Genomic DNA, 113,183 nt, shown 5'->3' on the forward strand with positions numbered 1-113,183 from the left:
CGTGAGCGAGGTGCCGAGTGGTGGGGCAGGAGCCCTTTTGGTTACTTTTGGGGCTCTTTTCCAAAAGTGACCCGCCGTAAGGGCGGAACCCTAAGCCGCCGTTACCGCAGCAACGGATATGTACTCGCTCTGATCCAACATCATTGTCGGCTTTCAGGCCGCCATCGGGGGCAAGCCCCCTCCCACATTGGAACGCTGGGCGTCAGTTAGAGAGGCTTCGGCTGCTGAGCCGTCACAGGCTTAGGGCCGCGCGAAGTTGTGTAGATACCTATGCCCCGATAGCGTCAGCCCAGGCGATACATCACTAAACCCTGCGCCACACGCTGGCCAACCAGGGCTGCTGCTCCCGAGGCAAACCCGCCGGCCGGTAATAATGCTCCAGCTCTACAAAGCCGGCCTCAGTCAGCAAACCCCGCCACGCCTCCAGATCGTGATAAGACCCATACCGCGGTCCGTTCCAGCCTTCCTGGTTGTCACCGCGAGGGTTGGAGCTGAACAGCACGCCCCCAGGCTTCAACGTGCCATGCAGTTGCTTGAGGACCCGGGGCAATTCCTGCTTGGGAATATGAAACAGCACCGCATTGGCAAACACCCCGTCGAAGCGCTCCGCGGGCAAGTCCAGCTTGAGGAAATCCTGCTGCAGCACCTCGCAGCCACTGTCATCCCGCGCCATTTGCGCGAACCGCTCGGAACCGTCCAGCCCCACGGCGATATGCCCCAGGCGCATGAAGGTTTGCAAGTCCCGGCCCGGCCCGCAACCGAAGTCCAGCACGGTAAACGGCGGCGCGCCGTGGAGATGCCGCAGCAGCGCGTCGATGTTCTGGCTCACATCGTGATCGCGGGTGCCTTCACGGAAGTCGTCGGCCACTTTGTTGTAATGGCCGAGGGTGGTCGAGGTGATTTTCTGGAGGTCGTCAGGGGCGAGTTTCATGGCGTGGCGCACTGCTGCGGCTGAGGTGGTTAGACTATACCTCAGGCCGCGTCCGGTTCAGTTGAAAGACGTTTATCGGGCGTAGGATGCTTCACTGTTTTGTGGCGTGAGTTTCTGACATACCGCACGCGTGGATTCTGGGTAACATCCCGGCCCTTACTTCAAGAGGCTTGTACATCCATGGAACCGGAAAAAAGCACCCCCAACAAAGTGGAGCGATATGCCACCCAATTGAGCAATGGGCTGTTATGGCTCAATGAGCGCGCATGGCCGCTGACGGTGGGTATCCTGTCGGTGGCGGGCCTGTATTTGTATCAATACATCCAGGTGGAGAAGGTGCCGCTGAGCATTCTGTCGGGGGCGGCATTTACCGCGTTGCCGGCGATGTTCGCAATGCTGGTATTTGTGATCGGCATGATGGGTGCGTCGATCCTGATCCCTACGTTTATCTTGTTCAAGCGCCTCAATGATGCAGGTGTGCGGCTTAGCGACCAACTCAATCTCAGCGCGCAGTCGCCGCAAGTAACGGCTCAACATCGCCGTCTGTTGCTGCACTGGGGCGCCAGCGTGATAGTGCTGGGTGTCTTCTGGTTGTGCGCCGTGTACCTGTCGGCGAATGTAGACAGTGGACCTTTGCTGACCACCAGCTGGATTGTGGCAATCGTGCTGGTGGTGCTGGCTTACGTCTGGATCATCATTCGGGCACGTCCCGCCCACGTCGCGCTGCGGGATATATCCGGCGAGTTCTGGATGGCCAGTGCCGGCGCCGGTGTCATCCAGATGCTGGTTATCCTGATCGTGACCGTGCCGGTTTCCCGCGCATTCAGCGAATACTCTGACAGCGTGGTGCTGTTTGCGCCCTTTATGGCTGCCGAATTGCTGGTGCTGTTCTTGATTCAGGGCAGTGGCGCCTGTCTTGTCGTGAGCATGAACGACCACAAGAATCCAGTGGCCAGCGCGGCACTGGCGGCCTTTACGCTGCTCATCGTGCTAGGGCTGATTCCCGCGACGGGGGCGAAGTTGGGTGGAATGCCCTTGCAGGCTTCCGCATCGGGAGGGCGCGCCTGCACCCTGATGGTCTGGTCAGCCGAGGCCAAGGTACCTGCGGCGCTGACCGACGCCCAAAGCCCGCAACGCAGCGTGAAACTGCGAATACTCGCGGATTCGGACGGCAGCTATATCGTGCGACCGTCACAGGCCAAGGAGAAAACCATCACTTTCGTGCCCCACGCCAATGTCGCCCAACTGGACGAGTGCCCCTGAACTCAGCGCTTGTTCAGTACGCGCGCCAACCGATCGCCGCCCAGCTGAATCACGGCCACCAGCACCACCAGCAGCACGATCACGGTGAGCATGATCTGCGTATCGAAGCGCTGGTAGCCGTAGCGGTAGGCAATGTCGCCCAAGCCACCGGCGCCAATCGCCCCGGCCATGGCCGATGAGTTGATCATGGTCACCAGGGTGATAGTGAACCCGCCGACGATCCCCGGCAGCGCTTCGGGCAACAGCACGTGCCAGATGATGTGCCAGCGGCGGCAACCCATGGCCTGTGCGGCTTCGATCAACCCATGGTCAACCTCGCGCAGGCTGACTTCGGCGATGCGCGCAAAGAACGGCGTGGCCGCGATGGTCAGCGGTACGACGGCCGCCCATACGCCGTAGGTGGTACCCACGATCAGGCGGGTGAACGGGATCAGCGCCACCATCAAGATCAGGAACGGAATGGAGCGGAACAGATTGACGAAGGCGCCCAGCACCCGGTTAAGCGCGGGCGCCTGATAGATGCCGCCTTTGTCGCTGGTCACCAGAAACACCGCCAGTGGAATCCCCACCAGCAAGGCGATCAACGACGACACGCCCACCATCAACAAGGTGTCGATGGCGCCCTGCAGCAAACGATCAAACCACATAGCCGAGTACCTCCACCTGTTGCGCCCAGCGCCCGGCGCGGTTGCGCAGCTCTTCGGCGTTGTGCGACGAACCATTTACCGCCAGTAATAATTGCCCCAGGGCATGCCCCTGGATGCGTTCCACACCGCCTTGCAGCAAACGCACGCGGCCGCCGAGGGCGCTGAACAGTGCGGCCAGGTCCGGTTCGTCTGTGTCGCTGCCGGTGAACTGCAAGCGCAACACCAATGCGGCATCTGCCGAGGCGGGTGTGGCGTGCAGGCGGCTTTGCAGCTCGGGTGGCAAGCCGTGCTGCAGCGGTGCGAGCAGGGTTTTGCTGACGTCATGCTGTGGGTTGCCAAACACTTGCCACACCGAGCCCTGCTCGACGATACGCCCGTGTTCCAGCACGACTACGCGGTCGCAGATTTCGCGGATCACCGCCATCTCATGGGTGATCAGCACGATGGTCAGGCCCAGGCGCTGGTTGATCTCGCGCAGCAGGCCGAGGATCGATTGGGTGGTTTCCGGGTCCAGCGCCGAAGTGGCCTCGTCGCACAGCAGGATCTCGGGGTCGTGCACCAGCGAACGGGCGATGCCCACGCGTTGTTTCTGCCCGCCCGAGAGCTGCGCCGGATAAGCCGTGTGCTTGTCCTGCAAACCCACCAGCTCCAGCAGTTCACGCACCTTCTGCTCACGCTGCGGCTTGGGCACCCCGGCGACCTTGAGCGGCAGTTCCACGTTCTGCCACACGGTCTTGGCTGACATCAGGTTGAAGTGCTGGAAGATCATGCCGATGCGACGGCGCAGCGCTACCAGGCGGTCTTCGTCGAAACCGCCGATGTCCACCTGATCGATCAGCACGCGCCCGCTGCTGGGTTGTTCCAGGCGATTGATGGTGCGGATCAGTGATGACTTGCCGGCGCCGCTGCGGCCGATGATGCCGAACACTTCGCCACGCGCAATCGCCAGGTCGATGCCTTGCAGGGCATGCACCGTGCCGTCATAGGTTTTGCCCAGGTTGATGAAACGCACATGGGCGCTGTTCAAGCCTGGATGCAGTTCGGTCTGCTCGGCGTCCCTGGGCAATGTGCCCAGGTCGCGCAGTTGGGCGTTGGCGGCGCTCATTTTTTATCGTCCCAGCCGACTTGGTAAAGCTTGCCGAGAGATTTATCCAGGGCGGCGCGCACCACTGGCGAGTGCTGGTAGATGTCGACGAACTTGATCACCCGCGGGTCGGTTTTGCTCTTGGGCTGGATCACGAACTGGATCACGTATTCCGGGTGGTCGAGGCCGTCGAACAGCAGCGCCGATTCCGCATCGAAGGTCTTGGACAGGCGGATGTACGCCGGGTAGCCCTGCACCAGGTCGGCGTCGTCATAGGCGCGCACCAGTTGCACGGCTTCCACCTGCAGGATCTTGATCTTTTTCGGGTTGCTGACGATGTCGTCTTCGGTGGCCTTGTAGCCCACGCCCGGCTTGAGGGTGATCAGCCCGGCCTTGGCCAGCAGCTGCAGGCCACGTCCGCTGTTGATCGGGTCGTTGGCGATGGCCACGCTGGCGCCTTCGGGCAGGTCGTTGAAGCTTTTGTACTTCTTCGAATACAGGCCGACGTTGTTGATGATGCCCGGCGCGTAAGGCACCAGGTCAAACCCGGCGGCGGCCTTGGCGTTTTCCAGGAAGGGAATGTGCTGGAAGTAGTTCACGTCGATATCGCCGGCGGCGAGGCTGACGTTCGGTGCGATCCAGTCGGTGAACTCCACCAGTTCGACTTTAAGGCCCTGTTTGCCGGCTTCTGCTACAGCGGCTTCCAGGGGGATGGCGAAGGCGGCGGTGGTGCCGACTTTCAACGGCGCGTCGTTGGCCATTACGGCTGAGCTGAACAGGCCGAAGGCCAAGGCCAGTGCTTTGACTGGGTGGGTGAGCAGTGTCTTTTTCATAAGTGTTTTCCAGTCATAAGAAACAATGAAGATCCAATGTGGGAGGGGGCTTGCTCCCGATGAGGCAGTGTCAGTGAGTACAGCTGTGTCTGACCCGCTGTTATCGGGAGCAAGCCCCCTCCCACATTTGGAATTCAGTGGCGGTAGGTCGCGCCGGTGTGTTGTTCGGGTAAGCGGGCAGTGCCCTGGAATACTTTTTCCCTGAGTGTCCCGTCCTCATACGCAGTCTTGTAGGAACCACGTCGCTGCAACTCCGGCACCACCAGATCAATGAAATCCACGTAACTTTCCGGCGTGACAATGCGTGTGAGGTTGAAACCATCCAGCCCGGTTTCGCTGATCCACGACTCCAGTTCATCCGCCACCTGTTCAGGCGAGCCCACCAGGGTGATGTAGCGCCCACCGAGGGCGTGCTGCTCGAGCAACTTGCGTCGGGTCCAGTCGTTGTTCTGCAGGTTTTTAGTGGCTGACTGGATGGCGTTGCTCTTCACGTACTGGATCGGTTCATCCAGTTCGTACGCGGAAAAGTCGATCGCGGTGGACGCCGAAAAGTGCGCCACACCAGCCTCCGCGCTGGCGTAGCTGAGGTACTCGGCGTGCTTGGCCCAAGCCAATGCCTCGGTCGCGCCGACGATCACGTTCAGCCCCATGAACACCTTGATGTCATCCGGGTTACGCCCGGCCTCGACCGCGCTGGCGCGCACCTTGTCCACCTGGATCTTGGTGGCGGCCTTGTTCTGCCCGCTGATGAAGACGCACTCGGCGTGGCGCCCGGCGAACTGCAGGCCGCGCTCCGAACTGCCGGCCTGGAACAGCACCGGCGTACGCTGCGGCGATGGCTCGCAGAGGTGATAGCCCTCCACCTGGTAGAACTCGCCGTGGTGTTCAACCTTGTGCACCTTGCCCGGCTGCGCATACACCCGCGCCTGGGAGTCGTTGATGACTGCGTCATCTTCCCAGCTGCCTTCCCAGAGTTTGTACAGCACCTCCAGGTATTCATCGGCCTGGTCATAACGGCGGTCATGCTCGACTTGCTCGGTCAGGCCCATGGCCTTGGCGGCGCTGTCGAGGTAGCCGGTGACGATGTTCCAGCCCACCCGGCCGCGGCTCAGGTGATCGAGGGTGGACATGCGTCGGGCGAACAGATACGGCGGCTCGTAGGTCAGGTTGGCGGTAAGGCCGAAGCCAAGGTTGCGGGTCACCGCCGCCATGGCCGAGACCAGCAGCAGCGGGTCGTTCACCGGCAATTGGATCGACTCTTTGAGCGGCACGTCGATGGACTGCTGGTACACGTCATACACGCCGACGATATCGGCGATAAACAAACCGTCGAACAGCCCGCGTTCCAGGGTTTTGGCCAGGTCCGTCCAGTACTCGAGGGTCTTGTACTGGGTGGACGTGTCCCGAGGATGAGTCCACAGGCCGTGGTTGATATGCCCGATGCAGTTCATGTTGAAGGCATTGAGCAGGATTTTTTTCTTGCTCATCAGATGGTCCCCCGCAGCGGTGGGTTTTCATCGTTGAGGTAGTAATTGCCCACTGCGTGATACTTCCAGCGCACCGGGTCGTGCAGGGTGTGAACCCGTGCGTTGCGCCAGTGGCGGTCCAGGCCGTGCTCGGCGAGGGTCGCCTGGCTGCCGGCCAGTTCGAACAGTGTGCTGCCGGCGGCCAGGGAGATTTCGGTGCTCAAGGCGCGCACTTCGGCGACGGCGATGGAGGCGGCCGCGACCGTCTGGGCATTGCTGTCGGCCTGGGCGCGGTCGAGGAATTCGCCGGAGCGCTCAAGTAACGCTTCGGCGGCGTGCAGGCGAATACTCAAGTGACCGAAACTCTTCAAGGTCAGCGGGTCTTCGGTGGCCTTGTCACTGCCCGAGTCGATCCAGGGGCGGGTCTTGGTGCGCACAAAATGCAGTGCGTCTTCGAAGGCCGCGCGGGCGATGCCGGTGTCGATGGCGGCGTGAAGAATCTGCGCCAGTGGGCCAACGGTGGTCGGGCGCTCGAAGGCGCTCTGGAACGGGACCACGTCCTGCGCCGCCACCCACACGTTGTCGAACACCACCGAGCCGCTGCCGGTGGTGCGCTGGCCGAAGCCGCTCCAGTCGTCGATCACGGTCAGGCCCGTGCTGTCGCGGGGCACGAAGGCCAGCTGCTGGACGCCGTTTTCATCCACCACCGAGGTGGGGATGCGCTGGGCATAGATCGCGCCGGTGGCGTAGAACTTGCGGCCATTGATGCGAAAACCCTCGCCGTCACGGGTGAGCTGGGTGACGCGGTCATGGGCGGTCTTGGTGCCCAGCTCCGCCAGGGCGTTGCCAAAGCGCTGGCCGGCCAGCACCTCGGCGTACAGCCGCTGCTGTTGTTCAGGGCTGCCGTTCACGCGCAGCACTTCAAGGGCATAAAAATGGTTTTGCGGGATCTGGCCCAGGGAGGCATCGGCCTGGGCAATCAGCGCAATGACCTTGGCCAGGGTGACGTTGGACACGCCAGCGCCGCCGTAGGCCTTGGGCACGCTGATGCCCCACAGGCCGGAGCGCGTGAACGCGTCCAGCTCGGGCAGTGGCAGGCGCCGCTCGCGGTCGCGCTGGGCGCTGTCGCGGCGCAGGTCTTCGGCCAGGTCACTGGCGACAACAAGGGCGTGTTCGTCGCCGCTGATCACCGCGACGTGAGTAGAAAGAGTCATGGGGGCTCCAGAAGCTCGTGGAAAAAGTGTTCTGGTTGGTCAAATCCAGGAATGGCGAGCCGGCAATGTGCCGTTCAAGCGATAGGCGCCGATGGCGTGATACTTCCAGCGCACCGGGTCATGCAGCGTGTGCACCCGCGCGTTGCGCCAGTGCCGGTCAAGGTTGAATTCGGCGAGGGTGGCGCGGCTGCCGGCCAGCTCGAAGAGTTTTTCGCTGACCAGCAATGACACTTCGGTCGTCAGTACCTTGGCTTCGGCGACGGCAATCGACGCGCGTGCGGCCGACTGCGCGGTGATGGGCGCGGCGCTGACCTCGTCCAGTACCTGGCCGGCTTTGCGCAGCAGCGCTTGCGCGGCATGCAGCTCGATTTTCAGCTTGCCGATGTCCGCGATCACATACAGGTCGTCGCTGGCCCGCTCGGCCTTGGCGTCGATCCACGGACGCGAGCGCTCACGTACGAAGGCGATGGTGTCGTCCAGCGCACCACGGGCAATGCCGGCGTCGATGGCGGCCTGGATCAGTTGCGACACGGCACCCTGGATATTCGGGCTTTCGCCCAGGCGCCAGTTTTCCACCACCAGCTCGGCGTCCACCGACACCCGGTCAAGCAGCACGGTGCCGCTGGCGGTGGTGCGTTGGCCAAAGCCCGACCAGTCATCCACGATGCGCAGCCCCTCGCTGCCACGGCGCACAAACGCCATGACCTGCTTGCCGTCATCGTTGAGGGCTTTGATGGCCACCCAGTGGGCAAAGAGTGCGCCGGTGGAATAGAACTTCTGGCCGCTGACCACATAACCGTCACCTTTGGCGGTGATGCGCGCCTTGAGCTCCAGGGTGTTTTTGGTGCCGCGTTCCGGGCCGCCATTGCCGATGCGCCAGCCGTCGAGCACGCTCTGGAACAGCTGTTTTTTCTGACGCTCGCTGGCGGTGTTCTGCAGCAGGTGCAGGATGCCGAAATGGTTTTGCGGGATCTGCCCGAGCGCCGGGTCGGCCGCGCTGATGATCGCGAAGACTTCGGCCAGGGTGACGAACGAAACCTGCGGGCCGCCGTACTCGCGGGGAATGGAAATACTGCCCAACCCGCTGCGGGTGAACTGTTCGATCTGTGCCCAAGGCAATTGGCGCTGCTGGTCGCGCTTGGCGGCTTGCAGGCGCGCGGCGTCGGCCAGCGCATGGGCCGCGCTCAGCGCCTCGGCGTCGTTGCGCAGCACGGTGGCCGGCAACAACAGGGGGGCTGCGTCCAGATCACTCTGGGGGGGTGTTAGAGCCAAGTTAGACATCAGCGCCGCTCCTTGGCTGCACGTAATGCCCTGGCGTTATGCACCGGGGTAATTCTGACCATACCGACCTCGCATTCAATGAAATAAAAACAGAAAAATCAGGAATGTCCGGTGGTCCGGTGCATATACCCTAAGCGTGTTTATTTTTTAAATAAACTAACTTTTAGGAATATGCATAGAAGGGGCATCACCCCGGTTCGCAGGGCGAGCCGAAAGGGCGGGCTCGATAGGCTGCCTTGGCTGCGTCGGGGCACATGGGAATCCAGGCGGCAATGCGCAAAGTGCGGGCCGGCGCCCAGCGTGAGTTGTTGCCGACCCGATCGAGAATGCAGTACGTCACCTCCAGGCGGCAGTCGTCGCCGCCCTCGATAATCACCGTCGACGGCACCCAGACCTGCACCGCCAGGCCGACGGCCTTAGCCTGGATTGCCGGCAGGTCCATGCGTATGTCACCCCAGCGCAGGGTGATGGCATCGCCACTGGCCATGTTCGCGTAAGGCTCGATGGTCAGCGGAATGCCGCGTTGCACCTGGCGACTGTTGACGCCCTGGCGGCGGATGGTTTCGGGCAGGTTGACGGGCGCCAGGTTCTGGTTTTCGTCGCTGTACAGGTTCGACGGCTCGCCGCCGGGGTAGTTGGTCTTGACCCGTACCTGGGTGGTGGCCGAGCGTGCCGGGCCGTGGCCGATTTGCATGACCTGGTAGTGCACGCGTGCCGGGCCGTCCTGTACAAAACTTTCCGGCACCCGCAGGTGGGTCGCCGTGCCGATCTTGCCGGCCGTGACCCGGCGAGAGGCGGCAAAGCAGTTGTTCCAGAACAACTCGATCACGTCGCCTTCCTCCATGCCGGGGTAAGGCGCAATGTCGACCTGCAATTGGGCGGCTGCGTGGGCGCTGATGCCGTTTCGAACGGCTTGGGGCAGGGTGGGTGCGGTCAGCATGGCCGGGGTTGTAGTGTGCGTCATAAGTGTTCTCCTTGATGCAGCCAGCAGCAATCGTTCCGGGCCCTGGGCGCGGGTGCGCAAAGGGGGCCGAAAGAACGATTCAGTGAGTAGCCGGGATAGGATCCAATCCTCTGGACGCTAGATAAGAGGGTTGAGCGGCAGGCGTCAATGGCGGCAAAAGGCTAAACGGCGAGCTGGAGAATATTCAGAAGGGTCTGACTGGCAGAGGAATTTCAAGAAGGGCGTAGCGGGTTGTTTTACCAGCAGAAATGGCGATTGCGTGTAGGAGCGCCTCTCCGTGGTGAGGGAGCTTGCTCCCGCTGGGCTGCGCAGCGGCCACAAGTTTTTCAGGACCGCTTCACACCCCAGCGCAAGCAAACTTTCCAGCCACAACACGCCAACTCAATGCGCGAGAAACTTGCTCAGAAACTGCCGCGTGCGCTCTTCTTTCGGGTTGGCGAACAGCGCCTTGGCTTCGCCCTGTTCAACAATCACACCCTTGTCGAAAAAGATCACGCGGTTGGCCACATCACGGGCAAAGCTCATCTCGTGGGTGACGATCACCATGGTGCGATTTTCTTCGGCGAGGCTGCGGATGGTTGCCAGCACTTCACCGACCAGTTCGGGGTCGAGTGCGGACGTGGGTTCGTCGAACAGAATCACCTCGGGCTCCATGGCCAACGCACGAGCGATCGCCACACGCTGCTGCTGACCGCCGGACAAGCGCCGCGGATAAGCCGCCTCCTTGCCCGCCAGACCGACCCTGGCCAGTAGCTTGCGGCCCAGTTCGGTCGCCGCTTCGCGTGGCATCTTCTTGACCACGATCGGGCCTTCGATGACGTTTTCCAGCGCGGTGCGATGGGGGAACAGGTTGAAGTTCTGGAAGACAAACCCGACGTGCTGGCGCAGGCGTCGCACCAGGCCCTGTTGCTGGTTGAGCGGCTTGCTGCCGTCGATCTGGATGTCGCCCACCTTGATACGGCCGCTGGTGGGTTCTTCGAGAAAATTCAGGCAGCGCAGGAAGGTGGTCTTGCCGGAACCGCTGGGGCCGATGATGGCCACGACTTCGCCGGCCTTGACCTCAAGGTCGATGCCGTTGAGCACCACCTGACCGTTGAATTGTTTGGTCAGTTTTTCAACCACGATCATGCTCAAGACTCCAGGTCGTGCCGGTTGACCCGGTCTTCCAGACGATTTTGCAGATGCGCCAGGATGCTCGCCAGGATCCAGTAGATCAGGGCTGCGGACAGATACATGGTGAAAATTTCGAAGGTGCGCGCAGACACCAGTTGCGCCTGGCGGAACAGCTCGGGCACCTGGATGGTGGCGGCCAGCGCCGTGTCCTTGACCAGTGAAATAAAGCTGTTGCCCAGCGGCGGCAGGGCCGTGCGCATCGCTTGCGGCAGGATGGCCCGGCGCAACGTTTGCGCACGGGTCATGCCGATACTTGCGGCGGCTTCCCACTGGCCACGCTCGATGGAGGCGATGGCGGCCCGCAGGATTTCACAGGCATAGGCGGCCATGTTCAGCGAAAAGCCGATCATGGCAGCCGGGATCGGGTCCAGCTCGATGCCCACTTGCGGCAAGCCGTAGTAGATCAGGAACAGTTGCACCAGCAAGGGCGTGCCGCGAAAGAACGACACGTAGACGCGGGCGACCCAGCGCAGCAGCATGAAGCGCGACAAGCGCATCAGCGCCAGGCCGAAGCCCAGCACCAGGCCGAAAAACATCCCGCCCAGGCTGAGGATCACCGTGTAATACGCGCCCTTGAGCAGAAAGGGCGCGGAGTCCAGCGCGAGTTGGAAACCTGCTTCCATTATTGAGTGACGTCAGCGTTGAAGTATTTCTCGGACAGCTTCTTCAAGGTGCCGTCGGCGCGCAGCTTGTCGAGGGCTTTGTTCACCGCGTCGAGCAGTTCAGGCTCGCCTTTGCGCAGGGCGATGCCGGACTCCTGGCGGGAGAAGGCGTCGCCGGCAGCGGCGGTGTCCTTGGCTTTCTTGGCGTATTCCAGCGCGGCCAGGCGGTCGATCAGGATCGCGTCAATGCGGCCGATGCGCAGGTCCTGGAATTTGGTCGGGTCGTCGTTGTAGGTCTTGATGATGGCTTTGGGTTGGTTGTCCTTGAGCCATTGTTCATAGTTGGTGCCCAGGCCCACACCGACTTTCTTGCCGGCCAGGTCATCGGCGGTCTTGATGGTGTCGACGTTCTTGGCCAGGGTCAGCGCCTGGATACCGGAGATGGTGTAGGGCTTGGAGAAGTCATACTTCTTCTTGCGCTCTTCGGAGATCGTCACTTGGTTGACCACGGCGTCCAGGCGCTTGGATTCGAGGGCGGCGAGGATGCCGTCCCAAGGCGTGGCTTGCAGCTTGACCTTGACGCCCAGCTCCTTGGCCAGCGCCTCGGACAGCTCGACTTCGAAGCCACTGAGCTTGCCGCTTTCATCGACAAAGCTGAAGGGTGGGTAGGTGCCTTCCAGGCCGATCTTGATCTCACCGGCTTTCTTGATGGTGTCCAGCTGCTCGCCGGCAACCGCCTGGCCGAGCACGCCTGCGCCGAGCGCCAGGCCCAATGTGCCGACCAGCAATGTGCGACGCAATACAGAAATAGTCATGAAGAGCCCCTATGGTTTTTTATGGTGAGCAAAGCCGGTGACGCAGTAGCCGTATCCTGCCTTAAAGCGCGGTGCGCGTCTTCGCCTTCGGCGCGATGATAGTGCGGGTTTTTAAGACTTGAAAATAATATAAATCATATTTGATATTCGTTTTTTGAATATGCGCGAATCCAATGTGGGAGGGGGCTTGCCCCCGATAGCGGTGCACCATTCAATACATGTGTTGGCGGACCCTCTGCTATCGGGAGCAAGCCCCTCCCACACTGACAGCATCTAGTCAGTTAAATACTGAGTCATAAGCAAACAACGCCGGCGCCCCGCCGGTGTGCAGGAAAATGATCGGCCCGTCCGCAAAGCGCTGACGTCCGATGCCGTCGAGCAGGCCCGCCATGGCCTTGCCGGTGTAGACCGGGTCCAGCAACAGACCTTCCTGGCTGGCCAAAAGTTTGATCGCCGACAACGTGCCTGCATTCGGCTCGCCATACCGTGGGCCGAAGTATTCGTCCCACAGGATCACCTTGAATGCCTCGGGTACATCGACGCCAAGCAGCTCGGCCGTGCGTTCGGCCAGGCCTTGGACTTTCGGGCGTTGTGCTTCATCGGTGCGCGACACGGTGACGCCAATCACCGGCAGGTCCGGCAGCGCTTGGCTCAGCGCCAATGCCAGGCCGCTGTGGGTGCCGGCACTGCCTGAGGCGAGTACCACCGCCGCGAAGTCGAGGCCGCTGTCTTCGATCTGTGCCGCCAGCTCCAGGCCGGCACGCACATAGCCCAGCGCGCCGAGGGCATTGGAGCCGCCGATAGGCACCAGGTAGGGTTTCTTGCCGTTGCTGCGCAGGCGGTCGGCCAGGGCGTTGAGTTGGTCGTCGGCGTTGTCGAGGTTTTCCACCCGCTCCACCTTGGCGTCAAACAACTCCAGCAACAGGCGGTTACCGTTGCCCAGGTAATTAGGGTCTTCGGTGCCGGTGGGGTTTTCCAGCAGGGCGACGCAGCCCAGGCCGAGTTTGGCGGCCAGCGCGGCGGTCTGGCGCACGTGGTTGGACTGAATGGCGCCGGCGGTGATCAGGGTGTCGGCGCCCTGGGCGATGGCGTCGGCGGCGAGGTATTCAAGTTTGCGCAGTTTGTTGCCACCCATGGCCAGCGGGGTGGTGTCGTCGCGTTTGACGTAGATCTCCCTGCCCAGCCAGGCCGACAGCCGCTCGAGTTTTTCCAGGGCGGTGGCGCCGCCCAGCAGTTCCAGGCGGTTAAAGCGGTCGAGGTGTTGTTTGATCATGGCTACGCACGGTGGCTAAGTGATGAGGCGACTATAGGCAGGCACTTTTCATCGGGCAACCGGCAATCGCTTATGTCGGATGGTTCTTAGCCTCACACCATTGGTTCTTAAGAGCTGCCAGGGTGCATATCGTAGAGTGAGGCCATTTCGTCAGGAGTGAAGACCGTGAGTGAGCGTTCCAGTCATTGGCAATTACCGACCATCGTCAGCCAACTGCGCAGCGCCCGCGACCAGTGGCGAACGCGCAATGGTCGCCTGAGTGGCGAACACGGTGGCCGCGAATTACCGTCCCGCGAGGCCGTAGCGCAGATTCTTGAAGCGTTGTGCGGCGCACTCTTCCCGATGCGCCTGGGCCCGGTGGACCTGCGTGAAGAAAGTGAAGATTTCTACGTCGGGCATACCCTCGATGTCGCCCTTAACGCCTTGCTCGCCCAGGCCCGCCTGGAACTGCGCTACGCCGCGCGCCAGGGCGGCCAGGATGACAGTGAAGTCAACGCCCATGCCATTCGCCTGATCCAGGATTTCGCCCTGGCATTACCGGCTTTGCGCAGCCTGCTGGACACCGACGTACTGGCCGCCTACCACGGTGACCCGGCCGCGCGCAGCGTGGATGAGGTGCTGCTGTGCTATCCAGGCATCCTCGCGGTGATTCACCACCGCCTCGCCCATCACCTGTACCGCGCCGGTCTGCCATTGCTGGCGCGGATCAGTGCGGAAATCGCTCACTCGGCCACCGGTATCGATATCCACCCCGGCGCGCAGATCGGCCCGAGTTTCTTTATCGACCACGGGACCGGTGTGGTCATTGGCGAGACGGCGATCATCGGCGAGCGGGTGCGGATCTACCAGGCGGTGACGTTGGGCGCCAAGCGCTTCCCGGCGGACGAGGACGGGCAGTTGCAGAAAGGCCATCCGCGTCATCCTATCGTTGAGGATGATGTGGTGATTTACGCGGGCGCCACCATTTTGGGGCGGATTACCATCGGCAAGGGCTCGACCATTGGCGGTAATGTGTGGCTGACCCGCAGCGTGCCGGCCGAGGCGAATATCACCCAGGCCAATCTGCAGCATGACGATGGCGCCCAAAAGTAACGAACCTGCACGAATCCCCTGTGGGAGGGGGCAAGCCCCCTCCCACATTTATCTGCATTTCAAATTCGGGTTGCTGAACGTTTTGTCATCTCCACCCGTCATACCAATCCCTGAGCGTGTGTAGGAATCCACTACCACTCAGCCCCGAAATTAGTCCCAAACCGCCTATTCATGTTTAACTTGAACGTTCGTTCAAGTTAAACCGGTGGTTCGCTGCCCGCTCACAACAGGAGGCTTACCTTTGCTGAGTCCGTTATTCACAGCCACATTTCACACCTCAGGGGTGCATGGTTCATGAGTGCATCGTCCACCCCTTCCAGCGGTCAGGTGCGCATGAATGCGCCCGTCTTCTACTTTGCTGCCACAGCCATCCTGCTGTTCGGCCTCACGGTCATCGCTATCCCGCAACAGGCTGGTGCCTGGCTGCTGGCGGCGCAAAACTGGGCGGCCAATACGGTCGGCTGGTATTACATGCTGGCGATGACCCTGTATCTGGTCTTCGTGGTGGTCACCGCGCTATCGGGCTACGGCAAGATAAAACTCGGTGCCGACCACGACGAGCCCGAATTCAGTTACCTGTCCTGGGCCGGCATGCTGTTCGCCGCCGGGATCAGCATCACGCTGTTCTTCTTTTGCGTATCCGAACCCTTGACCCACCTGGTGCAACCGCCCCAGGGCCAGGCGCTGAATGCCGATGCGGCACGCCAGGCCATGCAGATCCTGTTTCTGCACTGGGGCCTGCACGGCTGGGGCGTGTTCGCGTTTGTCGGCATGGCGCTGGCGTACTTCGCCTACCGGCATAACCTGCCGCTGGCGTTGCGCTCGGCGCTGTACCCGCTGATTGGCAAGCGCATCAATGGCCCGATCGGTTACGCGGTGGACGGCTTCGGCATCATCGCCACGGTGTTCGGCCTGGGCGCAGACATGGGCTTTGGCGTGCTGCACCTCAACTCCGGCCTGGATTACCTGTTCGGTATTGCCCATACCCAGTGGATTCAGGTGGGCTTGATCACCTTGATGATGGGCGCGGCGATCATCGTCGCCGTGGCCGGTGTGGACAAGGGTGTGCGGGTGATGTCCGACATCAACATGCTGCTGGCCTGCGCGCTGCTGCTGTTTGTGTTGTTTGCCGGGCCCACCCAGCATTTGCTCAACACCCTGATCCAGAACATCGGTGACTATCTGGGGGCCCTGCCAACCAAGAGTTTCGATGTGTACGCCTACGACAAACCCAGCGACTGGCTGGGCGGCTGGACGGTGTTCTACTGGGCGTGGTGGATCGCATGGTCGCCGTTCGTGGGCCTGTTCATCGCCCGCATTTCCCGCGGCCGCACCATCCGCGAATTCGTGTTTGGCGTGCTGCTGATCCCGCTGGGTTTCACCCTGGCGTGGATGTCGATCTTCGGCAACAGCGCCATCGACCAGGTGCTCAACCATGGCATGGCCGCGTTGGGCCAGTCGGCCATTGATGAGCCGTCGATGAGCCTGTATCTGCTGCTGGAAACCTACCCGTGGAGCAAAGCCGTAATTGCGGTCACGGTGTTCATCAGCTTTGTGTTCTTCGTGACCTCGGCAGACTCCGGCACCGTGGTGCTGTCGACCCTGTCGTCCAAAGGCGGCAACGCCGATGAAGACGGACCGAAATGGCTGCGCGTGTTCTGGGGCGCGATGACCGCCCTGGTCACCAGCGCCTTGCTGTTTGCCGGCAGTATCGATTCGTTGAAGTCAGCCGTGGTGCTGACCTCGTTGCCGTTCTCGCTGATCCTGTTGCTGATGATGTGGGGGCTGCACAAAGCGTTCTATCTCGAATCGCAGAAGCAGATCGCGCAGTTGCATTCCCTGGCGCCGATATCGGCTTCCCGCAAAGGCCGAGGCGGCTGGCGCCAGCGCTTGAGCCAGGCGGTGCATTTCCCGTCGCGCGATGAGGTGTACCGCTTCCTCGACACCACGGTACGCCCGGCCATCGAAGAAGTGACGGCGGTGTTTGTCGAGAAGGGCCTGAACGTGGTCGCCCAGCCCGACCCGTCCAATGACAGCGTCAGCCTGGAAATCGGCCATGGCGAGGAGCGTCCGTTCATCTACCAGGTGCAGATGCGCGGCTACTTCACGCCCTCGTTCGCCCTGGGTGGCATCGGCAAGAAAGAGATCAACAACCGCCGCTATTACCGCGCGGAAGTGCACTTGAGTGAGGGCAGCCAGGACTATGACCTGGTCGGCTACACCAAGGAGCAGATCATCAATGACATCCTCGACCAGTACGAGCGGCACCTGCAGTTCCTGCATCTGGTGCGCTGAGTAAAAACCGCTGGATGTGCGCTGCACCGTTCCTCTCGGGTAGGTCTTTGCTGTAAAAGGGAAAGGCAGACTTAAGCGATTCAGCGGGTTGAAAGGACTGGGAATAACCTTATTCCCAGGCCTTATTGGCCCCAAGCCCAGAGAGGATTCGATGACGTACATTGCTGCCGAAAACCGCTATGAATCTATTCCTTATCGCCGCGTAGGCCGCAGTGGATTGGTGCTGCCGGCACTGTCCCTGGGGTTGTGGCACAACTTCGGCGACAGCACGCCGATCGCCACCCAGCGCGCCCTGCTGCGCACTGCGTTCGACTTAGGCATCAACCACTTCGACCTGGCGAATAACTACGGCCCGCCTTACGGCAGCGCCGAGATCAACTTTGGTCGGTTGCTGCGCGAAGACTTCAAGCATTACCGCGACGAGCTGATCATCTCCAGCAAGGCCGGCTGGGACATGTGGCCCGGTCCTTACGGCCAGGGCGGCGGTTCGCGCAAATACGTGCTGGCGAGCCTGGACCAGAGCCTGCAACGCCTGGGCGTCGACTACGTGGATATTTTCTATTCCCACCGTTTCGATGCCGACACGCCGCTGGAAGAAACCGCCAGTGCGCTGGCCACTGCCGTGCAACAGGGCAAGGCGTTGTACATCGGTATCTCGTCCTACTCCGGGGTAAAAACCCGCGAGATGGCGGCATTGCTCAAAGAGTGGAAAGTGCCGTTGTTGATTCACCAGCCGGCCTACAACCTGCTTAACCGCTGGGTGGAAAAAGACCTGCTCGACACCACCGAAGAACTCGGCACCGGGGTGATTGCCTTCACGCCACTGGCCCAGGGTTTGCTCACCGACAAATACCTCAACGGCATACCGGAAGATGCTCGGGTGAATCGCCCCGGCGGTGGCTCGCTGCAGGCCAAGCACTTGTCCGAAGCCAACATTGCCCACGTGCGTGCCTTGAACGAAATCGCCCAGCGTCGCGGCCAGAGCCTGGCGCAACTGGCGTTGGCCTGGACCCTGCGTGACCCACGGGTGACCAGTGCGCTGATCGGTGCGAGCCGGCCGGAGCAGATTATCGAGAACGTCGGGGCGTTGCAGAACCTGAGCTTCAGCATTGAAGAACTGGCGGAAATCGACCGGTTTGCGCAGGAAGGCGGGATTAACTTGTGGGAGAAGCCATCCACTGCTGAATAACCTGGCGCTGCCCGGTCAAAAATGTGGGAGGGGGCTTGCTCCCGATAGCCATCTGTCAGCCAGCTAATCAGTGACTGACACACCGCTATCGGGGGCAAGCCCCCTCCCACATTTGAACTGAGGTGTTTTTAGAACGGCACGTCGCCAAGAATTGTCGCCCGGTGCATCACCCGTCGCTGCGGCCGGTAGTCGTCCACGGCGTAGTGCTGGGTGACGCGGTTGTCCCAGAACGCCACGTCGTTTTCCTGCCAGCGCCAGCGAATGGTGAATTCCGGGCGGGTGGCATGGGCGAACAGAAACTTCAGGATCGCCTCGCTTTCGGCCGGTTCCAGTTCATTGATTTTGGTGGTGAAGCCGTCGCTGACGAACAGTGATTTACGGCCACTCACAGGGTGTGTACGTATCACCGGGTGCGACAGCGGTGGGTTCTTTTTGCGGGCTTCTTCCCAACGCGCCAGGTCGGCGGCGGTGTTGCCATAGCGCTCCAGCGGAAAGGATTTGACGAAGTCGTGGGTGGCGGTCAGCCCATCGAGCAACGCCTTGAGTGGCTCGGACAGCGCTTCATAGGCTGCGATCCCACTCGCCCACAAGGTGTCGCCACCGTAGCTCGGCAGCAGCTTGGCGCTGAGCACCGCGCCGAGGGCCGGGGTGGGCAGGAAGGTCACGTCGGTGTGCCAGATCGCATTGTCACGTACGTCGGTGACGGCCGTGTCGAGGATCAGCACTTCGGGCTGTTCCGGCACGTTGGGGTAGATCGGATGAATATGCAGGTCACCAAAATGCGCCGCGAACCGAGCCTGTTGCTGCGGGGTGATCGGCTGGTTTCGGAAGAACAGCACCGAGTGCGCGAGCAATGCTTGTTCGATGGCGTCGCGCTGTTCGCTGCTCAGCGTTTGGGTAATATCGACGCCACTGATCTGGGCGCCCAGTGCGGTGCTTAACGGGGTAACGGTCAGGCTGCTCATTTATCGTTCATCACTCAGTGTGCCTGGCCATGCCACGGCACTAATTTACGCTGCAGGGCGCGCAGGCCCATTTCCATGGCGAAGGCGATCAGCGCGATCACCAGGATGCCCAATACCACGACGTCGGTGACCAGAAACTGCGCCGCCGACTGCACCATGAAGCCCAGGCCGCTGGTGGCGGCGATCAGTTCGGCGGCCACCAGGGTCGACCACCCCACGCCCAGGCCGATGCGCACACCGGTGAGGATGTCGGGCAGGGCGCTGGGCAGGATCACATGACGAATCAACTGGGCCCGGGTCGCGCCGAGGGACTGCGCGGCGCGCAACTTGGCCGGGTCCACAGTGCGCACGCCGGTCGCGGTGGCGATGGCGATCGGCGCAAAGATCGCCAGGTAAATCAGCAGCACCTTGGACAGCTCGCCGATGCCGCACCAGATCACGATCAGCGGCAGATAGGCCAACGGCGGAATCGGCCGGTAGAACTCGATCAGCGGGTCGAGAATGCCGCGGGCGATACGGTTGGCGCCGATGGCGATCCCGACCGGCACGGCCGTCAGCACCGCGAAGCCCAGGCCCAGGCCGATGCGGCTGAGGCTGGCGCCCAAGTGCTGCCACAAGGTGGAATCCATATAGCCGGTGGTGGCCAGCAACCAGCCTTTTTGCAGCACAGCAGAGGGTGGCGGCAGGAACAGCGGCTCGATCAGCCCAGTGGCGGTCACCGCCCACCACAGCACGAGCAAGGCAAGCAGGGTCAACACGCTGATCCAGCGCGTACTCAGGCTGCGCCGTAGCGCGACCGCCTGGGGTGAGACGGACTTGGCCGCCGTGGTGGAAAGTTCGTAGCTGCTCATGCGTACACCTGCCGTTGCGAGAACACCTTGCCCAGCACGTGTTCACGGGTTTCGATAAAGCGCGGGTCGGACTTGATCGCCCGTGCCGACTCGCCGGCCGCGTAGCGTTGGCCAAAGTCCAGGTGCAGACGCTCCACGATCTGGCCGGGATTGGGCGCCAGCAGGATCAGGTCCGTGGCAAGGAATACCGCTTCTTCGATGTCGTGGGTGATCAGAAACACCGGCTTGGCCGTGCGGCGCCAGACTTGCAGCAGCAGTTCTTGCATCTGTTCGCGGGTAAAGGCATCGAGGGCGCCGAAGGGCTCGTCCATCAGCAATACGCGAGGGTCGGCGGCGAGGGCGCGCGCGAGGCCGACGCGTTGCTTCTGGCCACCGGAGAGTTGCCAGATGCGGCGGCTGTCGAAACCGCTCAGGTCCACCAGCGCGAGCATTTCCCGGGCGCGCGCTTCACGTTGCGCCTTGGGCACGCCGGCCAGTTCCAGGCCGAAGCCGACGTTGGCCAGCACGTCCTGCCAGGGCAACAGGGCATCGTCCTGAAACACCACGCCACGCTCGGCGCTGGGGCCTTTGACCGGCACGCCATCGAGGGTGATGCGCCCGGCTGAAGGCTCGACGAAGCCGGCAATCAGGTTCAACAGCGAAGTCTTGCCACTGCCGGACGGGCCGAGGGCTACCAGCAATTGCTGTGGCCCAAGCTCAAGTGAAATATCCGCCAGTACCGGTTCCGGAGCGCCTGGGTACTGTGCGCTGATGCGCTCCAGTTGTAGCAAGGCCATCGCGATGAACTCCTCAGTTGGTGATGAATTTGGCGCTGATGTAAGGGGCGTAGTCCGGCAGCACGGCGTCGACCTTGCCTTGTTCCTTGAGGAACGCCGCGGTATCGGTGACGGCCTTGGTGGTCGGTGCGCCCAGCAGGGTCACCTGGTCGGCGGCCAGTGGGTAGACGTTGCCTTGCAGCAGCAGCGGGATGTCGCTGGCCTTGGCGCCGGAGAGTTTCACCAGCTTGTCGACGTTGGTTTTGTCGGCGAGCCAGGCTTGTGGGTCTTTGCGATACGTCGCGTAGGCATCCAGGGTGACCTTGGCAAAGGCGGTGACGATTTCCGGATGCTTCTCGGCGAAGTCCTTGCGCACGATCCAGGCGTCGAAGGTCGGCGCGCCGAACTTGGCCAACTCGCCGGAAGTGATCAACACCTTGCCGTTTTCCTTGGCAACGCCCAGAGCCGGGTCCCACACGTAGGTGGCGTCGATATCACCGCGCTTCCAGGCGGCGATGATGGCCGGTGGCGCGAGATTGAGGATGGTCACTTTCGAAGGGTCGATGTTCCAGTGCTTCAGCGCGGCCAGCAGGCTGTAGTGACCGGTGGACACGAACGGCACGGCGATCTTTTTACCGATCAAGTCCTGCGGGCTGTTGATCCCCGAACCGTCACGCGCCACCAGGGCTTCGGCGCCGCCGATCTGGGTGGCGACGAGGAAGGTTTGCACCGGTACCTTGCGAGTGATCGCAGCGGTCAACGGGCTGGAACCGAGGTAGCCGATCTGCACGTCGCCCGAGGCGATGGCGGCGATGATATCGGCGCCATTGTCGAATTTGCGCCAGTCGATCTTGGCGTGGGTGGCCTTTTCATAGGCGCCGTCGGCCTGGGCGACTTTCGCCGGGTCTACGGTGGTCTGGTAAGCGACGGTCACATCCGCCGCCTGGGCAAACAGGCTGGCACCGGCCAGGGACAACGCCGCCAGCAAGCGCAGTGGGGTCAGCAGTTTCAAGGGGAAGCTCCTCAGTCAGGCGGCCGGGTGGTCGGCGTGTGAGGAGACTAAATGATCTAAGAATCCGAAAATAAATAACATTTTCGAATTAGCTTAGTGACAGAAGTGACTGTGAATCTCGAATGTGCAGAAAGCCAATGTGGGAGGGGGCTTGCCCCCGATAGCGGTGGGTCAGTCACTAATGGGTCGACTGACACTTTGCTATCGGGAGCAAGCCCCCCGCCACATTTTTAAACCAGCTTCGGCCTCAATCAGTTGCTGATCGCCAGAATGCTTGCCTGGTACGAGCCGACGAACACATCGAAATCGCCCACTTCGTTCTGTTCAAGCTCAGCCTGTTGAGCCAGCGACGTACGTGCCAGTTCTTCAAAGCGCGCCTGTTCCTCGGCGGGAAGCGGTTCCTTGCGGAAGTACTCAGCGTGCAGCTCGCTCTGGTGCAGCGAGAACTGCGCAAAACTTTCCTTGCGCTCGGCCATCACTGCCAGCACCTGAGCTGACGGTGTCAGAGACGGGTCGTTGACCTTGGCCAGTTGAGCGTCCAGGGCCTGGCTGTGTTCAGTGATGCCATGGCTCTCATCGAGCAGGGCGGCCAGCGGCGCGATTTGTTCCAGCAGTTCGGCAGCCCACTCTTTCATACCCACCGCTTGGCCTTCGCGCTGCAATTGCAGGCCCGGCCGGCGGCCTTCCTTGACCACGCTGAGGAAGTTGGAGGTGGCATTACCGCATTCGTTATTGGCAAACAGCGGGCTGTCGTTCAACGCGCAATACAACAAGAACGCGTCGAGAAAGCGCGACTCGGGAAGATCGATACCCATTGGCAGAAACGGGTTGATGTCCAGGCAGCGCACTTCGATGTACTGGATGCCACGGGCCATCAGCGCCTGGATCGGCCGCTCGCCGGTATAGGTCACGCGCTTGGGGCGGATGTTGGAGTAGTACTCGTTTTCGATCTGCAGGATATTGGTGTTGAGCTGCACCCACTCACCATCCTTGTGCGTGCCGACTTCGACATACGGCGCGTAGGGCGTTGCCACCGCTTCGCGCAGACTGTCGGTGTAGCTGGCCAGGTCGTTGTAGCACGGCGTGAGGCCGGCTTGGGCGTTGCTCTGGTAACCCAGGTCGCTCATGCGCAGGCTGGTGGCGTACGGCAAGTACAGCGTTTCGGCGTCGAGCACTTCAAGCTGGTGCGAGCGGCCGCGCAGGAAACCCGCGTCCAGGGCCGGCGAGGCACCGAACAGGTACATCAGCAGCCAGCTGTAGCGACGGAAGTTACGAATCAGCGCGATATAGGCGGTGGATTGATAGTCGCGGTCGGTGCCGACAAACCCTTCGGCTTCCTTGAGCAACGGCCATAGCTCTTCGGGCAGCGAAAAATTGTAGTGGATACCGGCGATGCATTGCATGGTCTTGCCGTAGCGCAGGGCCAGGCCCTTGCGGTAAACGTACTTGAGCTGCCCGATATTGGACGTGCCGTAGTAGGCAATCGGAATGTCTTCCTCGGCCGGCAACGGACACGGCATCGAGGGGCTCCACAGGTATTCGCTGCCCAATTTGCTGTAGGCAAAGCGATGGATCTTGTCCAGGCTGCTCAGGGTATCGGCCGGGTTGGGCAGCGCGGGAGTGATGAACTCCAGCAGCGACTCCGAGTAGTCGGTGGTGATCTGTTCGTGGGTCAACGCGGCGCCCAGGGCTTCGGGATGCGGCGTCTGGGCCAGGCGACCCTCGCTGGTGACGCGCAGGCATTCACGCTCGATGCCATGCAGGCAGTGCTCTAGCAGGGAGAGGTGTTCGCGCTTGCCGAGCAGGGCCAGGCGGCGGTTGAGAAGTTCGCTCAAGTTGGATTCCTTCACGCGTCAGTCGCCCCAATATGGGGGTGGGCAAGACGGTCTACAAGGGTGAAGTTGAAACTGGCGTGATCGCCTGGTTCTGAGTCGATTTGACCCGCTCTGAATATGCCTACTTCACTCCATGAATTGGGCTACAGCGAAGCGATAAAATTCCGACGCTGTTGTCGCAGCGCCGAAATTAACTCAAATCAGGGGCAGGGAGCTATAGGACAGCGAACGTGCCCTGTGCTTTTGCGACAAGTCTTTCGCCTTGGTACACGTCGGCTTCGACCACCAATGTGCGCCTGCCGGCGTGAATCACCCGACTGGTGCACAACACGTCACCGTCTTCAACGGCGCGGATATAGTTGATCTTGCACTCGATGGTCGCGCTCTGCTGGTCGAACCCGTGAACGCTGGAGCATGCCAGCCCCATGGTGATGTCCACCAGGCTGAAAATCGCGCCGCCATGCAGCTTGCCGCCGCGATTGCGCAACTGCGGCGCCAGGCTCAGGGCCACCTCGGCAACGCCCTCATCCAGGCGTTGCAGGCGGCAGCCGATCAGCTCGCTGAACGCGCTCTGGGTCAAACCGGCTGGAATGTCCATCAGCGCTTCTTCAACTGCTTGGCATTGGCGAATAGCGAGGCCATGGCGTTGTTGCTCGGTGCGGCTGTTGCGGTTTCCTTGCGCGGCGCGGTGTTCTGCGACGAGCGCGGTGCCGAGCCAGGGCGCGCGCCACGGGCACCGTCGATTTTCTCGCCGGGGGTGTCGCTCATGCGCATCGACAGGCCAACGCGTTTGCGCGGGATGTCGACTTCCATCACCTTGACCTTAACCACGTCACCGGCCTTCACCGCTTCGCGAGGGTCCTTGATGAACTTCTCCGAAAGCGCGGAGATGTGCACCAAACCGTCCTGATGCACGCCGATATCCACGAACGCACCGAAGTTGGTCACGTTGGTCACCACGCCTTCGAGGATCATGCCCGGTTGCAGGTCCTTGAGGTCTTCGACACCGTCCTGGAACTCGGCGGTCTTGAACTCGGGGCGTGGGTCGCGGCCGGGTTTTTCCAGTTCCTGCAGGATGTCAGCGATAGTGGGTACGCCGAAGGTTTCGTCGGTGTACTTCTTCGGGTCCAGGCGCTTGAGGAACGCGGCGTCGCCGATCAGCGAGCGGATGTCGCGATCGGTTTCGGCGGCAATGCGCTGTACCAGCGGATAGGCTTCCGGGTGAACCGCAGACGCATCCAGCGGGTTATCGCCGTTCATTACGCGTAGGAAACCGGCGGCTTGCTCGAAGGTTTTCTCACCCAGGCGCGCGACTTTTTTCAGCGCGGCGCGGGTTTTGAACGCACCGTTCTCGTCGCGGTGGGTGACGATATTCTGCGCGAGGGTAGCGTTGAGGCCGGAGATACGCGCGAGCAGCGCCACGGAGGCGGTGTTCACGTCCACACCCACGGCGTTCACGCAGTCTTCCACCACCGCATCCAGGCCACGCGCCAGCTTGAGCTGCGACACGTCGTGCTGGTATTGGCCGACGCCGATGGATTTGGGGTCGATTTTCACCAGCTCGGCCAGCGGATCCTGCAGGCGACGGGCAATGGATACGGCGCCGCGGATCGACACGTCGAGGTCCGGGAATTCCTTGGACGCCAGTTCCGAGGCCGAGTACACCGAAGCACCCGCTTCGGAGACCATGACCTTGGTCATCTTCATGGCCGGGTATTTTTTGATCAGCTCGGCGGCCAGCTTGTCGGTTTCGCGGCTGGCGGTGCCGTTGCCGATGGCGATCAGGTCCACGGCGTGCTTGGCGCACAGGGCGGCCAGGATCGCGAGGGTCTGGTCCCACTTGTTGTGCGGTACGTGCGGGTAGACGGTGGCGTGGTCCAGCAGCTTGCCGGTGGCGTCGACCACCGCGACCTTGCAACCGGTGCGCAGGCCCGGGTCCAGGCCCAGGGTCGCCCGTGGGCCGGCCGGTGCGGCCAGGAGCAGGTCATGCAGGTTGTGGGCGAACACGTTGATCGCCTCGGTTTCGGCACCATCACGCAGCTCACCGAGCAGGTCGGTTTCCAGGTGGGTGTAGAGCTTGACCTTCCAGGTCCAGCGCACGACTTCACCGAGCCACTTGTCCGCAGGACGATTCTGATTCTGGATGCCGAATTGTTGACCGATCATGCCTTCGCACGGGTGCATGGTGCCTGGCAGCTCGTCACCGACTTTGAGCGCGGAGCTGAGAATGCCCTCGTTACGGCCGCGGAAAATCGCCAGGGCGCGGTGGGACGGCATGCTTTTGAGCGGTTCGTCGTGTTCGAAGTAATCGCGGAACTTGGCGCCTTCTTCCTCTTTGCCGGCGATGACGCGGGCGCTGAGAATGGCTTCCTGCTTGAGGTAGGTGCGCAGTTTTTCCAGCAGGCTGGCGTTTTCCGCGAAGCGCTCCATCAGGATGTACTTGGCGCCTTCGAGTGCGGCCTTGATATCAGCGACGCCTTTTTCCGCATCGATAAAGCGTGCGGCTTCGGTTTCCGGGGCCAGCGACGGGTCATTGAACAAACCGTCGGCCAAGTCACCCAGGCCGGCTTCCAGTGCGATCTGACCCTTTGTACGGCGTTTCTGTTTATACGGCAGGTAAAGGTCTTCGAGGCGGGTCTTGGTATCGGCGAGCTTGATGTCGCGCTCCAGCTGTGGGGTCAGCTTGCCCTGTTCCTCGATGCTGGCGAGGATGCTGATACGCCGCTCGTCGAGTTCTCGCAGGTAGCGCAGGCGCTCTTCCAGGTGTCGCAGCTGGATGTCGTCAAGGCTGCCGGTCACCTCTTTTCGGTAACGGGCGATGAAAGGCACCGTAGAGCCCTCATCCAGTAGCGCGACGGCCGCTTCGACCTGTTGTGGGCGTACACCGAGTTCCTCGGCGATGCGGCTGTTGATGCTGTCCATAAAACCACCTGAAATTCTGAAAAAGCAGCTCGCATGCCCGGAAAACAAGGCCTTGCGAGGCTGGTTGAGCGGCCCGACTGGCGCCGCTGCCTGGGTCAAGAGGCAGCCTATTGACCCTCGAAATCGAAAAAACACGACAAGCGGGTAAAAAAAAGCCCGGCAGTAAACGGTAACGATCTGACGTTGCCCTGCACAAAGGCGCCGCATTATAACCAGCGTTCTGCCCTTGGGGGCTACTGCGCCGGTGGTTCCGGGGCGCGGCTTGGCTGGCGGTAGACGAAAAATCTGCTAACAATGCACACGGTGCGTATAACGGCAGCTAGGCCATAATGCGCGCCGAGATAAGAGGAGCATCTAATGAGCAGCACTGCACAAACTGCTGAAGGCGAAAAAATTCTCATCGTTGACGACGATCCGGGGCTGAGCAGCCTGCTGGAGCGTTTCTTCAACTCCAAAGGCTACCGGGCGCGCGCGGTGCCGAACACCGAGCAGATGGACCGCCTGTTGGGTCGCGAAGTGTTCAATCTGGTCGTGCTCGACCTGATGTTGCCCGGCGAAGACGGCCTGACCGCCTGCAAGCGTCTGCGCGGCGCGAACAACCAGATCCCGATCATCATGCTCACCGCCAAGGGTGATGAGCTGAGTCGTATCAAGGGCCTCGAACTGGGCGCTGATGACTACCTGGCCAAGCCGTTCAACCCTGACGAGTTGATGGCGCGGGTCAAGGCCGTATTACGCCGTCAGGCCCCCTCGGTACCGGGTGCGCCAGGCAGCGAAGACGAAAGCGTGACCTTTGGCGACTACGAGTTGTCCCTGGCCACCCGCGAGCTCAAGCGTGGCGACGAAGTGCACATGCTCACCACCGGCGAATTCGCGGTGCTCAAGGCTCTGGTGATGAACGCTCGCCAGCCACTGACCCGCGACAAGCTGATGAACCTGGCCCGTGGCCGAGAATGGGACGCGCTGGAGCGCTCCATCGACGTGCAGATCTCTCGACTGCGCCGGATGATCGAGCCAGACCCTTCCAAGCCGCGATATATCCAGACGGTGTGGGGTGTGGGTTATGTGTTTGTGCCGGATGGCACCGCAACCAAGTGACCGATGATTTGCAGGGGCGGGCATCCGGCGTTTGATTCCTTGGGGGTCGACGGGGTGTCCGGCGTCTGCAATTCTGCGAGCGCCGCTCGTTTCTGCAAGGTGTCTAGCTGTCTCCTATGAAAACCCCGCTGTGGTTCCCGCAAAGTTTCTTCTCCCGCACCCTTTGGCTGGTGCTGATCGTCGTTCTGTTTTCGAAAGCCCTCACACTGGTTTATCTACTGATGAACGAGGACGTGCTGGTGGATCGGCAGTACAGCCATGGTGTCGCCTTGACGTTGCGTGCCTACTGGGCCGTAGACCCCGAGAACCGTGAAAAAGTAGCCAAGGCCTCTACGCTGATTCGGGTTGACGGCGCCGGCGTGCCTGAGGGCGAACAGCATTGGCCCTACAGTGAAATCTACCAGCGCCAGATGCAGGCGGAGCTGGGCGAAGACACCGAAGTGCGGCTGCGCATGCATGTTTCGCCTGCGCTGTGGGTGAGGGCGCCGAGTCTGGGAGATGCCTGGATCAAGGTGCCGCTGTATCCGCACCCGCTGCGCGGTCAGAAAATCTGGAACGTATTGGGCTGGTTCCTTGCGATCGGCCTGCTTTCAACCGCGTCCGCATGGATCTTCGTGCGCCAGCTCAACCAACCGCTCAAGCGTCTGGTGTTCGCGGCCCGCCAATTGGGTCAGGGGCGCAGCGTGCGCCTGCCGGTCAGCGATACGCCCAGTGAGATGACCGAGGTGTATGGCGCATTCAACCAGATGGCGGAGGATGTCGAGCAGGCCGGGCGCGAGCGCGAGCTGATGCTGGCGGGTGTGTCCCATGACCTGCGCACGCCGCTGACGCGCTTGCGCTTGTCCCTGGAGTTGATGGGCGACCATACCGACCTCACCGATGACATGGTGCGGGACATCGAGGATATGGACGCAATCCTGGACCAGTTCCTGGCGTTCATCCGTGACGGGCGTGATGAGGTTGTGGAGGAGGTCGACCTGACTGATCTGGTGCGTGAAGTGGTCGCGCCCTATAACCAGAGTGGGGAACAGGTGCGCATGCGCCTGGAGCCGATTCAGCCATTTGCTTTACGCAGGGTGTCGATGAAGCGCCTGCTCAACAACCTGATCGGCAATGCCTTGCATCATGCCGGTTCGGATGTGGAAGTGGCGGCCTACGTGTCTGGCGACAGCGCTGCGCCTTATGTGGTGCTGAGCGTGATGGACCGCGGTACTGGCATCGACCCGGCTGAACTGGAAGCCATTTTCAACCCGTTCACCCGTGGCGACCGCGCCCGAGGCGGTAAAGGTACCGGTTTGGGGTTGGCGATCGTGCGGCGGATTGCGTCGATGCACGGCGGCAACGTCGAATTGCGCAACCGTGAAGAGGGCGGGCTGGAAGCACGGGTGCGCTTGCCGCTCGGGTTGATGTTGCCCAGGGATGCGGTCTAACAGACAACATGAATCAAATGTGGGAGGGGGCTTGCTCCCGATAGCAGAATGTCAGTCAATGCAGATGTAACTGACCCACCGCTATCGGGAGCAAGCCCCCTCCCACATTTGAACTGATGTTGTATCAGGGGCAGAGCTTTTCAGCCCTTACCCTTGGTCCGAGTCATATTCGGCCCGCCGTTCTTTTCCAGATGCTGAATGATGATCCCCGCCACATCCTTGCTGGTGGTGGTCTCGATCCCTTCCAGGCCTGGTGATGAGTTAACTTCCATCACCAGCGGCCCATGGTTGGAGCGCAGAATATCCACGCCGGCCACGGCCAGCCCCATGACCTTGGCTGCACGCAGCGCGGTCATGCGCTCCTCCGGGGTGATCTTGATCAGGCTGGCGCTGCCGCCACGGTGCAGGTTGGAGCGGAACTCACCCGGCTTGGCCTGGCGCTTCATGGCCGCGATCACCTTGTCGCCCACCACGAAGCAGCGGATATCCGCACCGCCGGCTTCCTTGATGTACTCCTGCACCATGATGTTCTGCTTGAGGCCCATGAACGCCTCGATCACCGACTCCGCTGCCGTTGCCGTTTCGCACAAGACCACGCCAATGCCCTGGGTGCCTTCCAGCACCTTGATCACCAGCGGCGCGCCATTGACCATTTCGATCAGGTCGGGGATGTCATCCGGGGAGTGGGCAAAGCCGGTGACCGGCAGGCCAATACCCCGGCGCGACAGCAGCTGCAGCGAGCGCAACTTGTCCCGCGAACGTGCGATGGCCACGGATTCATTCAGCGGGAACACGCCCATCATTTCGAACTGGCGCAGTACCGCGCAGCCGTAGAACGTCACGGAGGCGCCGATGCGCGGGATTACCGCATCAAAACCTTCCAGCGGCTTGCCACGGTAGTGGATCTGCGGCTTGTGGCTGGCAATGTTCATATAGGCCCGCAACGTGTCGATCACCACCATTTCATGGCCACGTTCAGTGCCGGCCTCGACCAGGCGGCGGGTGGAATACAGACGCGGGTTTCGCGACAGCACAGCAATCTTCATGCAGCACCTGGGGCAGAAATAGTGGAGACCGGGAACACCGGCTTGTCTTGAACATACTTGACGCCTGGGCTGACCACCAATTGGCCGTCAATCAGCGCCTTGGAGCCCAGCAGCAGTCGATAACGCATGGCCTTGCGGCAAGCGAGGGTGAATTCCACCCGCCACACCCGATCACCCAGCGCCAGGGTGGTGCTGATCACATAGCGCACCTGCGCATGGCCGTTGGAGCTCTTGATGGTTTTCATCGTCACCAGGGGCGCTTCGCAGCGGCGGTGGCGCAGTTGCACCACGCTGCCCAGGTGCGCGGTAAAACGCACCCACTTCTCACCGTCACGCTCGAACGGTTCGATGTCGGTGGCGTGCAGGCTTGAGGTACTGGCACCGGTGTCGATCTTGGCGCGCAGGCCGGCCACTCCCAAGTCGGGAAGCGCCACCCATTCACGCAGACCCACAACGGTCAAATGGTCAAATGTCTTCAATATGGGTACCGGTCAATGTGCCCAGGCGTGAGGTGAAACCTTGGCCAGGGCATTGAATGCAGGCCTGGCGAACCAGTAACCCTGCATCAGAAATATTCCACAGTCGGAAAGGAAGTCCCGCTCGCCGGCACTTTCGATGCCTTCGGCGATGACAGTAACCCCCAACTGCTCACAGATTGTGACAATCCCCCGGACGATCACCTGACGGACACGGTCCTGGTCGACATCGCGAATCAGCGCCATGTCGAGTTTGATCAGGTCAGGTTGGAAATCGGCCAGCAGATTCAGCCCCGAATAGCCCGCGCCGAAATCGTCGATGGCGGTCTTGAAGCCGAAGTCGCGGTATTCACGCAGAATATTCGTCAAATGGCGATAGTTATCTACATGCTCGCTTTCCAGTGTCTCGAAAATCAGGCGGTCCAGCGGAAAATTGTGCGCACGGGCAGCTTCCAGGGTGCTGCGGATACACAGTTCCGGACGGTATACGGCATTGGGCATGAAGTTGATCGACAGGTGAGTCTGCATGCCCAGGGCAGCAGCGCCGGCAATTGCCTGGGTGCGGCAACGCTGGTCGAAGCGGTAGCGATTGGTTTCGTTGACATGGGCCAGCACCGACAGCGCGCCTTCACCCTGGATGCCGCGTACCAACGCTTCATTGGCAAATATCGATTGGTCGCGCAGGTCTACGATAGGCTGGTAGGCGAAAGCAAAATCGAACCCCAGAGGCTCGCTTTGCTGGCAACCCACGCACCGCTGATTGGGCGAGGTGAGAGAAATGGGAAAGTCGGTCACAGCGTATCCTCGCGAAAACAGGGTGGTACCTGGCGTATCTTAGGTGAGCCTTGGGGTTTATGCGTCGAAGGGCATCAACGGTAAGGTTGCGACATTTTTCAGAGCGAGGAATTCAAGTGGCTCAAAAACACGAAGAGGAAGAAAAGGTTCGATTGGACAAGTGGTTGTGGGCCGCGCGGTTCTACAAAACCCGTGCCTTGGCCAAGGCTGCTATCGAGAGCGGCAAGGTGCACCATCGTGGCGAGCGCTGCAAGCCGGGGAAGGAGCCACGAGTCGGCGACGAGTTTCAGATTCGTACAGGGTTCGATGAAAAAACCATCGTGGTTCAGGCGCTGTCTGCCGTGCGCCGTGGCGCGCCTGAAGCGCAGGCATTGTATGCGGAGACCGAGGCCAGCATTGCCAAGCGTGAGAACGCGGCGGCGATGCGCAAGGCGGGGGCTTCGGGCTTGACCACCGATGGCAAGCCGAGCAAGAAGCAACGGCGTGATCTGTTCAAGTTTCGCGGCAGTGGCAACGACGATTAATGACACGAATCGCCAACCCGAAGAAGATCAAAAAAGTGGGAGGGAGCAAGCCTCCTCCCACATTTATCCTGCGGTGTTAAGGGGTTGTGCGCATCACACTCAGTCGCCCGATCACCGGCAATCTGCCGAGCAATCCGAAAACCGGCGCTGTTACCCGCAACAGGAACCCCGACACCTTCGCCGCAAACGGGGTGTAGTAACCCCAGCCCAACGCCAACAGTGCCAGCAAGACCCCGCCGATGTAATCGTCCTGCCCCCAATGCGCGCCTGCTACCAGTCGCGGCATCATGAACAGCAGCGCCATGCCCCAGATCACCAGCACCTGGCCGACGCGCTTGGCGAAGACGGTCATGAACATCGCCCAGATCAACAATACGGAAGCATGATCACCGGGGAAGCTCTGGCTTGAACGGTCTTTCAATTCCCAGGTTTTCTCCAGCCCAGGGAAAAAATCGCTCATCTGAACCGCGCCGCCAATCACCATGGACGGGCTGCTGTGCTGCCAACCCATCTGCGCCGCGAGCTTGGAAAACAGCATGCGGATAAACAGCAGCAACAGAAGAATACCGAGGAAGCCAAAGAACGCCTGGCGCACCTGCACGGCCTTGAACACCCAGTCGCCGCGTATCAGCAGCGCCAACAAGATCACCCCGACGACCGCATCAAACGGCCGCAGGCTTGCCACGGCCCATACATGCAACCAGGTGGCGCTGCTCGCCAGCGGGTCATTGAGCAGGTGAAACAGCCACTCGTCGAAAATCACACACAGCATCTGGCCCGTGGGCCACAGCCAAAAACACAGCAGCCCGATAGCGAGTAGATTGCAAAGAGCCCACCGCCGGAGGTTCCAGTTCGCTTGGAACAAACCCGGATTGTTCATAAACTGTTCCTCATCGCTCTATAGCTCCTTGTTTCAGGAGAAACCGCACCAATATGGTGCTAAAGCGTTTAATTTTATAAACGTTGTAATCATTTTGTCATCACTTCAGATACCCAGACCTATGACTGATCTACCGGATACCGACTTCACCCAACGCTTTATCTTTGACGAGAACGACGCCCGCGGCGAACTGGTTTCGTTGGAGCTCAGCTATGCCGAAGTCCTTGCCAAACACGCGTATCCAGAGCCGGTCGCGCAATTGCTCGGTGAGTTGATGGCAGCGGCTGCGCTGCTGGTGGGTACGATGAAATTCGATGGCTTGCTGATTCTGCAGGCGCGTTCCGAAGGCCCGATCCCGATGCTGATGATCGAGTGCTCCAGCGAGCGCGAAATCCGTGGCCTGGCCCGTTATGACGTCGACCGGATCACACCGGATGCCACATTTTCCGAGCTGATGGCCGATGGCGTGCTGGCGATTACCGTTGACCCCACTGAGGGCCAGCGCTACCAGGGTATCGTTGACCTCGACGGCGAGACCTTGGCGGACTGCTTTACCAACTATTTCGTAATGTCCCAGCAAGTCGGCACCAAGTTCTGGCTCAATGCTGACGGCAAGCGCGCGCGCGGCCTGTTGTTGCAGCAATTGCCGGCCGACCGGATCAAGGATGAGGATGAGCGCACTGATAGCTGGCGCAAGCTGACCGCCCTGGCTGGCACCTTGACCGCAGAAGAATTGCTGGCTCTGGACAACGAGACCATTTTGCACCGCTTGTACCATGAAGAAGCCGTGCGCCTGTTCGACGAACAGTCCCTGCGCTTCAACTGCAGCTGCTCCCGCGAGCGCTCAGCCAATGCTCTGGTCAGCCTAGGCCTGGAAGATGCGCAAAATCTGGTGGTGGAACACGGCGGTCATATCGAGATCGATTGCCAGTTCTGTAACGAGCGTTATCTGTTCGATGCTGCCGATGTAGCCCAATTGTTCGCCGGCGCAGGCATCGACACCCCTTCCGACACCCGCCACTAAAACGTTTAAGCACAGGTAAATCACCTGACAAACGCCGAGATAGCGCTGTTCTGACGGGAGGGCCCTACTCTTTTTGGGCTTTTCTGGCATAATCCGGCCCACTTTTTTCGCGGTAGTAGTGCGCAACTTTCTACTACAAAACGTTTGGAGCACTCGGCCATAGGCCGACGGGGAACCTCATGACGCAAGCCAATAACGCCGTATACACCGATCTGAGTGTTGACGATCTGGTCAAAGAAGCCCTGCAGCGCGGTGAAGGCGTGCTTGCCGATACTGGCGCGCTGGTCGTAGAAACCGGTCACCGCACCGGTCGTTCGCCGGTCGATCGTTTCATCGTTGAAGAGCCGACCACCCAGGACGCAATCGCCTGGGGCCCGATCAACCGCAAGTTCCCGGCCGACAAGTTCGACGCCCTCTGGGCTCGCGTCGAGGCCTTCAACAACGCGCAGGAGCACTTCGTTTCCCACGTTCACGTAGGGGCAGCCGAAGACCACTACCTGGCCGTGAAAATGACCACGCAGACTGCCTGGCAGAACCTGTTCGGTCGTTGCCTGTTCATCAACCCGGCCCAGTACAACCCGGCCGGTCGTGAAGAGTGGCAAGTGCTCAACGTGGCCAACTTCGAATGCGTGCCAGAGCGTGATGGCACCAATTCCGACGGTTGCGTGATCCTCAACTTCGCCCAGAAAAAAGTGCTGATCGCCGGCATGCGTTACGCCGGTGAAATGAAGAAAGCCATGTTCTCGGTGCAGAACTTCCTGCTGCCGGCCGCTGACGTGTTGCCGATGCACTGCGCCGCCAACATCGGTGAAGCAGGCGATGTGACCCTGTTCTTCGGCCTGTCCGGCACCGGCAAGACCACCCTGTCCGCCGACGAAAGCCGTTACCTGATCGGTGACGACGAGCACGGTTGGGGCGAAGGCGTGGTGTTCAACATCGAAGGCGGTTGCTATGCCAAGTGCATCGACCTGTCCGAGAAGAACGAGCCGGTTATCTGGAAAGCCATCAAGCACGGCGCCGTGCTGGAAAACGTCGTTATCGACGAGGCCAAGCATGCCGACTACGCCGATGTCAGCCTGACCCAGAACAGCCGCGCCGCCTACCCACTGGAGCACGTCGCCAAGCGTTCCGAGAAGAACCTGGGCGGCGAGCCCAACGCGGTGATCTTCCTGACCTGCGACCTGACCGGCGTACTGCCGCCCGTGTCGATCCTCAGCGAAGAACAAGCGGCCTACCACTTCCTGTCCGGCTACACCGCTCTGGTGGGCTCGACCGAAATGGGTTCGGGCAGCGGCATCAAGTCGACCTTCTCCACCTGCTTCGGCGCACCGTTCTTCCCGCGCCCGGCCGGTGAATACGCTGAGCTATTGATCAAGCGCATCCGCGGCTTCGGCTCCAAGGTCTACCTGGTTAACACCGGCTGGACCGGCGGCGGCTACGGCGTCGGCAAACGCTTCAACATCCCGACCACTCGCGGCGTGATCGCAGCGATCCAGAGCGGCGCGTTGATCGGTGCCGAAACCGAACACCTGGACACCATCAACCTCGACGTGCCATTGGCCGTACCGGGCGTTGAGACCGGCCTGTTGAACCCACGTAACACGTGGGCTGACAAGGCTGCCTACGACGAAGCGGCGAAAGCGTTGGCTGGGTTGTTCATCGAGAACTTCAAGAAGTTTGAAGTGAGCGATGCAATCAAGGCTGCGGGGCCTAAGTTGTAAGAGTCGCTGGTTGTGAAAAAGCCGCCCCTAGTGGGCGGCTTTTTTGTGCGCGGGTGGTCAGTTGGTCATGTGCAATACCACGGCACCGACCAGGACTAATATCACCCCTAGAACCTGTACTGCCGACAACCGTTCCTTGAAGAACAAACATCCCAGGATCGCCGCAATACCGCCTGATAGCGTACTGATCACGGTCACAACCGACACCGAGCCGGCCATGGCACCCCACGAAAACGCCGAGAACCCGCCGAGGTTCATCAGGCTCGCACCGGTCAACGTTGCGCAGTTGCTCAGCGGCGGAATTTTCAAGCCGTCCTTGATCTTCAGCACCATCACCACCAACACGCACAAACCCACCAGGTAACCCAGCCACAGCATGGTGACAGGCCCCAGCGCGGGCAGTGTGTAGCGGCCTTGCAGCCAGAAACTCGCGCCATAGAGTGTTGCTGCGAGCAGGGCGTAGGCGATGGACAGGCGGGGGTTGCTGTGAGGTACCCCGTTTTCTTTATGGATACTGGAAAGAATTACGCCGATCACGCACAGGGCGATGCAGCCAAGTTGAGCCAGGCTGATGTGCTCACCGCTGGCCCAGGACAGCAGGGTGGTTACTACGCCATAGGACGTGACCAGCGGCGCAACGATGGCCGCTTTGCCCAGGGCGAAGGCCTTGGACAGCGCAAGGGCGCCGGAAACGGTCAGTAAAGCGGCGGTGATGCCTAGAAGCCAGACGCCAAAGGGAGCATCAAGGGATTTGAAGAGGAAGGCCGGGAATATGACCAGCAGCAGGGTCATGATCAAAAAGCCGAGGGCTTGGCCGAAATACACCGCGCGTTTAACACCAACGGCTCGGGCGTTGAGGCCCACCAGAAAGTCGGTGCCGCCCCAGAGCAGGGCGGCCAGCAGGCCCATCGTTACGTCCATGTAAGGTCCTTGTTATGTATACCGCTCGCCAGATTTGCGCAAAGCTAATGTAGGAGGGGGCTTGCCCCCGATTGCGGTTTAACAGTCAAAAATTTGCTGGCTGACACACTGCTATCGGGGGCAAGCCCCCTCCCACATTTGAACCTCAGCGCTCTCGTTTCAGCTCAGGTTTTCCAGTGTTTGCGTGTCCCAGCTGTGGGTCTTGATCGCCAGGTAGAGCATACCAATGGTCAGCGGGACTTTGTCGCCACGGCCCTTGGCCCGGCGCTTGAGGAACACGTCGAAGACCGGTGGGTTGAAGTAACGATAAGTGTCGTAGTCGCCCAGGTCGAGGGCGAACTCCTGCTCCAGTGCTTCCATCAGTTGCTTGGCCTCGCTGCCGTCACAGCCCAGGTCGAAATTGAGTGAGGTTTGCAGATGGATGGTCTTGTGTTTCGGCAGGCCGATTTCTTCGTGCAGTAATTGCAGGAGTTGCTGCATGACGGGGTCTTTGGGGAAGTTGGGGGCGAGGTTCATGGTGGGGGCGCGCAGGAGTGGGTGAGGGGGGCTGTTGCGTTTTAGGCGGTATTTGTTTCGGGTGATGAAGAGTGCCAAGCCTATCAAAAACACGGCCAGGGGAAGGAGTTGAATGTTCAGGATGACGGCGACGTAGGGCAGCCAGAGCAACAGAGCCAGTGCCGTTACGATGAAGGCAATGGCGAAACGCCTTCTTAACGTGCAGTCAATGATTTTGTAATAAAGCAATAGATGGAGAGCTAATAACAGTGCTGTTTGTAGGTAAAGCCATTGATCAAGATTCATCTGAGTACACATGCATTGAGACGCTTGAGCGCTGCGGGCCTATGCCACCACTGACCTGAGCATCCAGGCCAATGATGATGTCTGCGCTATGAAAGTTGCGAAGCGTGTGAGAAATCAAATCGCTGACAGCATTCTCGATGATCGATTCTGCTTTGCTGGATATGATCCCGACAGGGGTTGCAACTGCGCCAGAAATGATTTCTTTGATGAGGTTGTTTCGATTGTTCAAGCTATCTGCCTGCTTCCTGGTCAATGGCTTTGAGACGGCAACCGTCATGACGCAGGGTAGATCTCGGGCGAGCATCTTTTCGTACAACTTCTGAAGTCGCAAGCGGACCTCTATCGCTGATGCTTTCGCTTCCAGCAAGCAAAGTTTGGCTAGCTCTTGTCGATTGTTTGGCATCACGGTGAGACGAATCACTGTGAAAGTGATGCCATAGTGGCCGATATATTGAGTCCTTTCGATGTTCACGTTTTTTCGTCGGGGCAGTTGAAGGGGGGTCCAGTCTCAGCCAGGAAAACGTGGATTTGTAGAGGGCCAGACGAGTGTTTTAGGCCGTTTCAGAAATGGACGACGCGCCGTCCGGCGGCTTCTTACAGTTTTACGGCTTGATGCTTATTTGGAAGGCTGAACTGGCAGAAATGTGGGAGCCGGGTTTGCCCGCAGTGACGGTGTGTCAGGTATGAAGAGGACCCACGCAGCGCTTGAGGAACGATCACTGCCCTACAGGCCTACTGATACACCGCTGAAAAATCGCCTCCAACGCCCGATAATCACACGCGCCACTGCATCAATATTCGCCGGTATCCACGCCGCGTGTTTGACCAGCCACCAGTTCACCGAAAACCCCGCATTCACGATGATCTGTTCGAACAAAATTCGCTGCGCCCGGCCGTTGCCCTCGCGGAAGGGGTGGATAACGTTGAGGTCGCCATAGGCTTGGGCAATCTGCGTCACCAGCTCGGCTTGGCTGGCGCCGACAAACCAGTTTGCCTCGGCCATCTGCCGGGCGATTTTCGCGGCTTCTGGCGGGATACGTTCGGGGGTGCAGAACAGGGTGTCGCCTTTTTGGATGTTGACGCTGCGCAACTCGCCGGCCCAGTCATAGATGTCACCGAACAGTGTGCGGTGGATGTGTTGCAGGCGGTCGAGATCGTAAGGCGGGGGGAAGAGCGGGAGGCTGCTTACGGCGATTTCGGATAATTCCCGCTCGGCCTGGTGCAGGCGGTGTTCGTCGAGCAAATCGAGGCGGTTGCGCAGGACGCTGCTACCGGGGTAGCAGTACGGGTCCTGGCCCACCCCGTATTTGTCGAGCATCAGCGTGGAGTGTTGCGGTACTTGGCAAGCACGGCTTCGCGGGTCGGCAGGGGCTTGTCGACGTCGGCCGGTTGGGTCTCGAACCCTTCCAGGCGCAGGCTGGCCAGGTAGTTGGAACGGCGGATCTTGTGGTAGTGATCCTGTTTTTGCTCAAACGTCAGTTCGCTCATCGCAGCGTCCTCCTGGGTAGCAAGGCTTGATTGTAGCGCAATGCGTCAGCGGGCAGGCGGGATAAAACCACGTCACATTTTGTATAAATACTGCGCCAGCAGGCTGAATTCAGCGTATGTTTCACCGCAAAATCTTGTAGGGCGATTCCGCCCACTACTTAAAGGGAGTTAGGCATGGGTTTGCTTCGTGTTGCTTCGGCAATGTCATTGTGTGCGGTGGCTTTTTCCGTTCAGGCCGAGCAGTTGCCGATCGAGGTGCTGAGTGCGGTGGTCAAGGACCAGAAAATCGCCGACGCCGAGGTGCTGCTGCAACGCAACGGTGCGCAGAACGTAGTGGGCCGCACCAACGCTCAAGGGCAAGTCACGCTGACCAGCGAGGCTGCTGACGACGCCAGCAATCTATTGATCATCAAGAAGCCCGGCTACTCCAACCTGGTGGTGAAGTGCCCGTGCAAGGGCATGACCTACGCGATCAGCCCGGTGATGGAAAACCTCGACGGCTTGCGCGTGGTGCTGACCTGGGGCCAGACGCCGGACGATCTTGACTCCCACATGATCTTCCCCGGCAACAACATCTACTTCGAGAACAAGACCGGCACCGACGCCGCGTTGGACGTGGACGACACCGACAGCTACGGCCCGGAAACCATTACCCTGCAGAAAAAACACTACGGCGAAAGCTACGTTTACGCCGTGCACGACTACAGCAACGGCGGCAATCCAGGTTCGCGTCAGTTGTCCAACAGCGAAGCCAAGGTGTTTGTGTACATGGGCCAGTCGCTGGTGCGTACCTACTACGTCCCTAAAAACCGCAGCGGTAACCTGTGGACAGTGTTCCGCATGACCGGCAGTGGCGATTTCCAGGACATCAACACCTTCAGCGGCGTGACCGTGGATGCAGCGAATGTGCTCAACGAAGTCAAACCCTTGCTGGATGACAGCGTTGCCGTTACCGCAGTGGTTGTCAGCTCTTCCGTACAGGCTGATGCGAAACGTCTGAACCTGCAAGGTGAAGCGGCCTACCAGGCGGGTAACCTGGACCAGGCGATTGAGCTGTTCCGTCAGGCCATTGAGTTGGATAACGGCTTCGGTAAAGCCTACGGCAACCTTGGCCTGGCGTATCAAAAGGCTGGTAACACCGCCGAGTCGATCTGGGCTGACCGCAAGGCTATCGCCTTGGCGACGGGGGCCAATGCGGCAACCGTACGCGCGGGCGCCTACTACAACATTGCGCGGATCTACGAAGCGGCGGGCCAGTTCCCGGACGCGTTGCGTCACTATCAGTTGGCCAAGGAGCAAAAGGCTAATCCGGTGTATGACACGGCGATTGAGCGTGTGCAGAACCGCTGATCCAGTCGTAGCGCAGTTCCAAAATGGTGGGAGGGGGCAAGCCCCCTCCCACATTTGGTTTGTGGTGTTCCTGTAGTCGAATTTGGCCCAAGGCCATTGCTGCACCCTGTGTATCATCCTGTCTCTTTTTTCCATGCGACCTTTCTCGATCCGCTGAGCTTAATGGGCTACGTTTTTAAGCCACGTTCAACGGTCAATGGAGTGACAGCCTATGCACGACACCCTCCAGCAGGTCTTTGGTTATCCACAGTTTCGTTTGGGCCAGGAAGAGACGGTTAGCGCCGTGTTGGCCGGACGCTCGGCGGCCGCTATTTTCCCTACCGGGTCTGGCAAGTCCCTGTGTTATCAACTGTCAGCCGTACTGCTGCCGCACCTGACGCTGGTGGTGTCGCCGCTGTTGGCGCTGATGCAGGACCAGTTGGGTTTTCTGCAGCGCCACGGCATCTCGGCGGGCAGTATTGATTCGGCCCAAAGTCGCGAGGACGCCAACGACGTGATGGCTCGGGCACGTTCGGGCGAATTGAAAATCCTGATGATTTCCGTGGAGCGTTTGAAAAACGAGCGGTTTCGCAACTTCCTGCAAAGTGTGCGGATCTCGCTGCTGGTGGTGGATGAGGCGCACTGCATTTCCGAATGGGGTCACAACTTCCGTCCGGATTATTTGAAGCTGCCCGACTACCAGCGCCAGTTCAATATCCCACAAGCGCTGCTGCTGACGGCGACGGCCACCCCCAAAGTGATCGCCGATATGCAGGCCAAGTTCGCCATTGCGCCGCAGGATGTGATTACCACGGGCTTTTACCGTCCCAACCTCAACTTGCTGGTGGAGCCGGTAAGCGGCGCGGATAAACGCCGTCGCCTGGTGCAGTGGATGAACGAGCGCGCCAACCAGCCGAGTATCGTCTACGTCACCCTGCAAAAAACCGCCGAACAGATCGCCGAGTACCTGAACCGCAACGGCATCCAGGCCGAGGCGTATCACGCCGGCTTGCCCCACGACAAACGCGAAGGTATCCAACGACGTTTCATGGGCGGGCGCTCCAATTGCATTGTCGCCACCATCGCGTTCGGCATGGGCATCGACAAAAGTGATATCCGTAACGTAGTGCACTTCGACCTGCCCAAATCCATCGAAAACTACAGCCAGGAAATCGGCCGCGCCGGTCGTGACGGGCAGCCTTCCGACTGCCTGGTACTGGCTAATCGTGACAGTCTCAACGTGCTGGAGAACTTCGTATACGGCGATACCCCAGAGCAGGAGGGCATTCGCCGCGTGCTGGAAGAGTTGCAGGCGGCACGAGGCGAGGGGCAGTGGGAGTTCCTGCTGAGGTCGCTGTCGGACCACAGCAATATCCGTGAGTTGCCGCTCAAGACGCTGCTGGTGCAACTTGAGCTCAAGGGCGTGATTGCGCCGCGCTACGCGTTTTATGCCGAGTACCGCTTCAAGTACCTGATCGAACCCGATGCCTTGCTGGCACGATTTTCCGGCGAGCGGCAACAGTTTGTCGCGGCGATCATTCAGGTATGCAAGCGCGCGAAAACCTGGGCAACCGTTGATTTCGATGCGCTCTACCTGCAGCACAACGCCGAGCGCAGTCGTGTGGTAAAGGCGTTGGATTACTTCCAGGAGCAGGGCCTGATCGAATTGGAAAGCAAGCAGATGACCGAGGTCTACAGCTTGCTGAACACCGATTTCGACCCTCAGGTGTTGAGCGCCGAGTTATACACAGGCTTCAAGCAACACGAGATGACAGAGGTCGCGCGAATACATGCCATGCTCGATCTGTTCGCCACCGAGCAGTGCCTGGGGCAGCGCCTGGCACTCTATTTCGGCGATGAAAATGCGCCCGTGCGTTGCGGGCATTGCTCGGTGTGTCACGGGCACGTTGCGCATCTACCCGCGCCGCCGAGTTTGCCGCCGCTTGTGGATAAAAACTTCATGGGACTGTGCGGTGATTTTATCCACAGGCATCATGAGCACACCGGCCATTTGCCGGGGGCTGAACGGCTGACGCGCTTTCTGGGTGGTATCAGCGTGCCGCTGTTCACCAAGCTCAAAGCGCGGGGCATTCCCGGTTTCGCTGCGCTGGAGGATTACCCCTACGCTGAGGTTCGTGAGTGGGCCGCAGCCCATTTGAACAGTCTGTAAATTCTTACCCGAGGTACCCATGCCTGATTCAGTGCCACAACGTGCCGATTACGCTCACTTCCAGACGATCATTACGCGCTGGCACGACAATGATGTGTACGGCCATGTGAATAACGTCACCTACTACAGCTTTTTCGACACGGCGGTGAATACCTACCTGATCGAACAGGGCGGGTTGGATATTCATGACGGTGCGGTCGTAGGGTTTGTGGTGAGTTCGGCCTGCGATTACTTCGCATCGATTGCGTTTCCCGAGCGTATCGAAATCGGCTTGCGGGTGGGCAAGTTGGGCAACAGTTCGGTGCAGTATGAGCTGGCAGTGTTCAAGGCCGGGGAGGAGGAGGCCTGTGCGGCAGGGCGCTTTGTGCATGTGTTCGTGGACAGAGCGTCGAACCAGCCGGTGCCGATTCCGAGGCAGTTGCGCGAGGCGTTGCAGAGGTTGGTGGTCTGATTCGTTTAGACAAATACCGCAAAACCAAAGATGGGGAGGGGTTTGGCCGCGATAGCGGTGTGTCAGTCAAAGGTGTACTGACTGATACCCCGTCATCGGGGGCAAGCCCCCTCCCACATTGATTCGCAGTGTTCTCTAAAGCTTAGCGGTGACGGTAGTGATGCTTGTTCTTGCGATGCCCATAGGCTTGGCCGCGGCCTGGGTGACCATCGCGGTAGTAGCGACGGTCATCACGGTCACGCCCACGATAACGACGGTCATCGTCATCGCTCTTGTTGCCCATGTAGTTGCCCAGCGCGCCACCTGCGCCACCGCCGGCCGCTGAGCCGATCAGTGCGCCTGTGCTGCCGCCGACACTGCGGCCTACCACGTTGCCGCCGGCAGCGCCCAATGCGCCGCCAATGGCTGCTTCGCCACGGCTGCGCTTGTCGGCGCCGACCGCACTACCGCCCGCGCCACCCAGCGCTGCGCCGATGGTCGAACCGGTGTTGCCGCCCAACTGCTGGCCGACAACCGAGCCTAGAACCCCGCCCAATGCGCCGCCCACACCGGCTTCGGTGGTGCCACCGGCCATGGCTGCGCCACTGACCAGGCCAAGGGACAACAAGAGAATCGAGGAGAACTTCATTCAGGGAAACCTCAAGGGGATGACGGCGCGATCCTGAGGTTGTATCGAGCGGCTGACAATCGAAATCCGACCGGCGGCAGCGGTTGTATACAATTTGCTAAGTTGCTGTTTTGTATAGGGAACTTAAGTTGTTTTTACGAGTCTTTAGCTACTTCGGAACGGCCGCTTTTATGTAAAAAGCGGCCTTTTTTTGTGCCTGTAAAATGCATGGTGATAATGCGGGCTTCTTCGCGGGCAAGCCCGCTCCCACATTTTAAATGCATTTCAAATGTGGGAGCCGCGGCAGTTCAAACAGGCATAAGTCAGGCCGAGCGCGCCATGATCAACCCATTGTCACTCGCCGCTTCCAGACGAATCGCGACGAACTTCGACGTCGGCGTATGGCTACCGTCGCCAGTGCTTTCCAGGGGCACCAAGGGGTTCACTTCCGGATAGTAGGCCGCCGCCTGCCCAGCCGGGATATCGAACGCTAACAGCGTAAAGCCTTTGACGCGCCGCTCACGGCCGTCTTCCCACAAGGACACGATGTCCGCTTTCTGCCCCGGCTTGAAGCCCAGGCGGATGATGTCGGCTTCGTTGACGAACAGCACGTCCCGTTGCCCTTTGACCCCGCGATAGCGGTCGTCCAGGCCATAAATCGTGGTGTTGTACTGATCGTGGGAGCGCATCGACTGCATGATCAGGTCCGGCACACGCCCTGTGGCGTGTGTGCGTTCATGGATAAGGTCTTTGGGCAGCACGTTCGCACGGAAGTTGGCGCGGCCCGATGGGGTGTTCCAGCGGCGCGCACCGGCGGAATTGCCTAGATAGAACCCGCCAGGATGCTTGATCTTTTCGTTAAAATCCTTGAAGCCTGGAATGGTGTCGGCGATCAGGTCGCGGATGCGTCCGTAGTCGGCGATCAACCAGTTCCAGTCCACGGGTTTGCTGCCCAGGGTCGCCGCGGCAATGCCCGCAAGTATCGCAGGCTCGGATTTCATCAGCGACGACAGCGGTTGCAGTTGACCGTTGGAGCCGTGGACCATGCTGAAGGAGTCTTCCACCGTCACCGCTTGCGGGCCGTCGGCCTGAATGTCGATGTCGGTACGCCCCAGACACGGCAGGATCAGCGCGTCTTTACCGTGCATCAGGTGGCTGCGGTTGAGCTTGGTGCTGATCTGCACGGTCAGGTCACAATTACGCAACGCCTCGAAGGTGCGTGTACTGTCCGGCGTGGCTTGGGCGAAGTTGCCGCCCAGGCCGATAAACACCTTGGAGCGGCCTTCGAGCATGGCGTGGATGGCTTCGACCACGTTGTGTCCATTGGTACGCGGCACCTGGAATTGGAAGCGGCGCTCCAACGAGTCGAGGAACGCCACCGGTGGGCGTTCGTTGATACCCATGGTGCGGTCGCCCTGCACGTTACTGTGACCGCGCACCGGGCACAGGCCGGCACCTGGGCGGCCGATATTGCCGCGCAGCAGCATCAGGTTGGCGATTTCCTGGATGGTCGGCACCGAGTGGCGGTGTTGGGTAATGCCCATCGCCCAGCACATGATCACGTTCTTGCCTTTGGCGTACATGCGCGCGGCTTGCTCGATCTCCACCAGCGTCAGGCCGGACTGCTCGACGATTTCGTCCCACGAGGTGTCGTCGATCTGGCCCAGATAGTCCAGTACATTAACGGTGTGCTCGTTGAGGAAGTCGTGATCGAACACCGCTTCCTTGCCTTCGGCCTGGGCTTGGCGTTCCCATAGCAGCAGGAACTTGGCCATGCCGCGCAGGATGGCCATGTCGCCGCCCAGCGCCGGGCGAAAGTACGCGGTGTTGGTTGGCTTGTCGCCGTTGGTGAGCATTTCCAGCGGATGTTGCGGGTGCTGGAAGCGTTCCAGGCCACGTTCTTTCAGGGGGTTGATACACACCACCTGAGCGCCGCGCTTAACCGCTTCGCGCAGTGGCTCGAGCATGCGCGGGTGGTTGGTACCGGGGTTCTGGCCCCAGACGAAAATCGCGTCGGCATGTTCGAAGTCATCAAAGGTCACGGTGCCTTTGCCAACGCCCACACTTTGCGCCAGGGCCACGCCACTGGCTTCGTGGCACATGTTCGAGCAGTCGGGGAAGTTGTTGGTACCGTAGGCGCGCACAAACAGTTGATACAGGTAGGCGGCTTCGTTGCTGGCGCGGCCCGAGGTGTAGAACTCGGCCATGTCCGGGCTGGGCAGGGCGTTGAGGTGCTTGCCGATCAGGTCGAACGCGGCTTCCCAGCTGATGGACTGGTAGCGGTCGGTCTCGGCGTTGTAGCGCATAGGCTCGGTGAGGCGGCCTTGGTACTCCAGCCAGTAATCGCTCTGTTCCAGCAGCGCGGTGACACTGTGCTTGGCGAAGAACGCGGCGTCCACGCGGCGCTTGGTGGCTTCCCAGTTGACCGCCTTGGCGCCGTTTTCGCAGAACTTGACCATGCCACTTTCCGGCGAGTCGCCCCAGGCACAGCCCGGGCAGTCGAAGCCGCCGTTCTGGTTGGTCTTGAGCATCATGCGCAGGTTTTTCAGCGCGTTGTCGCTGGTCAGCCAGGCTTGCGCCACACTGATCAACGCACCCCAGCCGCCTGCCGGACCTTTATACGGCTTGTAGCGTGGGGTTGGGGTTTGGTCGGCTTGGTGGTGAAGGCTCATGGCTGGTACTCCATCGCAGGGCTGTAGACCCGCGGCGCGCTTTTCTGCGGCAGGTGGATGAGATTGAGGTTATGCCGGCGCGCCCATTGCAGGGCAAGGCCGGTGGGCGACGACAGGCTGACCAGGGTCTGGATGCCCGCGCGCAGGACTTTCTGGATCAATTCGAGGCTGCAGCGGCTGGTGACAATGGCCACGCCGCCGTCGGTCGGAATCTTTTGGCGGATCAGTGCGCCGATCAATTTATCCAAGGCGTTATGCCGGCCGATGTCTTCGCGGCCCATCAGCAATTCGCCCTGGTCGTTCATGAATACCGCCGCATGCACCGCGCCGCTGTGCTGGCCCAAGGGCTGAAATGCACTGATGCGCTGGCGCAGCCCGTCGAGCCATTCGGCGGGTGGCAAGGGTGCGCCGGGCAGCGCCTGAAGGTCGGGTAATGCCTGTTCTACGGCTTCGACACCGCACAGGCCGCAGCCGCTGGTGCCCGCCAATTGGCGGCGCTGCTGCTTGAGGTTCCAGAACGCACGGCTGGAAATCTGTACCTGGGCGTATTGGGCCGAGCCCGAACCGCTGATTTTCAGGTCATAGATGTCGCTGACGTCGGTGATGATGCCGCTGCCCAGGCTGAAACCGACAATAAAATCTTCCAGGTCGGTTGGCGTCACCAGCATGACTGCCTGGCTGATGTCGTTATAGGCAATCGCCAACGCCACCTCTTCCGCCAAAGCAGTGCTGCCGACGTCGGTGTGTTCGAGGTTGCTGTATTGATAGCTCTGGCTGGCGGCGGGCGCGGGCGTTTCAAGGGCGGGCGCCGCGCAGGTTGGGCGCTTGGCGTTCATGAGGCAGTTACCACCGGCGGATTGGTCAGTGTTCAGACTAGGCGCGACAAAGGGTCGCGTCTAATTGCCAGTATTGATCTATTGATAGATGACATCGATCAAAGGTTCGATTGCGGTGGCGGTTTTCGCCCGCAGGTGCCGGAACCCAAATCTTTGGGATTGGTCTAGTCTTGGGCATCAGGAACTTAAACCCAAGGAGAGCGCACCATGAGTATTTTCAGCTTTATCAAAGAAGCCGGCGAAAAGATCGTCGACCTGTTGACGCCGGGGAATGCGAACGCCAGTGAGCAGTTGAAGGAGCATGTCAGCAAGGTGGGCCTGGGTAATCCAAACGTGCAGACCACGGTGGATGGCGACAAGGTCACTGTGACCGGTGAAGTGGCCACTCAGGAAGAGAAAGAGAAGATCCTGCTGGCGCTGGGCAATATCGCTGGCGTGGCGAGCGTGGATGACCAGATCACCGTAACCGGCCCAGTGATTGTGGCTTCGCGCTTTGTTGTGGTGAAAAGCGGTGACACTTTGAGTGCGATCTCTAAAACGGTTTATGGCGACGCGAATAAGTACGACAAGATTTTCGAGGCTAACAAGCCGATGCTCAAAGATGTAAACAAAATCTACCCAGGCCAGACACTGCGTATCCCTGAGTAGTATGTAGAACAAAATGTGGGAGGGGGCTTGCCCCCGATGGCGCTGGCCCAGTCACTGATACTTGGCTGATACACCGCTATCGGGAGCAAGCCCCCTCCCACAATTGATCAGAGGCCGGCAATGAGCTCTCGGTAATCCCCGACTGCCGCGAATTCCGCCGTGTCTTTCGGTCCCTTCTTGCTGTCCGGCTCTTTCACTGCAAGCAAATGCCCAACGCCGAAATCCCGGGCACTTCGCAGGATCGGCAAGGTATCGTCGATAAACAGGCTACGGGCCGGGTCGAAGTGGATATCCGCTTGCAGCGCTTCCCAGAACTGCCGGTTTTCCTTGGGGAAACCGTAATCGTGGGAGCTGATCAGTTGCTCGAAGTACGGCGCCAACTCGATGCGCTCCAATTTCAATGACAATGAATCGCGATGAGCGTTGGTGATCAGGATCACGCGCTTGCCGGCCTGTTTGATCGCGGCCAGAAAAGTATCCGCGTCCGGGCGCAGGGCGATCAGGTGGGCGGTTTCCAGCTTGAGCTCGCGCACCGGGATCTTCAGTTCGGCGCTCCAGAAATCCAGGCAATACCATTGCAGCTGCCCGGCGTTACGTTCGAACAGGGGCTGCAGTTCCATTTGCGCCATGGCCAGGCTCACGCCGTGCAGTTCGGCGTAGCGCTGGGGCAAGTGCTCCATCCAGAAATGGTTGTCGTAGTGCAAGTCGAGCAAGGTGCCGTCCATGTCCAGCAGGACGGTGTCGATGGCGTGCCAAGGCAAAGAGGGCATGGGGCGTTCTCATGTAAGTAAAGATATCCGACACAGACAATCGGAAAAGCCACGGTATAGTAACCCGATCACGCCAAGGAGCCGTTTATGCGCCAGAAACCCACCGTCCTCGCCCGCGAAATAGTCGCCAGTAGCCGTTTGTTCCGCGTGGAGGAAGTGCAATTGCGCTTTTCCAACGGCGTTGAACGCACCTACGAGCGCCTGGTGGGCCGTGGTGCCGGTTACGGCGCAGTGATGATTGTCGCGATGATCGAGGAAGACCATGCATTATTGGTGGAAGAATACTGCGGTGGCACCGACGAGTATGAACTGTCCTTGCCCAAAGGGTTGATCGAGCCCGGCGAGGATGTGTTGGCTGCGGCTGACCGCGAGCTCAAGGAGGAAGCTGGCTACGGCGCTCGCCAGTTGGAACACATCACAGAGCTTTCGCTGTCACCTGGCTATATGAGCCAGAAAATCCAGGTGGTGCTGGCCACCGATCTTTATGAGGAACGCCTGGAAGGCGATGAGCCCGAGCCCATGCGCGTGGATCGGGTCAACCTGCGTGAACTGTCGGCATTGGCGCAGAACGAGCAGTTCAGTGAGGGCCGGGCGCTGGCCGCGCTGTATCTGGTGCGAGACCTGCTGACCCAGCGTGGAGTATTCACCCTATGAGCGAACTGTTTCTGGGCCACCCTTTTATCGCGCCTGTCATCGAATTGGCTCGCCAGGCAGGTGAAGCCATCCTGCCGTATTGGCGTGCCGATGTAGCGGTGACCTCCAAAGCGGATGATTCACCGGTGACGGCCGCCGATCTGGCCGCGCATCATCTGATTCTTGCTGGCCTCACGGCGCTGGACCCAAGCATTCCGGTGCTGTCTGAAGAAGACGCCGATATCGACCAGAGCGTGCGCGCCGGTTGGCAGCGTTGGTGGTTGGTGGACCCGTTGGATGGCACCAAGGAATTCATTAGCGGCAGTGAGGAATTCACCGTCAATATTGCCTTGATCGAACAGGGACGGGTGGTGTTCGGCGTGGTGTCGATGCCCACCAGTGGTCGCTGCTATTTCGGCGGCGCGGGCCTGGGGGCCTGGCGTTCGGACGTGAATGCCGCGCCCAGGCAGATCCAGGTACGCCAGACTCCGGCTGCAGGGGAAGCCTTTACCGTGGTTGCCAGCCGCCGTCATACCAGCCCGGAACAGGAACGTTTGCTGGAAGGGCTGAGCCAGGGTTTGGGCGAGCTGAAACTGGCGAATATCGGCAGTTCCTTGAAGTTCTGCCTGTTGGCCGAAGGCAGTGCCGATTGCTATCCGCGCCTGGCGCCGACCTCACAGTGGGACACCGCAGCCGCGCAAGGCGTGCTGGAAGGGGCGGGGGGCGAAGTGCTGGAGCTCAGCGGCAAGCCGTTCAGCTACCCGGCGCGGGAATCGTTGTTGAACCCGTTCTTTCTGGCGTTGCCGGCCAAGGCGGCGTGGCGTGAGCGCTTGTTGAGCCTGGCCAGGTCTTAAGACCACAGCAAAACAAAATGTGGGAGGGGGCTTGCTCCCGATTGCGGTGTAACAGTCAGAAGCTGGTTGCCTGACACACTGCTATCGGGGGCAAGCCCCCTCCCACATTTAGTTTGTGTATTGGCTTTTAGCGGTGCAGGACATATTGGCCGGTGAAAGCTACCGCCCTTTCGTCACTACCCTCATTCACAATCCACGTCTCCAGCGACAATCGCGCCCGGCCATGCCGTTTGTAGGTTGCCACAAAGCGCTTCCACACCTTCTCCTCTGGCGCCATGCAATGCACCGTTGCATCCTGCGTTACTGGCAACGGATAGCTGATCTGGCCTTCCTGGATCACGATATGCCCGTCTTCAATGCCCTCTTCGCGCAGGCTCAGGTGCAACCAACCCCAGCCGGCCAGTACGGCGCCGCAGTAGAGGCTGCCGCCAAACATGGTGCTCTTGTGGTTGATATTGGCTTGCAAGGGTAGATGCAGTTGCAGTTGGCCGTGTTGCCAATCGAGCACCTTGAGGCCCATTTCCCGGGTGAGGGGGATGTCGTGGTGAAGGATGGATTCCAGATAACGGCTGTCGCGGCTCATGGCGGTCTCTTGGCTCGTGGGCGAGGTCATTCGTCGTCTGCGCTGTGGTTGGCACTGTCGGCGAAGTTCAGACCGTGCTTGCGTAGTTTGTCGTGCAGGGTTTTACGTGGCACGCCCAGGGCTTCGGCGAGGCTGCGCAGGGAGCTGTGGGGGCGGGTCAGTTCGGCCGCGATCAGGCTCTTCTCGAATTGCTCGACTTGCTCGCTCAAGCCGCCAGGCGTGGAGGTCAGTGTGCCGGCGGATGGATTGTCCGGCGTACTGTCCAGCGCCAGCTCCAGGCCCAGGGCAAAGCGTTCGGCGGCGTTCTGCAGTTCGCGCACATTGCCCGGCCAGTTGTGGCGCAGCAGCAGCGCGCGCTGGCCCGGTTGCAGCTCATGCAGGGGCAGCCCGTGGCGGCTGCTGGCTTCGTCGGCGAAGTGCTGGAACAGCATCAGCGCATCTTCACCGCGCTCGCGCAGGGGTGGTATGCGCAGCGGCGCGACATTGAGACGGTAATACAAGTCGGCGCGGAAGCGCCCCTGGTCGGCAGACTGGCGCAGGTCTTCCTTGGTGGCGGCGATGATGCGGATATCCAGCGCAATCAACTGATTGCCGCCCAGGCGCTCCACGACGCGCTCCTGCAGCAGGCGCAACAATTTGACCTGTACATCCAGGCTCATGCTTTCGATTTCATCGAGAAACAGCGTGCCGCCATTGGCGAACTCGAACTTGCCGATACGGCGTTTCTGCGCGCCGGTAAACGCGCCCGGCTCATGGCCGAACAGTTCGCTTTCCACCACCGATTCGGCCAGCGCGCCGGCGTTGATCGCCACGAACGGTCCGCTGCGGCGGCTCGAAAGGTCATGCAAAGCGCGGGCGACCACTTCCTTGCCGGCTCCAGTTTCGCCGAGGATCAGCACATCGGCCTTGGTTGCCGCCAGTGCTCCGATTTGCTCTCGCAGGCGCAGCATTTGCGGCGAATGCCCCACCAGGCGTGTGCTCAGTTGTTGCCGATCGCTGAGTGCCAGGCGCAGGCTGCGGTTGTCCAGCACCAGTCGGCGCAAGGCCAGGGCGCGGCGCACGCTGTCGAGCAAGGCGTCGCTGGCGAAGGGTTTTTCGAGAAAGTCATAGGCGCCGGCACGCATGGCCTGTACCGCCAGCGGCACGTCGCCGTGGCCGGTGATCAGCAGCACGGGCAGGTCCGGGTCCTGACCATGGAGTTCGGCAAGCAGCTCCAGGCCGTCCATACCGGGCATGCGGATATCACTGACCACTACGCCCGGCCAGTCCCGCGACAAGCGTGCGGTGAGGCCGCTGGCTTCGCCCAGGGGCAGCACTTTCAGCCCGGCCAGGTCCAGGGTCTGGCACAGCGCCTGACGCAGATGGGGATCGTCGTCGATCAGCACCACCTGGATCTGGTTATCGATACTCATACACTGCGGTCCTCGGACGGTTGCACACTGACGCCCGGCGAGCCGGCACGCAATTTCAAGGTTAACAGCGCGCCGCCTTCCTTGTGGTTGGCGAACAGCAGTTCGCCGCCGAAGGCGCGCATCAGGGTGTCACAGATGGCCAGGCCCAGCCCAAGGCCCTGGGTACGCGTCTTGGTGGTGTAGAACGGCTCACTGGCGCGGCCCAACGCTTCCATGCAGAAGCCTGGACCGTTGTCGCGAATGTACAGGTTGACGCCCTGCTCGGTGGTTTGGGCACTCAGCCAGAGTTTGCGTGGTGGGCCTTTTTCGGTGAGGGCGTCGAGGGCGTTGGCCAGCAGGTTGCCCAGCACCTGGCGTAGACGGGTTTCACCGGCTTGCACCCATAAGGTCGCCTCGGGTAAGTCGCGGATCAACTCCACTTCCATCGAGCGTCGCCGCTTGGCCAGCAAGGCCAGGGCATCGTCCAGCGCCGGTTGCAGCGCCACGCTTTCCGGCGCGTGGCGGTCGCGGCGGGCGAAGGCGCGCAAGTGGGCGATGATCGACGCCATGCGTCCGGTCAGTTCGCTGATCAACTTGAGGTTGCCGCGGGCATCGGCGGTGCGTTCATGGTCGAGCAGGATTTCGGCGTTTTCCGCATAGCTGCGAATCGCTGCCAGGGGTTGGTTCAGCTCGTGGCTGATACTGGCCGACATGGTGCCCAGCGCCGAGAGTTTACCGGCCTGGACCAGGTCGTCCTGGGCCCGCACCAGCTCCTGCTGGGCGTGTTCGCGCTCCAGCACTTCCTGTTTCAGCCGTCGGTTCAGGCCTTCCAGGTCGCTGGTCCGCTCCGCCACGCGCATTTCCAGCTCGCGGCGCGCCTTGGCTTCGAAGGCGATGCGCTCCAGGTAATGTCGACGACGCTGCATCATCAAGCCGAGCAGCAGCATCAGCACCAACAACGTCGCACCGCCTACGGCCACTACGGTACGCACCGGGCGGTTGATCAGCGATTGGGGAGCGAGAATTTCCACGTTCCAGCCGGTCTCGGCGATGGCAGTGGATTGGCGCAGCCAGGCGCTGCTGCTCAGATTCAATGGCTGAGGGTCGCGGGTTGGGTAAGGCTGGATAGCAATAATGGCTTGGCGCTCTTCGGCGGTCAGCGGCCGAGTCGCGCGGAATCGCCATTGCGGGCGCGAGGTGAGGATCACCACGCCGTTGTGGTCGGTGACCAGAAGTTGCTCAGGGGTGTTGCCCCACAAGCTCTCAGTGTGGTCCAGGTCCACCTTGACCACCAGCACGCCGATGATTTTTTCATCATCGCGTACGGCGGCGGCAAAGAAATAACCGCGCTTGGCCGAAGTGGTACCCAGCCCGAAAAAACGCCCCAGGCGCCCAGCCATGGCTTCGCTGAAATAGGGACGAAAAGAAAAATTGCGCCCGACAAAGCTGTCTTGTTTGTCCCAGTTGGACGCGGCGAGGGTCTTGCCGGTGGTGTCCATCAAGTACATCACTTCCACTCCGGCCTGGGCGGCGACATCCTTGAGCAGCAGGTTGGCGTTGACCAGGTTGGTGCTGATGTGGGGCGCATCCAGCGCGGTGCGCAGCGCCGGCAGGTCACCGAGGATCTGCGGCAGCACTTCATAGCGGTGCAGGGTGCCCAACAGGTTGGCGACGTACAGGTCGAGGGTCTGACGGTTTTGACCCGCCAGCTCGCTGCGGTAGTAGCGCTCGGCCAAGTGCTCCAGCGGCCACAACAGCGGCGCCAGGCACAGCGCCAGCAGGGCGAGGCTGCGCCAGCGGGGTCTTCGCGGAAGGGGTGGAGTCATGGGTATCGTGCGCCTGTGGGTACAGGCGCATTATGCCTAGTGCTGCTCTGCAAGACACTCGCGCAGTGCGTCTTGCCACTGCGGCTGGCTGACCTGCCATTGCTGTTGCAGGCGGCTGCAGTCCAGGCGCGAGTTCAGCGGGCGCTTGGCAGGGGTTGGATAGGCGCTGGAGGGGATCGCTTCGAGTTCGGCACAGGGTTTGCCCGCGTCGCGAAGCGCTTCACCGATGGCCTGTGCAAAACCGAACCACGACGTTTCACCCTGGGCGGTAAGGTGATAAACACCCCAATTCCCGGCGTCACCGGCCTGCCAGCGTTCGATCAGCGCGCGGGTACTGTTGGCGATGGTCCCGGCCCAGGTTGGCGCGCCGACCTGGTCGCCAACAATGCGCATCTGCGGTTTTTCCTGCAGCAGACGCTGCATGGTCAGCAGGAAGTTCTTGCCGTGGCTCGAATACACCCAGCTGGTACGCAGAATCAGGTATTGGCCGCCTACCGCCGCAATCGCCTGCTCACCCGCCAGTTTGCTTTGACCGTAGACACCCAGTGGGTTGGGTGTGTCATTTTCGGTGTACGGGGCCGGTTTGCTGCCGTCGAACACGTAGTCGGTCGAGTAGTGAATCAGCGGGATGCCAAGGGCCTTGGCTTCCTCGGCGAGGATGCCGGGAGCGATGGCGTTGATGGCGAAGGCTGCGTCCGGCTCGCTTTCGGCCAGATCGACCGCGGTGTGCGCTGCGGCGTTGATGATCAGGTCGGGGCGGTGGGCGCGCACTTGCTTGCGGATGAGCGGTGCGTTGGCCAGGTCCAGTTGGTCACGGCCCAGCACGATGAGTTCGCCCAGGCCGTGGAGCCGCTGTTGCAGCTCCTGGGAGACTTGGCCGTGTTGGCCGGTGATCAATATTTTCATGGGAACAAATCCGCATCTTTCAAGCTTTTACCGATTTGATCCTTGGCGGACAGGGTCGGTGAGCCATTAAATTGCCAATCAATATTGAGGTCCGGATCGTTCCAGCGAATGCAACGCTCTGCAGACGGCGTGTAGTAATCCGTCGTCTTGTAGAGGAACTCGGCGTAGTCGCTCAGCACAACGAACCCGTGGGCGAAACCCGGTGGAATCCACAACTGGTGATTGTTTTCGGCGGACAGGCGCACGCTGGTCCATTTGCCGAAATGAGGAGAGCTGCGGCGGATATCCACCGCCACATCCAATACTTCCCCGGCCGTCACACGTACCAGTTTCCCCTGGGCGTGTTCTACCTGGTAGTGCAGGCCGCGCAGCACGCCCTTCAACGAGCGCGAGTGGTTGTCCTGCACAAATTGAAGTTTCAGTCCGCTGGCTTTTTCAAACTCGCGAGCGTTGAAGCTCTCATAAAAAAAGCCGCGGTCATCGCCAAAAACCTTCGGCTCGATGACCATTACACCAGGCAGCTCAGTGGCAATCACATTCATTTAGTGTTCCCGGCCAGTGTATATAGATACTGACCATAGCCGGTTTTGCCGAAATATTTAGCGCGTTCCAGCAGATAGTCATGATCTATCCAGCCGTTTTCGTAAGCGATCTCTTCCAGGCAGGCTACTTTCAGGCCCTGGCGATGCTCGATGGTCTGCACATAAGTCGACGCTTCCAGCAAGCTGTCATGGGTACCCGTATCAAGCCAGGCAAAGCCGCGGCCAAAACGCTCAACGTGCAGGTCACCGCGCTTGAGGTAGGCGTTGTTGACGTCGGTAATCTCCAGCTCGCCGCGTGGCGAAGGCTGGACGGCCTTGGCGATCTTGATCACGTCGTTGTCGTAGAAATACAGGCCGGTCACGGCATAGCTGGATTTCGGCTTCGCCGGTTTTTCTTCGATCGACAGGGCGCGGCCTTCTTCGTCGAAATCGATCACACCGAAACGCTCCGGGTCTTTCACCCAGTAGCCGAACACCGTGGCGCCTAATGGGCGTTGTGCGGCGTTACGCAGTTGGTCACTGAAATGCTGGCCATGGAAGATGTTGTCGCCCAGGATCAGGCACACTGGATCATCGCCAATGAACTCTTCGCCGATGATGAACGCTTGCGCCAGGCCATCGGGCGAAGGCTGTTCTTCATAGCTGAAACGCACGCCAAACTGGCTGCCGTCACCGAGCAGGTTGCGGTATTGCGGCAGGTCCACCGGCGTGGAGATCACCAGGATGTCCTTGATCCCCGCCAGCATCAGCACCGAGATCGGGTAGTAGATCATCGGCTTGTCATACACCGGCAACAGTTGTTTGGACACACCCAGGGTAATGGGGTGCAAACGGGTGCCGGAACCGCCGGCCAATACAATTCCCTTCATCATGCGATCAGATCCTTTACGTCAGTATTGCCGAGTCGTTCACCTTGATAACTGCCATCCTGGACCCTGCGGCACCATTCAAGGTTATCGAGGTACCACTGCACGGTTTTGCGCAGGCCGGTTTCAAAGGTTTCTTCCGGGACCCAGCCCAGTTCGCGCTCGATTTTGCTGGCGTCGATTGCGTACCGTTGGTCGTGGCCCGGACGATCCTTGACGAAGGTGATCAGGTCGGTGAATTGTTCCACGCCGGCTGGACGCTGTGGCGCCAGCTCTTCCAACAGGGCACAGATACCGCGTACTACGTCGATATTCTTCTGTTCGTTGTGACCACCGATGTTATAGGTCTCGCCCACGACCCCGGTCGTCACCACCTTGAGCAGTGCACGGGCGTGATCTTCGACGAACAGCCAGTCGCGCACTTGCAAACCGTCGCCATACACCGGCAGCGGCTTGCCCGCGAGGGCGTTGAGGATCACCAGGGGGATCAACTTTTCCGGGAAGTGGAACGGCCCGTAGTTGTTCGAGCAGTTGGTCAACAGCACCGGCAGGCCGTAGGTACGCTGCCAGGCGCGGACCAGATGGTCGGAGGCTGCCTTGCTTGCAGAGTATGGCGAGCTAGGCGCGTATGGCGTGGTTTCGGTAAAAAGATCGTCCACGCCGTGCAGGTCGCCGTACACCTCGTCAGTGGAGATGTGATGGAACCGGAACGCGCTTTTGGCCGGCTCTGCCAGCTTCTGCCAATACGCCCGGGTGGCTTCCAGCAGGCTGTAGGTGCCGACAATGTTGGTCTGGATAAAATCCGACGGGCCGTCGATGGAACGGTCCACATGGGACTCCGCAGCCAAGTGCATGATCGCGTCTGGCTCAAAGCGCGCCAGTACGGTGCTGACGGTGGCCTGGTCGATGATATCGGCCTGGACGAACTCATAGCGGCTATTGGATGCAATGCTGGCCAGCGACTCAAGGTTGCCGGCGTAAGTGAGCTTGTCCAGGTTGAGCACTTCGTGCTCAGTATGCTGGATCAGATGCCGGATCAGGGCCGAGCCAATAAATCCGGCACCGCCGGTAATGAGAATACGCATGTCGAGGGCCTTTTCCTTAGACGGACATTAAGCGAAAGAAGCATAGCTTGAGTTGTGAGACGAGCGGACGCAAGCGCGGCGAGCAAGGGGGGTTGATTAACACTCCGGAACAATGGCGATATAGACGCCTGATTAAACCGAGGTCGTCACAATGTTGCTTGCTACCTTGATCCATCGCGCCAGTTTGCCCTGCCCCCAGGTGAGTCTTGGGCAGGCGGCCGCTTTGCTTGAGCAACATTATGGCCCTGATGGCACCCTGCAGTCGCTGGGCAGTCAACAAGATCTCAATTACAGGATCGACAGCGCCGTGGGCCGCTTCGTTCTGAAAATCTGCCGGGGAGACTACGCCGCCAGTGAGTTACTGGCGCAACATGCAGCCCTCAACGCGCTTCAGGGACATGTACAGCTACGCGTGCCCAAGGTCATCAAGGCCCTCAACGGCGATGAACTGCTGACCATCAGCGTCGACGGGCAAACCCTGCACCTGCGCCTGTTGGATTACATCGACGGCCAACCCCTGACCCATTTGCCTCACTTGAGCCGCGATGTGATCGCAGGGTTTGGCGACCTGTGCGGACGAATGAGCCTGGCGCTGGCCACGTTCACTCACCCCGGACTGGACCGCACCCTGCAGTGGGACCCACGCCACGCGCACGCGCTGATCGCCCATCTACTGGCCACGTTGCCCGACCTCGCTCATCGCACCGCACTGCAGCAGGTCGCTGCGCAGATCGAGGCGCATGTCACGCCTTTGGCTGCGCACTTGCCCTGGCAGGCCGTGCACATGGACATCACCGATGACAACGTGGTCTGGCAACGCGACGCGCAGCGGCGCTGGCAAGTTCAGGGCGTGATCGACTTCGGCGACCTTGTGCACACGTGGCGCATCGCTGATCTGTCGGTGACGTGCGCAGCGCTGTTGCACCACGCCGATGGCGACCCGTTTGCCATCCTGCCGGCGATCCAGGCCTGTCACGCGGTGACGCCGTTGCAGCACGAAGAGTTGCAAGCGCTGTGGCCATTGATCGTCGCCCGCGCGGCGGTGTTGGTGCTCAGCAGCGAGCAGCAGCAACGCCTAGACCCTGATAACGCCTATCTGTTGAAAAATGCCGAGCACGAGTGGGAAATTTTTCACGTCGCGACATCGGTGCCGTTCGAGTTGATGCAAGCGGCGATCCTGAGCTGCGCCGGCGAGACGCTGCCAGTCTTGGCCAGCCAGGAGTTTGCGCCGTTGCTGCCAGGATTGGTCGGGCGAGAGTTCGCGCTGATCGACCTGGGGGTACTCAGCCCGCATTTCGAGGCGGGCAACTGGGAGACACCTGGCATCGATCGGCGCTTGCTCGGCGACGCCGCGGCGGTGCATGGGCTGGCGGCCAGCCGGTATGGGCAGTATCGGTTGTCGCGTACCCGCCCAGACAGCGCTGGAGAGCCGGAGACTTTTGCCCTTCACGTCGAGTTGCACTTGCCCCATGGCACAGTGCTCGAGGCGCCTTTTGCGGGAACCCTGCGCGAAGGGGCGGACGGCTTGCTGTGCTTGTACGCAGAGCCGCTGAGCCTGCGCCTATGGGGTGTGAAAACGCTGCTCAGCCCCGGTGCAGGGGTTGTGAAGGGGCAAATGCTCGGTGAAGTCCACGGGCCGTTGATCGTGCAGCTGTGCCGTGGCGACCTTGAGCCACCGCTGTTCTGCGTTCCGACCCGGGCGTCGGCGTGGCAGGCGTTGTGCCCGTCGCCAGCTGTGCTGCTCGGGCTGGCCTGCGATGCCGAACCGGAGCTGGACCCCGACGCCCTGCTGGCTCGGCGCGACGCCAGCTTCGCCCGCTCGCAGAAGCATTATTACGTCGACCCGCCCCGTATCGAGCGGGGCTGGCGCAATCACCTGATCGACATGCACGGCCGCTCCTACCTGGACATGCTCAACAACGTGGCGGTGCTGGGCCACGGCCATCCACGCATGGCGGCGGTGGCGGCGCGGCAATGGTCGCTGCTCAACACCAACTCGCGGTTTCACTACGCGGCGATCGCCGAGTTTTCCGAACGTCTGCTGGCGCTGGCGCCGGCGGGCATGGGCCGGGTATTTCTGGTCAACAGCGGCACCGAAGCCAATGACCTGGCGATCCGCCTGGCCTGGGCGTACAGCGGCGGGCGCGACATGCTCAGCGTGCTGGAGGCCTATCACGGCTGGTCGGTGGCGGCGGATGCGGTCTCTACCTCGATTGCCGATAACCCCCAGGCTTTGAGCAGTCGCCCCGACTGGGTGCATCCGGTGATGGCGCCGAATACCTATCGAGGTGAGTTTCGCGGGCCGGACAGTGCGCCTGACTATGTACGAAGCGTGGAACATAATCTGGCGAAAATCGCCGCTAGCCAAGGTCAACTCGCTGGATTCATCTGCGAACCGGTGTACGGCAATGCCGGGGGCATTTCGTTGCCGCCAGGCTATCTGCAGCAGGTCTATGGGCTGGTCCGCGCCCAAGGCGGTGTGTGTATCGCCGATGAGGTGCAGGTAGGTTATGGCCGCATGGGGCATTTTTTCTGGGGTTTTGAAGAACAGGGCGTCGTGCCGGACATCATTACCATGGCCAAGGGTATGGGCAACGGCCAGCCATTGGGTGCGGTGATCACTCGTCGAGAAATTGCCGAAGCCCTGGAAGCCGAGGGCTATTTCTTCTCGTCATCGGGCGGTAGCCCGGTCAGTTGCCGTATCGGTATGGCGGTGCTGGACGTGATGGAGGAAGAAGGGCTGTGGGAAAACGCCAAGGTGGTGGGCGGATATTTCAAGGCACGCCTACAAGCCTTGATTGAACATCATCCGTTGGTCGGTGCGGTACACGGTTCCGGCTTCTATCTAGGCCTTGAGCTGGTACGTGACCGGCAAACCCTGGAGCCCGCGACGCAGGAAACGGCGCTGTTATGTGATCGTCTGCGCGAATTGGGCGTGTTCATGCAGCCGACCGGCGACTACCTGAACATCCTCAAGATCAAGCCGCCGATGGTCACAACCCGGCGCAGTGTGGATTTCTTCGTCGATATGTTGTCCAAGGTGCTCGATGAGCAACTGTAGTAATCGATTGTTATCGGTTATCGTCCATTCTATTTACTGGATGTCATTTTTGTTCGCTATTAAAGCCGATATTTATCCGTTATAAAGTCGGCTTTTACCCCATTCGGAGTCCTGATCTTCATGACCACCCTGCACAGCACGCCACGCGCCGATGGCTTCCATATGCCCGCCGAATGGGCGCCACAGACCCAAACCTGGATGATCTGGCCTGAGCGCCCGGATAACTGGCGACTGGGCGGCAAGCCGGCGCAGGCGGCCCACGTGGCCGTGGCCAAGGCCATCGCGCGGTTTGAGCCGGTGACCGTTGCAGTTTCAGCCGGCCAGTACGAGAACGCCCGTAGCCGTCTGGATGTGCCGAATATTCGCGTGGTGGAGATGTCCAGCGACGACGCTTGGGTTCGAGACACGGGGCCGACGTTCGTGATCAACGACAGTGGCGAAGTGCGCGGTGTGAACTGGGATTTCAACGCCTGGGGCGGTTTTGATGGCGGCCTGTATGCGCCGTGGAACCGTGATTCGCAGGTGGGCGGCAAGATTCTGGAGATCGAGCGCGCGTCGCGTTACCGCACAGAAGGTTTTGTGCTGGAGGGCGGTTCGATCCATGTCGATGGCGAGGGCACCCTTATCACCACCGAAGAGTGCCTGTTGAACCGCAATCGCAACCCGCACTTGGACCGTGCCGCCATCGAAGCGGTGCTCAGCGCCAATCTGGCGGTAGATAAGATAATCTGGTTGCCGGATGGCCTGTTCAACGACGAAACCGACGGCCATGTGGATAATTTCTGCTGCTATGTGCGCCCAGGTGAAGTGCTGCTGGCCTGGACCGATGACCCGCAAGACCCGAACTACTCACGCTGCCACGCTGCCATGGATGTGCTGCAAAGCAGCACCGACGCTCAGGGCCGCTCGTTCACGGTGCATAAGATGCCGATTCCAGGACCGCTCTATGCCACTGAAGAGGAATGTGCCGGTGTCGATCCGGTGGACGGTAGCCAGGAACGTAATCCGAGCGTGCGTTTGGCCGGTTCCTACGTCAACTTCCTGATCGTCAACGGCGGCATCATTGCGCCGAGCTTCGACGATCCGTTGGATCATCAGGCCAAGCAGATCCTGCAGAACCTTTTCCCACAGCACGAAGTGGTCATGGTGCCAGGCCGCGAACTGTTACTGGGGGGCGGCAATATCCATTGCCTGACCCAACAGCAGCCAGCCCCGCAAAGAAATTGAGTGCGGTTGTAACAGCGCCTTGAGGCTGAGCGAGCACTGTGTGAGCGCAGTGTTCCAGCCAAGCCCGCGGCCCAGCACGGTCGCGGGCTTTTTTGTGCCTGAGTGCCCAGGGATAACGGACATTGGCATAGCTCTTGTATCGGCAGAGAAACCACAGAGCAGCTTGGTGATGACTGCATGGTTCTGTCACAAACCTTGAGTAAGTTAGCCGCTCACGCAGCAGGGGAGAGCGCTGAAATGAATGCCGAAGTCAACCCGATGTACATGAGCATGTTTCACCCGGTGCGGGTCGACGGCGACGCGATCCACGCGCTGGCGCTCTGGTTGAAAGAGAACGGCTCGCGACAGCTCAGGCAACAATCTGATGTGCTCAGCGTGATGAGTGAACGCTACCCGGCGGGGTTGTTCACGGCGGATGAGGTGCAGGTGCTGTACGAGTTGGAAAACAACTGAAGACCACCGAAGAATTATGTGGGAGGGGGCTTGCTCCCGATAGCGGTGGGTCAATAAGCGAAGTAATGACTGATCCACCGCTATCGGGAGCAAGCCCCCTCCCACATTGGTTGCGTCTGGTCTGATGGAAACTAGAAGCTGTAGGTCCCTGTCACCACCAGGCTACGTGGCTCACCCGGCTGGATCTGCGCGACGCTGGTCGCTGAGGCGTAATAGTGTTTGTCGGCGATATTGTTCAGCGCCGCCCTGACGTCCCAAGCCTTCTGACGGAACCCGGCCAGCGCGTCCCAGCGACCATATCCCGGTAACACCACGGTGTTGAGGTTGTCGGCATAGCGATCACCGACCAGGGTGAGCCCGGTTTCCGCATACCAGCCCATCTCCGGTTTCCAGGTGACGAACAAGCTGGCATTACGCTTGGCCACGTCGCTGATGCGCTTGCCTTCGAAACCATTGTTGTCCTCTTCGACCTTGGCATCCTGCAAGCCGACGCCGCCGCGCACATACCAATTGCCGACGATCTTGCCGGTGGCCGTCAGCTCGATGCCGCGCGATGTCTGCTTACCTGTCAGCAGGGTGATCGTGCGGTCCAGGGGGTCGCTGGTGCGACGGTTGTAGAGTTCGAGTTCGTACACGGCCAGGGTGGTGCTCAAGCGGTCGTCGAGCCAATCGCTTTTGACCCCGATTTCCTTCTGCTTGGTCAGCTCGGGGCTCAGATCGTTGACGCTGCCGGCTGCATTCGGCGTGATGCCGATCAAGCCGCCGCCAGCCGGGGAGAAGGTTTTGCTCCACGAAGCATAGAACGAGTGATGCTCCAGCGGCGTCCACACCAGGCCCAAACGTGGGCTGGTGCTGTGGCTCTTCACGTCCTGCTGGGTATTGAGCAGCTTGTTGGTGGTGTCGACTTCGAAGCGGTCATAACGCAGCCCGGCCAAGAGTTGCCATTGATCGTTCAGGCGCAGTTGATCCTGCACGTACAACGCGCGGCTTTCGACTTCAGTGTGGTTGTCGCTCGACAGGCTCATACGCCCGGTATGGCGCAGATTACGATTGGGTTGGTTGAGGTCCAGGCTCGGCACAGCCTGGCCACCCCGATTGGTCGCGGTAGCTGAGTAGAGTTTCGGATCGCGGCGCTGGCTGCCCAGTTCAATGCCGGTGAGCAGGCGGTGCTCAAGCCCGAAGGTATCGAAACCACCTTCCACTTCGAGGTTGTTGAACACGTTGCGGGTGGTCAGGTCCTGCTGCCAGTGCTGCCGGCTGACGGTGTTGGTTTTCGCGTCGTAGCCGGTCTGGTAGGTGTTGTCGAAATCGCTGTCGAGCTTGAATACGCCGAGGGTGTGGCGCAGTTGCCAGTTGTCGTTGAGCTCATAGGCGAGTTTGGAGCGCAGGGACTGGGAGGTGTCATCGATGTAGTCACCGCTGGAGAAATAGGTGGTGCTGCGACTCACATCGGCAGGGCGCCCGTTGACGCCAGGAACGCCACGGTCCGGCGTGCGGTTGTAGCGGCTGTATTCGTACTGCACCAGCCAGTTCAGCTCGGGCGTGAGCTGCCAGCTCATCGAGGGCGCGAACAACTGGCGGTTGCCACTTACGCCGTCGCGAAAGCTGTTGTTGTCCTGGTTGCCCATGTTCAGGCGCAGGCTGATGTCATCGCTGGGATCGGTACTCAGGTCGGCATACACGCTGCGCAAATCGTTGCTGCCGCCCTGGGCTTCGATGCTCGATTCGCGGCCGGGGCTTGGCAGCTTGCTCACACGGTTGACGATCCCGCCCTGGCCACCGCGCCCGTAGAGCACTGCCGCCGGCCCCTTGAGCACTTCGATGCGCTCGATGTTGTGCAGGTCGCGCACGTATTGGCTGTCGTCGCGAATGCCGTCCAGGTAGAAGTCATTGCTCGCGTCGAAACCGCGGATACGCAGGCTGTCGAAACGTGTGTCGGCGCCGCTGCTGACGTTGGGAATACCGCTTAACGCCTGACCCAGATCGTTAGTGCCATAGGCGCGCAGGCTTTCGGTTTTTACCGAATCGATCGCCTGGGGCACATAACGTACGGCAGTCGCAGTGCGCGTGGCGGTGTTGCTTTCCTTGACGCGTGGATCATCTTCGTCGACTTCGGCGCTGATTGAAGTGGCGGGCAAGACGGTGGTGGCACAGGCGAAACCGGCAGACAGCACTATAGAAAGCCCGAGGGAAATGGGGGTCAGGCGAGGAGCAAGCATGAGGAAAAGTGTCCGAATTGTCAGGATGGAAAAGTGCGCGAATGGTAATGCTTTGCATTTGCTCGCGTGATCTATTCCCAAACGTAACGGGCGCTAATTTGTTACTTGATGTGTTTTCAAGAGGGAAAACAAGAATTTTCACACCCTTCGCCGGGGCGCAATGGGTCTTTGCTTAGAATTATTTAGCCTAAATCCAGGTGGTTCACGAAATTGACACATAGTTCAACGCGCGCATAGGATTGCGTCCAACGCCTGTGGCTAACAGCCATGACTCATCCAATAAGAAAAGGCCCGCGGCAGTTCAGTCGTCCGCGGGCTTTGTTTTTTCTGGAGAAAGTCGACACCAGAAAGCGATACGGGGCCTGGTGTCATAGCGCGTACTCAACCAGTAATAAGGAATATAAGAAAATGTTGAAGCAACGGATGAGTCTGATCGCTCTGGGGATTTTGAGCGCATCGACAGCCATGGCAAACGACCAGGAGCAATCCAAGGGTTTCGTTGAAGACAGCCACCTGAACATCGCAGCACGTAATGCCTACATCAGCCGTGACTACAAGAACGGCAAGCAGGACAAGGCCGAGTGGGGCCAAGGCTTTATCGGCAAACTGGAATCCGGTTTCACTCAAGGCACCGTGGGTGTGGGTGTGGACGTGATCGGCCAGTACGCGATTCGTCTGGATGGCGGCAAAGGCCGCGCCGGCGCGGGCGGTATCGACTTCTTCAAGCAGGGCAACGGTACTGTCGGTGACGACGGCAAGCCAAACCCAGGCTCGGCACCGCATGACCTGGCCAAGGGCGGCGCGGCCGTTAAGTTCCGCGTTTCCAATACCGTGCTCAAGTACGGTGACCAGTTCCCGGCAGTGCCTGTGTTGCAGTACGACAACTCCCGCCTGTTGTCGGAAACCTACACCGGTACGTCGATCGTTTCCAAAGAGATCGCCGGTTTGCAACTGGACGCCGGTCACTTCACCAAGGAAGCACGCAAGAGCATGGAAGGCACCGACAGCGGTCGCCTGAAAAGCATCGACTATATCGGTGGTAGCTACAAGTTCACCGAAAGCCTGTCGGCAGCGTTGTATGCCTCCGACATGCAGGACGTACTGAAGAAGCAATACGTCAACGTCAACTATGTGCTGGCGCTGCCAGAGAAACAGTCGCTGACCTTTGACTTCAACGGCTACAAAACCAAGCTGGACCGCAGCTTCGCCCTGGAAAACCAGAAAGACGCTGAAGCCCGCGACAACAAGATCTGGAGCTTGGGCGCTACCTGGGCCGTTGGCGCGCACAGCTTCACCATCGCTCACCAGCGCAGCACCGGCGACACTGGCTACCTGTACGGCGGCTACCGCAACGCTGGCGGCATCGGCGACGGCGGCAATACCATCCTGCTGGCCAACTCCTACTGGTCCGACTTCAACGGCAAGGACGAGCGCTCCTGGCAAGCAGGCTACGGCATCGACTTCACCACCTTCGGTGTACCGGGCCTGACCTACAACGTTGCCTATGTACGCGGTACCAACATCGACGACGGCACCGGCCGTGGCGATGGTACCGAGCGTGAAATCTGGAACCAGTTCAAGTACGTGGTACAGAGCGGCCCGGCCAAAGACCTGAGCCTGCGTGCTCGCGCCTCGTGGTTGCGCGTTTCCAACAACGCCAGCGAATACAACGTTGGTGGTAACGAAATCCGCCTGTTCGCCGACTACCCGATCAACGTTTTCTAATTGATCGCAGGTCGCGCCTGATGCCAGGCGATAAAAAACCCCGACTGGTTCGGGGTTTTTTTATGCCCGGTGGCGAGCGTTTCCGCCTCGCCAGTACTGAATGTCAGGCCTTGAGCGGCGCGAGCTTCTTGCAGTTCTCCTTGCGTGTCGGGTATTGCTCGCACTTGCGCAGCACGGTTTGCACCTGCTGCACATTCTGCAGTTGCTGGTTGGCCAACAGTTTCTCGGTAATGAACAGTTCTTCCGAGCCCAGGTTGCGCTCGGCCTTGTCGATCATCGCCAGTGCCGATTGCCCGTCACCGCGCTTGAGGTGGTAGCTGATCATCAAGTCATAGGTGGAAGGGCCTGCCAGGGACCAGTCCTTGATCGCTTGCAACTCTTTTACCGCTTCGCTGTTTTTACCCTCGGCCAGGCGCACGGTATAGGCGGTGCGCCGAATGCTCGGCTGGTCCTTGACCGGCGAGGCCAGGGCTTTGCGAATAAACCGCTCGGCATCCGGCACCTTGTTTTTTTCCAGGGCATCGATTGCGAAGTAGGCGTCTTTGTAGCCCTGCAAGGCCGCCGCCACCTGCGGCGTAGTCTTCATCTTCGACCAGCTCTGCGGGTTGACCCGGGCGCGGCGTTCCTGGCGATATTCGCGCTGCAAGTACTGGCGCAGTTCGGTGTCGCGGTCGGTAGCCGACATGTGCGAGCGGTTGAAATACTGCGTGGTTGCGGTGATGCCGGTGGTCAAGCCGTCCTTGACCAGCACGTCCAGCTCCTTGGTGAACTGGTTGAGATTGAACTGCTGCAGTGAGTCCTGCATGGCGTTCTTACGCGCCGTGAGAAAGCCGGTGAGCAAGGGTTTCTGTTTGCCCTGAAAGTCGTTGAGTCGTTCCAGGCTATGGGTGGCGGCGCGCGGAGCGTAGCCGGCGCGGATCATCAAGTCGGTGCCGAGCAGGTCGGCCTGGTCTTCCTGGCTGCGGCCCCAGGCGGTGCTCCACACCTGGTCGGAAAACGTATTGGCCAGCGCGGTGTAGAGCACCGTGTTGCCGATGGTCTTCTGGGTGCCGGCCGGGTCTTTGCTGAACAGCTTCATCGTACCGGAGCTGCGGTCGACGCCCGTATCGGCGGCCATGGTCGCCAGGGCGACCGTGGAGGCGACGGTAGTAAACAGGTCTTTCTGCTGCTGGAAGGCCGCCATGCGGTCATGGTGATGCAGCAGCACATGGCTCATTTCGTGGCCAAGCATCGCCGCGATTTCATCCTCGCTGCCAACGTTGTCGAGCATGCCCAGCGGTACGAACAGGTTGCCGTAAGGGTCTGCCGACGGCCCGAATCCATAGCTGTCGGTAATCTTCACCTGCAGCGGCGGCAACTCGCCCGGCCAGCCCTTGGACAAGCGCGTGACGATGCCCTGCAGGTAGCTTTGCAGCATCGGAATATCCACCAGGTTCTGCTGGCGCGCTTCGGCAGCCGGTACCGCCCGCCCGTCGTAGCTCAAGCGCTGCTGACTCTGGCGCTGGGGGTCGAGCTTGTAGTACTGGCGCACATCGGTGTTGTCCACGTAGTGGCCCTGGACCCGGGATTGGGTCGAAGGCCCCACCAGGTTCAGGAACGCCTGGTCCGCGCCCTTCAGGGTGGCGCAACCACTGAGCACCGAACTGGCCAATAGGCTGGCTGCTACTAGATATCCCTTCACCGCAACGCTCCTTTTATTGATTGCAACCGGCACCAAAACCAATGGTGGAATTATTGCGACTGTCCTTGGCCTGGCTTCTGGTCAGACCTTGGCAGGGCAGGTCGACGACGTTCAGCGGCGGTTCGATGCGCAGGTCCATGGTGTCCAGCCAGACCTTCTGGCCAGCCAGTTCTACCTGCACCAGGTCCAGCGCCGGGTTGTACTGCAACACCGGCACGGGCTGGGTAGGCGCATCCTTTCTCGCCAACTCACGCTGCTGCTTGCCTTGCTCGTCGAGCACTGTCACCGGGTCGGCGAGAAACGCCTGAATAGCGTGGTTTTGCGCCCACGCGCCTTGGGTGACGAGGGCTGCGAGCAAGACGATAAGGCTTCTGTTCATCCTTGGGTTCCTTGAGTCAAAGGGCAAAACGGTACGCTCAGCGATCGCGGTCGAAGAAGGCTTCGATCCGCTCGCTGAACAACACCAACGACAGCAATACAATGGCCAGCACGTTGACCGGAGTGATGTCATTGAGGCTCAGCAGCACACTGACCACCGCCAACATCGACATCACCAGCAGCCACGACGGGCATGGCGAGGTAAAAAACCAGATTTCCTGGCGCCGCCAACGGCTCCAGGTGCGATGGCCCGCCAGGCGTCGTGCGTGCAGTGCCTTGAGCACCGCGATCAACGCCAGCAGGCCGAGTCCCAGCAGGTCCAGCCAGTTGAAGGGCAGGTAGGGGAAGTTGGCGGGTTCATGGTCATAGCCCATGCCGGCATTGATCAGGTTATCCAGGGCCATGGCGTGCAGGTAAACGCCGGGGAGCTGGCCATGTACCGGCGACTCCACCAGGTCCCCGGTGGACGTGATATTGGCGCCGATCAGCACCAGGCGGTCGCGCAGTAACTCGGCGACCAGGGCTTGGTCGTCGGGGTCGCTGACCTCCAAGTCACTGGCCGACAACGTCAGCGTGTAAGGGCACTGCGCCTGGGCCGAGTCATCGAGCTTCCAGAACACGGCCTGGAAGAACTGCGCCACTGCGTCCAACAAGAAATGCCGCGCCGCTGCGCAGTGGCGGATATCAGCAATACGCGCCTGTTCCGCTGCCAGCTTCAGCCCCCATTGCACGGCGATGGGCTGGCGCTGCGCAGCGGTTTGCGCATCCACAGGCGGCGGCGTGCAGTCGTGGGTGGCACAGAACACTCGATACAGCGCCAGGGCGGGGGTTTCCATTAGCCCGTCCTGCGTATGCGCAGCCAGTGGATATTTGTCGTCCACCCCTTCCCACACCACCAGGGCCGGCCGGCTGACCTGCATGAAAGGCGCCAGCGTATTGGCCTGGCCTTCCTGCGCGCGCGTCAGCCCGGTATTGGCCAACCACAATGGGATGCCCTGGCGTTGATAACGCTCAAACACATTCGCCAGCAACTGACTGCCCCGCGCCGGGTCGCCGAGCGAGTGGTCGTGGCTGTAAAGCAGATCCACAAACACAGCGCGCGGTTTGTACGCCAGTAAGCGCTTGAACAACTTGCTTTGCTCGCCGTAAGGCATTGGCCACGAAGTGTCGTTGCGCATCAGGTAGGCATCATCAATCAACACCACCGCCACTTGCTGCTGCCCGAGGCTCGGGTAATGGCTGGCGAACATACGGTTGAGCCACTGCGCCGACGCCTTGTCGCTGGAACTGGCCAGGCCGAAAGGATCAAGAATCGCCAGCAACACGATGATGACCGCCAGCCAATAGCGGCGGTATTTGAACAGCGGGGGGTTGGACAACATCCATGTCTCGATTAAGTACCTGGCAAGGCGGGGTTTTTAACGGAGGAGGGGAGCAGGTGTCAATTGGAAAAGTGGCTAAGTGCCATATCGCTGTAGATGTGTGCACCGCCTTTCGCAAAAAAGCCCTCGCCTATTCAGGCCAGGGCTTTCTGTTGTGAGCGATCAACTGCGTCAGGCGTTGGGCGCCGCGCATGGGGGTAAACTTGGCCCCGGCAACTTTGAAAATATTCAGGCTGCCGGTGCCGAGCCGGATCAGGCTTGAGTCAGATAGCGTGGCGCCACGGTGGATTGCTGGATCTGCGCCAAAAGCCCCCCACGCGCGGCTTGCAATGCATCCCAACGCTCGCCTTCCTGCAGCGCAGGAATGGTCACCCGTTCTCGACGGTCGAAACCCAGCAGCGCGGCATCCACCAGATCACCCACTTCCATGATTTCGCTCAAGGTGTTGATGTTGATACCGGCGCGATCCCAAATCTCCGTGCGCGTGGCGGCAGGCAGTACCGCTTGCACATAAACACCCTGCGGCGAAAGCTCCAGGCTCAGGCCCTGGGAGAGGAACAGCACGAACGCCTTGGTCGCCCCATACACCGACATGCCGAACTCAGGCGCCAGCCCCACCACCGAACCGATGTTGATGATCGCGCCGTCACCGGCTTTAGCCAGGCGTGGTGCGATAGCGCTCGCAAGCCGCACCAGCGCGGTAGTGTTGAGGGCCACCAGATGTGCAACGCTTTCAGTGCTTTGCTCGATAAAGCTTCCAGACTGTGCGGCGCCTGCATTGTTGACCAGGATGCCGATGTGCGCGTCATCGCGCAGGCGCGCTTCAACGGTGTGCAGGTCGCTGAGCTGCGTCAGGTCGGCCTGAAGCACTTCAACGGCGACGTTATGTGTGTCACGCAACGCCGTGGCGAGCGTTTCCAGACGCGCGTGGTCGCGGGCGACCAACACCAGATCATGCCCGCGTTGGGCGAAACGCTCGGCGTAAACCGCGCCGATGCCAGTGGAAGCGCCAGTGATGAGAACGGTAGGGCGAGTAGTCATGATGTCAGCTCTTTATCAGGAACAGCGATTGGGATTGAGGCACGGGTAAACCAGGTTTGATCAGCCAGTGCCTAGGTCGCGGCAGCGGATGATTCGGCAAGTGTCGGCTAAGGGATAAACAGGTTCAGATCGCTCATGGGTGCTTATTCCGTGCCTGTTGGTTAAGGGGCATATCGCTTGCCATTAGGATGATGATCGAAATCTAAGCTGTCAACAGTTTTGATTATGGATGACATCTATGTATCATCAGGCGATGAATTCAGCGGTAGAGAGGATCGAACATGCGCGTCTCCAAGGCTCAGGCCCAGGCAAACCGGGAACACATCGTCGAAACAGCCTCAGTGGTATTTCGCGAACGTGGTTTTGATGGCGTCGGCGTGGCCGACCTGATGGCCGCCGCTGGTTTCACCCATGGCGGCTTCTACAAACATTTCGGCTCCAAGGCCGACCTGATGGCCGAAGCCTCAGCCAACAGCCTTGCGCAGTCACTCGCCGGCGCCGAACGATTGAGCGTGCAGGATTTCATCGACGTATACGTGTCCAGAGACCACCGCGACGGCCGCGCCACGGGATGCACCATGGCAGCGCTATGTGGCGACGCGGCGCGTCAATCGGATGATTTGAAGGCGGCCTTCGCTGAAGGCATCGAGCGCTTGCTGCAAACCCTGGGCGAAAAATACCCGACCGGCCCGGATGCGGCGCCAAATGAAGCGAGGGCGAAAATGATCGACCTACTGGCGCGGGGGGTTGGCGCCATTATGTTGTCCCGTGCTTGTCCTGATGATTCGGCGCTGGCGGATGAGATATTGGCGGTGTGTCATGGGGAGATGACGGAGTCGTTGTCGGGTAAGGCGTAGGGGGAATGGGGCTTGAGGAGAGGGGAGGCCGGGTTAAACGTGACACATGTGTTTTCCTGTCCCAGCGCTCCCTCAATCACCTCCGCGAAGAGACGGGAAGGGGCTGACCGGGAATGAATATCCCAGAAACGACAAAGCCCCTGCATCGCTGCAGGGGCTTTGTCTTATATGGTGCGGCACCAGGAGTCAAATCGTATTCCAATATATTGATTTAATTCAATAAATGCTCGTAAGAAAAATGACGCTATCTCTAAAAGTACCCTGGTTTCAGTCAAAAGACATTTATCTGGTGAGTCTGTCAGTTGGACTTATGCGGCTAACTGTAGATGGAGCTTGTAGCGTGAAGTGGTTGCAATGGACTAAGAGCAATATTCGCAATCTACATTTCTCTGGACAGAAAATGCACCAAAATCAAAATCTTTAAGGTTAAATTCTAGACGCTTATTTATCACGCCCATAAATTCTAACGGGACTCCAAAAATTAATTTTATTGCTTCTGTAGCTGTAATCGATGCAGAAATGCTGCACAGAGGCCCCAGACTTCCTATTTTCCTGTACTTCCTGTTAAGCTTTTTGACACCAAATAGCTCTGCGGCATTGATTGGAGTGAGAACCTTATCAAAGCAATGAAAGCAAGCTGTAACTCCGGGGATTACGACTTGGCCGACTAGCGTTAGATGCAGATTATAACCTCCTCCAATGATGTGCGATATTCTATTCTTCAGGCAGAAATCGGAAACAATCTTGGACGTGTGGTCAACGCTTGGATAATCTGCGCAATTTATAATCATGTCAGGTATACATGGAAGTTGCTCCAAGTCTTCAACGGACTGCATTTTTTTGATATATGTATATAGTCCGGTTCCATACGAGGTTTTTATATTGTTATAAACGGCGGACACCTTTGGAGTCCCAATATCTGCCTCAAAAAAAAGATCCTGTCTATGGAGGTTGGATTCCTCAACAACATCATCATCCATAACAGTAATGTTCTTTACGCCTGCCTTGACCAAGCTATGTAAAACCCATGTGCCTACTGCACCAAGCCCCACAATTAGCACATTTCCACCCCATCCTTTCCGGAGTGAATTGTTGATGGCTGAAGTAGAGTGGAAATAACTCTCAAGTGTATTTATTAGTCTAGGAAATGAGTGCAGGCTCGACTGTTCATATTCTTCATCAATCTCAATCAGTACATACTTTGAATGAAGAAATTCAACTAAATCACTAAGCTCGTTAAGCAGTACTTCGGGATAGAGAGCACCGATTGACGCCACTGTCATCAAGCCATCAAACTGCTGAAGTAATTCAACGATTTTTGAGTACTTGAGGTCGAGTGAAAATCCAACTCTTAGATTACTATCGAAAAACTCAATAAGCGCACCGCGACGCACTAATGCAATGCAGCTTCTAAGCCTATAAACTTTATTTTCCACAGACATCGCAAACATCCCTAGCTGGAATTTCAATCCATTCAATTTCACCTTTTCCAGTCATAAACTCTCCTCGCTTAGAAAGTCTCGACTTATAGGCATTGCCACCAGCAATGTAATTCAGTAGTTGCACGCAGCCGTACGACGCTGAAAAGAGTGACATGCTGTAAAGCCCACCACTACCTCCGATAACATGAGTTTTCTTGATGCTAGATTCATGTATCTTATAGGACGGCTTCCAATCCGCTAACGCTACGGTAAAGAAATTAGTAGAGCAATCAACACAATTGGACTCGCCGGGAATATAAAAGTCTCCCGTGCTCATTAGATGCGCGTCAAAGCCTCCCGCTACATAGAGAGGAATATTTTTTCTCCACAAATATCGCCCGAGCTTGGCTGATGTATGGCCGATATACGGTTCGTCTGCCGTATTAACAACTAACGAGGCGTCATCTACAAGGCCAGAAAGATCAGTGAGCGGCAATAGTTTCTCCTGTATGCCAATTACATCAATTTCTGAATTTATTCTGAGAAGGTAGCGTTTTAGGGCATGAACTTTCGGCTGCCCTAATTCCGACTTTGAAAAATACGGATGTCTTTCGGAAGAGTGCTGTTCAAGTTTTTTATCGTCTACAAGCGTGAGCTTTGAAACGCCTGCTCTGGCTAAGCTGATGGCAATTGAAGAGCCAATTGCACCAATCCCAAAAATAACGCAGTGGGTATCCAAAATTCGCTTATGAGCAACTTCTGCAGGCACTCCAAAAATCCAATCCGACAGAAAATTAATCTGCCTTGAGTATCGAGAGTTCTGGTCTATATGAGATGGATGCTCTAGCACGCCATTGTCGATCAAGTATTGCAACGTCGATTTTAATTCGTCGGCATCCAACTCAAAATCAAGGCGTTCTAAATGGGTCGAAAGCGAATGAATTCCATCAAAGACTGACAATAATTCGCTGAAAGCAGGATCAATCTGGATAGATAGCTTTTGCCTAGTGTTAATATGATAAAACTGAATGGTACAAACATCAGTTTCAGTCATAGACACGTAAACATCCACGCTGTCTTTTATCTTTAAGACAGGATTCAGTGTGAAAGCGTCCATTCTTCATCCTACCGGGAGGGAATGGGTGCCAAAATGTTGGCACCACTCCATAATCAATATTGCAGTACGCCAGCATTCGCCTCGAGGTACTCATCCCACGAATCCAAGCTGCCATCGTCGGACCCGATATCTGGGCGAGTGCATACCCTAGTGCAGCAATCGCTTCTACTGCCGGAACAAGTAGTAGTGTACTTTGTCCCAGCTTCAGGATGTTGATTTACCTCAGAAAACTTTAAACTTACCTTCTTTTTGACCATTGCTAACTCCGTTTACGTTATGGACACAGGGCAAAAACAATACCATAATGGCACAGTCATGTCACTCGCGGATTTTTAATACTGGAGTCACTCATGCACGGAAGTTCAAAAGAGAGGCTATTTGTCGTTAATGGTGCAAAGACCAATAATCTGAAAAGTCTAAATGTGACGATCAGATTGAACTCCATAACAGCTATAACTGGTATTAGCGGAGGGGGGAAATCATCATTAGCATACGGTACATTGTACTCGATTTGTAAGCAACAGTTTAGCCAGCTTGAGTCCGGGACGTACGATCATGCGGTATACAATGTCGATGAGTTTCATGGTGCGCTTCCAGCAATAGCGCTAACGCAAAACAATTTTAACTCCAACCCCAGATCCACAATTTATTCGTATTTAGATATACCAAGCTATCTTTATTCAATCACTCCTAGTAGTGACACGAATATTGACCAGTCAATTCTTCGCTTGAACAAGCCCGGAAATGAGTGCCCTCATTGTGGCGGAAGCCGAGAGACGCTTTCACTGAGTGAGAACCTCTTAATCGACGACTCAAAATCTTTGAAGGATACGCCATTTAAATGCTGGACAGGCGCCAATCTCTCCAAATATGGGGCTCTCCTTAGTGCTTTTTGTGAGGATGAGGGAATCGACATAAGGAAGACCGTGCGAGAGCTACCAGCGGCTCACAAAAAAAAGATATTGGAGGGGGAATCCGCTAAAAAATATAAAATAAGTTTTACCTTTTCCGGCAAGAGAAGAAGTAGAGAAGAACGGTATGTCGGACCGATGAAAACTTTGCAAGAATTCTCTCAAAGCAAAAACATATCTCAATACGATGCTTATAGAAAGTTTTCCACGCCTTCCCCCTGCATGATGTGTGATTCTACGGGAGTTGATCGTGAAAAGTTCAAACGAAGCAAAATTGGCGAAATGTCACTTTTTGATATTTTAAGACTTCCAATTTCAGAATGCCTTGAAACTTTGAAGGTGTCTTGTCAAAATTTTTCTCCCGCTCTCGACTCCCTGATTCATCAACTGGACACGTTGATGCAGCTTGAGCTTGGATATCTGACGTTAGCTCGCCAGATCCCAAGCCTGTCCGGTGGAGAATTACAGAAACTCCGGTTCGCCCAAATATGCAACACTCAAATTTCAGGCGTATTATTTGTCCTTGATGAAATATCTTCACAGGTCTCCAAAAATCACCACGAACTTCTCATCCAAAAAATGAAGGGGATTTGTGATCGCGGGAACACGATTGTACTGATTGAGCACAACGATTACTTCATCGCGTCTGCAGATCAAGTAATCTGTGTAGGACCAGGTCCAGGAGAGGAGGGCGGATATATAGTACCGTACCTACCTCCTCAACGCATAGAACCTCGAAATCATAAAGTGTTAGAAAAAGAAGATTTTTTTCAACTCCCTAAAGTATCTAATAACAATGTCGTAGGTGTGTCTGCTTCAGTACCGAGGGGCTCTATCACAGGCGTATGTGGTGTTTCAGGTTCAGGTAAGTCTTCATTCGCGTCCGCTATATCCCAATCCTTGCCACAAGTTAATTACGTATCACAAAAACAAATGCGCGGAAATATTAGATCAACAATTTCAACCGCGTTAGATTTGAGTGGCACGATTGCAAGCATTTACTCAAAGAATACGGGTGCGTCCAAAGAGTTATTCCTCCTGCAGCCAGGTAAACCCGGTTGCTGCGATGAATGTGGAGGCACAGGCGTTATTGAGTTCACGAGAACCTTCGAAAAAACCGTAAAAATTTCATGCCCGACTTGTGAAGGTGCGTTGTTCTCAAATAAAGTTGATGATATCTGTATGTCAGGATTGAATATTAAGGATTTCTATTTTAGTGCTCTTCATTCTTTGCCAAAGGAGCTTGTAGGGCAAAGTAAGAAAATTGCAAGCATTGTAGGAATATCCGAAGCGCTAGGAATATCTCATCTAAGCGTAAGCAGAAAAATTGGAAGCTTGTCCGGTGGCGAATCTCGCCGAGTTAAACTATTACAGGCGTTAGTCTCACCAAATAAAGAGAAAACTCTAATTATAGATGAGCCTGGAGCAGGCCTTGACAGGCTATCTGCAATAAATGCTATACGCCATATACATCAGTATGCCGAACGCTTTAAGGCGATTTTGGTCATTGACCATAAGCCTGAAATCCTGAATGAATGTGATTATCTACTGGAATTTGGGCCGGGAGCGGGGCCTGATGGCGGAAAAGTAGTATATTTTGGGCCTCCGGTGTACAACAGATTAATAGGCGGCCAACAAGACTGAATAAATAGATCTGCGGGGCCTAATCAGCCCCGCAGAGCTCGACTTTCAGTTTCCTGCGCTTTACAGTTTTTGAAAACCCATGAAGCTTTTAGACGCCTTGCGAGCAGCCGAATGGTAAGTAGATAGTAATAACGCGTCGATTCACTACGCCCGTATAGGCGATTGTTGAGAAACCATACCATATGCTTTTTCTGCCAAGCCCAAGGCGTATCTCGCTGCCAGCGCTCTGCGATTTCAGATTGAATCAGCTTCGCCTGACGCAAATGGCGTTTGCGCGTTGCGTGCGATCCGGTCAGGACGCCGGTCAGAAACAATTCCATATCGAAGGGCTTACTCATGTCAGTCCTCCGATGTAGGCAGCGACCACATCAATCCTACCGTGCCCCAGCTCATAGCCGATTTGGCTTCGTGCTTCATAATCAAGACGCGGATCCATCTGGCGGCATTGACCACCGTTGATAGGGGCGCCGTGTTGGGTGATTTGCTCGTAGCGCTCACATGCGTAAGCCGCTCGTAATTCATGGAAACCTTTGAGGTTGTATGCATGGAGAATGTCCCGCGCAGGGCGGACTATTTCCTGTAGAACGTTGAAGTAACTTTCGTGTGGCGCAATCAGGTTGCGGCTACCCGCAGGCGACACCTGCTTCGCAAATCCAAGCGATACTCGAACTTGCTCGTCCATCGTAATCCAGCGGGGTGCCGATGCACCGACACGGCCGCCTTTGGTGCCGTCTTGGACGTTGATCTCGCCGAATTCTCTAGCCTCCCGACTTAGCCGTGGTAGATCCGCCAAGATGGCCTCACGCAATCGCATGCCGGTGGCTCGCGCCAATAGAACGATAGCGGCGGCCCTTAGCTGATGATGGCTGCAAAGCGCATCGACGATCTGTCGAACCTGTCCGTGGTCCTGGCCCTGCGGCACCGAGTGCCGAACCCCGGTGCGCTGCATACCCAACGCCTTGCTCGGACTTGGCAATTTCACGCACTGATCACCGCGAAGCGCCGCCATGGTCCTGTTAACGCTGGATAGCCGATTTTGCGCGGTGCTGATGGCGAGGTCACCGAGTCCAACTAGGTTACGGAGATACGCTGCATAGTTAGCCAACACCTTCCGATCAACCTTTCGCGCATCATTGATACCGGGCCCCTGCTCGGATCGGCACCACTTCACAAATGCCTGCCACCGATCAGAATGCGCCTTGACCGTGCCGTAATGGCCACCGCCGAACATGTTTTTCAATGCCTGCGGCCCTGCGTAGCTCATTTGCCTGCCGTAGCCGAAATTTCGGCCATCGCGTCTATCCACCAATGCCATCTCAGTCACCTCATCTCCCGTTCTCCGATATTCGCCCCACGTCATCCCGCCATGAATGCTGAGTGTTATCAGGGATCAAGGCCCCTGCGACCTGTGAGGGTTGTCCACTAACGCGGGACTGGCGGCTCTTTACGACCGGGAGCTTGGGCATCTCATGATCAGGCCTCCTGAGCACTTCCGAAGAAGTGGGCGGGTGGAGGCTGCACTGGCTGACGAGACTAGCGCCGCGAGATCCTGAGTCAGGTGAAGGCAGTGAAGCGATGACTGGGGCATGCCTGACTGTCAGTCAGGTGCCGTCCGTTCCGTGGGCTGCGGCACCATCATCTGCATCGCTGTTGCTGGTGACTCCGGTGTTTGTCACGCCGATTGTCACGAGGGGGAATGCTGCAAAGCCTTGTATGACGTGGCTTGCAGCAGTGGTACGAGCGCCCGTCTCTTTCCGGAAGAAAGAGACGGGCGCAGGTTGGCGCAGTGAAATGGCCAAGCGGATAGGCTGCTGCAGGGCAGCTATGAAAGGGAATGAGTTGCCGCAGCGGGCACACTGGTAAAGGTAGGCATCCATCACATCGCTGTGACCGTGCGAGCCGCCGGACGCTAATCGCACTTTGGGAGAACCACCACGGTGTGGCGTAGCCTTAAAGGTTCTGGCTACCTGGGTTGCTGTCAAAGACAGCGCTTTGCCCGATCTTTTCTACGCCTGTGGATAATTCGGGTCAAGGCTCGAATTTTCGGGAGCTCTGCGGCTGTGGATGAAATTATCCACCGGTGGAAATCAGTGGTTTTCCACCGACAGTTGCGTGGGCTTTAGATTTTTTAAGTGAGGTCCATCCAAGCAGGGCGGCTTTGCAGCCCTGCTTGGATGGACCCGCGTGGCAGAGCAGATTGCGAGAGTCTTACGGATGTACGCTTGCTTTACTGCGGCACTTTAAAAGCCAAAGCAGTGTCAGCACGGTCGGCCAAAACAACGTGTTGAGAACGTCGTGAGCGCTTGCCTGCCAGCGCCAGTATCCGAAGCTTCCAATATCGTCTCGCCGATCTACCCACTCGCCAGCACACGCAATGATGAAAACAACCAGCCAGCCAAGGTATGGCCTGAATCGTCGGGTGCCGACGATCAACGTTAAATAGATCGCCATGCCCAAATAAATATGCAGCGCGTCTTTTGATAGTCCGGTTGCCGACACAATGGCGAGCTTGATGCTTTGTGCGGTTGAGATATCCATATCAATTTCTCCTCTCTGCGCCAGTGCCAGGCTTCGCCTTCATCCGAGTAACGTTAACTCCAATCTGGTTGGCGAATTCGTGTGGAGTGACATGCTCCTGCCGGTTGGTCTCCAGGTACCGGCTCCACCAGTTCATGATCAGCCTGCGCTCCTCGATGAACTCGGCCTTGTGGATGTAAGCGGCGCGGACGTTGTTGCGCTCCTTGTGGCTCATCTGCCGCTCGATGGCTGTCTCCGACCACAATCCTGACTCAATCAGCGCGCTACAGGCCATCGAACGAAACCCATGCCCGCAGATATCGGTTTTGGTGTCGTATCCCATCGTCCGTAGCGCGTTGTTCACGGTATTTTCGGACATCGGTTTCCAGGGCTTGGCATCGCCTGCAAACACCAGGTCGAACTTACCGGTGAGGGCGTGGATCTGTTCAAGCAAGGCCACAGCTTGCGGTGATAAGGGTACAAGGTGGATATCCCCTGCCATCTTCGTACCCCTTGTGGAAAAGGGTACTCCCTCCAACGCGGGTCGAGTGTCCGGTATCTCCCAGGTGCCGCGCTTGAGGTCGAACTCGCTCCAGCGTGCGAAACGCAGCTCGCTGGATCGTACAAACACATGCAGCGACAGCATCACCGTCAGGCGAGTAAGTGCGCGGCCTTTATAGGTATCGATCCGCTCCTGCAGTTCCGGCAGTCGCGATAAGGGTAGAGCGGGGCGATGTACCACCCGCGGGGCTTTGATCGAGCCTTCGAGATCGTAAGCAGGGTTTATGGTGATAAGTCGGAGGCGCTTTGCCTCGCGCATGATGCTCTGCAGGTAGTTTTGTACCCTTAAAGCAACGTCGATCGTTCCGCGCTTCTTGATCGCTTCTAAGGGCTGCATGAGGTCATGGGTATCGAGGTCGACAATGGCGCGGGCGCCGATCAGCGGGAACACGTGGGTTTTGAGGCGACTCATCACGGTCTTGGAATGGCCTGGTGCCCACTTGGCCGACATTTCCGTATGCCAGTCGTGCGCAACGCTTTCAAAGGTTCTGCCTTTGATTACGGCTTCCGCCTTGGCTTGGTGCTTGGTCTCTATAGGATCAACGCCATCCGCCAGCATTCGCTTAACTTCCAAGCGCTTGCGGCGCGCATCGGCGAGGCCAATGACGGGGTAGTTGCCGAACGAGGTCAGTCCTTCGCGTCCGTCAGGTTTGACGTAACGGAGCCGCCAGCCTTTGCGGCCATTGGGTTGGACTAGGAGGTAGAGGCCATCGCCGTCGAAAAGCTTGTAGGCGTGGTCTGTAGGTTTTGCCAAGCGGCAAGCTGCGTCGGAGAGCGGAGCTGTGGTGCGCGACATAAGGGTACTCCCTTTTATCGAAGTGACCTGTATCCCAAACTCTACCCTTAAAACGGTTGGAATCCACCAGTTTCTGACGGAAATCGATGGAACGCCAAAACGAAAAAACCCGCCAGAAGGCGGGTTTTTCGGGGGTTCCAGAGATTTTGAAAGCCTTCTCTGGAACCTTGTATGGTGCCGGCACCAGGAGTCGAACCCGGGACCTACTGATTACAAGTCAGTTGCTCTACCAACTGAGCTATACCGGCGTGTTAGGGCGACGATTATAGCGATTGAAAAGGTTCTGTAAACCCCTGAATTCTGACTATTTTTGCAAACGCTGAGGTTTTCCACGCTCACGGTGTTTTCTGCACATTCTGACCGCCTCAAAACATCCCAAAAAAGATTCGAAAAAAAGCCATTAAATTGACTTATAACCGTTCATCTAAAAATCAATCCACTAAAACATCAAAATAATGACACTCGTCACCCGTTGTCACAGAATGCCCAAACAAAGGGCGCCTATAAAAAGACCTGCGGTGAGTACCCGCGCTTGCCGAGCTTCACGTCTTTGAGCTGCGTCGTGAGGAGCAGGCTATGAGCCTTGGTAAAGAAATCCTGGCGTTGTTCGGCAAAGACGTCACCCATGATGCCGACGGCATCAATGCTCGAATGCACTTTTTTGGAAGTGTCCCTGAAGAATCCCATCAGCGTCTTCAACCGTTGAATACCCCTGTGTTGCGTCCAAAAATAGTGGCGCTGGTGTCTATCAATGGCGGGGTCGGCCGCAGCACGTTGGTCACTGCGTTGAGCAGCGGTTTGCAGCGCCATGGTGAGTCGGTGGTGGCGCTGGATCTGGACCCGCAGAATGCCTTGCACCATCACTTTGGCGTCAGTTCCACCTTGCCGGGCCTCGGGCGTACCAGCCTGGAGCATGGCCAATGGGGCGCGCTGCAGCAGTTAGGGTTTGCCGGTTGCCAGGTGATCACCTTCGGCGATGTCGATATCCAGCAGCAGGAGAACCTGGAGCGTTGGCTCAAGCATGAGCCCGATTGGCTGGCGCAGCGTCTTGCCTCATTGGGCTTGAGCGAGCGGCAGACGGTGATTATCGACACTCCCGCCGGTAATAATGTCTATTTCCATCAGGCACTGAGCGTCGCCGATGTGGTGCTGGTCATTGTGCAGCCGGACGCTGCGTGCCTGGGCACGCTGGACCATTTGGACATGCTGCTCGCCCCGCATCTCGAGGGCCAACGCCCACCCGTTGTGCAGGTGGTGGTCAACCAGGTGGATGAAAGTAATGCTTTCAGCCTGGATATGCTTGAGGCGTTCAAGCAACGGCTTGGCAAAGAACCGCTGGAGGTGCATCGCGACATGGCGATCAACGAGGCGTTGGCCTTTGCCGCCGATCCGCTGGATAACGTCACGCAACGGCTCGCCAGTGACGATATCAATGAGCTGTGCCTGCTGTTAAAGGCGCCGAAAAAAATCGCTTGAAAGCGCGATTTATACGGTTTATGCCAGACGCTTATGCACAATTGGTTGGCAACGGTTGTCACGAAACGGCTAATTTGTGGAGCCGTTCTCAACACGTCGCAACTGCCTGTTTTGTGTGCATTTTATTTTATGAACAAAAAATGACCAGCGCGGCTTTCAGGCTCTAACGCTGATGGCTACAGCCCCTTTGAAGATTTCATCAACAGAGTTATCCACAGGCAGCTGTAGGATATTTCGCCCTTTAATCGCGCTGGGCCAGCACCATCAAGTTGCGTGGGGTGAGGGTCGGCTCACAGAAGCTGCCTAGCTCGACGTCGTAGCCTTGCTCCATCAGGAACAAAGCCCGATCCAGCACCAGCCATATTTCCAGCGGGCGGCGAAACAGGCCTCGCACCAGTTCCAGGTTTCGCACTTCGGCCAGGCGACGCCAGCCGTGTGCTTCCAGCGCTCCCCAATCCTGTTCGCCTATGGATAAGCCCTTGAGGCTTGCCAGCTCTCGGCAATAGTCCGCGAAAGGTTTATCCAGCCAGCGTGTGGGCAAGGACGGCGTGGGCAGGTATTCGTCGCAACCCCGCAACTGCCGTTGCAACCGGTCGAAGCCCAGACGCCGGGCCATGGAGGTATCGCGTTGCTGGCGTATTCGGTTGCCGGCAGTGACGGTTTCGCTCAGCGGCAGGCCCAGGTCATCCACTGACAATTGCAGGGCTGATGCGCGCGCGGTCGCGGACAGCGCTTGATAGCGGTCGGCGCCGATGCGGTTGTAGCAGCACGGCGCCAGCGCCAGTTGCTTGCAGCCGGCAGCGCTGGCCAGGTGCAGCAAGCGCACGTGCAGATCGCCGCAGGCATGCAGGGCGATGGGTGTGTGGTCGGGGGTGATCGTTACATCGGCCATTACGTCTTGCAGGCGATGGGTGACGGGCAGACCGTGGTGTTCGCTCAAGGCTTTGCCCGAGGCAATCAGCGCCGGGTCGTATTCCAGGCAGGTCAGTTGCTGGCCGGGTTGCAGCAGGCGCCGTCCGAGGTGGCCTTTGCCGGCGCACCAGTCCAGCCAGTGGTTGGCCGTGGTGGCAAAATTCAGCGCGGCGCCGAAGGCTTCGATTTGCTGCCATTTGCGGCCCGGAACGTCGACATCCAGACGGTGGCGAGCCGGTGTAAGTAGGTGTGTCGGCAACTTATCCACAGCGCCAAGCTGCAGCGCCTGGGCGGCCAGGTGTGGAAAAGGCGCGGGAGCCGGCAGGTCGTAAGGGTGGTTGTGACTGGCTTCGGCATCCTCCAGCGAGCGCTGGCGTAACCAGTGCGCCAACGCGGGATGCTCGGCTTCCCAGGGTAATTGCAGATGGGTAAAGGGCCGTGGTCGCCACAGCCCTTGGTGCTCGGTCAGAAACGCATCCAGTGCCTGGAAGCGTGCCTCAACGTCCCTGGCACGCATCGACGCGCAGCCATTTTTCCAGCAGCTTGAACCCGCGCACCAGCACGTAAGCCATCAACAGGTAGAACAGCCCGGCCGCGAAGAAGATCTCCACCGGCAGGTAGGTGCGCGCAATGATGGTCCGCGCCATGCCGGTCAGTTCCAGCAAGGTTACGGTACTGGCCAGGGCACTGGCTTTCAGCATCAGAATTACTTCGTTGCTGTAGGCAGGCAGGCCGATACGCGAGGCACGCGGCAGGATGATATAGAACAGCGTCTTGGGTTTGGACATGCCCAGAGCGCGAGCCGCTTCGATCTCACCCGGAGGGATGGCCTGGATCGCGCCGCGCAGGATTTCGGCGATATAGGCGGCGGTGTGCAAGGTCATGGTGGCGGTGGCGCACCAGAACGGGTCGCGCAGGTAGGGCCACATGAAGCTGCCGCGCACGCTGTCGAATTGCGCCAGGCCGTAGTAGACCAGGAACAACTGCACCAGCAGGGGCGTACCGCGGAAGAAGAAAATGTAGGCATAGGGCAGCGCGCTCACGTACCAGCGGCGCGAAGAGCGAGCGATACCCAGTGGGATCGCCAGCAACAGGCCGGCAATCACGGCGATTGCCACCAGTTCAAGGGTCAGTGTTGCGCCCTGGGCCAGTTTGGGCAGCCACTTGATGATCACGGCCCAGTTCAGGCCCAGGTCGAAATGCGACAGCCAGCTGTAATCACCGCTCATTGGGCGCTCCTTGCAAAGCCGCGGGCGGCGCGTTTTTCCAGCAAGTGCATGCCGGTCATGGCCAGCACGGTCAGGCCCAGGTACATAAAGGCGGCAACCATGAAGAAGGTGAACGGCTGCTTGGTCACGGTCACGCCGATCTGTGCGTGGCGCATGATTTCTTCCAGGCCGATCACTGATACCAGCGCGGTGTCTTTCATCAGGATCATGAACAGATTGCCCAGGCCCGGCAGGGCGATGCGCCACATCTGCGGCATGATCAGCCGCGTGAAAATCCGAAACTTCGACAGCCCCAATGCCACACCGGCTTCACGGTGGCCCTTGGGAATCGCGAGGATCGCGCCGCGAAACACTTCCGTGGCGTAGGCCCCGAAGCACAGGCCCAGGGCAATGACACCTGCGGCGAAGGCACTCAGGGACAGGTCGGGGTTACCCACGAACTCGCCAATGGCGCGCATCAGATTGACGGTGCCGAAGTAAATCAGCAGCACCCACAGCAATTCGGGGATACCGCGAACGATGGTCGAATAAGCACCGCCCAGCCATTGCAACGGCTTGTACGGCGAGGTCTTGGCCAAGGCACCGGCCAGGCCCAGCACCAGCCCCAGGCACAGGGCCGTGAGTGCCAGTTTGACGGTCATCAGCGCGCCGGCGGCGAGGGCCGGGCCGAATCCGTAGAGATCGAAATTCATGGTGTTTTCATATCGCGGCAGGCATTGCTAAAAGCCGACGCGCTGCAGAGCGCGCGTCGGTCAGGCCGTTCAGATCATTCGATGCTGAACGGGAAGTACTTGTCGTTGATCTTCTTGTAGGTGCCGTCTGCCTTGATCTCTGCCAGGGCTTTGTTCAGGCGCTCGCGCAGCGGGTCGCCCTTGCGTACGGCGATACCGATCTTGTCGCTTTCTACAACCGGGTCGCCCTTGAATTCATAGGCCGAACCGTCTTTGCTCTTGAGCCATTCGTACTGCACATACTTGTCGGCGAGGATGCCGTCCAGGCGACCGGAAGTCAGGTCGAGGTAGGCGTTTTCCTGGGTGTCATACAGCTTGGCCTCGGTGTCAGGCAGCTTGTCTTCCAGGTAGGTGCCGGCCAGCGTTGCGCGTTGTGCACCGATCACCTTGCCCTTGAGGTAGGCGGCGTCGGTCTTGAAATCGGCGGTGGCTTTTGGCGCGATGAACTGCAGCTTGTTGGAGTAGTACGGGTCGGTAAAATCGACGGCCTGCTTGCGTTCATCGGTGATGGACAGCGAGGACACCAGGAAGTCGAACTTCTTGGCGTTCAGGGCCGGGATGATGCCGTCCCAGTCGGACACATACACTTCGCACTTCTCGACTTTCATCTTGGCGCACAGGGCGTCGCCGATGTCCTTGTCGAAACCGACGACATTGCCGCTGGCGTCTTTATTGTTGAAGGGCGGGTAGGCCGCTTCGATCCCCATCTTCAAGGTTTCTGCCATGGCCGTGGCGCTGAACGCCATCGAGACGGCCGCGGCCAGAAGGAATTTTTTATAGGTCTGCATGCATGTTGCTCCGTTAGCGGTTGCTGGACATGAATTGTTTGCAGCGCGCCGAAAGCGGGTTGTCAAACACCTGCTGTGGCGATCCTTGCTCTTCGACCAGGCCCTGGTGCAGGAACACCACTTCGCTGGATACCTGGCGGGCGAAGCCCATTTCGTGGGTGACCAGCAGCATGGTGCGGCCTTCTTCGGCCAGCGCGCGGATCACATTAAGTACTTCCTGGACCATTTCCGGGTCAAGCGCCGAGGTCGGTTCATCGAACAAGATGACCTTGGGCTGCATCGCCAGCGTACGCGCAATCGCCGCGCGTTGTTGCTGACCACCGGAGAGCTGGGCCGGGTAGGCGTGGCGCTTGTCGGCGATGCCGACCTTGGCCAGCAGGGCTTCGGCCACTTCTATAGCCTCGGCCTTGCTCTGGCCGAGCACTCGGCGGGGCGCCTCGATAATGTTGTCGAGGACGCTCATGTGCGGCCACAGGTTAAAGTTTTGAAACACAAAACCGATTTCGCTGCGCAGGCGGTTGATCTGCTTACCATCGGCGGCCATCAGCTCGCCGTTTTTTGCCGCCTTGAGCTTGAGTTCTTCGCCGGCCACCAGGATCTGGCCCTGATGCGGGTTTTCCAGCAGGTTGATGCAGCGCAGGAAGGTGGACTTGCCGGAGCCGGAGGAACCCAGGATCGAGATCACATCGCCGTCGCGAGCGGTCAGCGAGATACCTTTGAGTACCTCCAGCTCACCGTAGCGTTTGTGCAAGTTTCGGATTTCAAGCGCGGGCGTGGCCTCGGCCATGTGCGGTCCTCATTGTATTCGTTGCGTTCTGCACTGTTGGGCCGCCTTCCTGGCGAGGCGCCAAGCTAGCATAGCGTTTGGATGACAGCCAACAGCGCTGCGGACGGTTAACAGGTGGTCTGCGGCAGGGTGTCGCATCAGCGCAGCGGCGTGTCGCGCCATCAACAACCGAACAGACGTTTGAACCCGAAGAATCCACAGGCTTCGCGTAAAAAAGGGCGCGATGGTGCCAGCTTTGCGCGGGTGTTGGAAGGGTTAACCAGGCAAACGGCGCTTAACGGCACTTTTCTGGAGCGTCACGCACTTTTTGTGTGTGTTTTTGGTGCGCCTGTTCGTTCTGAAGGTGAGTCGCACGGTAACGCTATAGCGGAATGCCATTGTTCTCAAAGACTTGCGGTCACTGCTGAATAGTCCTACAGCCCGCGTCAATCGCGGCCTTGTTACATTTTGGCGCAAAACTTGCGTAAAAAATAAAGAACGCCCTGTTGGTTTCTTTTCACGAGAAAGACCGCAGGCCAGGCGAACCGTTTTCGCAATTCCTCGCAAAGGTGTGTCAATGAGTAGTACGCAAAGCTCCAATGACCTCGAACAGGGGCTCAAACCGCGGCATGTCACCATGCTGTCGATTGCTGGCGTTATCGGTGCCGGTTTGTTTGTCGGCTCCGGCCACGCGATTGCCGCCGCCGGCCCGGCCGTGCTGCTGGCTTATGCGGCTGCCGGTACGTTGGTGGTACTGGTAATGCGCATGCTGGCCGAGATGGCGGTTGCGTCGCCGGACACCGGATCGTTCTCCACCTACGCCGACCGGGCGATCGGCCACTGGGCCGGGTTCACCATCGGCTGGCTGTACTGGTGGTTCTGGGTGCTGGTGATTCCGTTGGAAGCCAACGCGGCGGCGACCATCCTGCATGCATGGTTCCCCGACGTGGCGATCTGGGCCTTCACCCTGATCATTACCTTGCTGCTGACCGCAACCAATCTGTTCAGCGTAAAGAACTACGGTGAGTTCGAGTTCTGGTTTGCGCTGATCAAGGTCGTGGCGATTGTAGGCTTCGTCATCCTCGGCCTGGCGGCGATCTTCGGCCTCTTGCCCACCAGCCAGGTCAGCGGCGTATCGCACCTGTTCGACACCCAGGGCTTTATGCCCAACGGCATGGGCGCGGTGCTCGCGGCGATCCTCACCACCATGTTCTCGTTCATGGGTACCGAGATCGTGACCATCGCCGCCGCCGAATCGAAGAACCCCGGTCAGCAAATCACCAAGGCCACCAACTCGGTGATCTGGCGGATTGGCTTGTTCTATCTCTTGTCGATCTTCATCGTCGTTTCCCTGGTGCCTTGGAATGATCCGACCCTGGCTGCCGTAGGTTCCTACCAGACCGTGCTCGAGCGCATGGGCATCCCGAATGCCAAGCTGATCGTCGACCTGGTGGTATTGGTTGCCGTGACCAGTTGCCTCAACTCGGCGCTGTATACCGCCTCGCGCATGCTGTTTTCCCTGGGCCGTCGCGGCGATGCTCCGGCCGTGGCCAAGCGCACCAATAAAAGCGGCACGCCTTACTGGGCCGTGTTGCTGTCCACGGGCGCTGCGTTCCTGGCGGTATTTGCCAACTATGTGGCGCCGGCGGCGGTATTTGAATTCCTGCTGGCCAGCTCTGGCGCCATTGCCTTGCTGGTGTATCTGGTGATCGCAGTGTCGCAACTGCGCATGCGTCAGAAGCGTACGGCGGCGGGCGAGAAGATTGTCTTCAAGATGTGGCTGTTCCCCGGCCTGACCTATGCGGTGATGGTGTTTATCGTGGGGACGTTGACCATCATGCTGTTCCAGGAAGCGCACCGCGTCGAAATCATCGCGACGGGCATTCTGAGCCTGCTGGTGGTATTGGCGGGGTTGTTCGTTGCGAGCCGTCGCAAGGCCCAGAGAGTGGGCGCTGCCGTACTGAACTGACAAAATGTCGATCAACAATGTGGGAGGAGGCTTGCCCTAATGCCAGTCAGTTAAGGCTTTTGTAGGAGCGAGCTTGCTCGCGAAGAACTCAGGGCCACCGCGTTTATCCAGAATGAACGCGTTGCCTAGGCGTTTTTCGCGAGCAAGCTCGCTCCTACATTGAACCGCTTTCGCTTAACTGACTGGCATTAGGGCGTGCCCCCTCCCACATTTTGTAGGTGTCAGTCTGCTGAGTTCGTCAGGGACTGGGACGCTGCGACATAGTCCGCTTGAAACTGCGGCGATTCGATCCACGCCAATGCGGCCGCTTCATCATCGCTGTCGGTGGCCCACTGACGGTATTCCATCAGCGCTGCCAGGATGAAGTCGGTGGCTTGCTCTTCGCCTTCCTGTTCCAGCACCAGCGCCAGCAGCGGGTGCGCCAGGAAAGCCGCACACAGCGCCTGTTGGCTGGTCTGACCCGCAACACGCATCTCTTCGAACAGCTCGGTCAAATCCACCGACTCAAGGTCGATACGGCTGTCATCACCGGCGAAGGCATCCGGCTTGGTCGCCACGGCGCGCTGGGTACGGTTTTGCTTGGCCTTGGTTTTGGCGCGCTGGGCGCGTTTTTGCTGTTTGTTCGGCGAGGCCATGGGCGTGACGTCCTTGGGGGTCGGAATTAGGGATGGGGTATTGAAGCGCAGGTTGAGACAAATCCCAAGGTAATCCGGGTAGGCTAGGCCTTTGCAACTTGCCAGAGCGTCTTCATGACCCGCGACACCCTAGAGCGTAACCAGATTCCCCTCTACTTTGTCGCCCTCCTGCTGGCCGCTCTCTGTTCGGTAGCCGCGCCGTCTTTCGCTCAGCGTTTGAGCGTATTGATCACGCCCGCCATCGCGGTATTGATGTACGCGATGTTCCTGCAAATTCCTTTCCTCGATCTGCGCCGCAGCTGGGGCAACAAACGCTTTATGGTGGCGTTGCTGCTGGCCAATTTTATCCTGGTGCCGTTGCTGGTCTGGGTGCTGACCCGTGGCCTGTTGGCGCACCCTGCGCTGCTGGTGGGCGCGTTGCTGGTGTTGCTGACGCCGTGTATCGATTACGTGGTGGTGTTTACTCACATTGGCAAAGGCGACTCGCGGCTGGTGCTGGCGGCCACGCCGTTACTGCTGCTGATGCAGCTGGCCCTGCTGCCGGTGTACCTGGGGTTGATGCTGGGCGCGCAATCGGAGGTGGTGATCGCGGTCGGGCCGTTTATCGAAGCGTTCCTGTTGCTGATCGTGGCGCCGATGGTACTGGCCGCGTTGACCCTGTTGCTTGCGCGACGCTCGGCGCTTGTTAGCCGTTGGAACAACGCCTGGGCCTGGTTGCCGGTGCCGGCAATGGCCCTCGTACTGTTCGTGGTGATCGGCTCGCAGATTACTTCAGTGGTTCGGGGTATCAGCGCACTGCTGCCAGTGCTGCCAGTCTATGTGGGCTTCGTGCTGCTGGCGCCGCTGATGGGGATGTTGGCCGCGTGCCTGTTCGCGCTGCCGGCGGCAACGGCGCGTGCGGTGACGTTCAGCGCATCCACGCGCAATTCGCTGGTGGTGCTGCCCCTGGCGCTGGCGTTGCCTGAAGGCGTGCGCGGGTTGGCTGCGACGGCGGTCATTCTGCAAACCCTGGTCGAGCTGGTTGCGCAGCTGATCTACATCCGCGTGATCCCGGCCCTGGTGTGGCCCGGCAGTCGGTAACCAATGAATCTTCAGGTTCGTTCAGGCGCTATTCAGGCAGGCGGTCGGCACCATAAGCCCGCGCTTCTTACCTGACAGGTCAACCGATGGATCACCGCAGCCGCTTTCGCCTGGAATCCCTGGGTATTTTTCTGATTGCCCTATTGCTGTTCACCTTGGGGATCTGGGACCAACAGCCCCAAGGCTTTGACGGGCGCTGGGCGCTGTTTCTGCAGGAAATGTTTCGCCACGGTGCGAGTCTTTTCCCCACCACCTATGGCCAGCCGTACGCGGATTACCCCGGCACCGCGACCTTCTTCAGCTACGTCTTCGCCCGGTTGTTTGACGCGCCCAACCATCTGGCGAATGTGCTGCCCACCGCGCTCGCGTCGGCAGGGGTGATTGCCCTGATCTATCGCCTGCTGGCGCCGTCCAGCCGGCCGTGGGCATTACTGACGGTGCTGCTGACATTGCTCACCACCCAACTGCTCGAAAAGTCACGCTCGGTGTGCCTGGATCAGATGGTCGCGCTGTTGTGCGTAGGCGCTTTCTACCTGCTGCACAGTGGCGAGCAGTTGGGCTCGCGGTTCAGGCAACTGGCGGTGTTCCCGTTGTTCATCCTGGCCTTTGCGATTCGTGGGCCGCTGGGGTTGATCGAAGTGTGTGGTGTTGCCTGCGTGTACTGGGCGCTGGGCCGGCCGGGCGAGCGCGTCAGGCAGGTACTTATTCACGGGGCTGCCGGGTTGCTGTTGCTGGCGGCGTGCTGGTGGGTACTGATGAAGCTCGCACGAATCAGCGGTGGCGATGCCTTTGCCGATGAGGTGTTCAAGATGCAGGTCGGCGGGCGCCTCGATGAGTCTGGCGAGCCGTTTTACTTCTACTTCCAGCTGAGTTTGTACCGCTACTTCCCGGTGGTGCCGTTGGCGCTGGCTACCTTGATTGCGCTACGTCATCGCTGGGCACAACGTTGGGCCAATGATGAGGTGCAGCTGCTGATACGGCTCGGCGCCTGCGGCCTGATGATTTTGCTCGGCTTGTCAGTGCCGCATTTCAAGCGGTCGCCTATTACATCCTGCCCATGGTGCCGATGTTCGCTGCGGTGGCGGCCTATGGGCTGCTTCAGGCGCAAGGCTGGCTCGTTGGCGTGCGCCGCTGTTACGAAGGGTTGGTTGTGGCGCTGCCGGCGCTGTGCGTGGTGGTGCTGTTTGTGTGTCGGCATGCCTGGCACAAACAGGGTTACTGGCCCGAGGTATCGATGCCGTTGTTGATCGGCGTGCTGATACTTCTGCAGGCAGCGGCGATGGTGGCGTGGCGTCGGACCGCGCGCCTGGTGTGGCTCAGCATGATCGCCCTGGCAGCGCAGTGGCTGTTGTTGGTGACCGTGATCGAGCCAGCCAAGGACCTTCAGTTCGATACCCGGCAGTTCGTCAGCCAAGTGGAAGCGTTGCGCGATGCGCAGCCGGGGCCTTTGGTATTTGTCGACCTCGCCCGAGACACCTGGGCGGTACGCTACATGATGAACCTGGACCACGACGAGCAGCCGTTGTTCGTCGGGCGTAACGAGCTGGAGCTGCTCGCCACATTGCCCCGGCCGTCCTGGGTGATTGTGCCGCGCAAGGACACTGCGCTGTTGAAGGGTTCACCCGTAGAACCGTTGGCGCCGAGCTTTCAGGGGCGGTTGAATGACAATCCGCTGATGGTGTTTTTGCTCAGGTGAGAAGATCTTCAAGCATAGGGCTTATCCAACTGCTCCGGAATGAAGCCCTCCTCGCGTAATGACTTGATGATGCCTCTGATCAAATAATTGTTCGAGAATCCAATTGTGTATTGCCGTGCACTTGGACTGATGGGAAGCAGCATGCCTTGATCAACCAGCTTTTTTATCTGGTAGGTCCGTTGTGCCGCGGACAGTTTCGGCAACGCGTCGGCAATGTCGCTCGATTTGACCACTTTCAGTTGGACTGCCGTGGAGAGAATTCTTTCTTCGAGTGCCGTAATCCATCCTCGCTCTTTTGCAAGTGTGACGGTTGGGGTCAGGATGTGTTTGGTCAAGTAATCATAGTCGGTCAGCTTGCCGACTTTTGCCAATTCATCCTTGATGCCCGCCAGAACATAAGTACACCAAGCTTCAAGGCCCGCTTCTGTTCCGGTATCGGCAGTCGATAGCATCGAGTAGTACTTTTCTCGATCAATACAAAATACAGCGGTAGGGTTTAGAATCCGCCCGCCTGTATTGACATTAAAGCCGTACTTCATCAGAAGTGCGTAGGTCAGCAGGCGCACGACACGACCATTGCCGTTTCCGAAGGGGTGGATCCAGCCGAATCGATGGTGGGCCAGCGCAACTTTCATCAGATCATACTTGGGCGCGTCTTGCTTATTCACAAACCCAACCAGCTCTTGCATGTACCCAGGCACCACCACCGCGTCAGGAGGAAGGTGATCCGATTGGGCGATACGCACTGTGCCTTCACGGTAAGCCCCCGGCGTACGATCACCCTCGCGTGTCAGGCCGTGAACGGTAATTGCGTGAAGCTCTCGGATCGCAAGCTCGGTAAAGGGCGTACCGGGTTGCATGAAGCTTTCAATATATTCCATCGCTTTTTCTATATTCGCGATTTCCCGCAAAGGGTCGGAGCCTTGGGCTGTTCCGTCCACTTTGCTTTCGATGTAATCGGCGAGGGTTGTATGGTTGCCCTCAATACGAGCTGAGCCGAGGCTTTCAAGCGTATGAAATAAATCCTTCAACTGGACGAAGACGGCATGTGGCGTATCCCCGCCCAATTCAAGGCGCCGTAAATGTTCCAGTTCGCTCAGAACGTCAACCAGGCCTGAGTCGAATGAGGGATTCAGTAGCTTGAGCTCATGGTGAACAAACTCGGCCATATCGGAAATATCTCCAGTAGGCTTTCGATTATCTCGAAAAATTAGCGGCCTAGTGCCCGGTTTATAGGTTCTCAGGGCCTGATGAGGGCCTACATTATCTCAAAAGCATTATTCAGATAACTGAAAAACGTTGAGAAATAGTCCGGGCTCCCTAGCCATCTAAAGCTTACTTACAACGAAACCCCTCCGGCATCGTAACCGTGTAGTTACGCTGCACCCGATCCTGAAAATTCAGATTGCGCAGCCCTTGCTCCACCAAAAAGGCTTCCACCTTCGCCGCCTGGCAGTCGTCGTTATAGGACGATGCCCGCAGCAGGTACACCGCGCGCTTGCTCGTTTCATCCCGGGCGGTGGCCCTGAACGTGGTGAGGGTGGTGTAGCCGGTGCGCTCAGAGGTGCCTACAGGGCCGTAGGTGGTGTTTGGGGTGCTGGTGCAGGTCAGCTGGTCGGTTTTCTTTTTGTTCTTCTTGCACTGGGTGGTGGTGCTGTTGGCGACCTGGCCGTATTCGGTGGCGGTATAGCGGTAGGTGACTTGCTTGCTGTCGACGTCCAGGGTGACGGTCATTTTGATCGGTGCGTGGTTTTTGGGCAGGGTGGTGTCGGTGAAGACGTTGCGAAAGCCCTGGTCTTTCATGGCGCTGACCATATCGCGCAGGTAGTAGCGGGCGTTGAGTGCGTTTTCGTCGCTGCCGCCGGTGGATGTCACCAGTACCGTGGCCTGTCGATCGAAGTGGTAGTCGGGGTCCGGCGTTGCGTTGATCGCTACGTCCATTTGCGTGGCGCATCCACTGAGCATTGCGGTCAGTAGTAATAGCGTGCAGAGCGAGAAGCGGGTCATGAAGAAACCTTGCAGCGAGGAATTGGGTAAAGGCTGAACGATTGGGCCCAGCGGAAAATAACCCTTAATCGTCCTGCTGCGACATCGTGACGCCAATAGCTGGGTCGCCATTAAATCGCAGGCAATAAAAAACCCCAAGGAACACATTGTTCCTTGGGGTTTCTCGGTATTTTGGTGCCCAGAGACGGAATCGAACCGCCGACACGGGGATTTTCAATCCCCTGCTCTACCGACTGAGCTATCTGGGCAACGGGGCGCATTAAACGGGTTTTTCAGGGGGTCGTCAAGCAAGTTTTCAAAAAATATTTAATTATTACCGTCGCTTACGTGTCGACCCCGGTTTTTGATCAATTATTGAGCAGGTGGCACGTAACCTTCGGCCTGGGCGTATTCCTCGCCGGAAAAGAACTTGTCCATTTCGCCCTGCAGGTATTTGCGGTCTTCGGCGTTCATCATGTTCAGGCGTTTTTCGTTGATGAGCAGGGTCTGGTGTTTCTGCCAGTCGCCCCAGGCTTTGGCGGAGACGTGGTCGTAGATGTCCTGGCCCTTGGCGCCTGGGTACGGAGGGCGTTCCAGGGCTGGGAGTTCTTCTTTGTACTTGCGGCACATGATGGTGCGGGTCATGACGACTCTCCTGCGTTCAATACTTCAGCCGCGCGCTTCAGCAGTTTTTTCACCGGGGCGGCAAGGCCCAGGCGCGGCGGGGTGGCGAGGTTATACCAGAGCCAGTCGGCCTCGGCCACGTGATGGGCGCTTTCCTCGACCTGGACGAGCCAGGGTTCGATGGCCAGCTGGAAGTGGCTGAAGGTGTGGATCAGCCCCGGCAGTTCCTGATGCTTGCCCAGCGCCAGCGCATGCTGGTTGGCCAGGTGATCCAGGTCACCCAGGTCATCGAGCTCCGGCAGGCTCCACAAGCCGCCCCACAGGCCCGTGGAGGGGCGACGGTAAAGCAGGATCGCGCCCTCGGCATTGGCCAGCATCGGCATCAATGTGCGTTTCTGCGGGACGGCCTTGCGTGGCTTGGGAATCGGGTAGCGTGTTTCCAGGCCGAGCATGTGCGCTTCGCAGCCTTTTTCCAGCGGGCACAGCAGGCAGCTGGGTTTGCTGCGGGTACAAAGGGTGGCGCCCATGTCCATCATCGCCTGGGTGTAGGCGTTGACGCGGTCGTTGGGTGTAAAGCGCTCTGCGGTGGCCCACAGCTGCTTGGCGACCTTGGGCTCGCCCGGGTAGCCCTCTTGCGCGGTAAAGCGTGCCAGCACGCGTTTCACGTTGCCGTCGAGGATCGGCGCGCGCAGGCCCATGCTCAGGCTGGCGATCGCTCCGGCGGTGGACAGGCCGATGCCGGGCAGCTCGGTGAGCTTTTCGACATCCCTGGGAAATTCGCCGCCGTATTCGGCTACCACGATCTTTGCGGTCTTTTGCAGGTTGCGCGCCCGGGTGTAGTAACCCAGGCCGGTCCACAGGTGCAGCACTTCGTCTTCCGGCGCGGCGGCCAGGGCTTCGACCGTCGGCAGGGACGCCATGAACCGGTCGAAGTAGTTGAGCACGGTGCTGACCTGAGTCTGTTGCAGCATGATCTCCGACACCCACACCCGATAAGGCGTGATGCCCTGTTGCCAGGGCAGGTCGTGGCGACCGTGGCGGTCGTACCAGTCGAGTACCGCCGTTGAAAACTGCTCGTCTCTCATCGGTTGAACAGGCCTTTCAATGCGTCTTTGAGCTTTGGATTCACTTTGTCGAGCTTCTCTTCGAGCTTCTCGTTAAGGCGGTTGCCGGCGGCCTTGATGGCGACCTGACCAAGCCCGTCCTTGTCCAGGCGGCAGGCCTTGGCGCCCAGTTCCAGCGGGCCGCGGCAACGCAGCGGCACTTCGATGCCCTGGAAGTTGGCGCCAACTTCGCAGGCCGGGTCGGGTACGTCGCGCTTGTCGCCTTCGACGATGATGCCCACGCGGTAATCCATGCCCAGCACCCGCAAGTCGACATCGCCGTTGCCATTGAGCGTCAGCCCCGGAATGCGCACCTTCAAGTCAGGGTTGCTGGCCACGCCATTGCGCAACGTCAAGTTGCCGCGCAGTTCCTGGAAGGGCGTGTCCTTGCCTTGCGGCGTGGTGCTCAGAGTCTTGCGGTTGAGCAGGGCGATACCGGTACACAGTTGTTGCTCGATGTTGGCATTGAGCAACACACCGTTGTTGATGACGATGCTGGCGGTGCCGTTGAGGCTGTCGATCAGGGCTTTCTGGCTGTTGCCTCGGCCGCTGAGGTTGCTTTCGAGGGTGATCAGGCCCTTGACCGGAGGGGTCTTGCCCTGGGCCTGCAGGATGCGTTCGACAGGCACCTGCTTGATATGGCTTTGCAGCGCCAGCAGCGGGATATCCTGGCGTACGTCGAGGGTGCCGTTGGCCTGGAATGTACCGTTGTAGAGGCCACCGCTGAGGCTGTCGAGCTTGAGCTGGCCGTCGATGCCGGAAGCCTTCAGCACAGCATTCTGGATCGGCAACTGGCTCAGGGTCAGCTGGCCAAAGGCGAGGTCTGCGTTCACATCCAGGCTGCGCAGGCGGGTCAGCGGCAGCAGTTTGTCGGTGCTCCAGGCGCCCTTGGTCGGCGCTTCGGGCAACGGGGTGGTGCCGCCTGCGGCCATTGCACCGGCTTCGCTGCTCTGCACTTGGGCCTCGCGTGCGGCGGTGGCGCCTTTGGCGGCCTCGGATTTGGCCGGCAGGTAGTTGTCGGCGTTGAAGGTGTCGCCCTTGAGTTGTACGCGCAGGGACTGCTTGGCGAAATCGTCCACGGCGACGCGACCGGTGAAGGTGCTGCCGTCGAGTTTCAGGTTCAGATCTTCCAGCGCAACGCTGGTCGGCGTGCCCTGGACGCGGCTGACCAGCTCGACTTTGCTCAGGCTGCCCGGCGCCATGGCCGGCAGAGGGTGACCGATGCTTTCCAGAAACTTGGCCAGGTCGAACTGGGCGACCGACAGCGCACCGCTGATCTGCGGGGTTTTGTCCAGGTCATTGACCCGAAGTTCGCCCAGGGCGCGCAGTTGGTTGGCCGAGAGTTTCAGGTTGGTCCACTCGGCAAAGTTGGCCGCCAGGTCCACCAACACCTGACCCTGGGTGGAGAAGGTCACGGTCTTGCCTTGCAGAGGCTCGCCGGTGGCTTCGCCGCTCAGGCGCATGTCTTCGAACTGGTAGCGCTTGAGCGCGCGCTGGATGCGCAGGTTGCCGTTCAGCTCAGTCTTGAGCCGCATGACCGGCTGGTTGCTACCGAGAAACGCGGTCAGCTTCAGCGGGATGCTGGCGCCTTCGTGGATCGCGCCGGCGCTCAGTTGGATGCTTTCGGCGCTGAACTGCTTGCCGGTCTGTTCGTCGTTGTATTCAACGCGGGCGTTGTTGATGGTCAGGCTGTCGATGTCCAGGCGGATCGGCTGCGGCGGTTTTTCCGGCTTGGTTTCAGCCACAGGCTCGACCGGCGCGGGAGCGGGGGTGCCTGTGGGTTCATCGGGCAGGTTCTTGCCGATGTCTTCCCAGTTGCCGTGGCCGTTCTTGTCGCGGTTGAGCCGCAGGTTCAGGCCCTCGACGCGCACATCGCTCATCTGCACTTCACGGCGCAGCAGCGGCAGCACGCGTACCGACAGGCCGAGCATCTGCAGGTCGGCGAACGGTTGGGTGGGGTTGGTCAGGGTCGCCACCCCGGCTTCGTGCAGCTCCAGGCCCAGCCAGGGGAACAGGCTCCAGCCGATGTCGCCATTGAGCGTCAGCTCGATGTGGGCCTTGTCGCGGGCAATCTGGCGAATTTCTTCTTTGTAGTCGTTGGGATCGAAGAGATGGGTCAGGGCAAAGCCGAGAGCCACAATGATCAGCAACAGCCCGAGAAATACCAGACCCAGGATTTTGCCGAACGCTTTCATGGGCGAGTCCTTGTATGTCGATTTCAAAATTTAGCCGCAGAGTATAACGCCCGACGGCCTGCATCAGTTCGTGGATCGTTACATTGTATCTACGACCGACGAAACAAGATTCTGGCGTCAAAAAAAACAGATTCGCTGAAAAAAGTGATGTCACTTTGGTTTTTCTCGCGTCCGCAAGTGCTAATCTCTGCGCGTTCGTCCGCCTTCTGCGACGTATCGTCGCGCCAAAATGGAGTTTCACCCAAAAAAACGGCCACGCTTTGCGTGCAAGGTCGAGGGGGAGAGCGCCTGACGGACGCATACCAATAACTGGGGGAAACACCAATGAGCACTAGCACTGCGGCCGATATCAGCGCCGCACAGCCTGCGTTCCTGTCCAAGGAACGCATTATCGCCAAGCCCGGCTTCAACCGCTGGCTGGTTCCACCGGCCGCCCTGGCCATCCACCTGTGCATCGGCATGGCCTACGGTTTCTCGGTGTTCTGGTTGCCGTTGTCCAAGGCGCTGGGTATCACCGCACCGGTTGCCTGTGCGCCGGACATGAGCTTTATCGCCCAGGTCTTTTCGTCTCAGTGCGACTGGCCGATCTCCATGCTGGGCTGGATCTACACCCTGTTCTTCATCTTCCTGGGCTGCTCGGCAGCGATCTGGGGCGGTTGGCTGGAACACGCCGGGCCACGCAAGGCTGGCGTTGTATCGGCACTGTGCTGGTGCGGTGGCCTGCTGATCTCGGCATTGGGCATCTATACCCACCAGATCTGGCTGATGTGGATCGGCTCCGGCGTCATCGGCGGTATTGGCCTCGGTCTGGGCTATATCTCGCCGGTATCGACGCTGATCAAGTGGTTCCCGGACAAGCGCGGCATGGCCACCGGCATGGCGATCATGGGTTTTGGTGGCGGCGCGATGGTCGGTGCTCCGCTGGCCGCAGCGCTGATGGGCCACTTCGCTTCGCCAACCAGCGTGGGTGTATGGCAGAGCTTCCTGGTCATGGCCGCGATTTATTTCGTGTTCATGATCGGCGGCGCACTCTCGTACCGCGTTCCACCGACCGGCTGGAAGCCTGAGGGCTGGACCGCGCCGGCGAAAAAAGCCAGCAACGCGATGATCACGCACCGCCATGTGCATGTGAACGTAGCGTGGAAAACCCCGCAATTCCGTCTGGTCTGGCTGGTGCTGTGCCTGAACGTGTCGGCCGGTATCGGCATTCTCGGCATGGCGTCGCCGCTGTTGCAGGAAGTGTTCGGTGGCAAGCTGCTGGGTGTGGACGTGCCGTTTGGTCAACTGGATGCCGGGCAACTGGCGTCGATTGCTGCCATCGCCGCAGGCTTCACCGGGCTGTTGAGCCTGTTCAACATCGGTGGCCGGTTCTTCTGGGCGTCGTTCTCCGATTACCTGGGGCGTAAAAATACCTACTTCGTGTTCTTCGCCCTGGGCTTTGCCCTGTATGCGCTGATCCCGAATCTGGGGCACCTGGGCAACGTGGCGCTGTTCGTGGCGGCGTTCTGCGTCATCCTGTCGATGTACGGCGGTGGTTTTGCGACGGTCCCGGCTTACCTGGCCGACCTGTTCGGTACGCAAATGGTCGGCGCGATCCATGGTCGTCTGCTCACCGCATGGGCTGCGGCCGGCGTGCTGGGCCCTGTGCTGGTGAACTACCTGCGTGAATATCAGCTGAGCATCGGCGTCGAACGCGCCGCGGCCTACGACATCACCCTGTACATCCTCGCAGGCCTGTTGGTGCTGGGCTTCATCTGCAACCTGCTGGTGCGCCCGGTGGCCGACAAGTACTTCATGACCGACGCGGAACTTGCCGCCGAACAGGCGCTGGGCCATGACAAAGGCGCTGATGCGTCCACCGTACTTGAGTGGAAAGCCTCCGCCGGCAGCAAGCCATTGGCGGTTGCGGCCTGGCTGGTGGTGGGTATTCCGCTGGCGTGGGGTGTGTGGGTGACCCTGCAGAAGACGGCTGTACTGTTCCACTAACACTGCAAAACCCTTGTGGGAGGGAGCAAGCCCCCTCCCACATTGGATACTCAGCGCTTGCCAAGGCTGGGTTCCACTTGTATGCACATGTCTATCCCCGACACTCCATCAGTCTTATCCCCTCCGATGTTTCTGTTTAGCGCCCGCGCCCCTATAATGGCTGCCTTTTTCGCCCAATGATTTGCGGAGCTGGTGATGGTCGAACGTATGGCGTCCGTCGAGCGCGACACTCTGGAAACCCAGATCAAAGCCTCGATCAACCTGGATGGCACCGGAAAGGCCCGATTTGATATCGGTGTGCCTTTTCTTGAGCACATGCTGGACCAGATCGCCCGTCACGGGCTGATCGACTTGGATATCGTCAGCAAGGGCGACCTGCATATCGACGACCACCACACGGTGGAAGACGTAGGCATCACCCTAGGCCAGGCATTTGCCAAGGCCATCGGCGACAAAAAAGGCATCCGTCGCTACGGCCACGCCTATGTGCCGCTGGACGAAGCGCTGTCGCGCGTAGTCATCGACTTCTCCGGCCGCCCAGGCCTGCAGATGCACGTGCCCTACACCCGCGCCACTGTGGGCGGCTTCGATGTCGACCTGTTCCAGGAATTCTTCCAGGGCTTCGTCAACCACGCACTCGTCAGCCTGCACATCGACAACCTGCGCGGCACCAACACCCACCACCAGATCGAAACCGTGTTCAAGGCCTTCGGCCGCGCGCTGCGCATGGCCGTCGAGCTGGATGACCGCATGGCCGGGCAAATGCCGTCGACCAAGGGCGTCCTGTAATGCAGACGGTCGCGGTTATCGATTACGGCATGGGTAACCTGCACTCGGTGGCCAAGGCCCTCGAACACGTAGGTGCCGGCAAGGTGCTGATCACCAGCGATGCCAGCGTGATTCGCGAAGCCGACCGAGTGGTGTTTCCCGGCGTCGGTGCGATTCGCGACTGCATGGCCGAGATCCGCCGCCTGGGCTTTGACAGCCTGGTGCGCGAAGTCAGCCAGGACCGCCCGTTCCTCGGCATCTGCGTGGGCATGCAAGCTTTGCTCGACAGCAGTGAAGAGAACGACGGCGTTGACTGCATCGGCCTGTTCCCAGGCCAGGTGAAGTTCTTTGGCAAGGACCTGCACGAAGACGGCGCGCACCTGAAAGTCCCGCACATGGGCTGGAACGAAGTGCGCCAGAGCATGGATCACCCACTGTGGCACGAAGTGCCGGACATGGCGCGCTTCTACTTCGTGCACAGCTACTACATTGCCGCCGGTCAACCGGAGCAGGTAGTGGGTGGCGGGCACTACGGAGTCGACTTCGCGGCTGCGCTGGCCGACGGTTCGCGGTTTGCCGTGCAGTTCCACCCGGAGAAGAGCCATACCCATGGCCTGCAATTGCTGCAGAACTTCGCCGCGTGGGATGGTCGCTGGTAAATGGCCAAGAAGCCCAAGCCGCCCATCTTGAACCTCACGCCCGAGCAGGAGCGTGAGGCTACCGACAAGATCAAGCGCTTCATGGAAGACCGCTTCGAGCTCAAGCTGGGCTCGTTCGAAGTCGCCGAGATTCTTGAGCTGTTCACCACCGAAGTGGCGCCGCACTATTACAACAGGGCGATTTTCGATACGCAGACGCTCCTTAAAGAAAGGTTCGAAAGTATCGAAAGCGACTTGTGGTCGCTTGAAAAGAGCAGCTGAAAGCTTCAAGCCCCAAGCTGCAAGAATTGGTACGCGTGCTTGCTTGCAGCTAATAGCTTGCAGCTTGCAACTCTTTGACGAAGGAAAAGCATGCTCATTATCCCCGCTATCGATCTCAAGGACGGCGCCTGCGTCCGTCTGCGCCAAGGCCGCATGGAAGATTCCACCGTGTTCTCCGATGACCCGGTGAGCATGGCCGCCAAATGGGTGGAAGGGGGCTGCCGTCGTCTGCATCTGGTTGACCTGAACGGCGCCTTCGAAGGCCAGCCGGTCAACGGCGAGGTGGTCACCGCCATCGCCAAGCGCTACCCGAACCTGCCGATCCAGATCGGCGGCGGCATCCGCTCCCTGGAAACCATCGAGCACTACGTCAAGGCTGGCGTGAGCTACGTGATCATCGGCACCAAGGCCGTGAAAGACCCGGCGTTTGTCGCCGAAGCCTGCCGCGCCTTCCCCGGCAAGGTCATCGTGGGCCTGGACGCCAAGGATGGTTTCGTCGCCACCGACGGTTGGGCTGAAATCAGCACCATCCAAGTGATCGACCTGGCCAAGCAGTTCGAAGCCGACGGCGTGTCCGCCATCGTTTATACCGACATCGCCAAAGACGGCATGATGCAGGGCTGCAACGTGCCGTTCACCGCAGCGCTGGCTGCGGCAACGAAGATTCCGGTGATCGCTTCCGGTGGCATCCACAACCTGGGCGACATCAAGTCGCTGCTGGACGCCAAGGCGCCTGGGATCATCGGTGCCATTACGGGCCGCGCGATCTACGAGGGCACGCTGGATGTGTCCGAGGCTCAGGCCTTGTGTGATGGCTACGCGGCCAGCTCCAAGTCGTAAGCCGCAAGCTGCAAGTAAAAGCAGACCTGCTTCAACTTGCAGCTTGTAGCTTAAAGCTTCTTAATCGGAGATTAAGTCTATGGCTTTAGCCAGACGCATCATCCCTTGCCTGGACGTCGACAACGGTCGCGTGGTCAAGGGCGTCAAGTTCGAGAACATCCGTGACGCCGGCGACCCGGTGGAAATCGCCCGTCGCTACGATGAGCAAGGTGCCGACGAGATTACCTTTCTCGACATCACCGCCAGCGTCGACGGTCGCGACACCACGCTGCACACCGTGGAGCGCATGGCCAGCCAGGTATTCATTCCGCTGACCGTGGGCGGCGGCGTGCGCACCGTGCAGGACATCCGCAACCTGCTCAATGCCGGCGCGGACAAGGTCTCGATCAACACCGCCGCAGTGTTCAACCCGGAATTCGTCGGCGAGGCCGCGCAGCACTTCGGCTCGCAATGCATCGTCGTTGCCATCGACGCCAAGAAGGTCTCCGGCCCTGGCGAAACCCCGCGCTGGGAAATCTTCACCCATGGCGGGCGCAAGCCCACCGGCCTGGATGCGGTGGAGTGGGCGATGAAGATGGAAGGCCTGGGCGCCGGTGAAATCCTGCTGACCAGCATGGACCAGGACGGCATGAAAAACGGCTTCGACCTGGGCGTGACGCGGGCCATCAGCGACGCGCTGGGCATCCCGGTGATCGCCTCAGGCGGTGTCGGCAACCTGCAGCACTTGGCCGACGGCGTTATTGAAGGCCATGCCAGTGCGGTACTGGCGGCGAGTATTTTCCACTTCGGCGAATACACCGTCCCCGAGGCCAAGGCCTACATGGCAGCGCGCGGGATCGTCGTTCGCTAAACGTTGCTGGACACCATGGCAGGCTCGCGGCACTCTCTGCGCTTGCCATGGATTCCGGTAGCCTTCATGTTTCAAACACCTGCTGCTCGCCCTCGCCAGTTCCTCCATGCTCATGGTGGCTACGGCACACGCCGAAGAACCGTCTGACGCCGCCCTGGTGTTGCTGACGGAAAATTTCCCGCCCTACAACATGGCGAAAAACGGCAAGAACTTCGCCAAGGACGAGAACATCGAAGGCATCGCCGTGGACATCGTGCGTGAAACCTTCAAGCGCGCCGGCATTTCCTACAACCTCACGTTGCGTTTTCCCTGGGAGCGAATCTACAAGCTCGCCCTGGAAAAGCCGGGCTATGGCGTGTTCGTCATGGCGCGCTTGCCGGATCGTGAAGCGTTGTTCAAATGGGTAGGCCCGATCGGCCCGGATGATTGGGTGCTGCTGGCCAAGGCCGACAGCAAGATCCAGCTCGACAGCCTTGAGCGCGCCCAGCGCTACAAGATCGGCGCTTACAAGGGCGATGCGATTGCCCAGACGCTGGAGAAGCAGGGGCTCAACCCGGTGGTCGCCCTGCGCGACCAGGACAACGCGAACAAGCTCATGGATGGCCAGATCGACCTGTGGGCCACCGGCGATCCCGCCGGGCGGTACTTGGCGCGGCAGGTAGGCGTGACCGGGCTCAAGACGGTGTTGCGGTTCAACAGTGCGCAGCTTTACTTGGCGTTGAACAAGGATGTGCCGGATGAGCTGGTTGCCAAGCTCCAGGCGGCGCTGGATGAGTTACGCAAGAGCGGTCGCGTGGACGAAATCATGGCGCAATACCTGTAGGAGCGAGCTTGCTCGCGAAAGACGTCAACGATGACGCGAGCCTCCTGGGTGTACGCGGCGGTCTCGGGTTTTTCGCGAGCAAGCTCGCTCCTACAGGGTAGGAAGGGCCGTCAGCGATAGATGCCGTTTTTGCCGTGGGCACTCATGGCCCGGTTGCTGCGCACACTGATCATTAATTTGATATCAATCCAGTCGACACCCTGCGCCTTTAGCTTGGGCAGCTCGCGCTCGAGCACTGCCAGGGTCTGTGGATAAGGATGCCCGATCATCACCGCTGACCCCTGCGTGTGCGCCAGCTTGATCGCGGTTTGCAGTTGGGTAGTAATTGCCGCCTCGGTGCGTTCGTCATCGAGGAATACATCTCGCGAGACATGGGCCAGGCCAATCTTCTGCGCCTCGGCTGCAGCGACCGTTTGGGCGCTGGTACGGCTGTCCACAAAGAACTTGTGGCGCCGCTGCAGCTCGCCCATCAACCACGCCATCGCGGCCGGCTGCGCGGTCATGCGGCTGCCCATGTGGTTGTTGATGCCGGCCGTGTAGGGCACGGCCTCGAACGCAGCGTCCAGGCGCTTGCCCAGTTCTTCAATGGAAAGCTCGGGGTGCCAGGCAAAAGGACCGGTGGCCGGGTCCATGGGCATGTGCAGGATGACGATCTTGCCGGCCTTGTGGGCTTCACGGGCAAATTCGGCGGCGTGGGGGGTGTCGGGCATGATCGCGGTGGTGACCGGCCCAGGCAGGGCCAGTACGCGACGGTCCCGGGGGAGGTTTTGCCCCAGGTCGTCGATGATCAGCGTGAGGTAGGCTTTGTGCGGCGCACTGGCCGGGTTCGCTTGCGCGAATCCGGCCAGGCTGCACAGCACAGCGATAATCAGCGCAACACGCATATCAACGGCTGCGCGTGATGCTCAGGCCCTTGAGCAGGCTGAGTGCCTGGGCCAGCTGGTAATCGTCGTCCTGTGGCATCGGTTTGGCTTTGGCGCCGCTGCCGGTCGGCTGGTCGGCACCGCCGTTGCCATTGCCCAGGTGGCCTTGCAGATCGGCTTCCTTGTAGTACTCGCTGTCGATCTCGTTGGTGATCTTGGCCTTGCGCACTTCGATGTCCGGCACGATGCCCTGGGCCTGGATCGAGCGACCATTGGGTGTGTAGTACAGCGCCGTGGTGATCTTCAGCGCGCGCTCGTTATTGAGCGGCAACACCGTTTGCACCGAACCTTTGCCGAAGCTGGTGGTGCCCATCAGCACGCCGCGCTTCTGGTCCTGCAGGGCGCCGGCGACGATCTCCGACGCCGAGGCGCTGCCGCCGTTGATCAGCACGGCCAGCGGCACGTTTTCGCTGAGGTCGTTGCCGGTGGCCGAGAAGCGCAGCTCGGAATTGGCGATCCGGCCTTTGGTGTAAACGATCAGGCCCTTGGTGATGAAGTGATCGACCACTTCCACCGCCGACTGCAACACGCCGCCTGGGTTGTTACGCAGGTCGAGCACAATGCCGTTGAGCTTCTTGCCGTTGTCTTTGCGCAGCTTGGCCAAGGCCTTGGCCACTTCGTCGCCGGTCTTGACCTGGAACTGGGTGATGCGGATGTAACCGTAGCCCGACTCCAGCAGCTGGCTCTTCACACTCTTGACCACGATGGTGGAGCGGGTCAGGGTCACGTCGAACGGGTTGCCGCCGTCGCGCACCAGGGTCAGGGTGATTTTCTGGCCGATCTTGCCGCGCATCTTGTCGACGGCTTCGGTCATGGTTTGGCCGCGGGTCGGCTGGCCGTTGATCTTGACGATAAAGTCACCCGCCTGGATGCCTGCCTTGGATGCAGGGGTGTCGTCGATTGGCGAGACCACCTTGATGTTGCCGTCTTCGGAACCGACCTCAATGCCCAGGCCACCGAATTCACCGCTGGTGCTTTCCTGCAGTTCAGCGAAGTCTTCCGGGCCCAGGTAGGCCGAATGCGGGTCAAGGTTGCTGAGCATGCCCTTGATGGCATTTTCCAGCAGGGTCTTGTCGTCCACGGGTTCGACATAGGCTGCCTTGATCCGGTCCATGACCTCGGCAAAGGTGCGCAGTTCGTCCAGCGGCAACGGTGCCTTGGTGGTCGCGGCAGAGGCGGCGGGTGCAGCCGGTGCGGCCTGGTCGGCAAAAGCCAGAGGCGCGCCGATCACCAGGGCGATCGTCAGGGCCAGCGAAGTGAGGCGGGACAAATGCAGCATGTCGAACGAACTCCTAATGTAGATGCGACCCTATCCTTGGGATCGGCACCATTGTGCGGGATCGCTCGGGCGACCCTGCTGACGAATAGCGAAGTACAGCGCCGGCGTGTCCTGGCCACCACTGTTACCGACAGTGGAGATGGATTCACCGGCTTTTACCACATCACCTGCCGACTTGAGTAACGTCTGATTGTGGCCATAAAGGCTCAAATAGCCATTACCGTGGTCAAGAATTACCAGCAAACCGGCGCCGCGCAACCAATCGGCAAACACCACGCGTCCGCCGTGCACGGCGTGAACCTGGCTGCCGGCAGAGGCGCTGATCATCACCCCGTCCCATTTGGCGCGGGTGTCATCGCCACGGGTTTCCCCAAAGCGTGCCAGCAGTCGACCATCAACCGGCCATGGAAGTTTTCCGCGGGCTGAAGCAAAAGGCCCACCGAACGACTCGCCGCTGCTGGAAACCAGTGGGCCAGGCGCTGCATGTGCCGGTTTGCGGGGCGCAGGGGCATCGCTGGTGGCAGCCAATTCGGCCTCACGCTGGCGCTTTTTTTCGGCTTCCTGCTGGGCGATCAGCGCTTTTTGCCGCGCTTCTTCGGCCTCGCGTGCCTGGCGAGCCAGGGTTTCTTCGATCGTCTTGAGCACTTTGGCCAAGTCGGCCTGGTCCTGCTCGCGGGCTTGCAGCTTGGCGTCGCGGGCTTTCACGTCGTCGTTGAGCTTGGCCAGAGCCTGCTGGCGCTCCTTGCGGACTTTATCGAGTTCGTTGCGCTGGGTGTCGAGTGCGGTTTTCTGGTCGAGCAGCTGTGCCTGCTGATCATTGATCTCCTGTTCGACATTGGCCAACTGGCGCAGCGTCTCGTTGAAGCCCTTCAATTGCGACAGGCGCGCCTGGCTCAGGTAATCGTAGTAGGTGAGGGTGCGGGCAAATTTTTCCGGGTTCTGCTGGTTGAGCAGCAGCTTGAGGTATTCCTGGCGGCCGCTCTGGTAGGCGGCGCGGGCCTGAATCGCGATCAGGCGTTGCTGCTCAACGCGTGCGCTCTGGAGTTTTTTTTTCTCAGCGTCGAGTCGCTCCAGTTCCGACTCGCTCTTCTTTAGTTCTTTTTGCAGCTCCTGGACCTGCTTCTCCAGCTTGCCCATTTCGGTTTCCGTGCCGCGCAGGTCTTTCTGCACGCCGGATTTTTCTTCCTGGAGCTTGCCGAGCAGTTTCTTCAGCTCGGTAATGTCCTGACGCGTAGCGTCCAGCTGTTGTTGGGTTTGTGCGCGCTCATCGGCAAACGCCGGTTGGAGCAGGCAGACAAAAGCAAGGGTAATCAAGGCGCGAAGCATAGAGGCGGGCGACACCAGGGGAAAGGGACGGCCTAGTATGCCCGCCAAGCGCTGCAAAAAAAACGCCCAATTGGGGCTGGCGGGCAAGTTAGTCGCCGAGTGGCGGTGGTATGGCAAAAAGACATCTACCAGACAGCGCAAGGCTAATGTGGGAGGGGGCTTGCCCCCGACAGCGGTGGACCAGTCACATAAGTGTTGACTGACACTCCGTCATCGGGGGCAAGCCCCCTCCCACATTGGATCTACAGTGTTGTTTAGATCAGACCAGGATTGAAGTGCCAGTCATTTCCTTCGGCTTTTCCAGCCCCATCAACATCAGTATGGTCGGCGCCACATCCGCCAGTACACCGCCGTTGCGCACCTTGAAGTCACGCTTGCCGACGTAAATGAACGGCACCGGCTCGGTGGTGTGCGCGGTATGCGCCTGACCGGTGGATTCATCGGACATCTGCTCGCAGTTGCCGTGGTCTGCCGTGATCAGCGCTTCGCCACCGACTTTGTCCAGGGCATCGACGATACGGCCAACGCACAGGTCCAGGCATTCCACGGCCTTGACCGCCGCTTCCAGGTTGCCGCTGTGACCGACCATATCGCCGTTGGCGTAGTTGACCACGATCACGTCATAACGCTGATGCTCGATGGCGTCGACGATCTTGTCGGTGACTTCCGGTGCGCTCATTTCCGGCTGCAGGTCGTAGGTGGCGACTTTGGGCGATGGGATCAGGATGCGCTCTTCGCCGGGGAACGGTTCTTCACGCCCGCCGGAGAAGAAGAAGGTCACGTGGGCGTATTTTTCGGTTTCGGCAATGCGCAGTTGGGTCTTGCCGTTCTTCGCCAGGTAATCGCCCAGTACGTTTTCCAGGCTGCCCGGGGCGAAAGCCGATGGGGCCGGGATATTGGCGGCGTATTGGGTCAGCATGACGAACTCGACTTTCGGCTGGCGCGCGCGTTCGAAGTCCTTGAAGCCGTCGTCGACAAACACATGGCTCAGCTCGCGAGCGCGGTCGGCGCGGAAGTTCATGAACACCACGGCGTCGCCGTCTTCAACCTTTACCGGCTCGCCGATGGTGGTGGCTTTGACGAACTCATCGCTCTCGCCACGGGCATACGCGGCTTCCAGGCCCTGCTGGGCGGTGGCGGCGTTGAATTCGGCCTGGCCGTCGACGATCAGGTTGTAGGCTTGGGCCACGCGGTCCCAGCGATTGTCGCGGTCCATGGCGAAGTAGCGGCCGACGATGCTGGCGATACGGCCCTTGCCCAGGGCGGCGAAGGTGGCATCGAGCAGTTCGATGGACGACTGCGCGCTTTTGGGCGGGGTATCGCGGCCATCAAGGAAGGCATGCAGGTAGATCTTGTCGGCGCCGCGCTTGAAGGCCAGTTCGGCCATGGCGACCAGATGGTCCTGGTGGCTGTGCACGCCGCCCTCGGACAGCAGGCCCATCAAGTGCACGGCCTTGCCGGCGGCGACTGCTTTATCCACCGCCGCGCAGATGTTCGGGTTCTCGAAGAACTCGCCATCGCGGATCGCTTTGGTCACGCGGGTGAAGTCTTGATATACCACTCGTCCGGCGCCGAGGTTCATGTGGCCGACCTCGGAGTTGCCCATCTGGCCGTCCGGCAGGCCCACGTCCATGCCGGAACCGGAGATCAGGCCGTTGGGCACGGTGGCGGTGAGGCGGTCCAGCACGGGCTTGCGCGCTGCGTACACGGCGTTGTCGTGGTGGCTTTCACTGTGTCCGAAGCCATCGAGAATTATCAGGACCAAAGGTTTAGGCGTGGTAGTCATAGATCCTCTCGCGGCGGTAATAAAGGAAGACAATGGAAAAGGGAGTGGCAGTTTAAAGCGAAGTTCCAACCGCGTCACCGCTTTACGGGGGTTGGCCGCCCCTGACGGCTGTGTATACTTACCGCCATTTTAACGCCCTGGAACCTCCTTGATGGTTGATCACCTGATTGCATTTGCCACTGCCCACTATCTGCTCGTGGGTGCCTTCGTCATCCTGCTGGCGCTGCTGATCGCTCACGAATTGAGCCGTGGTGGCCGCAGCTTGAGCACTTCGGAGCTGACCGCGCTGGTCAACAAGGATGAGGCCGTTGTCGTGGATATCCGCCCGGCCAAGGATTTCGCCGCCGGCCACATCGTTGGCGCGCTGAACATTCCCCAGGACAAGCTGATGGCGCGCCTGGGCGAGCTGGAAAAGCACAAGGCCAAGACCATCATTCTGGTCGACGCCCAAGGCCAGCATTCCGGCACGCACGCTCGCGAAATGCTCAAGTCCGGCTTCACCGCCGCCAAACTGTCCGGCGGTATCGGCAGCTGGAAAGCCGATAACCTGCCGCTGGTGAAGTGACATGAGCCAGGTTGTCGTGTATTCCAGCGATTATTGCCCTTATTGCATCCGAGCCAAGCAGTTGCTCCAGAGCAAGAAGGTCGCCTTCGAAGAGATCAAAGTCGATGGCAAGCCTCAAGTGCGCGCCGAAATGGCCCAGAAAGCCGGCCGCACATCGGTCCCGCAAATCTGGATCGGCGCCAGGCATATCGGTGGCTGCGATGACCTGTTCGCTCTGGAACGCGCCGGTAAACTTGATGCGCTGCTGTCCGCCTAACCCCTAAAAGCCCCAAGATAAAGAAGGATCTGCGATGACTGATCAACAGAACACCGAAGCAGCAGAAGCTCAAGGCCCACAGTTTTCGCTGCAGCGCATCTACGTGCGTGACCTGTCGTTCGAAGCGCCGAAAAGCCCGGCCATCTTCCGCCAGGAGTGGACCCCAAGCGTCGCGCTGGACCTGAACACCCGTCAAAAAGCCCTGGAAGGTGACTTCCACGAAGTCGTGCTGACCCTGTCGGTCACCGTCAAGAACGGCGAAGAAGTGGCCTTCATCGCTGAAGTGCAACAGGCCGGTATTTTCCTGATCCAGGGCCTGGACGAAGCGTCCATGAGCCACACCCTGGGCGCGTTCTGCCCGAACATCCTGTTCCCGTACGCGCGTGAGACCCTGGACAGCCTGGTCACCCGTGGCTCGTTCCCGGCGCTGATGCTGGCGCCGGTGAACTTCGATGCCCTATACGCGCAAGAGCTGCAGCGCATGCAACAGGAAGGTTCGTCGACGGTTCAGTAATCTCGAACCCGATGCACAACCCAATGTGGGAGGGGGCTTGCTCCCGATAGCAGGGTGTCAGTCACTGTATCTGTGACTGACCCTCCGCTATCGGGGGCAAGCCCCCTCCCACATTTGTTCTGTGTGTTACTTGAATCCGAGTTGGCGCCAGCCTTCGTAGACGGCCACGGCGACGGTGTTGGACAGGTTCAGGCTGCGGCAGCCTTCACGCATCGGCAGGCGCAGGCGCTGGCCGTCGGGCAATGCGTCAAGCACCTCGGCCGGCAGGCCCCGGCTCTCCGGGCCGAACAGAAACGCGTCGCCCTCGGCAAAGCTGGCATCGTGAAACGGTCGCGAGCCCTTGGTGGTGAACGCGAACAAGCGTGGGTGGCCCAGGCTTTCCAGGCAATTGGCCAGGTCGGCATGGCGCTGCAGGGTGGCGTACTCGTGGTAGTCCAGCCCGGCGCGGCGCAGGCGTTTGTCGTCCATGTCGAAACCCAGCGGCTCGATCAAATGCAGGTGGCAGCCACTGTTGGCGCACAGCCTGATAACGTTGCCGGTATTCGGCGGAATTTCTGGTTGAAAAAGGATGACGTGAAACATGCACGGCTCCGAAGGTAAAGATGCGCTGCATTCTACCCCCGAAGAGGACCCAAGGCCGAAGCTATTGCCGCGGGTGCTCGGTTCATTAGCGATTGTCGGGCTGATGGTGGGCTTGATGATCGGTCGCTTGACCACGCCCGAGCCGGTCGAGCTGCAACAGGTGGAACCTGCGGTGGACGGTTTGGTGGTGTGGTTCAACAGCGAGCCCAAGCTGCACGGCGAGCATATCGACGGCACCGTGGCGCTGCTGTTCGACGCGCAGGGCAAGGCTGCCGGTGGGCAATTGAAGGTCAACGACAAGGACGTGAACTGGCGCATCCGCAAGACCGACGGCGGCTTGCTGCTGAACCTGGTAGCGGCCCGGCCATTGCGTGGAGAGTGGAAGGGCGAAGAGGTCGATGACCGCTGGCGGCTGGAGATCCATCTCCAGGAGTAATAAAAGAGGGAGTTCCCGGCCTGCCTGTACCAGGGCTCCCAAAACGGGGTGAAGCCAAAGGCTTCGGTGTTAAAGAGGGGATTCTCGGCCTGCCTGTACCAAGGTCCCCGAAACTGGGTAGTACTGGGGTTATTGCAGGGGGCGTGCCAGAGTTTGCAATTTGCTCTATAAAAAACTGCAAGAAAGCGAAAAGCCCCGGAATACGGGGCTTTTCTGGTTTCAGCGTTGAAGCATTCTTCAGTCGTAGCGATGTTTCAGCTGTGCGCTCCATGCCCGATGCCGGTTCATGGTGCATTGAATCGGTGCATAACTGTGAACGTGGTGAAGATCCAAATGTGGGAGGGGGCTTGCTCCCGATGGCGGTGTATCAGCCATGTAGATGTTGACTGACACTCCGCTATCGGGAGCAAGCCCCCTCCCACATGGGTTCTTTGGTGGGTCGCAGATTAAGGATCAGCCCTCGTCGCTGTCGTCGTCATCCCCGCCGTCGACCTTCATCCCCAGCTCCTTGATCTTGCGCGTCAGGGTATTGCGCCCCCAACCCAGCAGCACGGCGGCATCGCGACGGCGCCCAGCGGTGTGCTTGAGCGCGGTCTCGATCATGATCCGCTCGAACGCCGGCACGGCGCTGTCCAGCAGGTTCGACTGGCCGCGTGCCAGGGCCTGGTCGGCCCATTGGCGCAATGCCTGTTCCCAGTTGGTGACCGGGGCCGAATCCTGAGGCAGGCTCAGCAGCTCCGGCGGCAGGTCGCTGATGTGCACTTCGCGCCCGGACGCCATCACGGTGATCCAGCGGCAGGTGTTCTCCAGCTGGCGTACGTTGCCGGGCCACGGCAGGTTCTTCAGGTATTCCTCGGTCTCGCTTTTGAGCAGCTTCGGCTCCACCGCCAGCTCCAAGGCGGCGCGGCTGAGGAAGTGGCGGGCGAGGGTGGGAATGTCTTCCCTACGGTCAGACATCCGTGGAATGTGGATGCGGATTACGTTGAGGCGGTGGAACAAGTCTTCACGGAACTTGCCGGCGTGCACCAGGGTTTCGAGGTTCTGGTGGGTCGCCGCAATGATGCGTACATCGACCTTGACCGGCGTATGCCCGCCGACGCGATAGAACTCGCCATCGGCCAGCACCCGCAACAGGCGGGTCTGGGTGTCGGCCGGCATGTCGCCGATTTCATCCAGGAACAAGGTGCCGCCGTCGGCCTGCTCAAAGCGCCCGCGACGCAGGTTGGCCGCGCCGGTGAAGGCGCCTTTTTCATGGCCGAACAGCTCGGACTCCATCAAATCCTTGGGAATGGCCGCCATGTTCAGTGCGATAAACGGCGAGGCCGCCCGAGGGCTGTGACGGTGCAGGGCGTGGGCGACCAGTTCTTTACCGGTGCCCGACTCGCCGTTGATCAGCACGGTGATGTTGGAGTGGCTCAAGCGTCCGATGGCGCGAAACACTTCCTGCATGGCCGGCGCTTCACCGATGATTTCCGGGGTGCGGGTCAGGGCCGGCGGGGCCTCCTGGTTCTGCTGTTCCTGGGCGTGCTGGTTGGCGCGCTTGACCAGCGCCACCGCCTCATCCACATCGAACGGCTTGGGCAGGTACTCAAAGGCGCCGCCTTGGTACGACGCGACAGCGCTGTCCAGGTCCGAGTGCGCCGTCATGATGATCACCGGCAGGCGCGGGTGCTGCTCGCGGATACGCGCCAGCAAGTCCAGGCCGCTGGCGCCGGGCATGCGGATATCGGAAATGATCACGTCCGGCTGCTGGCGAGCCAGGCGGCTCATCACGCCGTCGGCACTGTCGAAGCTCTGGGTGGTCATGCCTTCCTGTTGCAAGGCTTTCTCCAGGACCCAACGGATAGAACGGTCGTCGTCGACGATCCAGACAGTTTCACTACGGCTCATGTCGTGGGGGCTCCTTGTTCCAATGGCAGGAAGATCGAGAACGTGGTGTGGCCGGGATGGCTCTCACATTCGATCAGGCCCTGGTGCTGGCTGATGATGTTCTGGGTAATGGCCAGGCCCAGCCCGGTACCGTCCGGGCGGCCGCTGACCATGGGGAAGAAGATGGTTTCCTGCAGCTCCGCAGGTATGCCCGGGCCGTTGTCGATGATCTCGACCTTGGTCACCAGACGATGGCGCACATGGCCGATGGTGAACTGGCGCAGGGCGCGGGTGCGCAGGCTGATGCGGCCCAGGCGCAGCTCGTTCTGGCTGCTGATGGCCTGCATGGCGTTGCGCACGATATTGAGCACTGCCTGGATCATCTGCTCGCGGTCGATCAATACATCGGGAATGCTCGGGTCATAGTCACGCACCAGGGTGATG

The 113,183-nt window shown here is 59.5% G+C and carries 102 protein-coding genes, 2 tRNA genes and 2 pseudogenes (1 of these 106 only partly in view); 36 read left to right on the forward strand and 70 right to left on the reverse strand.

The window, feature by feature from the left end; translation table 11 throughout:
- Positions 1–304 precede the first annotated feature (304 nt).
- On the reverse strand, positions 305–931 hold the full coding sequence (locus QF045_RS04185; RefSeq protein ID WP_306491165.1) for a bifunctional 2-polyprenyl-6-hydroxyphenol methylase/3-demethylubiquinol 3-O-methyltransferase UbiG: 627 nt from the start codon (positions 929–931) through the stop codon (positions 305–307).
- A gap of 180 nt (positions 932–1,111) precedes the next feature.
- On the opposite strand from QF045_RS04185, the gene QF045_RS04190 reads away from it, so the two are divergent.
- Complete coding sequence (locus QF045_RS04190; RefSeq protein WP_306491166.1) at positions 1,112–2,194, forward strand: hypothetical protein; 1,083 nt, start codon at positions 1,112–1,114, stop codon at positions 2,192–2,194.
- A 2-nt stretch (positions 2,195–2,196) separates the two neighbouring features.
- On the opposite strand, the gene QF045_RS04195 is transcribed toward QF045_RS04190, so the two are convergent.
- The 11 genes from QF045_RS04195 to QF045_RS04245 form a co-directional block, all read right to left on the reverse strand.
- Positions 2,197–2,841, reverse strand: coding sequence for a methionine ABC transporter permease (locus QF045_RS04195; protein ID WP_056858169.1), 645 nt, complete (start codon positions 2,839–2,841; stop codon positions 2,197–2,199).
- The gene (locus QF045_RS04200; RefSeq protein WP_306491167.1) at positions 2,831–3,946 is read right to left on the reverse strand and encodes a methionine ABC transporter ATP-binding protein; all 1,116 of its coding nucleotides are present in this window, start codon (positions 3,944–3,946) and stop codon (positions 2,831–2,833) included. The genes QF045_RS04195 and QF045_RS04200 overlap by 11 nt, the downstream gene beginning before the upstream one ends.
- A complete protein-coding gene (locus QF045_RS04205) occupies positions 3,943–4,758 on the reverse strand; it encodes a MetQ/NlpA family ABC transporter substrate-binding protein (RefSeq protein WP_306491168.1) in 816 nt (271 codons plus the stop codon). The genes QF045_RS04200 and QF045_RS04205 overlap by 4 nt, the downstream gene beginning before the upstream one ends.
- A gap of 134 nt (positions 4,759–4,892) precedes the next feature.
- On the reverse strand, positions 4,893–6,245 hold the full coding sequence (locus QF045_RS04210) for an LLM class flavin-dependent oxidoreductase (protein ID WP_306491169.1): 1,353 nt from the start codon (positions 6,243–6,245) through the stop codon (positions 4,893–4,895).
- Positions 6,245–7,438 carry an SfnB family sulfur acquisition oxidoreductase gene (locus QF045_RS04215; RefSeq protein ID WP_306491170.1) on the reverse strand — a complete coding sequence of 398 codons (1,194 nt, stop codon included), beginning with the start codon at positions 7,436–7,438 and terminating at the stop codon, positions 6,245–6,247. Before QF045_RS04215 ends, QF045_RS04210 begins: the two co-directional genes overlap by 1 nt.
- 39 nt (positions 7,439–7,477) lie before the next feature.
- The gene (locus QF045_RS04220) at positions 7,478–8,719 is read right to left on the reverse strand and encodes an SfnB family sulfur acquisition oxidoreductase (protein ID WP_306491171.1); all 1,242 of its coding nucleotides are present in this window, start codon (positions 8,717–8,719) and stop codon (positions 7,478–7,480) included.
- A gap of 187 nt (positions 8,720–8,906) precedes the next feature.
- On the reverse strand, positions 8,907–9,683 hold the full coding sequence (locus QF045_RS04225; RefSeq protein ID WP_306491172.1) for a hypothetical protein: 777 nt from the start codon (positions 9,681–9,683) through the stop codon (positions 8,907–8,909).
- A 381-nt stretch (positions 9,684–10,064) separates the two neighbouring features.
- Positions 10,065–10,811, reverse strand: a complete 747-nt coding sequence (tcyN, locus tag QF045_RS04230; protein ID WP_306491173.1) for an L-cystine ABC transporter ATP-binding protein TcyN — start codon at positions 10,809–10,811, stop codon at positions 10,065–10,067.
- 2 nt (positions 10,812–10,813) lie between these two features.
- Complete coding sequence (gene tcyL, locus QF045_RS04235; RefSeq protein WP_124384637.1) at positions 10,814–11,479, reverse strand: cystine ABC transporter permease; 666 nt, start codon at positions 11,477–11,479, stop codon at positions 10,814–10,816.
- Positions 11,479–12,273, reverse strand: coding sequence for a cystine ABC transporter substrate-binding protein (gene tcyJ / locus QF045_RS04240; protein WP_306491174.1), 795 nt, complete (start codon positions 12,271–12,273; stop codon positions 11,479–11,481). Before tcyJ ends, tcyL begins: the two co-directional genes overlap by 1 nt.
- A 277-nt stretch (positions 12,274–12,550) precedes the next feature.
- The gene (locus tag QF045_RS04245; protein WP_306491175.1) at positions 12,551–13,546 is read right to left on the reverse strand and encodes a D-cysteine desulfhydrase; all 996 of its coding nucleotides are present in this window, start codon (positions 13,544–13,546) and stop codon (positions 12,551–12,553) included.
- 165 nt (positions 13,547–13,711) lie between these two features.
- Here QF045_RS04245 and epsC point away from each other — a divergent pair, with 165 nt between their 5' ends.
- From epsC to mgrA, 3 genes are all read left to right on the forward strand, one after another.
- The gene (epsC, locus tag QF045_RS04250; protein WP_306491176.1) at positions 13,712–14,638 is read left to right on the forward strand and encodes a serine O-acetyltransferase EpsC; all 927 of its coding nucleotides are present in this window, start codon (positions 13,712–13,714) and stop codon (positions 14,636–14,638) included.
- A 333-nt stretch (positions 14,639–14,971) separates the two neighbouring features.
- Entirely contained in the window at positions 14,972–16,933 is a 1,962-nt protein-coding gene (gene betT, locus QF045_RS04255; RefSeq protein ID WP_306494852.1) for a choline transporter BetT, read from the forward strand.
- A 151-nt stretch (positions 16,934–17,084) separates the two neighbouring features.
- Entirely contained in the window at positions 17,085–18,122 is a 1,038-nt protein-coding gene (gene mgrA / locus QF045_RS04260) for an L-glyceraldehyde 3-phosphate reductase (RefSeq protein ID WP_306491177.1), read from the forward strand.
- A gap of 128 nt (positions 18,123–18,250) precedes the next feature.
- Here mgrA and tauD read toward each other — a convergent pair whose 3' ends face one another.
- From tauD to QF045_RS04295, 7 genes are all read right to left on the reverse strand, one after another.
- A complete protein-coding gene (gene tauD / locus QF045_RS04265) occupies positions 18,251–19,087 on the reverse strand; it encodes a taurine dioxygenase (RefSeq protein WP_306491178.1) in 837 nt (278 codons plus the stop codon).
- Between the two features lie 14 nt (positions 19,088–19,101).
- Positions 19,102–19,938 (reverse strand): taurine ABC transporter permease TauC, encoded by an 837-nt coding sequence (gene tauC / locus QF045_RS04270; protein WP_306491179.1) that lies wholly within the window; start codon positions 19,936–19,938, stop codon positions 19,102–19,104.
- Complete coding sequence (tauB, locus tag QF045_RS04275) at positions 19,935–20,714, reverse strand: taurine ABC transporter ATP-binding subunit (protein WP_306491180.1); 780 nt, start codon at positions 20,712–20,714, stop codon at positions 19,935–19,937. Before tauB ends, tauC begins: the two co-directional genes overlap by 4 nt.
- A 13-nt stretch (positions 20,715–20,727) precedes the next feature.
- Positions 20,728–21,705 carry a taurine ABC transporter substrate-binding protein gene (gene tauA / locus QF045_RS04280; RefSeq protein ID WP_306491181.1) on the reverse strand — a complete coding sequence of 326 codons (978 nt, stop codon included), beginning with the start codon at positions 21,703–21,705 and terminating at the stop codon, positions 20,728–20,730.
- Between the two features lie 251 nt (positions 21,706–21,956).
- The gene (gshA, locus tag QF045_RS04285) at positions 21,957–23,540 is read right to left on the reverse strand and encodes a glutamate--cysteine ligase (RefSeq protein WP_306491182.1); all 1,584 of its coding nucleotides are present in this window, start codon (positions 23,538–23,540) and stop codon (positions 21,957–21,959) included.
- A 214-nt stretch (positions 23,541–23,754) separates the two neighbouring features.
- On the reverse strand, positions 23,755–24,138 hold the full coding sequence (locus tag QF045_RS04290; RefSeq protein WP_306491183.1) for a PaaI family thioesterase: 384 nt from the start codon (positions 24,136–24,138) through the stop codon (positions 23,755–23,757).
- Positions 24,138–26,462 carry a Tex family protein gene (locus QF045_RS04295; RefSeq protein WP_306491184.1) on the reverse strand — a complete coding sequence of 775 codons (2,325 nt, stop codon included), beginning with the start codon at positions 26,460–26,462 and terminating at the stop codon, positions 24,138–24,140. Before QF045_RS04295 ends, QF045_RS04290 begins: the two co-directional genes overlap by 1 nt.
- Positions 26,463–26,819: 357 nt before the next feature.
- Between QF045_RS04295 and ompR the strand changes: the two genes are divergently transcribed.
- Together ompR and QF045_RS04305 are read left to right on the forward strand one after the other, a co-directional pair.
- Positions 26,820–27,560: a two-component system response regulator OmpR gene (gene ompR, locus QF045_RS04300; RefSeq protein ID WP_003236035.1), complete on the forward strand. Its 741-nt coding sequence runs from the start codon at positions 26,820–26,822 to the stop codon at positions 27,558–27,560.
- A 116-nt stretch (positions 27,561–27,676) separates the two neighbouring features.
- A complete protein-coding gene (locus tag QF045_RS04305; protein WP_124384654.1) occupies positions 27,677–28,990 on the forward strand; it encodes an ATP-binding protein in 1,314 nt (437 codons plus the stop codon).
- A gap of 140 nt (positions 28,991–29,130) precedes the next feature.
- Here QF045_RS04305 and rimK read toward each other — a convergent pair whose 3' ends face one another.
- Genes rimK through QF045_RS04320 form a run of 3 tightly spaced genes read right to left on the reverse strand, consistent with a single transcriptional unit; the run spans position 29,131 to position 31,307 of the window.
- Positions 29,131–30,036, reverse strand: coding sequence for a 30S ribosomal protein S6--L-glutamate ligase (gene rimK, locus QF045_RS04310; protein WP_065937176.1), 906 nt, complete (start codon positions 30,034–30,036; stop codon positions 29,131–29,133).
- A complete protein-coding gene (locus tag QF045_RS04315) occupies positions 30,033–30,497 on the reverse strand; it encodes an ATP-dependent zinc protease (protein WP_177413543.1) in 465 nt (154 codons plus the stop codon). Before QF045_RS04315 ends, rimK begins: the two co-directional genes overlap by 4 nt.
- A 30-nt stretch (positions 30,498–30,527) precedes the next feature.
- Positions 30,528–31,307 carry an EAL domain-containing protein gene (locus QF045_RS04320; protein WP_306491185.1) on the reverse strand — a complete coding sequence of 260 codons (780 nt, stop codon included), beginning with the start codon at positions 31,305–31,307 and terminating at the stop codon, positions 30,528–30,530.
- A 116-nt stretch (positions 31,308–31,423) separates the two neighbouring features.
- Here QF045_RS04320 and QF045_RS04325 point away from each other — a divergent pair, with 116 nt between their 5' ends.
- A complete protein-coding gene (locus QF045_RS04325; protein ID WP_306491186.1) occupies positions 31,424–31,831 on the forward strand; it encodes an RNA-binding S4 domain-containing protein in 408 nt (135 codons plus the stop codon).
- 76 nt (positions 31,832–31,907) lie between these two features.
- Here QF045_RS04325 and QF045_RS04330 read toward each other — a convergent pair whose 3' ends face one another.
- Positions 31,908–32,711: a phosphatase PAP2 family protein gene (locus QF045_RS04330; RefSeq protein ID WP_306491187.1), complete on the reverse strand. Its 804-nt coding sequence runs from the start codon at positions 32,709–32,711 to the stop codon at positions 31,908–31,910.
- Positions 32,712–32,832: 121 nt separating this feature from the next.
- On the opposite strand from QF045_RS04330, the gene hslO reads away from it, so the two are divergent.
- Positions 32,833–33,735 carry an Hsp33 family molecular chaperone HslO gene (gene hslO / locus QF045_RS04335; RefSeq protein ID WP_306491188.1) on the forward strand — a complete coding sequence of 301 codons (903 nt, stop codon included), beginning with the start codon at positions 32,833–32,835 and terminating at the stop codon, positions 33,733–33,735.
- A gap of 179 nt (positions 33,736–33,914) precedes the next feature.
- Positions 33,915–35,456: a phosphoenolpyruvate carboxykinase gene (locus QF045_RS04340; protein ID WP_306491189.1), complete on the forward strand. Its 1,542-nt coding sequence runs from the start codon at positions 33,915–33,917 to the stop codon at positions 35,454–35,456.
- Positions 35,457–35,513: 57 nt separating this feature from the next.
- Here the strand turns inward: QF045_RS04340 and QF045_RS04345 are convergent, their stop codons facing one another.
- The 5 genes and pseudogenes from QF045_RS04345 to QF045_RS04365 form a co-directional block, all read right to left on the reverse strand.
- The gene (locus QF045_RS04345; protein WP_306491190.1) at positions 35,514–36,377 is read right to left on the reverse strand and encodes a DMT family transporter; all 864 of its coding nucleotides are present in this window, start codon (positions 36,375–36,377) and stop codon (positions 35,514–35,516) included.
- Positions 36,378–36,536: 159 nt separating this feature from the next.
- Positions 36,537–36,893, reverse strand: a complete 357-nt coding sequence (locus QF045_RS04350) for a DUF1493 family protein (RefSeq protein ID WP_124365435.1) — start codon at positions 36,891–36,893, stop codon at positions 36,537–36,539.
- Positions 36,894–37,167: 274 nt separating this feature from the next.
- Entirely contained in the window at positions 37,168–37,650 is a 483-nt protein-coding gene (locus tag QF045_RS04355) for a hypothetical protein (RefSeq protein WP_306491191.1), read from the reverse strand.
- Positions 37,651–37,894: 244 nt separating this feature from the next.
- A pseudogene (locus tag QF045_RS04360) lies at positions 37,895–38,496 on the reverse strand (putative adenosine monophosphate-protein transferase Fic).
- Entirely contained in the window at positions 38,496–38,666 is a 171-nt protein-coding gene (locus QF045_RS04365; RefSeq protein ID WP_080761377.1) for a YhfG family protein, read from the reverse strand. The pseudogene QF045_RS04360 and the gene QF045_RS04365 overlap by 1 nt, the downstream one beginning before the upstream one ends.
- 174 nt (positions 38,667–38,840) lie before the next feature.
- Here QF045_RS04365 and QF045_RS04370 point away from each other — a divergent pair, with 174 nt between their 5' ends.
- The 3 genes from QF045_RS04370 to QF045_RS04380 all read left to right on the forward strand — a co-directional run bounded on the left by QF045_RS04370 (position 38,841) and on the right by QF045_RS04380 (position 42,616).
- Complete coding sequence (locus tag QF045_RS04370) at positions 38,841–40,016, forward strand: tetratricopeptide repeat protein (RefSeq protein ID WP_306491192.1); 1,176 nt, start codon at positions 38,841–38,843, stop codon at positions 40,014–40,016.
- A 211-nt stretch (positions 40,017–40,227) separates the two neighbouring features.
- Positions 40,228–42,165: an ATP-dependent DNA helicase RecQ gene (locus QF045_RS04375; RefSeq protein ID WP_306491193.1), complete on the forward strand. Its 1,938-nt coding sequence runs from the start codon at positions 40,228–40,230 to the stop codon at positions 42,163–42,165.
- A gap of 19 nt (positions 42,166–42,184) precedes the next feature.
- Positions 42,185–42,616, forward strand: coding sequence for a thioesterase family protein (locus QF045_RS04380; RefSeq protein ID WP_306491194.1), 432 nt, complete (start codon positions 42,185–42,187; stop codon positions 42,614–42,616).
- Between the two features lie 142 nt (positions 42,617–42,758).
- Here QF045_RS04380 and QF045_RS04385 read toward each other — a convergent pair whose 3' ends face one another.
- The 3 genes from QF045_RS04385 to fdhD all read right to left on the reverse strand — a co-directional run bounded on the left by QF045_RS04385 (position 42,759) and on the right by fdhD (position 46,731).
- Positions 42,759–43,244, reverse strand: coding sequence for a glycine zipper domain-containing protein (locus QF045_RS04385; protein WP_306491195.1), 486 nt, complete (start codon positions 43,242–43,244; stop codon positions 42,759–42,761).
- Positions 43,245–43,546: 302 nt separating this feature from the next.
- Positions 43,547–45,895 carry an FdhF/YdeP family oxidoreductase gene (locus QF045_RS04390; RefSeq protein WP_306491196.1) on the reverse strand — a complete coding sequence of 783 codons (2,349 nt, stop codon included), beginning with the start codon at positions 45,893–45,895 and terminating at the stop codon, positions 43,547–43,549.
- Positions 45,892–46,731: a formate dehydrogenase accessory sulfurtransferase FdhD gene (fdhD, locus tag QF045_RS04395; protein ID WP_306491197.1), complete on the reverse strand. Its 840-nt coding sequence runs from the start codon at positions 46,729–46,731 to the stop codon at positions 45,892–45,894. Before fdhD ends, QF045_RS04390 begins: the two co-directional genes overlap by 4 nt.
- 207 nt (positions 46,732–46,938) lie before the next feature.
- On the opposite strand from fdhD, the gene lysM reads away from it, so the two are divergent.
- A complete protein-coding gene (gene lysM / locus QF045_RS04400; RefSeq protein WP_306491198.1) occupies positions 46,939–47,379 on the forward strand; it encodes a peptidoglycan-binding protein LysM in 441 nt (146 codons plus the stop codon).
- A gap of 107 nt (positions 47,380–47,486) precedes the next feature.
- Here the strand turns inward: lysM and yrfG are convergent, their stop codons facing one another.
- Positions 47,487–48,149, reverse strand: coding sequence for a GMP/IMP nucleotidase (yrfG, locus tag QF045_RS04405; protein WP_306491199.1), 663 nt, complete (start codon positions 48,147–48,149; stop codon positions 47,487–47,489).
- 87 nt (positions 48,150–48,236) lie between these two features.
- On the opposite strand from yrfG, the gene nudE reads away from it, so the two are divergent.
- Both nudE and cysQ read left to right on the forward strand, forming a co-directional pair.
- Positions 48,237–48,803 carry an ADP compounds hydrolase NudE gene (gene nudE, locus QF045_RS04410; RefSeq protein WP_306491200.1) on the forward strand — a complete coding sequence of 189 codons (567 nt, stop codon included), beginning with the start codon at positions 48,237–48,239 and terminating at the stop codon, positions 48,801–48,803.
- Positions 48,800–49,636, forward strand: coding sequence for a 3'(2'),5'-bisphosphate nucleotidase CysQ (gene cysQ / locus QF045_RS04415; RefSeq protein WP_306491201.1), 837 nt, complete (start codon positions 48,800–48,802; stop codon positions 49,634–49,636). Before nudE ends, cysQ begins: the two co-directional genes overlap by 4 nt.
- 127 nt (positions 49,637–49,763) lie before the next feature.
- On the opposite strand, the gene QF045_RS04420 is transcribed toward cysQ, so the two are convergent.
- From QF045_RS04420 to rfbB, 7 genes are read right to left on the reverse strand one after another with little or no spacing between them, the layout of a single operon-like run.
- Positions 49,764–50,219 carry a thioesterase domain-containing protein gene (locus QF045_RS04420; protein WP_306491202.1) on the reverse strand — a complete coding sequence of 152 codons (456 nt, stop codon included), beginning with the start codon at positions 50,217–50,219 and terminating at the stop codon, positions 49,764–49,766.
- Between the two features lie 26 nt (positions 50,220–50,245).
- Entirely contained in the window at positions 50,246–51,631 is a 1,386-nt protein-coding gene (locus QF045_RS04425) for a sigma-54 dependent transcriptional regulator (RefSeq protein WP_306491203.1), read from the reverse strand.
- The gene (locus tag QF045_RS04430; RefSeq protein WP_306491204.1) at positions 51,628–53,436 is read right to left on the reverse strand and encodes an ATP-binding protein; all 1,809 of its coding nucleotides are present in this window, start codon (positions 53,434–53,436) and stop codon (positions 51,628–51,630) included. The genes QF045_RS04425 and QF045_RS04430 overlap by 4 nt, the downstream gene beginning before the upstream one ends.
- 36 nt (positions 53,437–53,472) lie before the next feature.
- On the reverse strand, positions 53,473–54,342 hold the full coding sequence (gene rfbD, locus QF045_RS04435) for a dTDP-4-dehydrorhamnose reductase (protein WP_306491205.1): 870 nt from the start codon (positions 54,340–54,342) through the stop codon (positions 53,473–53,475).
- Positions 54,339–54,884 (reverse strand): dTDP-4-dehydrorhamnose 3,5-epimerase, encoded by a 546-nt coding sequence (gene rfbC, locus QF045_RS04440; protein WP_306491206.1) that lies wholly within the window; start codon positions 54,882–54,884, stop codon positions 54,339–54,341. The genes rfbD and rfbC overlap by 4 nt, the downstream gene beginning before the upstream one ends.
- On the reverse strand, positions 54,881–55,756 hold the full coding sequence (gene rfbA / locus QF045_RS04445) for a glucose-1-phosphate thymidylyltransferase RfbA (RefSeq protein WP_306491207.1): 876 nt from the start codon (positions 55,754–55,756) through the stop codon (positions 54,881–54,883). Before rfbA ends, rfbC begins: the two co-directional genes overlap by 4 nt.
- Entirely contained in the window at positions 55,753–56,835 is a 1,083-nt protein-coding gene (rfbB, locus tag QF045_RS04450) for a dTDP-glucose 4,6-dehydratase (RefSeq protein ID WP_306491208.1), read from the reverse strand. The genes rfbA and rfbB overlap by 4 nt, the downstream gene beginning before the upstream one ends.
- Positions 56,836–56,986: 151 nt before the next feature.
- Between rfbB and QF045_RS04455 the strand changes: the two genes are divergently transcribed.
- The 3 genes from QF045_RS04455 (at position 56,987) to QF045_RS04465 (ending at position 61,576) form a co-directional block, all read left to right on the forward strand.
- The gene (locus QF045_RS04455) at positions 56,987–59,896 is read left to right on the forward strand and encodes an aminotransferase (protein ID WP_306491209.1); all 2,910 of its coding nucleotides are present in this window, start codon (positions 56,987–56,989) and stop codon (positions 59,894–59,896) included.
- A 120-nt stretch (positions 59,897–60,016) separates the two neighbouring features.
- Positions 60,017–61,123: an agmatine deiminase gene (gene aguA / locus QF045_RS04460; RefSeq protein ID WP_306491210.1), complete on the forward strand. Its 1,107-nt coding sequence runs from the start codon at positions 60,017–60,019 to the stop codon at positions 61,121–61,123.
- 237 nt (positions 61,124–61,360) lie between these two features.
- A complete protein-coding gene (locus QF045_RS04465) occupies positions 61,361–61,576 on the forward strand; it encodes a hypothetical protein (RefSeq protein ID WP_306491211.1) in 216 nt (71 codons plus the stop codon).
- 131 nt (positions 61,577–61,707) lie between these two features.
- Here the strand turns inward: QF045_RS04465 and QF045_RS04470 are convergent, their stop codons facing one another.
- A complete protein-coding gene (locus tag QF045_RS04470; RefSeq protein ID WP_306491212.1) occupies positions 61,708–63,795 on the reverse strand; it encodes a TonB-dependent siderophore receptor in 2,088 nt (695 codons plus the stop codon).
- Between the two features lie 408 nt (positions 63,796–64,203).
- On the opposite strand from QF045_RS04470, the gene QF045_RS04475 reads away from it, so the two are divergent.
- Positions 64,204–65,520 (forward strand): OprD family porin, encoded by a 1,317-nt coding sequence (locus tag QF045_RS04475; RefSeq protein ID WP_306491213.1) that lies wholly within the window; start codon positions 64,204–64,206, stop codon positions 65,518–65,520.
- 103 nt (positions 65,521–65,623) lie between these two features.
- Here the strand turns inward: QF045_RS04475 and QF045_RS04480 are convergent, their stop codons facing one another.
- The 4 genes from QF045_RS04480 to QF045_RS04495 form a co-directional block, all read right to left on the reverse strand.
- The gene (locus QF045_RS04480; protein WP_306491214.1) at positions 65,624–67,201 is read right to left on the reverse strand and encodes a M48 family metallopeptidase; all 1,578 of its coding nucleotides are present in this window, start codon (positions 67,199–67,201) and stop codon (positions 65,624–65,626) included.
- 13 nt (positions 67,202–67,214) lie between these two features.
- Positions 67,215–67,580, reverse strand: a complete 366-nt coding sequence (locus QF045_RS04485) for a hypothetical protein (protein WP_306491215.1) — start codon at positions 67,578–67,580, stop codon at positions 67,215–67,217.
- Positions 67,581–67,617: 37 nt separating this feature from the next.
- Positions 67,618–68,961: a CHASE2 domain-containing protein gene (locus tag QF045_RS04490; protein WP_306491216.1), complete on the reverse strand. Its 1,344-nt coding sequence runs from the start codon at positions 68,959–68,961 to the stop codon at positions 67,618–67,620.
- A 252-nt stretch (positions 68,962–69,213) separates the two neighbouring features.
- Positions 69,214–70,002 (reverse strand): SDR family oxidoreductase, encoded by a 789-nt coding sequence (locus tag QF045_RS04495; RefSeq protein ID WP_306491217.1) that lies wholly within the window; start codon positions 70,000–70,002, stop codon positions 69,214–69,216.
- Between the two features lie 281 nt (positions 70,003–70,283).
- Between QF045_RS04495 and QF045_RS04500 the strand changes: the two genes are divergently transcribed.
- Positions 70,284–70,859 carry a TetR/AcrR family transcriptional regulator gene (locus QF045_RS04500; protein ID WP_306491218.1) on the forward strand — a complete coding sequence of 192 codons (576 nt, stop codon included), beginning with the start codon at positions 70,284–70,286 and terminating at the stop codon, positions 70,857–70,859.
- 359 nt (positions 70,860–71,218) lie between these two features.
- On the opposite strand, the gene QF045_RS04505 is transcribed toward QF045_RS04500, so the two are convergent.
- Positions 71,219–72,301, reverse strand: a complete 1,083-nt coding sequence (locus QF045_RS04505) for a ThiF family adenylyltransferase (RefSeq protein ID WP_306491219.1) — start codon at positions 72,299–72,301, stop codon at positions 71,219–71,221.
- Entirely contained in the window at positions 72,285–73,397 is a 1,113-nt protein-coding gene (locus QF045_RS04510; protein WP_306491220.1) for a ThiF family adenylyltransferase, read from the reverse strand. Before QF045_RS04510 ends, QF045_RS04505 begins: the two co-directional genes overlap by 17 nt.
- A 350-nt stretch (positions 73,398–73,747) precedes the next feature.
- Here QF045_RS04510 and QF045_RS04515 point away from each other — a divergent pair, with 350 nt between their 5' ends.
- Entirely contained in the window at positions 73,748–75,952 is a 2,205-nt protein-coding gene (locus QF045_RS04515; protein WP_306491221.1) for an ATP-binding cassette domain-containing protein, read from the forward strand.
- A gap of 23 nt (positions 75,953–75,975) precedes the next feature.
- Here the strand turns inward: QF045_RS04515 and QF045_RS04520 are convergent, their stop codons facing one another.
- The 5 genes from QF045_RS04520 to QF045_RS04540 form a co-directional block, all read right to left on the reverse strand.
- The gene (locus QF045_RS04520) at positions 75,976–76,290 is read right to left on the reverse strand and encodes a hypothetical protein (protein ID WP_217881174.1); all 315 of its coding nucleotides are present in this window, start codon (positions 76,288–76,290) and stop codon (positions 75,976–75,978) included.
- Positions 76,287–77,267: an integrase domain-containing protein gene (locus QF045_RS04525; RefSeq protein ID WP_306491222.1), complete on the reverse strand. Its 981-nt coding sequence runs from the start codon at positions 77,265–77,267 to the stop codon at positions 76,287–76,289. The genes QF045_RS04520 and QF045_RS04525 overlap by 4 nt, the downstream gene beginning before the upstream one ends.
- 893 nt (positions 77,268–78,160) lie before the next feature.
- A complete protein-coding gene (locus tag QF045_RS04530) occupies positions 78,161–78,490 on the reverse strand; it encodes a hypothetical protein (RefSeq protein ID WP_306491223.1) in 330 nt (109 codons plus the stop codon).
- A 1-nt stretch (position 78,491) separates the two neighbouring features.
- Entirely contained in the window at positions 78,492–79,826 is a 1,335-nt protein-coding gene (locus QF045_RS04535) for an integrase arm-type DNA-binding domain-containing protein (RefSeq protein WP_306491224.1), read from the reverse strand.
- Between the two features lie 172 nt (positions 79,827–79,998).
- A tRNA-Thr gene (locus tag QF045_RS04540) sits at positions 79,999–80,074 on the reverse strand.
- 328 nt (positions 80,075–80,402) lie between these two features.
- Between QF045_RS04540 and bcsQ the strand changes: the two genes are divergently transcribed.
- The gene (bcsQ, locus tag QF045_RS04545) at positions 80,403–81,302 is read left to right on the forward strand and encodes a cellulose biosynthesis protein BcsQ (RefSeq protein WP_306491225.1); all 900 of its coding nucleotides are present in this window, start codon (positions 80,403–80,405) and stop codon (positions 81,300–81,302) included.
- A 241-nt stretch (positions 81,303–81,543) separates the two neighbouring features.
- On the opposite strand, the gene QF045_RS04550 is transcribed toward bcsQ, so the two are convergent.
- The 5 genes from QF045_RS04550 to QF045_RS04570 all read right to left on the reverse strand — a co-directional run bounded on the left by QF045_RS04550 (position 81,544) and on the right by QF045_RS04570 (position 85,749).
- Positions 81,544–82,731, reverse strand: coding sequence for a methyltransferase (locus QF045_RS04550; protein WP_306491226.1), 1,188 nt, complete (start codon positions 82,729–82,731; stop codon positions 81,544–81,546).
- Positions 82,712–83,401, reverse strand: a complete 690-nt coding sequence (locus QF045_RS04555; RefSeq protein ID WP_306494853.1) for an ABC transporter permease — start codon at positions 83,399–83,401, stop codon at positions 82,712–82,714. The genes QF045_RS04550 and QF045_RS04555 overlap by 20 nt, the downstream gene beginning before the upstream one ends.
- Before the next feature lie 38 nt (positions 83,402–83,439).
- Entirely contained in the window at positions 83,440–84,135 is a 696-nt protein-coding gene (locus QF045_RS04560; protein ID WP_124384695.1) for an ABC transporter permease, read from the reverse strand.
- Between the two features lie 74 nt (positions 84,136–84,209).
- Positions 84,210–84,962, reverse strand: a complete 753-nt coding sequence (locus QF045_RS04565; RefSeq protein ID WP_005783892.1) for an ABC transporter substrate-binding protein — start codon at positions 84,960–84,962, stop codon at positions 84,210–84,212.
- Positions 84,963–84,975: 13 nt separating this feature from the next.
- Complete coding sequence (locus QF045_RS04570) at positions 84,976–85,749, reverse strand: ABC transporter ATP-binding protein (protein WP_306491227.1); 774 nt, start codon at positions 85,747–85,749, stop codon at positions 84,976–84,978.
- Positions 85,750–86,305: 556 nt separating this feature from the next.
- Here QF045_RS04570 and gabP point away from each other — a divergent pair.
- Entirely contained in the window at positions 86,306–87,697 is a 1,392-nt protein-coding gene (gabP, locus tag QF045_RS04575; protein ID WP_306491228.1) for a GABA permease, read from the forward strand.
- Positions 87,698–87,918: 221 nt separating this feature from the next.
- Here gabP and QF045_RS04580 read toward each other — a convergent pair whose 3' ends face one another.
- On the reverse strand, positions 87,919–88,332 hold the full coding sequence (locus tag QF045_RS04580) for a hypothetical protein (protein ID WP_306491229.1): 414 nt from the start codon (positions 88,330–88,332) through the stop codon (positions 87,919–87,921).
- Between the two features lie 114 nt (positions 88,333–88,446).
- Between QF045_RS04580 and QF045_RS04585 the strand changes: the two genes are divergently transcribed.
- The gene (locus tag QF045_RS04585; RefSeq protein WP_306491230.1) at positions 88,447–89,412 is read left to right on the forward strand and encodes an arsenic resistance protein; all 966 of its coding nucleotides are present in this window, start codon (positions 88,447–88,449) and stop codon (positions 89,410–89,412) included.
- A gap of 86 nt (positions 89,413–89,498) precedes the next feature.
- A pseudogene (locus tag QF045_RS04590) lies at positions 89,499–91,108 on the forward strand (hypothetical protein).
- Between the two features lie 8 nt (positions 91,109–91,116).
- Here QF045_RS04590 and QF045_RS04595 read toward each other — a convergent pair.
- The 6 genes from QF045_RS04595 to QF045_RS04620 form a co-directional block, all read right to left on the reverse strand.
- Positions 91,117–92,277 (reverse strand): Fic family protein, encoded by a 1,161-nt coding sequence (locus tag QF045_RS04595; protein WP_306491231.1) that lies wholly within the window; start codon positions 92,275–92,277, stop codon positions 91,117–91,119.
- A gap of 166 nt (positions 92,278–92,443) precedes the next feature.
- Positions 92,444–93,115: a hypothetical protein gene (locus tag QF045_RS04600; protein WP_306491232.1), complete on the reverse strand. Its 672-nt coding sequence runs from the start codon at positions 93,113–93,115 to the stop codon at positions 92,444–92,446.
- 172 nt (positions 93,116–93,287) lie between these two features.
- Positions 93,288–93,363: transfer RNA gene (locus tag QF045_RS04605), tRNA-Phe, on the reverse strand.
- A gap of 103 nt (positions 93,364–93,466) precedes the next feature.
- The gene (locus QF045_RS04610; RefSeq protein ID WP_306491233.1) at positions 93,467–93,739 is read right to left on the reverse strand and encodes an oxidative damage protection protein; all 273 of its coding nucleotides are present in this window, start codon (positions 93,737–93,739) and stop codon (positions 93,467–93,469) included.
- Positions 93,736–94,803: an A/G-specific adenine glycosylase gene (gene mutY, locus QF045_RS04615; protein ID WP_306491234.1), complete on the reverse strand. Its 1,068-nt coding sequence runs from the start codon at positions 94,801–94,803 to the stop codon at positions 93,736–93,738. Before mutY ends, QF045_RS04610 begins: the two co-directional genes overlap by 4 nt.
- On the reverse strand, positions 94,800–97,016 hold the full coding sequence (locus QF045_RS04620) for an AsmA family protein (protein ID WP_306491235.1): 2,217 nt from the start codon (positions 97,014–97,016) through the stop codon (positions 94,800–94,802). Before QF045_RS04620 ends, mutY begins: the two co-directional genes overlap by 4 nt.
- 324 nt (positions 97,017–97,340) lie before the next feature.
- Here QF045_RS04620 and QF045_RS04625 point away from each other — a divergent pair, with 324 nt between their 5' ends.
- From QF045_RS04625 to QF045_RS04655, 7 genes are all read left to right on the forward strand, one after another.
- Complete coding sequence (locus QF045_RS04625) at positions 97,341–99,002, forward strand: OFA family MFS transporter (RefSeq protein WP_306491236.1); 1,662 nt, start codon at positions 97,341–97,343, stop codon at positions 99,000–99,002.
- A gap of 195 nt (positions 99,003–99,197) precedes the next feature.
- Positions 99,198–99,791 (forward strand): imidazoleglycerol-phosphate dehydratase HisB, encoded by a 594-nt coding sequence (gene hisB / locus QF045_RS04630; protein ID WP_003237513.1) that lies wholly within the window; start codon positions 99,198–99,200, stop codon positions 99,789–99,791.
- Positions 99,791–100,429 (forward strand): imidazole glycerol phosphate synthase subunit HisH, encoded by a 639-nt coding sequence (gene hisH, locus QF045_RS04635; protein WP_306491237.1) that lies wholly within the window; start codon positions 99,791–99,793, stop codon positions 100,427–100,429. Before hisB ends, hisH begins: the two co-directional genes overlap by 1 nt.
- Positions 100,430–100,690 carry a DUF2164 domain-containing protein gene (locus QF045_RS04640; protein WP_122305409.1) on the forward strand — a complete coding sequence of 87 codons (261 nt, stop codon included), beginning with the start codon at positions 100,430–100,432 and terminating at the stop codon, positions 100,688–100,690.
- Positions 100,691–100,780: 90 nt separating this feature from the next.
- On the forward strand, positions 100,781–101,530 hold the full coding sequence (gene hisA, locus QF045_RS04645) for a 1-(5-phosphoribosyl)-5-[(5-phosphoribosylamino)methylideneamino]imidazole-4-carboxamide isomerase (protein ID WP_306491238.1): 750 nt from the start codon (positions 100,781–100,783) through the stop codon (positions 101,528–101,530).
- 79 nt (positions 101,531–101,609) lie between these two features.
- A complete protein-coding gene (gene hisF / locus QF045_RS04650; protein ID WP_064450246.1) occupies positions 101,610–102,380 on the forward strand; it encodes an imidazole glycerol phosphate synthase subunit HisF in 771 nt (256 codons plus the stop codon).
- Between the two features lie 106 nt (positions 102,381–102,486).
- Positions 102,487–103,203 (forward strand): ABC transporter substrate-binding protein, encoded by a 717-nt coding sequence (locus tag QF045_RS04655; protein ID WP_306491239.1) that lies wholly within the window; start codon positions 102,487–102,489, stop codon positions 103,201–103,203.
- A gap of 110 nt (positions 103,204–103,313) precedes the next feature.
- Here QF045_RS04655 and QF045_RS04660 read toward each other — a convergent pair whose 3' ends face one another.
- From QF045_RS04660 to gpmI, 4 genes are all read right to left on the reverse strand, one after another.
- Positions 103,314–104,087, reverse strand: a complete 774-nt coding sequence (locus tag QF045_RS04660) for a divergent polysaccharide deacetylase family protein (RefSeq protein WP_306491240.1) — start codon at positions 104,085–104,087, stop codon at positions 103,314–103,316.
- 1 nt (position 104,088) lies between these two features.
- Complete coding sequence (locus tag QF045_RS04665; RefSeq protein WP_306491241.1) at positions 104,089–105,405, reverse strand: S41 family peptidase; 1,317 nt, start codon at positions 105,403–105,405, stop codon at positions 104,089–104,091.
- Between the two features lie 30 nt (positions 105,406–105,435).
- Positions 105,436–106,731: a murein hydrolase activator EnvC gene (locus QF045_RS04670; RefSeq protein WP_306491242.1), complete on the reverse strand. Its 1,296-nt coding sequence runs from the start codon at positions 106,729–106,731 to the stop codon at positions 105,436–105,438.
- 259 nt (positions 106,732–106,990) lie between these two features.
- Positions 106,991–108,517, reverse strand: a complete 1,527-nt coding sequence (gene gpmI / locus QF045_RS04675; protein WP_306491243.1) for a 2,3-bisphosphoglycerate-independent phosphoglycerate mutase — start codon at positions 108,515–108,517, stop codon at positions 106,991–106,993.
- A gap of 151 nt (positions 108,518–108,668) precedes the next feature.
- Between gpmI and QF045_RS04680 the strand changes: the two genes are divergently transcribed.
- From QF045_RS04680 to secB, 3 genes are read left to right on the forward strand one after another with little or no spacing between them, the layout of a single operon-like run.
- A complete protein-coding gene (locus QF045_RS04680; RefSeq protein WP_306491244.1) occupies positions 108,669–109,082 on the forward strand; it encodes a rhodanese-like domain-containing protein in 414 nt (137 codons plus the stop codon).
- A gap of 1 nt (position 109,083) precedes the next feature.
- Entirely contained in the window at positions 109,084–109,338 is a 255-nt protein-coding gene (gene grxC / locus QF045_RS04685; RefSeq protein ID WP_306491245.1) for a glutaredoxin 3, read from the forward strand.
- Between the two features lie 34 nt (positions 109,339–109,372).
- Positions 109,373–109,852: a protein-export chaperone SecB gene (gene secB, locus QF045_RS04690; RefSeq protein ID WP_012721755.1), complete on the forward strand. Its 480-nt coding sequence runs from the start codon at positions 109,373–109,375 to the stop codon at positions 109,850–109,852.
- Between the two features lie 126 nt (positions 109,853–109,978).
- Here secB and QF045_RS04695 read toward each other — a convergent pair whose 3' ends face one another.
- Entirely contained in the window at positions 109,979–110,434 is a 456-nt protein-coding gene (locus QF045_RS04695) for a tRNA (cytidine(34)-2'-O)-methyltransferase (RefSeq protein ID WP_306491246.1), read from the reverse strand.
- Between QF045_RS04695 and QF045_RS04700 the strand changes: the two genes are divergently transcribed.
- A complete protein-coding gene (locus tag QF045_RS04700) occupies positions 110,433–110,870 on the forward strand; it encodes a hypothetical protein (RefSeq protein ID WP_306491247.1) in 438 nt (145 codons plus the stop codon). The genes QF045_RS04695 and QF045_RS04700 overlap by 2 nt on opposite strands.
- Before the next feature lie 453 nt (positions 110,871–111,323).
- On the opposite strand, the gene ntrC is transcribed toward QF045_RS04700, so the two are convergent.
- Positions 111,324–112,760 carry a nitrogen regulation protein NR(I) gene (gene ntrC / locus QF045_RS04705; RefSeq protein ID WP_306491248.1) on the reverse strand — a complete coding sequence of 479 codons (1,437 nt, stop codon included), beginning with the start codon at positions 112,758–112,760 and terminating at the stop codon, positions 111,324–111,326.
- On the reverse strand, positions 112,757–113,183 hold the 3' end of the coding sequence (gene glnL, locus QF045_RS04710; RefSeq protein WP_005783937.1) for a nitrogen regulation protein NR(II). The gene runs 659 nt beyond the window's last position; 427 of the gene's 1,086 nt are visible here — the last part of the coding sequence; its start codon lies off the right edge, out of view; it ends in the stop codon at positions 112,757–112,759. The genes ntrC and glnL overlap by 4 nt, the downstream gene beginning before the upstream one ends.

Source organism: Pseudomonas sp. W4I3 (genome assembly GCF_030816195.1).
Lineage (GTDB): Bacteria > Pseudomonadota > Gammaproteobacteria > Pseudomonadales > Pseudomonadaceae > Aquipseudomonas.

Excerpts from the sequence above, each read along its gene's own strand:
- QF045_RS04185 (WP_306491165.1), bottom strand. The coding sequence starts at position 931 with ATGAAACTCGCCCCTGACGACCTCCAGAAAATCACCTCGACCACCCTC.
- QF045_RS04190 (WP_306491166.1), top strand. The coding sequence starts at position 1,112 with ATGGAACCGGAAAAAAGCACCCCCAACAAAGTGGAGCGATATGCCACC.
- QF045_RS04195 (WP_056858169.1), bottom strand. The coding sequence starts at position 2,841 with ATGTGGTTTGATCGTTTGCTGCAGGGCGCCATCGACACCTTGTTGATG.
- QF045_RS04200 (WP_306491167.1), bottom strand. The coding sequence starts at position 3,946 with ATGAGCGCCGCCAACGCCCAACTGCGCGACCTGGGCACATTGCCCAGG.
- QF045_RS04205 (WP_306491168.1), bottom strand. The coding sequence starts at position 4,758 with ATGAAAAAGACACTGCTCACCCACCCAGTCAAAGCACTGGCCTTGGCC.
- QF045_RS04210 (WP_306491169.1), bottom strand. The coding sequence starts at position 6,245 with ATGAGCAAGAAAAAAATCCTGCTCAATGCCTTCAACATGAACTGCATC.
- QF045_RS04215 (WP_306491170.1), bottom strand. The coding sequence starts at position 7,438 with ATGACTCTTTCTACTCACGTCGCGGTGATCAGCGGCGACGAACACGCC.
- QF045_RS04220 (WP_306491171.1), bottom strand. The coding sequence starts at position 8,719 with ATGTCTAACTTGGCTCTAACACCCCCCCAGAGTGATCTGGACGCAGCC.
- QF045_RS04225 (WP_306491172.1), bottom strand. The coding sequence starts at position 9,683 with ATGACGCACACTACAACCCCGGCCATGCTGACCGCACCCACCCTGCCC.
- tcyN (WP_306491173.1), bottom strand. The coding sequence starts at position 10,811 with ATGATCGTGGTTGAAAAACTGACCAAACAATTCAACGGTCAGGTGGTG.
- tcyL (WP_124384637.1), bottom strand. The coding sequence starts at position 11,479 with ATGGAAGCAGGTTTCCAACTCGCGCTGGACTCCGCGCCCTTTCTGCTC.
- tcyJ (WP_306491174.1), bottom strand. The coding sequence starts at position 12,273 with ATGACTATTTCTGTATTGCGTCGCACATTGCTGGTCGGCACATTGGGC.
- QF045_RS04245 (WP_306491175.1), bottom strand. The coding sequence starts at position 13,546 with ATGATCAAACAACACCTCGACCGCTTTAACCGCCTGGAACTGCTGGGC.
- betT (WP_306494852.1), top strand. The coding sequence starts at position 14,972 with ATGAATGCGCCCGTCTTCTACTTTGCTGCCACAGCCATCCTGCTGTTC.
- mgrA (WP_306491177.1), top strand. The coding sequence starts at position 17,085 with ATGACGTACATTGCTGCCGAAAACCGCTATGAATCTATTCCTTATCGC.
- tauD (WP_306491178.1), bottom strand. The coding sequence starts at position 19,087 with ATGAGCAGCCTGACCGTTACCCCGTTAAGCACCGCACTGGGCGCCCAG.
- tauC (WP_306491179.1), bottom strand. The coding sequence starts at position 19,938 with ATGAGCAGCTACGAACTTTCCACCACGGCGGCCAAGTCCGTCTCACCC.
- tauB (WP_306491180.1), bottom strand. The coding sequence starts at position 20,714 with ATGGCCTTGCTACAACTGGAGCGCATCAGCGCACAGTACCCAGGCGCT.
- QF045_RS04290 (WP_306491183.1), bottom strand. The coding sequence starts at position 24,138 with ATGGACATTCCAGCCGGTTTGACCCAGAGCGCGTTCAGCGAGCTGATC.
- QF045_RS04295 (WP_306491184.1), bottom strand. The coding sequence starts at position 26,462 with ATGGACAGCATCAACAGCCGCATCGCCGAGGAACTCGGTGTACGCCCA.
- ompR (WP_003236035.1), top strand. The coding sequence starts at position 26,820 with ATGAGCAGCACTGCACAAACTGCTGAAGGCGAAAAAATTCTCATCGTT.
- QF045_RS04305 (WP_124384654.1), top strand. The coding sequence starts at position 27,677 with ATGAAAACCCCGCTGTGGTTCCCGCAAAGTTTCTTCTCCCGCACCCTT.
- rimK (WP_065937176.1), bottom strand. The coding sequence starts at position 30,036 with ATGAAGATTGCTGTGCTGTCGCGAAACCCGCGTCTGTATTCCACCCGC.
- QF045_RS04330 (WP_306491187.1), bottom strand. The coding sequence starts at position 32,711 with ATGAACAATCCGGGTTTGTTCCAAGCGAACTGGAACCTCCGGCGGTGG.
- hslO (WP_306491188.1), top strand. The coding sequence starts at position 32,833 with ATGACTGATCTACCGGATACCGACTTCACCCAACGCTTTATCTTTGAC.
- QF045_RS04340 (WP_306491189.1), top strand. The coding sequence starts at position 33,915 with ATGACGCAAGCCAATAACGCCGTATACACCGATCTGAGTGTTGACGAT.
- QF045_RS04345 (WP_306491190.1), bottom strand. The coding sequence starts at position 36,377 with ATGGACGTAACGATGGGCCTGCTGGCCGCCCTGCTCTGGGGCGGCACC.
- QF045_RS04350 (WP_124365435.1), bottom strand. The coding sequence starts at position 36,893 with ATGAACCTCGCCCCCAACTTCCCCAAAGACCCCGTCATGCAGCAACTC.
- QF045_RS04365 (WP_080761377.1), bottom strand. The coding sequence starts at position 38,666 with ATGAGCGAACTGACGTTTGAGCAAAAACAGGATCACTACCACAAGATC.
- QF045_RS04370 (WP_306491192.1), top strand. The coding sequence starts at position 38,841 with ATGGGTTTGCTTCGTGTTGCTTCGGCAATGTCATTGTGTGCGGTGGCT.
- QF045_RS04375 (WP_306491193.1), top strand. The coding sequence starts at position 40,228 with ATGCACGACACCCTCCAGCAGGTCTTTGGTTATCCACAGTTTCGTTTG.
- QF045_RS04380 (WP_306491194.1), top strand. The coding sequence starts at position 42,185 with ATGCCTGATTCAGTGCCACAACGTGCCGATTACGCTCACTTCCAGACG.
- QF045_RS04385 (WP_306491195.1), bottom strand. The coding sequence starts at position 43,244 with ATGAAGTTCTCCTCGATTCTCTTGTTGTCCCTTGGCCTGGTCAGTGGC.
- QF045_RS04390 (WP_306491196.1), bottom strand. The coding sequence starts at position 45,895 with ATGAGCCTTCACCACCAAGCCGACCAAACCCCAACCCCACGCTACAAG.
- fdhD (WP_306491197.1), bottom strand. The coding sequence starts at position 46,731 with ATGAACGCCAAGCGCCCAACCTGCGCGGCGCCCGCCCTTGAAACGCCC.
- lysM (WP_306491198.1), top strand. The coding sequence starts at position 46,939 with ATGAGTATTTTCAGCTTTATCAAAGAAGCCGGCGAAAAGATCGTCGAC.
- yrfG (WP_306491199.1), bottom strand. The coding sequence starts at position 48,149 with ATGCCCTCTTTGCCTTGGCACGCCATCGACACCGTCCTGCTGGACATG.
- nudE (WP_306491200.1), top strand. The coding sequence starts at position 48,237 with ATGCGCCAGAAACCCACCGTCCTCGCCCGCGAAATAGTCGCCAGTAGC.
- cysQ (WP_306491201.1), top strand. The coding sequence starts at position 48,800 with ATGAGCGAACTGTTTCTGGGCCACCCTTTTATCGCGCCTGTCATCGAA.
- QF045_RS04420 (WP_306491202.1), bottom strand. The coding sequence starts at position 50,219 with ATGAGCCGCGACAGCCGTTATCTGGAATCCATCCTTCACCACGACATC.
- QF045_RS04425 (WP_306491203.1), bottom strand. The coding sequence starts at position 51,631 with ATGAGTATCGATAACCAGATCCAGGTGGTGCTGATCGACGACGATCCC.
- QF045_RS04430 (WP_306491204.1), bottom strand. The coding sequence starts at position 53,436 with ATGACTCCACCCCTTCCGCGAAGACCCCGCTGGCGCAGCCTCGCCCTG.
- rfbD (WP_306491205.1), bottom strand. The coding sequence starts at position 54,342 with ATGAAAATATTGATCACCGGCCAACACGGCCAAGTCTCCCAGGAGCTG.
- rfbC (WP_306491206.1), bottom strand. The coding sequence starts at position 54,884 with ATGAATGTGATTGCCACTGAGCTGCCTGGTGTAATGGTCATCGAGCCG.
- rfbA (WP_306491207.1), bottom strand. The coding sequence starts at position 55,756 with ATGATGAAGGGAATTGTATTGGCCGGCGGTTCCGGCACCCGTTTGCAC.
- rfbB (WP_306491208.1), bottom strand. The coding sequence starts at position 56,835 with ATGCGTATTCTCATTACCGGCGGTGCCGGATTTATTGGCTCGGCCCTG.
- QF045_RS04455 (WP_306491209.1), top strand. The coding sequence starts at position 56,987 with ATGTTGCTTGCTACCTTGATCCATCGCGCCAGTTTGCCCTGCCCCCAG.
- aguA (WP_306491210.1), top strand. The coding sequence starts at position 60,017 with ATGACCACCCTGCACAGCACGCCACGCGCCGATGGCTTCCATATGCCC.
- QF045_RS04465 (WP_306491211.1), top strand. The coding sequence starts at position 61,361 with ATGAATGCCGAAGTCAACCCGATGTACATGAGCATGTTTCACCCGGTG.
- QF045_RS04470 (WP_306491212.1), bottom strand. The coding sequence starts at position 63,795 with ATGCTTGCTCCTCGCCTGACCCCCATTTCCCTCGGGCTTTCTATAGTG.
- QF045_RS04475 (WP_306491213.1), top strand. The coding sequence starts at position 64,204 with ATGTTGAAGCAACGGATGAGTCTGATCGCTCTGGGGATTTTGAGCGCA.
- QF045_RS04485 (WP_306491215.1), bottom strand. The coding sequence starts at position 67,580 with ATGAACAGAAGCCTTATCGTCTTGCTCGCAGCCCTCGTCACCCAAGGC.
- QF045_RS04490 (WP_306491216.1), bottom strand. The coding sequence starts at position 68,961 with ATGTTGTCCAACCCCCCGCTGTTCAAATACCGCCGCTATTGGCTGGCG.
- QF045_RS04495 (WP_306491217.1), bottom strand. The coding sequence starts at position 70,002 with ATGACTACTCGCCCTACCGTTCTCATCACTGGCGCTTCCACTGGCATC.
- QF045_RS04500 (WP_306491218.1), top strand. The coding sequence starts at position 70,284 with ATGCGCGTCTCCAAGGCTCAGGCCCAGGCAAACCGGGAACACATCGTC.
- QF045_RS04505 (WP_306491219.1), bottom strand. The coding sequence starts at position 72,301 with ATGTCTGTGGAAAATAAAGTTTATAGGCTTAGAAGCTGCATTGCATTA.
- QF045_RS04510 (WP_306491220.1), bottom strand. The coding sequence starts at position 73,397 with ATGGACGCTTTCACACTGAATCCTGTCTTAAAGATAAAAGACAGCGTG.
- QF045_RS04515 (WP_306491221.1), top strand. The coding sequence starts at position 73,748 with ATGCACGGAAGTTCAAAAGAGAGGCTATTTGTCGTTAATGGTGCAAAG.
- QF045_RS04520 (WP_217881174.1), bottom strand. The coding sequence starts at position 76,290 with ATGAGTAAGCCCTTCGATATGGAATTGTTTCTGACCGGCGTCCTGACC.
- QF045_RS04525 (WP_306491222.1), bottom strand. The coding sequence starts at position 77,267 with ATGGCATTGGTGGATAGACGCGATGGCCGAAATTTCGGCTACGGCAGG.
- QF045_RS04530 (WP_306491223.1), bottom strand. The coding sequence starts at position 78,490 with ATGGATATCTCAACCGCACAAAGCATCAAGCTCGCCATTGTGTCGGCA.
- QF045_RS04535 (WP_306491224.1), bottom strand. The coding sequence starts at position 79,826 with ATGTCGCGCACCACAGCTCCGCTCTCCGACGCAGCTTGCCGCTTGGCA.
- bcsQ (WP_306491225.1), top strand. The coding sequence starts at position 80,403 with ATGAGCCTTGGTAAAGAAATCCTGGCGTTGTTCGGCAAAGACGTCACC.
- QF045_RS04550 (WP_306491226.1), bottom strand. The coding sequence starts at position 82,731 with ATGCGTGCCAGGGACGTTGAGGCACGCTTCCAGGCACTGGATGCGTTT.
- QF045_RS04560 (WP_124384695.1), bottom strand. The coding sequence starts at position 84,135 with ATGAATTTCGATCTCTACGGATTCGGCCCGGCCCTCGCCGCCGGCGCG.
- QF045_RS04565 (WP_005783892.1), bottom strand. The coding sequence starts at position 84,962 with ATGCAGACCTATAAAAAATTCCTTCTGGCCGCGGCCGTCTCGATGGCG.
- QF045_RS04570 (WP_306491227.1), bottom strand. The coding sequence starts at position 85,749 with ATGGCCGAGGCCACGCCCGCGCTTGAAATCCGAAACTTGCACAAACGC.
- gabP (WP_306491228.1), top strand. The coding sequence starts at position 86,306 with ATGAGTAGTACGCAAAGCTCCAATGACCTCGAACAGGGGCTCAAACCG.
- QF045_RS04580 (WP_306491229.1), bottom strand. The coding sequence starts at position 88,332 with ATGGCCTCGCCGAACAAACAGCAAAAACGCGCCCAGCGCGCCAAAACC.
- QF045_RS04585 (WP_306491230.1), top strand. The coding sequence starts at position 88,447 with ATGACCCGCGACACCCTAGAGCGTAACCAGATTCCCCTCTACTTTGTC.
- QF045_RS04595 (WP_306491231.1), bottom strand. The coding sequence starts at position 92,277 with ATGGCCGAGTTTGTTCACCATGAGCTCAAGCTACTGAATCCCTCATTC.
- QF045_RS04600 (WP_306491232.1), bottom strand. The coding sequence starts at position 93,115 with ATGACCCGCTTCTCGCTCTGCACGCTATTACTACTGACCGCAATGCTC.
- QF045_RS04610 (WP_306491233.1), bottom strand. The coding sequence starts at position 93,739 with ATGACCCGCACCATCATGTGCCGCAAGTACAAAGAAGAACTCCCAGCC.
- mutY (WP_306491234.1), bottom strand. The coding sequence starts at position 94,803 with ATGAGAGACGAGCAGTTTTCAACGGCGGTACTCGACTGGTACGACCGC.
- QF045_RS04620 (WP_306491235.1), bottom strand. The coding sequence starts at position 97,016 with ATGAAAGCGTTCGGCAAAATCCTGGGTCTGGTATTTCTCGGGCTGTTG.
- QF045_RS04625 (WP_306491236.1), top strand. The coding sequence starts at position 97,341 with ATGAGCACTAGCACTGCGGCCGATATCAGCGCCGCACAGCCTGCGTTC.
- hisB (WP_003237513.1), top strand. The coding sequence starts at position 99,198 with ATGGTCGAACGTATGGCGTCCGTCGAGCGCGACACTCTGGAAACCCAG.
- hisH (WP_306491237.1), top strand. The coding sequence starts at position 99,791 with ATGCAGACGGTCGCGGTTATCGATTACGGCATGGGTAACCTGCACTCG.
- QF045_RS04640 (WP_122305409.1), top strand. The coding sequence starts at position 100,430 with ATGGCCAAGAAGCCCAAGCCGCCCATCTTGAACCTCACGCCCGAGCAG.
- hisA (WP_306491238.1), top strand. The coding sequence starts at position 100,781 with ATGCTCATTATCCCCGCTATCGATCTCAAGGACGGCGCCTGCGTCCGT.
- hisF (WP_064450246.1), top strand. The coding sequence starts at position 101,610 with ATGGCTTTAGCCAGACGCATCATCCCTTGCCTGGACGTCGACAACGGT.
- QF045_RS04655 (WP_306491239.1), top strand. The coding sequence starts at position 102,487 with ATGCTCATGGTGGCTACGGCACACGCCGAAGAACCGTCTGACGCCGCC.
- QF045_RS04660 (WP_306491240.1), bottom strand. The coding sequence starts at position 104,087 with ATGCGTGTTGCGCTGATTATCGCTGTGCTGTGCAGCCTGGCCGGATTC.
- QF045_RS04665 (WP_306491241.1), bottom strand. The coding sequence starts at position 105,405 with ATGCTGCATTTGTCCCGCCTCACTTCGCTGGCCCTGACGATCGCCCTG.
- QF045_RS04670 (WP_306491242.1), bottom strand. The coding sequence starts at position 106,731 with ATGCTTCGCGCCTTGATTACCCTTGCTTTTGTCTGCCTGCTCCAACCG.
- gpmI (WP_306491243.1), bottom strand. The coding sequence starts at position 108,517 with ATGACTACCACGCCTAAACCTTTGGTCCTGATAATTCTCGATGGCTTC.
- QF045_RS04680 (WP_306491244.1), top strand. The coding sequence starts at position 108,669 with ATGGTTGATCACCTGATTGCATTTGCCACTGCCCACTATCTGCTCGTG.
- grxC (WP_306491245.1), top strand. The coding sequence starts at position 109,084 with ATGAGCCAGGTTGTCGTGTATTCCAGCGATTATTGCCCTTATTGCATC.
- secB (WP_012721755.1), top strand. The coding sequence starts at position 109,373 with ATGACTGATCAACAGAACACCGAAGCAGCAGAAGCTCAAGGCCCACAG.
- QF045_RS04700 (WP_306491247.1), top strand. The coding sequence starts at position 110,433 with ATGCACGGCTCCGAAGGTAAAGATGCGCTGCATTCTACCCCCGAAGAG.
- QF045_RS04695 (WP_306491246.1), bottom strand. The coding sequence starts at position 110,434 with ATGTTTCACGTCATCCTTTTTCAACCAGAAATTCCGCCGAATACCGGC.
- ntrC (WP_306491248.1), bottom strand. The coding sequence starts at position 112,760 with ATGAGCCGTAGTGAAACTGTCTGGATCGTCGACGACGACCGTTCTATC.